General features: G+C 69.2%; 110 protein-coding genes, 2 tRNA genes, 1 other RNA gene, 1 pseudogene and 1 riboswitch. Of the genes and pseudogenes, 44 read left to right on the top strand and 70 right to left on the bottom strand.

The window, feature by feature from the left end; all coding sequences use genetic code 11:
• Positions 1–144: 144 nt before the first annotated feature.
• Positions 145–1,866 (top strand): hypothetical protein, encoded by a 1,722-nt coding sequence (locus RM423_RS05215; protein WP_311421948.1) that lies wholly within the window; start codon positions 145–147, stop codon positions 1,864–1,866.
• 1 nt (position 1,867) lies between these two features.
• Here RM423_RS05215 and RM423_RS05220 read toward each other — a convergent pair whose 3' ends face one another.
• On the bottom strand, positions 1,868–2,536 hold the full coding sequence (locus RM423_RS05220; RefSeq protein ID WP_311421949.1) for a class I SAM-dependent methyltransferase: 669 nt from the start codon (positions 2,534–2,536) through the stop codon (positions 1,868–1,870).
• Between the two features lie 313 nt (positions 2,537–2,849).
• On the opposite strand from RM423_RS05220, the gene leuA reads away from it, so the two are divergent.
• Positions 2,850–4,646 carry a 2-isopropylmalate synthase gene (gene leuA / locus RM423_RS05225; RefSeq protein ID WP_311421950.1) on the top strand — a complete coding sequence of 599 codons (1,797 nt, stop codon included), beginning with the start codon at positions 2,850–2,852 and terminating at the stop codon, positions 4,644–4,646.
• A gap of 78 nt (positions 4,647–4,724) precedes the next feature.
• Here the strand turns inward: leuA and recR are convergent, their stop codons facing one another.
• The 9 genes from recR to ffs form a co-directional block, all read right to left on the bottom strand.
• Positions 4,725–5,321, bottom strand: coding sequence for a recombination mediator RecR (gene recR / locus RM423_RS05230; protein WP_311422182.1), 597 nt, complete (start codon positions 5,319–5,321; stop codon positions 4,725–4,727).
• Positions 5,321–5,629, bottom strand: coding sequence for a YbaB/EbfC family nucleoid-associated protein (locus RM423_RS05235; protein ID WP_396327610.1), 309 nt, complete (start codon positions 5,627–5,629; stop codon positions 5,321–5,323). The genes recR and RM423_RS05235 overlap by 1 nt, the downstream gene beginning before the upstream one ends.
• Positions 5,630–5,807: 178 nt before the next feature.
• Positions 5,808–6,323 (bottom strand): low molecular weight protein-tyrosine-phosphatase, encoded by a 516-nt coding sequence (locus RM423_RS05240; protein ID WP_396327611.1) that lies wholly within the window; start codon positions 6,321–6,323, stop codon positions 5,808–5,810.
• 20 nt (positions 6,324–6,343) lie between these two features.
• Complete coding sequence (locus RM423_RS05245; RefSeq protein ID WP_311421953.1) at positions 6,344–8,236, bottom strand: DNA polymerase III subunit gamma and tau; 1,893 nt, start codon at positions 8,234–8,236, stop codon at positions 6,344–6,346.
• A gap of 91 nt (positions 8,237–8,327) precedes the next feature.
• On the bottom strand, positions 8,328–8,576 hold the full coding sequence (locus RM423_RS05250) for a cupin domain-containing protein (RefSeq protein ID WP_311421954.1): 249 nt from the start codon (positions 8,574–8,576) through the stop codon (positions 8,328–8,330).
• A 28-nt stretch (positions 8,577–8,604) separates the two neighbouring features.
• Positions 8,605–9,372, bottom strand: coding sequence for a 3-oxoacyl-ACP reductase (locus RM423_RS05255; protein ID WP_311421955.1), 768 nt, complete (start codon positions 9,370–9,372; stop codon positions 8,605–8,607).
• Positions 9,373–9,390: 18 nt separating this feature from the next.
• A complete protein-coding gene (locus tag RM423_RS05260; RefSeq protein WP_311421956.1) occupies positions 9,391–10,773 on the bottom strand; it encodes an aldehyde dehydrogenase family protein in 1,383 nt (460 codons plus the stop codon).
• A gap of 6 nt (positions 10,774–10,779) precedes the next feature.
• Positions 10,780–12,156: a glutamine synthetase family protein gene (locus tag RM423_RS05265; protein WP_311421957.1), complete on the bottom strand. Its 1,377-nt coding sequence runs from the start codon at positions 12,154–12,156 to the stop codon at positions 10,780–10,782.
• A gap of 125 nt (positions 12,157–12,281) precedes the next feature.
• Positions 12,282–12,378: signal recognition particle sRNA small type (gene ffs, locus RM423_RS05270), an RNA gene on the bottom strand.
• Between the two features lie 71 nt (positions 12,379–12,449).
• On the opposite strand from ffs, the gene RM423_RS05275 reads away from it, so the two are divergent.
• A tRNA-Ser gene (locus RM423_RS05275) sits at positions 12,450–12,537 on the top strand.
• A 68-nt stretch (positions 12,538–12,605) separates the two neighbouring features.
• On the opposite strand, the gene RM423_RS05280 is transcribed toward RM423_RS05275, so the two are convergent.
• Positions 12,606–13,103, bottom strand: coding sequence for a GNAT family N-acetyltransferase (locus RM423_RS05280; protein ID WP_311421958.1), 498 nt, complete (start codon positions 13,101–13,103; stop codon positions 12,606–12,608).
• A gap of 422 nt (positions 13,104–13,525) precedes the next feature.
• Between RM423_RS05280 and RM423_RS05285 the strand changes: the two genes are divergently transcribed.
• Positions 13,526–13,966: a COG1470 family protein gene (locus RM423_RS05285; RefSeq protein WP_311421959.1), complete on the top strand. Its 441-nt coding sequence runs from the start codon at positions 13,526–13,528 to the stop codon at positions 13,964–13,966.
• An 18-nt stretch (positions 13,967–13,984) separates the two neighbouring features.
• On the opposite strand, the gene RM423_RS05290 is transcribed toward RM423_RS05285, so the two are convergent.
• The 3 genes from RM423_RS05290 to RM423_RS05300 all read right to left on the bottom strand — a co-directional run bounded on the left by RM423_RS05290 (position 13,985) and on the right by RM423_RS05300 (position 17,364).
• The gene (locus RM423_RS05290) at positions 13,985–15,454 is read right to left on the bottom strand and encodes a choice-of-anchor J domain-containing protein (RefSeq protein ID WP_311421960.1); all 1,470 of its coding nucleotides are present in this window, start codon (positions 15,452–15,454) and stop codon (positions 13,985–13,987) included.
• Between the two features lie 135 nt (positions 15,455–15,589).
• Positions 15,590–16,714 carry a dipeptidase gene (locus tag RM423_RS05295; protein WP_311421961.1) on the bottom strand — a complete coding sequence of 375 codons (1,125 nt, stop codon included), beginning with the start codon at positions 16,712–16,714 and terminating at the stop codon, positions 15,590–15,592.
• Positions 16,711–17,364: an MBL fold metallo-hydrolase gene (locus tag RM423_RS05300; RefSeq protein WP_311421962.1), complete on the bottom strand. Its 654-nt coding sequence runs from the start codon at positions 17,362–17,364 to the stop codon at positions 16,711–16,713. Before RM423_RS05300 ends, RM423_RS05295 begins: the two co-directional genes overlap by 4 nt.
• A gap of 45 nt (positions 17,365–17,409) precedes the next feature.
• Here RM423_RS05300 and RM423_RS05305 point away from each other — a divergent pair, with 45 nt between their 5' ends.
• The gene (locus tag RM423_RS05305; protein ID WP_311421963.1) at positions 17,410–18,792 is read left to right on the top strand and encodes a cryptochrome/photolyase family protein; all 1,383 of its coding nucleotides are present in this window, start codon (positions 17,410–17,412) and stop codon (positions 18,790–18,792) included.
• A gap of 18 nt (positions 18,793–18,810) precedes the next feature.
• Here RM423_RS05305 and RM423_RS05310 read toward each other — a convergent pair whose 3' ends face one another.
• Positions 18,811–19,698, bottom strand: a complete 888-nt coding sequence (locus RM423_RS05310) for an aldose 1-epimerase family protein (protein WP_311421964.1) — start codon at positions 19,696–19,698, stop codon at positions 18,811–18,813.
• A 123-nt stretch (positions 19,699–19,821) separates the two neighbouring features.
• Entirely contained in the window at positions 19,822–20,535 is a 714-nt protein-coding gene (gene pdxH, locus RM423_RS05315) for a pyridoxamine 5'-phosphate oxidase (protein ID WP_311421965.1), read from the bottom strand.
• A gap of 200 nt (positions 20,536–20,735) precedes the next feature.
• Between pdxH and RM423_RS05320 the strand changes: the two genes are divergently transcribed.
• The 7 genes from RM423_RS05320 (at position 20,736) to RM423_RS05350 (ending at position 29,178) form a co-directional block, all read left to right on the top strand.
• The gene (locus RM423_RS05320; RefSeq protein ID WP_311421966.1) at positions 20,736–21,842 is read left to right on the top strand and encodes a citrate synthase 2; all 1,107 of its coding nucleotides are present in this window, start codon (positions 20,736–20,738) and stop codon (positions 21,840–21,842) included.
• Between the two features lie 84 nt (positions 21,843–21,926).
• Entirely contained in the window at positions 21,927–22,856 is a 930-nt protein-coding gene (locus tag RM423_RS05325) for an aldo/keto reductase (protein ID WP_311421967.1), read from the top strand.
• Positions 22,853–23,107: a hypothetical protein gene (locus RM423_RS05330; protein WP_311421968.1), complete on the top strand. Its 255-nt coding sequence runs from the start codon at positions 22,853–22,855 to the stop codon at positions 23,105–23,107. Before RM423_RS05325 ends, RM423_RS05330 begins: the two co-directional genes overlap by 4 nt.
• A gap of 51 nt (positions 23,108–23,158) precedes the next feature.
• Positions 23,159–24,286: a phosphoserine transaminase gene (serC, locus tag RM423_RS05335; RefSeq protein ID WP_311421969.1), complete on the top strand. Its 1,128-nt coding sequence runs from the start codon at positions 23,159–23,161 to the stop codon at positions 24,284–24,286.
• Between the two features lie 26 nt (positions 24,287–24,312).
• Positions 24,313–25,383: a septation protein SepH gene (gene sepH, locus RM423_RS05340; RefSeq protein ID WP_311421970.1), complete on the top strand. Its 1,071-nt coding sequence runs from the start codon at positions 24,313–24,315 to the stop codon at positions 25,381–25,383.
• Positions 25,384–25,465: 82 nt separating this feature from the next.
• Positions 25,466–27,289 carry an ABC transporter ATP-binding protein gene (locus tag RM423_RS05345; protein WP_311421971.1) on the top strand — a complete coding sequence of 608 codons (1,824 nt, stop codon included), beginning with the start codon at positions 25,466–25,468 and terminating at the stop codon, positions 27,287–27,289.
• On the top strand, positions 27,286–29,178 hold the full coding sequence (locus tag RM423_RS05350) for an ABC transporter ATP-binding protein (RefSeq protein WP_311421972.1): 1,893 nt from the start codon (positions 27,286–27,288) through the stop codon (positions 29,176–29,178). Before RM423_RS05345 ends, RM423_RS05350 begins: the two co-directional genes overlap by 4 nt.
• Positions 29,179–29,267: 89 nt before the next feature.
• On the opposite strand, the gene lon is transcribed toward RM423_RS05350, so the two are convergent.
• The 5 genes from lon to RM423_RS05375 form a co-directional block, all read right to left on the bottom strand.
• Positions 29,268–31,670: an endopeptidase La gene (gene lon / locus RM423_RS05355; protein ID WP_311421973.1), complete on the bottom strand. Its 2,403-nt coding sequence runs from the start codon at positions 31,668–31,670 to the stop codon at positions 29,268–29,270.
• 142 nt (positions 31,671–31,812) lie between these two features.
• Positions 31,813–32,604 carry a TrmH family RNA methyltransferase gene (locus tag RM423_RS05360; RefSeq protein ID WP_311421974.1) on the bottom strand — a complete coding sequence of 264 codons (792 nt, stop codon included), beginning with the start codon at positions 32,602–32,604 and terminating at the stop codon, positions 31,813–31,815.
• Positions 32,601–33,962 carry an MFS transporter gene (locus RM423_RS05365; protein WP_311421975.1) on the bottom strand — a complete coding sequence of 454 codons (1,362 nt, stop codon included), beginning with the start codon at positions 33,960–33,962 and terminating at the stop codon, positions 32,601–32,603. Before RM423_RS05365 ends, RM423_RS05360 begins: the two co-directional genes overlap by 4 nt.
• Positions 33,959–34,399 carry a MarR family winged helix-turn-helix transcriptional regulator gene (locus RM423_RS05370; protein ID WP_311421976.1) on the bottom strand — a complete coding sequence of 147 codons (441 nt, stop codon included), beginning with the start codon at positions 34,397–34,399 and terminating at the stop codon, positions 33,959–33,961. The genes RM423_RS05365 and RM423_RS05370 overlap by 4 nt, the downstream gene beginning before the upstream one ends.
• 90 nt (positions 34,400–34,489) lie before the next feature.
• A complete protein-coding gene (locus RM423_RS05375) occupies positions 34,490–35,956 on the bottom strand; it encodes an NCS2 family permease (protein ID WP_311421977.1) in 1,467 nt (488 codons plus the stop codon).
• 70 nt (positions 35,957–36,026) lie between these two features.
• On the opposite strand from RM423_RS05375, the gene RM423_RS05380 reads away from it, so the two are divergent.
• On the top strand, positions 36,027–36,350 hold the full coding sequence (locus RM423_RS05380) for a DUF2530 domain-containing protein (protein WP_311421978.1): 324 nt from the start codon (positions 36,027–36,029) through the stop codon (positions 36,348–36,350).
• 9 nt (positions 36,351–36,359) lie between these two features.
• Here RM423_RS05380 and RM423_RS05385 read toward each other — a convergent pair whose 3' ends face one another.
• Positions 36,360–37,280 carry a DUF3027 domain-containing protein gene (locus RM423_RS05385; protein ID WP_311421979.1) on the bottom strand — a complete coding sequence of 307 codons (921 nt, stop codon included), beginning with the start codon at positions 37,278–37,280 and terminating at the stop codon, positions 36,360–36,362.
• Positions 37,281–37,375: 95 nt separating this feature from the next.
• Between RM423_RS05385 and RM423_RS05390 the strand changes: the two genes are divergently transcribed.
• The 4 genes from RM423_RS05390 to RM423_RS05405 are packed head-to-tail and all read left to right on the top strand — an operon-like array spanning position 37,376 to position 41,047.
• Positions 37,376–39,025, top strand: a complete 1,650-nt coding sequence (locus RM423_RS05390) for an MFS transporter (protein ID WP_311421980.1) — start codon at positions 37,376–37,378, stop codon at positions 39,023–39,025.
• Positions 39,022–39,510: a DUF2771 family protein gene (locus RM423_RS05395; RefSeq protein ID WP_311421981.1), complete on the top strand. Its 489-nt coding sequence runs from the start codon at positions 39,022–39,024 to the stop codon at positions 39,508–39,510. Before RM423_RS05390 ends, RM423_RS05395 begins: the two co-directional genes overlap by 4 nt.
• A gap of 11 nt (positions 39,511–39,521) precedes the next feature.
• Positions 39,522–40,232 carry a futalosine hydrolase gene (locus tag RM423_RS05400; RefSeq protein WP_311421982.1) on the top strand — a complete coding sequence of 237 codons (711 nt, stop codon included), beginning with the start codon at positions 39,522–39,524 and terminating at the stop codon, positions 40,230–40,232.
• Positions 40,229–41,047 (top strand): 1,4-dihydroxy-6-naphthoate synthase, encoded by an 819-nt coding sequence (locus RM423_RS05405; protein WP_311421983.1) that lies wholly within the window; start codon positions 40,229–40,231, stop codon positions 41,045–41,047. The genes RM423_RS05400 and RM423_RS05405 overlap by 4 nt, the downstream gene beginning before the upstream one ends.
• Here the strand turns inward: RM423_RS05405 and RM423_RS05410 are convergent.
• Together RM423_RS05410 and RM423_RS25425 are read right to left on the bottom strand one after the other, a co-directional pair.
• Positions 41,044–42,252, bottom strand: a complete 1,209-nt coding sequence (locus RM423_RS05410) for an MFS transporter (protein WP_311421984.1) — start codon at positions 42,250–42,252, stop codon at positions 41,044–41,046. The two genes, RM423_RS05405 and RM423_RS05410, sit on opposite strands and share 4 nt — an antisense overlap.
• Positions 42,253–42,406: 154 nt before the next feature.
• Positions 42,407–42,790 carry a cold-shock protein gene (locus tag RM423_RS25425; protein WP_396327607.1) on the bottom strand — a complete coding sequence of 128 codons (384 nt, stop codon included), beginning with the start codon at positions 42,788–42,790 and terminating at the stop codon, positions 42,407–42,409.
• A gap of 161 nt (positions 42,791–42,951) precedes the next feature.
• Between RM423_RS25425 and RM423_RS05420 the strand changes: the two genes are divergently transcribed.
• Positions 42,952–43,191 carry a hypothetical protein gene (locus tag RM423_RS05420; RefSeq protein ID WP_311421985.1) on the top strand — a complete coding sequence of 80 codons (240 nt, stop codon included), beginning with the start codon at positions 42,952–42,954 and terminating at the stop codon, positions 43,189–43,191.
• A 7-nt stretch (positions 43,192–43,198) separates the two neighbouring features.
• Here the strand turns inward: RM423_RS05420 and RM423_RS05425 are convergent, their stop codons facing one another.
• On the bottom strand, positions 43,199–43,906 hold the full coding sequence (locus tag RM423_RS05425) for an MOSC domain-containing protein (RefSeq protein ID WP_311421986.1): 708 nt from the start codon (positions 43,904–43,906) through the stop codon (positions 43,199–43,201).
• Between the two features lie 65 nt (positions 43,907–43,971).
• Here RM423_RS05425 and RM423_RS05430 point away from each other — a divergent pair, with 65 nt between their 5' ends.
• The 5 genes from RM423_RS05430 to galT all read left to right on the top strand — a co-directional run bounded on the left by RM423_RS05430 (position 43,972) and on the right by galT (position 50,238).
• Positions 43,972–44,163 carry a hypothetical protein gene (locus tag RM423_RS05430; protein ID WP_311421987.1) on the top strand — a complete coding sequence of 64 codons (192 nt, stop codon included), beginning with the start codon at positions 43,972–43,974 and terminating at the stop codon, positions 44,161–44,163.
• Between the two features lie 15 nt (positions 44,164–44,178).
• Entirely contained in the window at positions 44,179–46,584 is a 2,406-nt protein-coding gene (locus RM423_RS05435) for a helicase-associated domain-containing protein (RefSeq protein ID WP_311421988.1), read from the top strand.
• A 73-nt stretch (positions 46,585–46,657) separates the two neighbouring features.
• Positions 46,658–48,307 (top strand): DNA repair helicase XPB, encoded by a 1,650-nt coding sequence (locus tag RM423_RS05440; RefSeq protein ID WP_311421989.1) that lies wholly within the window; start codon positions 46,658–46,660, stop codon positions 48,305–48,307.
• A 63-nt stretch (positions 48,308–48,370) separates the two neighbouring features.
• Positions 48,371–49,162, top strand: coding sequence for a DeoR/GlpR family DNA-binding transcription regulator (locus RM423_RS05445; protein ID WP_311421990.1), 792 nt, complete (start codon positions 48,371–48,373; stop codon positions 49,160–49,162).
• Positions 49,159–50,238, top strand: coding sequence for a galactose-1-phosphate uridylyltransferase (gene galT, locus RM423_RS05450; RefSeq protein ID WP_311421991.1), 1,080 nt, complete (start codon positions 49,159–49,161; stop codon positions 50,236–50,238). Before RM423_RS05445 ends, galT begins: the two co-directional genes overlap by 4 nt.
• A gap of 6 nt (positions 50,239–50,244) precedes the next feature.
• Here galT and RM423_RS05455 read toward each other — a convergent pair whose 3' ends face one another.
• Positions 50,245–50,745 (bottom strand): DUF2505 domain-containing protein, encoded by a 501-nt coding sequence (locus RM423_RS05455; RefSeq protein WP_311421992.1) that lies wholly within the window; start codon positions 50,743–50,745, stop codon positions 50,245–50,247.
• Between the two features lie 99 nt (positions 50,746–50,844).
• On the opposite strand from RM423_RS05455, the gene RM423_RS05460 reads away from it, so the two are divergent.
• Entirely contained in the window at positions 50,845–51,639 is a 795-nt protein-coding gene (locus tag RM423_RS05460; protein WP_311421993.1) for a thymidylate synthase, read from the top strand.
• Positions 51,640–51,887: 248 nt separating this feature from the next.
• On the opposite strand, the gene groL is transcribed toward RM423_RS05460, so the two are convergent.
• The gene (groL, locus tag RM423_RS05465) at positions 51,888–53,516 is read right to left on the bottom strand and encodes a chaperonin GroEL (RefSeq protein ID WP_311421994.1); all 1,629 of its coding nucleotides are present in this window, start codon (positions 53,514–53,516) and stop codon (positions 51,888–51,890) included.
• A gap of 353 nt (positions 53,517–53,869) precedes the next feature.
• Here groL and RM423_RS05470 point away from each other — a divergent pair, with 353 nt between their 5' ends.
• Complete coding sequence (locus RM423_RS05470; protein ID WP_311421995.1) at positions 53,870–55,921, top strand: prolyl oligopeptidase family serine peptidase; 2,052 nt, start codon at positions 53,870–53,872, stop codon at positions 55,919–55,921.
• Between the two features lie 67 nt (positions 55,922–55,988).
• Here the strand turns inward: RM423_RS05470 and thrC are convergent, their stop codons facing one another.
• Complete coding sequence (gene thrC / locus RM423_RS05475) at positions 55,989–57,266, bottom strand: threonine synthase (protein WP_311421996.1); 1,278 nt, start codon at positions 57,264–57,266, stop codon at positions 55,989–55,991.
• A gap of 17 nt (positions 57,267–57,283) precedes the next feature.
• Positions 57,284–57,458: riboswitch (SAM riboswitch) on the bottom strand.
• Positions 57,459–57,830: 372 nt separating this feature from the next.
• Positions 57,831–58,154: a DUF3263 domain-containing protein gene (locus RM423_RS05480; protein WP_311421997.1), complete on the bottom strand. Its 324-nt coding sequence runs from the start codon at positions 58,152–58,154 to the stop codon at positions 57,831–57,833.
• A gap of 198 nt (positions 58,155–58,352) precedes the next feature.
• Here RM423_RS05480 and RM423_RS05485 point away from each other — a divergent pair, with 198 nt between their 5' ends.
• The 4 genes from RM423_RS05485 (at position 58,353) to RM423_RS05500 (ending at position 64,402) form a co-directional block, all read left to right on the top strand.
• The gene (locus RM423_RS05485) at positions 58,353–58,736 is read left to right on the top strand and encodes a hypothetical protein (protein ID WP_311421998.1); all 384 of its coding nucleotides are present in this window, start codon (positions 58,353–58,355) and stop codon (positions 58,734–58,736) included.
• Complete coding sequence (locus RM423_RS05490) at positions 58,733–60,040, top strand: PGAP1-like alpha/beta domain-containing protein (protein WP_311421999.1); 1,308 nt, start codon at positions 58,733–58,735, stop codon at positions 60,038–60,040. The genes RM423_RS05485 and RM423_RS05490 overlap by 4 nt, the downstream gene beginning before the upstream one ends.
• A 56-nt stretch (positions 60,041–60,096) precedes the next feature.
• On the top strand, positions 60,097–61,716 hold the full coding sequence (locus RM423_RS05495; RefSeq protein WP_311422000.1) for a long-chain fatty acid--CoA ligase: 1,620 nt from the start codon (positions 60,097–60,099) through the stop codon (positions 61,714–61,716).
• A 376-nt stretch (positions 61,717–62,092) separates the two neighbouring features.
• Entirely contained in the window at positions 62,093–64,402 is a 2,310-nt protein-coding gene (locus tag RM423_RS05500) for a fibronectin type III domain-containing protein (protein WP_311422001.1), read from the top strand.
• An 18-nt stretch (positions 64,403–64,420) separates the two neighbouring features.
• On the opposite strand, the gene RM423_RS05505 is transcribed toward RM423_RS05500, so the two are convergent.
• Positions 64,421–64,762 carry a hypothetical protein gene (locus RM423_RS05505; RefSeq protein WP_311422002.1) on the bottom strand — a complete coding sequence of 114 codons (342 nt, stop codon included), beginning with the start codon at positions 64,760–64,762 and terminating at the stop codon, positions 64,421–64,423.
• On the opposite strand from RM423_RS05505, the gene RM423_RS05510 reads away from it, so the two are divergent.
• From RM423_RS05510 to RM423_RS05520, 3 genes are all read left to right on the top strand, one after another.
• Positions 64,743–65,273 (top strand): DUF4232 domain-containing protein, encoded by a 531-nt coding sequence (locus RM423_RS05510; protein WP_311422003.1) that lies wholly within the window; start codon positions 64,743–64,745, stop codon positions 65,271–65,273. The two genes, RM423_RS05505 and RM423_RS05510, sit on opposite strands and share 20 nt — an antisense overlap.
• A 117-nt stretch (positions 65,274–65,390) precedes the next feature.
• A complete protein-coding gene (locus RM423_RS05515) occupies positions 65,391–66,710 on the top strand; it encodes a CynX/NimT family MFS transporter (protein WP_311422004.1) in 1,320 nt (439 codons plus the stop codon).
• Between the two features lie 72 nt (positions 66,711–66,782).
• Entirely contained in the window at positions 66,783–67,256 is a 474-nt protein-coding gene (locus RM423_RS05520; protein ID WP_311422005.1) for an NUDIX domain-containing protein, read from the top strand.
• Between the two features lie 74 nt (positions 67,257–67,330).
• Here RM423_RS05520 and RM423_RS05525 read toward each other — a convergent pair whose 3' ends face one another.
• The 11 genes from RM423_RS05525 to RM423_RS05575 all read right to left on the bottom strand — a co-directional run bounded on the left by RM423_RS05525 (position 67,331) and on the right by RM423_RS05575 (position 76,091).
• On the bottom strand, positions 67,331–67,597 hold the full coding sequence (locus RM423_RS05525; protein WP_311422006.1) for a hypothetical protein: 267 nt from the start codon (positions 67,595–67,597) through the stop codon (positions 67,331–67,333).
• A 92-nt stretch (positions 67,598–67,689) separates the two neighbouring features.
• A complete protein-coding gene (locus tag RM423_RS05530) occupies positions 67,690–68,112 on the bottom strand; it encodes an Hsp20/alpha crystallin family protein (protein WP_311422007.1) in 423 nt (140 codons plus the stop codon).
• Positions 68,113–68,279: 167 nt separating this feature from the next.
• Entirely contained in the window at positions 68,280–69,080 is an 801-nt protein-coding gene (locus RM423_RS05535) for a TIGR02569 family protein (protein ID WP_311422008.1), read from the bottom strand.
• A gap of 16 nt (positions 69,081–69,096) precedes the next feature.
• On the bottom strand, positions 69,097–70,002 hold the full coding sequence (locus RM423_RS05540) for a sucrase ferredoxin (protein WP_311422009.1): 906 nt from the start codon (positions 70,000–70,002) through the stop codon (positions 69,097–69,099).
• A gap of 7 nt (positions 70,003–70,009) precedes the next feature.
• Entirely contained in the window at positions 70,010–71,212 is a 1,203-nt protein-coding gene (locus RM423_RS05545) for a cupin domain-containing protein (protein WP_396327612.1), read from the bottom strand.
• Positions 71,213–71,312: 100 nt separating this feature from the next.
• A complete protein-coding gene (locus RM423_RS05550) occupies positions 71,313–71,534 on the bottom strand; it encodes a hypothetical protein (RefSeq protein ID WP_311422011.1) in 222 nt (73 codons plus the stop codon).
• Positions 71,535–71,660: 126 nt separating this feature from the next.
• A complete protein-coding gene (locus tag RM423_RS05555; protein WP_311422012.1) occupies positions 71,661–72,377 on the bottom strand; it encodes an FAD-binding oxidoreductase in 717 nt (238 codons plus the stop codon).
• Positions 72,370–72,996 (bottom strand): sulfite oxidase-like oxidoreductase, encoded by a 627-nt coding sequence (locus tag RM423_RS05560; protein WP_311422013.1) that lies wholly within the window; start codon positions 72,994–72,996, stop codon positions 72,370–72,372. The genes RM423_RS05555 and RM423_RS05560 overlap by 8 nt, the downstream gene beginning before the upstream one ends.
• A gap of 272 nt (positions 72,997–73,268) precedes the next feature.
• Positions 73,269–74,291 (bottom strand): NADPH:quinone reductase, encoded by a 1,023-nt coding sequence (locus tag RM423_RS05565; RefSeq protein ID WP_311422014.1) that lies wholly within the window; start codon positions 74,289–74,291, stop codon positions 73,269–73,271.
• A 104-nt stretch (positions 74,292–74,395) separates the two neighbouring features.
• A complete protein-coding gene (locus RM423_RS05570; RefSeq protein WP_311422015.1) occupies positions 74,396–75,658 on the bottom strand; it encodes an ice-binding family protein in 1,263 nt (420 codons plus the stop codon).
• A gap of 190 nt (positions 75,659–75,848) precedes the next feature.
• Complete coding sequence (locus RM423_RS05575) at positions 75,849–76,091, bottom strand: hypothetical protein (RefSeq protein ID WP_311422016.1); 243 nt, start codon at positions 76,089–76,091, stop codon at positions 75,849–75,851.
• Positions 76,092–76,097: 6 nt separating this feature from the next.
• Here RM423_RS05575 and RM423_RS05580 point away from each other — a divergent pair, with 6 nt between their 5' ends.
• The 4 genes from RM423_RS05580 to RM423_RS05595 all read left to right on the top strand — a co-directional run bounded on the left by RM423_RS05580 (position 76,098) and on the right by RM423_RS05595 (position 79,041).
• Positions 76,098–76,553, top strand: a complete 456-nt coding sequence (locus RM423_RS05580) for a cytidine deaminase (protein WP_311422017.1) — start codon at positions 76,098–76,100, stop codon at positions 76,551–76,553.
• 87 nt (positions 76,554–76,640) lie between these two features.
• Positions 76,641–77,219, top strand: coding sequence for a helix-turn-helix domain-containing protein (locus RM423_RS05585; protein WP_311422018.1), 579 nt, complete (start codon positions 76,641–76,643; stop codon positions 77,217–77,219).
• Positions 77,216–78,430, top strand: coding sequence for an MFS transporter (locus tag RM423_RS05590; RefSeq protein ID WP_311422019.1), 1,215 nt, complete (start codon positions 77,216–77,218; stop codon positions 78,428–78,430). The genes RM423_RS05585 and RM423_RS05590 overlap by 4 nt, the downstream gene beginning before the upstream one ends.
• A gap of 206 nt (positions 78,431–78,636) precedes the next feature.
• Entirely contained in the window at positions 78,637–79,041 is a 405-nt protein-coding gene (locus RM423_RS05595; RefSeq protein WP_311422020.1) for a DUF4383 domain-containing protein, read from the top strand.
• 113 nt (positions 79,042–79,154) lie between these two features.
• Here RM423_RS05595 and RM423_RS05600 read toward each other — a convergent pair whose 3' ends face one another.
• Together RM423_RS05600 and RM423_RS05605 are read right to left on the bottom strand one after the other, a co-directional pair.
• On the bottom strand, positions 79,155–79,391 hold the full coding sequence (locus RM423_RS05600) for a hypothetical protein (protein ID WP_311422021.1): 237 nt from the start codon (positions 79,389–79,391) through the stop codon (positions 79,155–79,157).
• Positions 79,392–79,508: 117 nt separating this feature from the next.
• Positions 79,509–80,213 (bottom strand): TetR/AcrR family transcriptional regulator, encoded by a 705-nt coding sequence (locus tag RM423_RS05605; protein WP_311422022.1) that lies wholly within the window; start codon positions 80,211–80,213, stop codon positions 79,509–79,511.
• 135 nt (positions 80,214–80,348) lie between these two features.
• On the opposite strand from RM423_RS05605, the gene RM423_RS05610 reads away from it, so the two are divergent.
• Positions 80,349–80,816: a nitroreductase family deazaflavin-dependent oxidoreductase gene (locus RM423_RS05610; RefSeq protein ID WP_311422023.1), complete on the top strand. Its 468-nt coding sequence runs from the start codon at positions 80,349–80,351 to the stop codon at positions 80,814–80,816.
• Here RM423_RS05610 and RM423_RS05615 read toward each other — a convergent pair.
• A complete protein-coding gene (locus RM423_RS05615) occupies positions 80,794–81,975 on the bottom strand; it encodes a zinc-dependent alcohol dehydrogenase (protein WP_311422024.1) in 1,182 nt (393 codons plus the stop codon). The two genes, RM423_RS05610 and RM423_RS05615, sit on opposite strands and share 23 nt — an antisense overlap.
• A gap of 172 nt (positions 81,976–82,147) precedes the next feature.
• The gene (locus RM423_RS05620) at positions 82,148–83,050 is read right to left on the bottom strand and encodes an NAD-dependent epimerase/dehydratase family protein (protein WP_311422025.1); all 903 of its coding nucleotides are present in this window, start codon (positions 83,048–83,050) and stop codon (positions 82,148–82,150) included.
• A 128-nt stretch (positions 83,051–83,178) separates the two neighbouring features.
• Between RM423_RS05620 and RM423_RS05625 the strand changes: the two genes are divergently transcribed.
• Complete coding sequence (locus RM423_RS05625) at positions 83,179–83,844, top strand: acetate uptake transporter (RefSeq protein ID WP_311422026.1); 666 nt, start codon at positions 83,179–83,181, stop codon at positions 83,842–83,844.
• A gap of 54 nt (positions 83,845–83,898) precedes the next feature.
• Here the strand turns inward: RM423_RS05625 and ppk2 are convergent, their stop codons facing one another.
• Positions 83,899–84,771 (bottom strand): polyphosphate kinase 2, encoded by an 873-nt coding sequence (gene ppk2 / locus RM423_RS05630; RefSeq protein ID WP_396327613.1) that lies wholly within the window; start codon positions 84,769–84,771, stop codon positions 83,899–83,901.
• 227 nt (positions 84,772–84,998) lie between these two features.
• On the opposite strand from ppk2, the gene RM423_RS05635 reads away from it, so the two are divergent.
• Both RM423_RS05635 and RM423_RS05640 read left to right on the top strand, forming a co-directional pair.
• Complete coding sequence (locus tag RM423_RS05635) at positions 84,999–85,553, top strand: GntR family transcriptional regulator (protein WP_311422028.1); 555 nt, start codon at positions 84,999–85,001, stop codon at positions 85,551–85,553.
• Positions 85,493–86,506 carry an aminotransferase-like domain-containing protein gene (locus tag RM423_RS05640; protein WP_311422029.1) on the top strand — a complete coding sequence of 338 codons (1,014 nt, stop codon included), beginning with the start codon at positions 85,493–85,495 and terminating at the stop codon, positions 86,504–86,506. The genes RM423_RS05635 and RM423_RS05640 overlap by 61 nt, the downstream gene beginning before the upstream one ends.
• Here the strand turns inward: RM423_RS05640 and RM423_RS05645 are convergent.
• The 15 genes and pseudogenes from RM423_RS05645 to RM423_RS05715 all read right to left on the bottom strand — a co-directional run bounded on the left by RM423_RS05645 (position 86,484) and on the right by RM423_RS05715 (position 101,771).
• Entirely contained in the window at positions 86,484–87,728 is a 1,245-nt protein-coding gene (locus RM423_RS05645; RefSeq protein WP_311422030.1) for a 3-deoxy-7-phosphoheptulonate synthase class II, read from the bottom strand. The two genes, RM423_RS05640 and RM423_RS05645, sit on opposite strands and share 23 nt — an antisense overlap.
• A gap of 55 nt (positions 87,729–87,783) precedes the next feature.
• A complete protein-coding gene (locus RM423_RS05650; RefSeq protein ID WP_311422031.1) occupies positions 87,784–90,036 on the bottom strand; it encodes an anthranilate synthase component I in 2,253 nt (750 codons plus the stop codon).
• On the bottom strand, positions 90,033–91,577 hold the full coding sequence (locus tag RM423_RS05655) for an FAD-binding oxidoreductase (protein ID WP_311422032.1): 1,545 nt from the start codon (positions 91,575–91,577) through the stop codon (positions 90,033–90,035). Before RM423_RS05655 ends, RM423_RS05650 begins: the two co-directional genes overlap by 4 nt.
• A gap of 36 nt (positions 91,578–91,613) precedes the next feature.
• The gene (locus RM423_RS05660) at positions 91,614–93,290 is read right to left on the bottom strand and encodes an AMP-binding protein (RefSeq protein WP_311422033.1); all 1,677 of its coding nucleotides are present in this window, start codon (positions 93,288–93,290) and stop codon (positions 91,614–91,616) included.
• On the bottom strand, positions 93,287–93,709 hold the full coding sequence (locus tag RM423_RS05665; protein ID WP_311422034.1) for a PaaI family thioesterase: 423 nt from the start codon (positions 93,707–93,709) through the stop codon (positions 93,287–93,289). Before RM423_RS05665 ends, RM423_RS05660 begins: the two co-directional genes overlap by 4 nt.
• Positions 93,702–95,258 carry a class I adenylate-forming enzyme family protein gene (locus tag RM423_RS05670; RefSeq protein ID WP_311422035.1) on the bottom strand — a complete coding sequence of 519 codons (1,557 nt, stop codon included), beginning with the start codon at positions 95,256–95,258 and terminating at the stop codon, positions 93,702–93,704. Before RM423_RS05670 ends, RM423_RS05665 begins: the two co-directional genes overlap by 8 nt.
• A 91-nt stretch (positions 95,259–95,349) precedes the next feature.
• Positions 95,350–96,390, bottom strand: coding sequence for a 2Fe-2S iron-sulfur cluster-binding protein (locus RM423_RS05675; protein ID WP_396327614.1), 1,041 nt, complete (start codon positions 96,388–96,390; stop codon positions 95,350–95,352).
• A gap of 125 nt (positions 96,391–96,515) precedes the next feature.
• Positions 96,516–97,010 (bottom strand): 1,2-phenylacetyl-CoA epoxidase subunit PaaD, encoded by a 495-nt coding sequence (gene paaD, locus RM423_RS05680; protein WP_311422037.1) that lies wholly within the window; start codon positions 97,008–97,010, stop codon positions 96,516–96,518.
• Positions 97,007–97,753 (bottom strand): 1,2-phenylacetyl-CoA epoxidase subunit PaaC, encoded by a 747-nt coding sequence (gene paaC / locus RM423_RS05685; protein ID WP_311422038.1) that lies wholly within the window; start codon positions 97,751–97,753, stop codon positions 97,007–97,009. The genes paaD and paaC overlap by 4 nt, the downstream gene beginning before the upstream one ends.
• Positions 97,750–98,031, bottom strand: coding sequence for a 1,2-phenylacetyl-CoA epoxidase subunit PaaB (gene paaB, locus RM423_RS05690; RefSeq protein WP_311422039.1), 282 nt, complete (start codon positions 98,029–98,031; stop codon positions 97,750–97,752). Before paaB ends, paaC begins: the two co-directional genes overlap by 4 nt.
• A complete protein-coding gene (gene paaA, locus RM423_RS05695; RefSeq protein WP_311422040.1) occupies positions 98,028–99,167 on the bottom strand; it encodes a 1,2-phenylacetyl-CoA epoxidase subunit PaaA in 1,140 nt (379 codons plus the stop codon). The genes paaB and paaA overlap by 4 nt, the downstream gene beginning before the upstream one ends.
• Positions 99,168–99,269: 102 nt before the next feature.
• Positions 99,270–100,118, bottom strand: a complete 849-nt coding sequence (locus RM423_RS05700; RefSeq protein WP_311422041.1) for an NAD-dependent epimerase/dehydratase family protein — start codon at positions 100,116–100,118, stop codon at positions 99,270–99,272.
• Between the two features lie 33 nt (positions 100,119–100,151).
• Complete coding sequence (locus tag RM423_RS05705) at positions 100,152–100,337, bottom strand: hypothetical protein (protein WP_311422042.1); 186 nt, start codon at positions 100,335–100,337, stop codon at positions 100,152–100,154.
• 118 nt (positions 100,338–100,455) lie between these two features.
• Positions 100,456–101,454 (bottom strand): annotated as a pseudogene (locus RM423_RS25430) (MFS transporter); the annotation flags it as partial.
• A gap of 244 nt (positions 101,455–101,698) precedes the next feature.
• Positions 101,699–101,771, bottom strand: a tRNA-Thr gene (locus tag RM423_RS05715).
• A 158-nt stretch (positions 101,772–101,929) separates the two neighbouring features.
• Here RM423_RS05715 and RM423_RS05720 point away from each other — a divergent pair.
• On the top strand, positions 101,930–102,646 hold the full coding sequence (locus tag RM423_RS05720; RefSeq protein WP_311422044.1) for a lysophospholipid acyltransferase family protein: 717 nt from the start codon (positions 101,930–101,932) through the stop codon (positions 102,644–102,646).
• A gap of 6 nt (positions 102,647–102,652) precedes the next feature.
• On the opposite strand, the gene RM423_RS05725 is transcribed toward RM423_RS05720, so the two are convergent.
• Positions 102,653–103,753 carry a LacI family DNA-binding transcriptional regulator gene (locus tag RM423_RS05725; RefSeq protein WP_311422045.1) on the bottom strand — a complete coding sequence of 367 codons (1,101 nt, stop codon included), beginning with the start codon at positions 103,751–103,753 and terminating at the stop codon, positions 102,653–102,655.
• A 241-nt stretch (positions 103,754–103,994) separates the two neighbouring features.
• Between RM423_RS05725 and RM423_RS05730 the strand changes: the two genes are divergently transcribed.
• Complete coding sequence (locus RM423_RS05730; protein ID WP_311422046.1) at positions 103,995–104,234, top strand: GNAT family N-acetyltransferase; 240 nt, start codon at positions 103,995–103,997, stop codon at positions 104,232–104,234.
• Here RM423_RS05730 and RM423_RS05735 read toward each other — a convergent pair.
• Both RM423_RS05735 and RM423_RS05740 read right to left on the bottom strand, forming a co-directional pair.
• Positions 104,213–104,716, bottom strand: coding sequence for an OsmC family protein (locus RM423_RS05735; RefSeq protein ID WP_311422047.1), 504 nt, complete (start codon positions 104,714–104,716; stop codon positions 104,213–104,215). The genes RM423_RS05730 and RM423_RS05735 overlap by 22 nt on opposite strands.
• A gap of 322 nt (positions 104,717–105,038) precedes the next feature.
• Positions 105,039–105,800 carry a lysozyme gene (locus RM423_RS05740; protein WP_311422048.1) on the bottom strand — a complete coding sequence of 254 codons (762 nt, stop codon included), beginning with the start codon at positions 105,798–105,800 and terminating at the stop codon, positions 105,039–105,041.
• Between the two features lie 304 nt (positions 105,801–106,104).
• On the opposite strand from RM423_RS05740, the gene RM423_RS05745 reads away from it, so the two are divergent.
• Positions 106,105–107,220: an ABC transporter ATP-binding protein gene (locus tag RM423_RS05745; RefSeq protein ID WP_311422049.1), complete on the top strand. Its 1,116-nt coding sequence runs from the start codon at positions 106,105–106,107 to the stop codon at positions 107,218–107,220.
• A 148-nt stretch (positions 107,221–107,368) separates the two neighbouring features.
• Here RM423_RS05745 and rlmB read toward each other — a convergent pair whose 3' ends face one another.
• Genes rlmB through RM423_RS05760 form a run of 3 tightly spaced genes read right to left on the bottom strand, consistent with a single transcriptional unit; the run spans position 107,369 to position 110,230 of the window.
• Positions 107,369–108,334: a 23S rRNA (guanosine(2251)-2'-O)-methyltransferase RlmB gene (rlmB, locus tag RM423_RS05750; RefSeq protein WP_311422050.1), complete on the bottom strand. Its 966-nt coding sequence runs from the start codon at positions 108,332–108,334 to the stop codon at positions 107,369–107,371.
• A gap of 55 nt (positions 108,335–108,389) precedes the next feature.
• Positions 108,390–109,787: a cysteine--tRNA ligase gene (gene cysS / locus RM423_RS05755; protein WP_311422051.1), complete on the bottom strand. Its 1,398-nt coding sequence runs from the start codon at positions 109,785–109,787 to the stop codon at positions 108,390–108,392.
• Positions 109,788–109,840: 53 nt separating this feature from the next.
• The gene (locus RM423_RS05760) at positions 109,841–110,230 is read right to left on the bottom strand and encodes a PPOX class F420-dependent oxidoreductase (protein WP_311422052.1); all 390 of its coding nucleotides are present in this window, start codon (positions 110,228–110,230) and stop codon (positions 109,841–109,843) included.
• A 44-nt stretch (positions 110,231–110,274) separates the two neighbouring features.
• Here RM423_RS05760 and RM423_RS05765 point away from each other — a divergent pair, with 44 nt between their 5' ends.
• Entirely contained in the window at positions 110,275–111,381 is a 1,107-nt protein-coding gene (locus RM423_RS05765; protein WP_311422053.1) for a trans-sulfuration enzyme family protein, read from the top strand.
• 52 nt (positions 111,382–111,433) lie between these two features.
• On the opposite strand, the gene ispF is transcribed toward RM423_RS05765, so the two are convergent.
• From ispF to RM423_RS05780, 3 genes are all read right to left on the bottom strand, one after another.
• Positions 111,434–111,907 (bottom strand): 2-C-methyl-D-erythritol 2,4-cyclodiphosphate synthase, encoded by a 474-nt coding sequence (gene ispF, locus RM423_RS05770; RefSeq protein ID WP_311422054.1) that lies wholly within the window; start codon positions 111,905–111,907, stop codon positions 111,434–111,436.
• Entirely contained in the window at positions 111,904–112,593 is a 690-nt protein-coding gene (ispD, locus tag RM423_RS05775; protein ID WP_311422055.1) for a 2-C-methyl-D-erythritol 4-phosphate cytidylyltransferase, read from the bottom strand. Before ispD ends, ispF begins: the two co-directional genes overlap by 4 nt.
• Before the next feature lie 69 nt (positions 112,594–112,662).
• Entirely contained in the window at positions 112,663–113,154 is a 492-nt protein-coding gene (locus tag RM423_RS05780; protein ID WP_311422056.1) for a CarD family transcriptional regulator, read from the bottom strand.
• Between the last annotated feature and the right edge of the window lie 241 nt (positions 113,155–113,395).

Genomic DNA, 113,395 nt, shown 5'->3' on the forward strand with positions numbered 1-113,395 from the left:
GCGTACCCGACATCCAAAAAGCCAAGAACATCCTCGGCATCCAATGCAACACCACCCTCGACACCATGCTCGACGAAGTCATCCCCTGGGTCACCCAAGCCATCAACGACGGCCGCCTATAACAGGGCGACCGTGGGAGCCGCAATGCCATCCACACTCGGCGACCCCGCCGAGGCATTCGGCGAGCTCGAGTCCGCGGCATCGATCAGGGCCGGGCGGGACAGGCCAGGCAAGCGGCCTGGCCGGCCGGCATCCTGGCTCGACGGCTGGACTCTGACGGCCAGAGCTCCGAGGTTGCTGGCTGCCACTGCCGCGTTCTTCACGGTGCTGGCGGTATCGCTCTACCGCGCTGAGGTGGCCAGGGGAGCGAAGTACCCGGGTCATGCCGATCCGGCGTTCTTCTACAACGTCGCGCAGAACCTGCACGCCGGCCGCGGTGCGCAGATCGACTATGTCTGGCACTTTCTGGTACCGGGCACGCCCCTGCGGCACTACGCCTTCGACTACTGGCTTCCGCTGCCCTCGGTGCTGATGTCGGTCGGCTTGGGCGTTGGGCACGGCCTGCCGGCCGCGATCGACGTCAGCGTCGTGATGGCCGCCGTCATGTCGGCGAGCACCTATGCCCTGACCCGGGCCTTCACCACCTCGTTCTGGGCGCCAGCCGTGGCCGCGGTGGCCATCGTGGCACAACCGGTGATCTCGATGTTCGCGGTGCAGACCGAGAGCGCCGTCTACCTGGGCGCCTTCGGCCTGACGGCTATGGCTGCGGCGGTGCACGCCCGCCGGCGGTTGGCCCTATGGGTGGTGGCCGGCGCCGCGGCAGCTCTGGCGAACATGTCCCGCAGTGAGGGCCTGATCCTGATGGGCATCATCGGTGTCGCGGCCGTGGTGTGGACGGAGCGCAGTCGCTGGCAGGTGCGGGTAGGCCTGCTGCTGCTCGGCTACCTGCCGGTCGCCGCGCCCTACTTCTACGAGAACCTGTCACACTTCGGCGCCGTGTTGCCACCGGCAGCCACCTCGTTTCCGTTCATCACCCAGAACGAGGAGCTGTTCTCGCGGCACGTAGACCGCTCCCTTTCCGGCCTGCTTGGCACTGGCATCGTCCAGTTCGTGAATCTGCGGTTTGTCGCACTGGTGCATGAGGTCCGCGTCGCGTTCTCCGCCTTTACCAGGACGGACGCCGTGGTGCTGGTGATACTGGCGGCGCTGCTGATCTCGCGGCGCTCCCCCCGAAGCGCTCCGATGGGTCAGCGGGTCCTCGGCGCGCTGCGCTCGTCCTGGTTCGTGCCGGTCGGTTTCGTCGTGGCCCTGTTCTTGTTCGACGCCCTGGTCGCCCCGGTGGTGGCAGGCGCCGGCGCAACCGTCAAGGGCATGGTCACGGTTGTCGCCGTACCGATCGTGGCCGTGCTCGTCGCGCTGGCCGGCTCCGGATTCCGGCAGTCGATCACAGTGGTCAGCTGCGCGCTGCTGGTGCTGTCACCTATCGCGGCGCTGCCGCGCATCAGCAAGGCCGTCGTCCGCCACAACAACGGATTCGGTCAGGCTGCGAGCAACCTCGGCCCGGCGTTGAAGCGGGAGCAGAAGTGCCTGGACCGGCCCGTGGTGATGATGACCCGCAACCCCTGGGAATTCACCCAGGCCACCGGCGTGCCATCGGTGCAGATACCCGCCGGCTCAGTCGCGGACGTGGTGGCCGTGGCCCGGGAGTACAGCGTGACTGACATCGAGGACCCGCAGATCCGACCCCAGCTCAGCGACCTCAGCGCGATGCTGGCCGCTGCTGGTCCGCTGACGCTGGCCGAACACTTCGGCTCCCGCCGGATCTACCGCATTCGCGCGACAACCGCCGGCCACGCGCACTGCTGAGTCAGCCGGCGGTCGGCGTCGCCACCATGAAAGCCTGGGCTCCGAGCACCCGCCAGGCCAGCGGCACTTTGAGGTAGAGCCGAACCAGCGCAGGCCCGCTGGGCAGCCAGCTCTTCGTGGTGTAGGGCAGGAAGCGAGGGATCGACCGCACCACGTCATAGCCGGTCGCGGTGAAGGCCTCGACGAGCGCGCGGTCGTCCACCGGGGTGATGTGGTCGAAGAACTGCCAGTAGTCCCGCGCGCAGTAGCGGACGTTGGGCTGCAGCACCAGCAAGCGTCCGCCGGGTTTGAGGACCCGGCGGACTTCGACCAGCGTGGACAAGATGACCTCGCGGCTGATGTGCTCAAAGAAGTTGCTGATGAACACCACGTCGACGGACTGGTCGGCAAGGTCGATCAGCTCATTGGAACGCTGGACGTGCGTCTCGACGCCCTCGGCCGCGCGAAGCTTCACATCCGGGTTGAGGTCGACCGCGATCCGCCGTCCGGCCCGGATGTTGTTGATGAATTCACAATGCCCAGCGGCAAGATCCAGGACGACCGCGTCCTCAGGCACCCACTGCTGAAAGAAGTCCGAACACAGCACCTGCCAGAGATCCTGGCGCTGCTCGCCTTCGGTGCCGAACCTGTTGCTGTAGAGGGCTTTCAACCCACTCGACTCGAGCTCCACTGGCCTTAACCGCCTCTGACGTCGGGTTTTCTGCGGTGAAGCGCAGTTCGGGCAACGGCTCCGAGCGTATCAGCGCCGTGCCGATTGGACCGCGACCACAGACCAGCCAGCACCAGGCATACCGCCGGCCGGCGTGTAACGTTGCGGCCATCATGCGCGCGGTTCTCCTTCTTCGCAGCCGTGACGAGGCACTAGGACGCTGGTTCTGATCCCAGCCGGTCCGGTCGGCCCCTCGTCGCGGGTCGAAGTGCTGCGCCGACCAGTTCCTCCTTTCCGAACTGCCCCGGCCCACGCCCGCTAGGAGCTACCCGCCATGTCTGAACGTCCCAGCACCGCACCCAGCACCGCACCGCGTCGTCGCACCACTCAGCAACCGACCGCCATGCCGGTGCACCGCTACTCAGCCTTCCCGCCGATCGACCTGCCGGACCGGCAGTGGCCCACCCGCACCATCACCCGCGCACCCCGCTGGCTGTCGACAGACCTGCGGGATGGCAACCAGGCGCTCATCGACCCGATGAACACCGCCCGCAAGCGCGCGATGTTCGACCTGCTGGTGCGGATGGGCTACAAAGAGATCGAGGTCGGCTTTCCGGCCGCCAGCCAGACGGACTTCGACTTCGTCCGAGAGCTGATCGAGTCCGGCAAGGTTCCCGACGACGTGACGATCTCGGTGCTGACCCAGGCTCGTGAAGAGCTGATCGAGCGCACCGTGCAGTCGCTGGTCGGGGCTTCCCGGGCGACCGTCCATATGTACAACGCCGCGGCGCCGGTCTTCCGCAAGGTGGTCTTCGGACTGTCCGGTGACGGCCGGGACGAGTGCCGGTCCATCGCGACCGAGGGCACCCAGGCCGTGGTGAAGTACGCAGAGACCTACCTGCTCGCCGGTGCGGGCTCGACCATCTTCGGCTATGAGTACTCGCCCGAGATCTTCATGGACACCGAGCTCGACTTCTCCCTCGACATCTGCGACGCGGTGATGCGGGTGTGGCAGCCAGGACCAGACCGCGAGATCGTGCTGAACCTGCCCTGCACGGTCGAGCGCTCGACGCCCAACGTCTACGCCGACCAGATCGAGTGGATGAGCCGCAACCTGCCCAACCGGGACCATGTCGCGCTGTCTGTGCACACCCACAACGACCGGGGCACGGCCGTCGCGGATGCCGAATTGGCGGTGCTGGCCGGGGCGGACCGGATCGAGGGCTGCCTGTTCGGCAATGGTGAGCGCTCCGGCAACGTCGACCTGGTGACCCTCGGTCTGAACCTGTACAGCCAGGGCGTCGATCCCGAGATCGACTTCTCAGACATCGACGAGATCCGCCGGACCGCCGAGTACTGCAACCGGATCGGCGTGCACGAGCGCCATCCGTACGCCGGTGACCTGGTGTACACGTCGTTCTCCGGTTCCCATCAGGACGCGATCAAGAAGGGCTTCGACGCCCTGGAATCCGGTGCGCGCGCGGCTGGCAAGCCGGTCGCCGAGATGCCGTGGCAGATCCCTTACCTGCCCATCGACCCCAAGGACGTCGGCCGCTCGTACGAGGCCGTGATCCGGGTGAACAGCCAGTCCGGCAAGGGCGGCGTCGCCTACATCATGAAGACCGAGCACAAGCTGGACCTGCCGCGCCGGCTGCAGATCGACTTCAGCCAGGTCATCCAGCGGCACACCGACGATGCCGGCGGCGAGGTCGACGCGGCGGCGATGTGGTCGATCTTCGAGGCCGAGTACCTCTTCGACTCCGACGCCACCTTCGCCCTCACGTCCTTCTCGTCCTTCTCGTCCTCCGATGACAACGGCATGACGCGGGTGAACGCCCGGGTGCGGGCCTTCGGTAAGGACTGGGACGTCACCGGCGTCGGCAACGGCCCGATCAACGCCTTCTGCCAGGCGGTGTCCGAACCAGACATGGGACTCGGCGGCGTCGGCCTGCGGGTGCTCGACTATTCCGAGCACGCGCTCACGACCGGCGGGGACGCCGAGGCCGCCGCCTACCTCGAGATCGAGGTCGGTGACCAGGTGCTGTGGGGCGTCGGGATCAGCGAGTCGATCGTCGGTGCCTCGCTTCGGGCCGTGATGAGCGGCGTCAACCGGATCGCCCGCAACCGCTGAGACGCATAGCCGGCGGATGCCGCTGTTGCCGGCCACCCGGTTCGGGCACAGCGGTGTCCTCATCGGGTGGCGGCATGCTCAGTCAACCGTCCGTCGGCCGGAGAAGGCGCGCCCGAGCGTCACCTCGTCGGCATATTCGAGGTCCCCGCCGACCGGAAGTCCGCTCGCCAGCCTGCTGACGATCACCCCCATCGGCTTGATCAGCCGCGCGAGGTAGGTCGCGGTGGCCTCACCCTCGAGGTTGGGATCGGTTGCCAGGATCAGCTCGGTCACCGCGCCGTCGCTGAGCCGCATCAGCAATTCACGCACCCGAAGGTCATCCGGGCCGATGCCGTCGATGGGACTGATCGCGCCGCCGAGCACGTGGTAACGGCCCCGGTACTCCCGGGTCCGCTCCACGGCAATGACATCCTTCGGCTCCTCGACGACACAGATGATGCTCGCGTCGCGCCGCGGATCACGACAGATCCGGCACTCGTCACCCTCGGACACGTTTCCGCAGATCCGGCAGAACTTGACCTCCGCCTTGACCCGCCGGAGCACTCCGGCCAGCCGATCGACGTCAGCGGAGTCCGCGGACAGTATGTGAAACGCGATGCGCTGCGCGCTCTTCGGGCCGATGCCGGGAAGCCGCCCAAGCTCATCGATCAGATCCTGGACGGCGCCTTCATACATCACAGGCCGGGTATGCCCATTCCACCCATGCCCCCGGTCAGCGGGCCGAGCTTCTCAGAGGCAAGCGCGCTCGCGTTGTGGGTGGCATCCCGGACGGCCGCGACGACAAGGTCCTGCAACGTCTCGGCATCCTCTGGGTCGACGACCTTGGGGTCGATGGTCACCGTGAGCAGCTCGCCGCTGCCGGTCACCTTGGCGCTGACGAGGCCACCACCGGCAGACCCCTCGACCTCGGTCTCGGCCAGCTCTGCCTGCGCGACAGCGAGCTGTTGCTGCATCTTCTGGGCCTGCTTCATCAGCTGTTGCATGTTGGGCTGGCCGCCTGGTCGCACGTCGATCTCTCCTCGAGCTGAACACGGTGATTGCACGGCTACAGCCGCACGTGCGTCAGCCTAACGCCCGGGACTGACAGTGGCCGCCCGGACACAGCGGAGAATGACGGGCGGGCACACTTCCGCTCGCCCTGAGCACGACGTGCGTGGCCCGCTAGAGCGGAACCCTGCTCTCCAGCCGCTCACGGAGCACGTCGGGCAGCCGGGCGCAGGCGGACTCGACCTCGCGCAGCGCCTGCTCGAAGGCGGGCAGCTCGTCGTAATAAGGGTCGGGGACGTCGAGGTCGCCAGCGGCTACCGCCACCGCGTCGTGGCTTCGCAGCAGCTCGATGGACGCCGCGGCAGCGTCCGGATCGTCGGCGGTCCCGGCCAGCTCGCGAAGCCGCGAGAGATGCCCGCTGTCCAGGGCCAGCACCACATCACGGGTCGCGAAGTCCTCGGCGCCGAACTGCTTGGCCACGTGGGCGGCAGGGTCATAGCCATGTGCCACCAAGGTCGCTCGGGCCCGGGGGTCCATGTCCTTACCGACGTGCCAGGAACCAGTACCCGCACTGTCCACCACGATGAGGTCGGCCAGCCCGGCCTCGGCCAGCCGTGCCGACAGCACCACCTCGCCCATTGGCGAGCGGCAGATGTTGCCGGTGCACACGAAGCACACCCGCAGCGGGATGTGCGCCTGCTGGGGATCGGTCACGACGTCTCCATGGGCCGCGCGCCGAGGCTGCTCTGCAACAGCGCGATCGCTGCCGCCTCGGCATCGCCGCCGCTGCGGTCGGTCCGGTGGAACTCGTCGGACTCCTCGTCCACCCCGTCGTTCGCGGCTGCTGGCGGGCTGGGAACGGACTCACTCGCGGCTGGCCGTGCCGATCGTGCCGGGCGTGCGGGCCGGCTCGCCCGCTCGGGCATCGGCTCGCCATCGGCGGCGGGCGGCCTGTCGGCGGGCGCGGCCGGGGACGCGTTTGTCGACGGCGCCGAAGTCACGGTGAGCTGCCAGTTACCGAAGACGACCGATTGCAGCACGTCACGCAGGACGGCCAGGTTGCTGTCGTCCGCGATTCGTCGCGCCAGGCCCGCGGGGGCCTGCAGGCTGACCACCTCACCCTCGACCGAGGCGATCTGGACCTCGTTCATCATGGCCCACTTGACCTTGCTCCGGTCGCGCAGCGCCAGCATGACCTGGGGCCACAGGTGACGCAGATCGGTGGACTCGCTACTTGCCTGGGACGCCGCAGGAAGACCTGCGGGAGCCACCGGCGACGGGGCCGGCGGAGCCACCTGCTCCTGCACAACCTCGTCGGGAGGGCTGCTGTCAGCCGACTCAGGTGCTGGTTCGCTGACCTCGGACGGGCCGGCGGTACGGTCCCTCGCCAGCGGCTCGACCGGATCCGCAGGCGCTGGAGTTCCGGCTGCGGCATCGGCGTCCATGGCTTGCCGTCGCTCGAGGCGTTCCAGTCGCTGCAGCAGCGCCGCCGAGTCCGAGGCGGCGTCGGGCAGCAACATCCGGGCGCACAGCAGCTCGAGCATCAGGCGCGGCGAGGTGGTGCCGCGCATGTCCGTGAGCGTGGTGTGCGCGATGTCGGCGAAGCGCACCAGGCTCGCGATGCCGATCCGCCGCGACTGGTCGGCGAGCCGGTCGGCCTGGTCGCCGGCGTAGTCGATCAAGCCCTTGCTGACCGCATCGGGCACCGCGTCCAGGACTATCAGGTCACGCAACCGGTCCAGCAGGTCGGCGGCGAAACGGCGGGGATCGTGGCCGGCCTCGACCACGCTGTCGATGGTTCCGTACACCGCGGCGGCGTCCCCGACGGCCAGGGCATCGGTCATGTCGTCCAGCAGCGCGGAGTCGGTGACCCCGAGCAGCCCGACCGCGCGGGCGTAGGTCACGCCCTCGGAGCCCGCACCGGCGAGCAACTGGTCCAGCACCGACAACGAGTCCCGCGCCGAGCCGGCCCCAGCCCGGACGACCAGCGGGAACACCGCGGGCTCGACCGTGGCGTCCTCGGCCTGGCAGATCCACTCCAGGTGGGCGCGCAGCACCGACGGCGGGATGAGCCGGAACGGATAGTGGTGCGTCCGCGACCGGATGGTCTGCAGCACCTTCTCGGGCTCAGTCGTGGCGAAGATGAAGATCAGGAAGTCCGGCGGCTCTTCGACGAGCTTCAGCAGGGCGTTGAAGCCCTGCGTGGTCACCATGTGGGCCTCGTCGATGATGTAGACCTTGTAGCGGTCCCGAACCGGGGCGTAGTACGCGCGTTCGCGAAGGTCGCGGGCGTCGTCCACCCCACCGTGGCTGGCGGCATCGATCTCGATGACGTCGATGGAACCGGGGCCGTTCGGCGCGAGGTCCTTGCACGATCCGCAGACCCCGCACGGAGTCGGCGTCGGGCCCTGCTCACAGTTCAGCGACCGGGCCAGGATGCGCGCACTGGAGGTCTTTCCGCAGCCGCGCGGCCCGGAGAACAGGTAGGCGTGATTGATCCGGCCCGCGGAGAGCGCCTGCATCAGCGGGGCGGTCACGTGCTCTTGGCCGATGACCTCGGAGAAGGTCGCCGACCGGTACTTTCGATAAAGCGCCAATGCCACGGGGCAACCCTATCTCGCCCCGCTGACGATCCCTGTCAGTCCTCGTCGGGGCCTTCGTCGGCGGGCGCCGTCATCGCAGTCGGGGGCGCCGTCATCGCACCTCCGCCGGCTCAGCCAGCGAGAAGTCATCGAACACGAAGCCCGGCGACACCACGCACGCCACCAGCACCGCGCGGTCGGTCGCGGGCTCGGCCTGCTGCCACTCATCCGGACGGACCAGGTACTGACCGCCGACCGTGAGCTCGCACGAGAACCGGGCCACCGGGGCGTCGCCGGATCCGCCGACCGTCAGCAGCACCGGTCCACCACCCTGCCACAGCCACAGCTCCGCCGACTTCACCCGGTGCCAGGCCGACCGCTCACCGTTATTAGAGAGGGGTGACGTAAGCCCCTGAGATCCCGCCGTCGACCAGGAACTGCGACGCGGTGATGAAGCTCGACTCGTCCGAGGCCAGGAAGAGCACCGCGTTCGCGATCTCCTGCGGCTCGGCGAAGCGGCCGACCGGAATGTGCACCAGTCGGCGCGCCGCCCGCTCCGGGTCCTTGGCGAACAGCTCCTGCAACAAAGGGGTATTGACCGGGCCGGGGCACAGCGCATTGACCCGGATGCCCTCGCGGGCGAACTGAACCCCCAGCTCGCGTGACATCGACAGCACCCCACCCTTGGAGGCGGTATAGGAGATCTGCGACGTCGCGGCGCCCATCACGGCGACGAATGACGCGGTATTGATGATGGACCCACGCTTCTGCTCGAGCATGTACGGCAGGGCTGCCTTGCAGCAGAGGTAGACGGAGGTGAGGTTCACCTGCTGCACGCGCTGCCAGGCTTCGAGGCTCGTCTCCAGGATCGAGTCGTCCTCCGGAGGCGAGATTCCCGCGTTGTTGAAAGCAATGTCGACGCTGCCGTGGGTGTCGAACGCCGTCCGGAACAGGGCCTCGACCTGCTCGGGGTCGGTAACGTCCACCTCGACGAACAGCGCACCGAACTCCTCGGCGACCGCCGCGCCGGCGGTGGCGTTGACGTCACCGATGACAACCTTGGCGCCTTCGTCGGTGAACCTCTTCACGGTCGCCAGCCCGATGCCGCTGCAACCGCCGGTGATGACGGCGACCTTGCCCTGCAAGCGTGTTCCCATGTGGTGCTGTGCTCCGAATCAGTCGTGTGAGAAGAAGACGTTCTTGATCTCGGTGAAGGAATCAAGGGCATCCGGGCCTAGTTCGCGTCCGAAACCGGACTGCTTGAAGCCGCCGAACGGCGTCGAATAGCGCACCGAGGAGTGCGAGTTGACGCTGAGGTTGCCGGCCTCGACGCCGCGACTGACCCGAAGCGCGCGACCGAGATTCCGGGTCCAGATGGAGCCCGACAGCCCGTACTGGCTGTCGTTGGCCTTGGCTACCGCGTCCGCCTCGTCGGTGAACGGCAGCACCGACACCACCGGGCCAAAGACCTCGTCGCGCCACACCCGATCCGCGGTCGACTTCGGCAGTACGACGGTGGGTGGGTACCAGAACCCGGCGCCGTCCGGGACCGAGCCGCGGAAGGCTACGTCCATCGAATCGCCCTCCACGAACGATGAGACGGCCTGCCGCCGGGCGTCGGAAATCAGAGGGCCCATCTCGGACGCCTCGTCGCGCGGGTCGATCACCCGGACGTCGCGCACGGCGGGCTCCAGCAGCTCCAGGAACCGGTCCAGGACGCCGGCCTCGACGAGGATCCGGCTGCGGGCACAGCAGTCCTGCCCCGCATTGTCGAAGACGCTCCCAGGCGCGGTCCGGGCGGCCTCGGCCAGGTCGCTGTCGGCGAACACGATATTGGCGCTCTTGCCGCCGAGTTCCAGGGTGATCCGCTTCATGCTGTCCGCGGCGCCGCGCATGATCTGCTGGCCGACCCGCACCGAGCCGGTGAAGCAGACCTTGCGCACCAGCTCGTGCGTGACGAACCGCTGACCGACTACCGGACCCTCGCCCGGCAGCACGGTGAAGACGTCCTCGGGCAGTCCAGCCTCCAGCGCCAACTCGCCTAGCCGCAAGGCGGTGAGCGGCGTCAGCTCGGCCGGCTTGAGCACCACGGTATTGCCTGCGGCCAGCGCCGGGGCGAATCCCCAACCGGCGACCGGCATCGGAAAGTTCCACGGGACGATGATGCCCACGACGCCGAGCGGCTCGGAAAACGTCACGTCCAGGCCGCCGGCGACCGGGATCTGGCGGCCGGACAGCCGTTCCGGTGCCGCGGAGTAGTAGTTCAGCACGTCCCGGACGTTGCCTGCCTCCCACCGGGCGTTGCCGATCGGGTGACCGGAGTTGCGAACCTCCAGCTGGGCGAGCTCCTCTACGTGGGCATCGACCAGGGCCGCAAACGCCCGCAGCAACCGGCCGCGGTCGGCCGGGGCTACCGTGCGCCAGTGCTCGAAGGCACGGTGCGCTCGCAGGATCGCCTCGTCAGCCTCTGCCACGGACGCGAAGTGCACCTCACCCGCCGGCTGCTCGGTCGCGGGATTGACGAGCTCGACGCGTCCGCCGGTCAGCACTGCGGTCATCGCCGGTCACAGCCTTTCGAATCCACGGAAGCGCTCCCAATCGGTGACGGCCGCGTTGAAGGCGGCCAGTTCCACGTCGGCGTAGTTGACGTAGTGCTCGACCACATCGTCGCCGAACGCGGCCCGGGCGAGCTTTGATGCGGCGAACAGATCCCGGGCCTCCCGCAGGGTACTGGGCACCCGGGGCTTGTCGCTGACGTAGGCATTGCCCTGGTGGGCAGGTTCCAGTTCGAGGTCCTCGGCGATGCCGTGCAACCCGCCGGCCAGCATTGCGGCCAGCGCCAGATACGGGTTGACATCCCCGCCCGGCACCCGGTTCTCGACCCGCAGCCCCAGGCCGGAACCGACGACCCGCAGGGCGCAGGTGCGGTTGTCGTGACCCCAGGCGATCGCGGTCGGCGCGAAGGAGCCCGGCTGGAATCGCTTGTAGGAGTTGATGTTCGGCGCGTACAGCAGCGTGAACTCGCGCATGGTGGCCTGCACACCGGCCACGAACTGGTCGAAGAGCACGGAGCCCCCGGCGATCCCGAGCGGGTCCGCCGAGCCGTCGGAAAGATCGAAGGCGACGGAGCCGTCGAGCCGCCGCAGGCTCATGTGGATGTGGCACGAGTTGCCCTCGCGCTGGTCGAACTTGGCCATGAACGTCAGCGCCTTGCCGTGCAGCGCGGCGATCTCTTTCGCCCCGGTCTTGTAGACGGTGTGGTTGTCCGCGGTACGCAGCACCTGGTCGTACTTGAAGGCGATCTCGTGCTGACCGAGGTTGCACTCGCCCTTCGCGGACTCGACGCTCAGGCCGGCCCCGTACATGTGGTTGCGGATGTCGCGCAGCAGCGGTTCGACCCGGGTGCCGCCGAGGATCGAGTAGTCGACGTTGTAGCGGTTGGCCGGGTTCAGGTCGCAGTAGCCGCTGTCCCAGGCCTGCTCGTAGCTGTCGTCGAACAGCAGGAACTCCAGCTCGGTGCCGGCCACCGCCTGAAAGCCGAGCCGCTCCGCCCGGGCCGACACGACGGCCAGCACCTGGCGGGGGGACGGCCGCACCGGGCCGCTGCCGTCCAGCCACGACAGGTCGCACTGGATCAGCGCCGTGCCGGGCTGCCAGCCGAGACGGCGCAGGGTGCTGAAGTCCAGGTCGAACATCATGTCCCCGTAGCCGGTCTCCCAGGACGAGATGGCGTAGCCGTCCACGGTGTTCATCTCGACGTCGACGGCCAGCAGGTAGTTGCAGCCCTCGGTGCCGTGCGGCAGCACCGAGTCGAGAAAGAACCGGCCGTGGATGCGCTTGCCCTGCAACCGGCCCTGCATGTCGGTGAAGGCGACGACCACGGTGTCGATCACGCCGGCCTCGATGTCGGCGACCAGTTCCTCGCGCGCGTACCCGACCATTGTCTGCAGCCCCTCACCAGCGCCGGTGCGACGTTGAAGTTCCGAGACTCGCAGACGGGGGGCGCGAAGGCCAACCGGACGGCCTCCGGCGGACGGCGAGGAATGGATGTGCATAGCCGCGGAACAGAGAGGACCCCCCGCGTACCCGCCAGAGCCTGCTTATCCTTGCTGCCTTCCGGCCCTGGGGAAGTTCACAGGATGAGCGCCACGCGAGGGGTCTGCCACAAGTGTAGAGGCTCCGGGAAGGGACCCAGTGGTCGGCACCGAGCTGGGCAACCCGTATCCTCTTCGACGGAGGATTCGCATAGTGGCCTAGTGCGCACGCTTGGAAAGCGTGTTGGGTTAACGCCCTCAGGGGTTCGAATCCCCTATCCTCCGCCAAGTTTCCTTATGTGAAACCTCGGTAGGCTCCGCCCCGAGAACTCGTTCGAGCCCAGGCGTACCGGCCCTCAGGTTAGCTGCTTGCCCAGGTGGATCGACAGTTCGGTGGCGGCGTAGAAGCCGAACGGCGGGACGTCGCGGTAGCCGCTGGAGCGGTAGAGCGCGATGGCCTCGGGCTGCTTGGAGCCGGTCTCCAGCAGCAGCCAGCGGGCGCCGCGCTCCCGGGCGGTGGTCTCCAGGTGGGTGAGCAGCGTCCGGGCGAAGCCGTGGCCGCGGGCGGTACCGCGGACGTACATCCGCTTGACCTCCACGCACGGCGCGGCCCAGGCCGTCTCGGGGTGCTCGTCGCCGTGCCTGCGCCAGCCGCCCATCGCGACCGGGATGCCGTCGCGGTAGGCGACCGCGAACACGCCCTGGGGGTCGGCGAACTCCGCCGGGTCCACCGGAGAGTCGTCCTCGCCGCCGTAGCGCTGGACGTACTCGGCCTGGACCTCGGCGATCAGCTCGCGCGCGTCCGGATGGTCATAACCGACGTGCTCTATCGCCAGGGTGTCAACGGTGCTCACCTGCACATTGTCCGGACTGCCGGGGAGCGCCCGTACCACCAACACCCGGACACGGTTGCACACCTGCGCGCAGCGAGCGGCGCTCTACACGCGCGGAATTCTTCGGACGGTCAGCGCGTCGCCGTGCGTGATAGTCGATCACGGAATGGTGATAGGGCGATTCTCGACCGGGGCAGCCTGATGCTCTCGGATACTTGACATAAAGTCCATGTTAGGGAAGCCTTCGACTCACCCCATCCTGGGGCAACGGGCGAGTGATGCTTCGCCGAGCGGCCGCGGTCGCTTTCCCGGCGGCGCACAGCGCGGGCTCCCGTCGACACCGAACGTTGCGGGGGTTTCCCGGTCATGCCGCTGCACCGCGTTCCCCCGTCGAGGCGTGGTGGCCGAACACCGTTGTGGTCCGCCGGCGATCGGCAGCCGCGATGACCGTGCTGGTCCGGCGCGCGTGGCCGGCGATGGCATTCACCTTTCTGGCGCTGGTCGCCGTGATCGTAGTGCTGCTGATGAATACCGGCAGCTCCCGGCGCGCGCCCTTCACCCTGAACTCGCTTCCCCATCAGCAGGCCGTACACGGGGGTGAGTCCGTGCGGTTCACCCTCACCGCGACGTTCGCAAGCGGCTACCGGGGCGAGGTCCAGCTGCGGTCAGGACAGTTGCCGGACGGCATCAGCGTGCGGTTCTCGCACGACTTCCTGGCGCCGGGCAGTTCCGCCTCCACCGACGTCACCGTGTCCATCACCACGGCCGTTTCCGCTGGTACTTATGAGCTACCGGTGATCGGGGGCAGCGGCGACACCATCGCCACCGAGGGACTGATGCTGGTGGTCCTGAGCGGCCGGGGGACCTCACCGCGGCCGCGGTGAGGTCCCACCCGGGCTGCGTCAGCTGGTCGGCAGCGAGACGTCGTCCAGATAGAACGTCGTCGGGTTCTTGGCTCCGTTGACCGCGCTGAACGACAACGTCACGGTCTGCCCGGCGTAGGCGGACAGCTCCGAGCTGGAGCTCGACCACGAACCGGTCGGCCCGGCGTCCGACTTGGACGTCACCGTCTTGAGGACGGTGCCGCTTGAGTTCTTGACGGTGACGGTCAAGAAGTCGTACGAGTGAGTCGTCTCGGTCGTGGTGATGTAGGTCCAGAACGACAGCGGCGCCGACGTGGTGCCGGCCGGGATCGCCACCGACTGGGTCAGGGTCTCGGTCGTGGAGTTCGTGCCGCCCAGGGTCACCGAGTGGGTACCCGCGTGCGGACGGGTCGTGGTCACAGCGGCGCCGCCGCCGAGCGTCCACCAGGTGGAGCCGGACTCGAAGCCGCCGTCGGCGATGAGCTGTCCGCCGGTGGGGGTAGGCGTCGGGGTCGGGGTGGGCGTCGGGGTGCCGGCCGTGCCGCTGCCGCCGGAGAGCCACTCGGTGCCGTTCAGGGCGATGGCCGCATCCGTTCCGGCCGGGTCGTTCCAGCCGTCGTAGAGGGTGTTCCCGGATGAGCCGGTACCGTCGTCGATCGGCGAGGAGTCACCCCAGAACATCACCCGTCCGGTACCGAACGTCGAGGTGGCCACGGCCGCCCCGGCGGTGCCGGAGGCTGAGTACCCGGTCCGGTAGATCTCGCCACGCACCGCCGAGTTGTCCGCCGGCTTCAGCGTGACCGTCGTGCCGTTGCGGATGATGGTTCCGGTCACGGTGCCGAACGGGCCCTTGATCACCGGGTCGGCGGCGGCGGAGGCGCCGATGATGTTCGGGTTCTCGGTGCCGATGTTGAGCAGGTCGATCGAGTAGCCGAACGGGTCGGTCGAGTCGACGCTGTTGTTCGTCATCAGGTCGTTGAGGATGGCCGGTGAATCCCAGCCGTCGTTGTTGCGGTCACTCGCCGTGTGGTCGGAGATCATGAACAGGCCGCCACCGTTCTTGACGAACGTCATGATGGCGGTCTTCTCCGCACCCGACAGCACCACGTTGGGCTCCGGCAGCACGAAGCTGTTGAAGTTGCCGAGGTCCTGAGCGTTGGTGGTGTCGCCGTAGGTGATCCGGCCACCGGACGGCAGGGTCTTCAGCGAGTAGCGCCCGGTCTTCTGCAGGGCGACGCCCCACGCCGACACCGCCCCGGTCCAGGACGTCTCCGAGCTGGGGCTGGCGTTCTGGGCCAGCGGGTCCGGCTGGGAGGTCGAGATCACCCAGTCCGCGTTGCCGGCCGTCTCGCCGTGGCTGGCGTCGAACAGCACCTTGTAGGGCGTGGCCGCGTGTGCCGCGCCGGAGCCGTTCGCCAGCGAGACGGCCGTGACCGCGACCGCGCCTGCCGCGACGGCGACTCCGAGCGTCGCCAACCGGCGCGCAAGCCGGGGATGAACTGACTGCATCTAAACCTCCGAGAATTGCCTGGATGCCGTGCGGGCACCTGTGCCTTTTGTAGACACTTGGCGCACTCTAGGAGGTCAAGAGCTGCATATCGGTAAATTCGCCGCGACGGTGCAGGGTAGTTTCGACGAGGATGATCAATGTGCGAGGCGTTCCGCCTCGCCCAGCACCCTGAGCACGTTCTCCCCCGTCAAGCGCGCAAGCTCGTCCGAGGACCATTTGCGCTCGATCAACTCCGCGATCAGCGCGGGATACCGGCTGACGTCCTCCAGCCCGACGGGAAGCTCGTCGCAGCCGTCGTAGTCGCCCCCGATGCCGACATGCCCGACGCCGGCCACCGCACGGACATGCTCGACATGGTCGGCCACCTGGCTGATCGTGGCGCGCGGGCGCTGGTGGCTCTCGCTGTACGCGGCCATGGCCGCCATCCGCGCTTTCCAGTCCCGCGGACTCTCGCCACGCTCGAGCATCAGCGCAGTCACTTCCGCGTCGAAGGCCCGGCATTCCTCACTCACGAACGCGGGCACGAACGTCACCATGCACACGCCCCCGTTGGCCGCCAGCGAGGCGAGAACGTCGTCGGGCACGTTGCGCGGGTGATCGCATACCGCGCGGGCCGAGGAGTGGCTGAAGATCACCGGCGCCCTGGTCGCGGCGAGGGCGTCGCGCATGGTGTCCGCCGACACGTGCGACAGGTCTACCAGCATGCCCAGGCGGTTCAGCTCGGCCACCACCTCGCGGCCGAAGTCGTTCAGCCCGCCCAGTACCGGCTCGTCCGTCGCGGAGTCCGCCCACGGGACGTTGTCGTTGTGGGTGAGCGTCAGGTACCGGACCCCGAGGGCGCCCAGGGTCCGCAGCACGGCCAGCGAGTTGTCGATGGAGTGGCCACCCTCGGCGCCCATCAGACTGGCGAACTTTCCGTCTCGCCACGCCCGGCGCACCTGGGACTCCGTGGTTGCCAGCACCATCCGGTCGCCGTAGCGCTCGGCCATCCGCCGGACGACGTCGACCTGCTCCAGAGTGGCGGTGACCGCGCGCTCCCCCGCCCAGCCCGCGGGCACGAACACCGACCAGAACTGCGCGCCGACCCCACCCTCGGCCAGCCGCACGAGGTCGGTGTGGGTACGGCTCTGCCGCTGGGTGACGTCGAAGGCATCCAGGTCGTAGCCGACCAGCTCGCGCAGCTCGAAGGGCAGGTCGTTGTGGCCGTCCACGATCGGATGGCCGGCCAGCACGTTCCGGGCGGTTGCTTCGGCGCTCACAGGCTGACCGAGTCCTTCGGATTGAGGTGCTGGAATCGGGTCATGCCGTAGGGCTCGATCACCCGCTTCAACACGCCCTCGTAGCCGCCGCGGCCGATCTCGCTGATCAGCCCGTCGTGGATCTGGAAAGCCTTCGGCGCGCGCACCGACACCACGAAGTCCGCGGTCTCGGAAACCTTCGCCCACGGCGCGTTGATCGGTACCAGCAGCGCCTCGACAGAAGCCGTCGGCACGACGTAGGAGTCGCCGGGGTGATAGATGCCGTCCTCGATGAGGTAGCCGACATTGGACACGACCGGGATGGACGAGTGGATGAGGGCGTGCTGGCCACCGAACGTCCGGACCCGCAGGCCTCCGGCGACGAACGACTCCCCCGGCCCGACCGCCGTGAGTCGATCGGCCAGTGCCGCGTTGCCCGTCAGCTGATCGACCACATCCTTCGGCGCCCAGACGCGCAGCCGCTGGTTCGCCTCGGCCGCCGCTGCCAGCTTCTCGGCGTCGACATGGTCGACGTGCTCGTGCGTGATCAGCACCGCGTCGATATCGGTGAGCGCCTCGGCGACCTCGCTGAAGACGCCCGGATCGAGAACCAGCCGCCGGTCGCCATCGGCAACGCGCAGGCAGGAATGGCTGTACTTGGTCAGCTCCATATCCCTACTCCACCACACCGCGGGGACATCGCATACGGTCGGGGGATGGTCGCCCTGATGTGGTTCCGCCGCGACCTGCGGCTGCGCGACAACCCCGCGCTGGCCGCGGCCACGGCAGGCGACGGCGACGTCGCGCCGGTGTTCGTCCTCGATCCGGCGCTGCTCAGCCCGTCCGGCGGCCCGCGGCTGGCAGTTCTGTTCCGGACGCTGCGGGCTCTGGACTCCCAGCTCGGCGGCACGCTGATCCTCCGGCACGGCAAGCCCGAAACGGTGCTGCCGCAGCTGTGCGCCGAGGTCGGCGCCGGCTCGGTGCACTGTGCCGCGGACTTCGGCCCGTACGGCTCGGCGCGCGACGACCGGGTCGCCGCGGCGCTGGCCGTGCCGCTGGTGCGGACGGGGTCGAGCTATGCCGTTCCGCCGGGACGCATCACAAACGGCTCGGGCACCAATTACCAGGTGTACTCGGGGTTCTACCGCGCCTGGCTGGCCCGCGGCTGGCCCCAGCCGGCCACGAGCGTCCGGCCGCGCTGGGTGAGCGCTCCCTCCGACGGCGTGCCACCAGACCCCGCGCTTTCCAGTGGGGTCCAATCCGGTACAGACTCCGCGCCTTCCAGCGGTCCCGTGTTGCCGGACGTGGGCGAGGCGGCGGCGCGCACGGCGTGGCGCGCCTTTCTGGACGGCTCGCTGAACCGGTATGCCGATGAGCGCAACCGTCCGGACCTGGACAGCACGTCTCGGATGTCGGTGCACCTGAAGTGGGGCACGGTGCATCCGCGCACCCTGCTGGCAGACCTCGGTGCGGGGCACGAGGTGTTCCGCAAGGAGCTGGCCTGGCGGGAGTTCTACGCCGACGTGCTGCACCACAACCCGCGGTCGGCACGCGACTACTACCGGCCCCAGCTCAAGGCACTGCGTTACGCCGATAGTGCCGATAGTGCCGCGGGCAGTGAGCGGATGCGCGCCTGGGAGGCCGGCCGGACCGGCTACCCGATCGTCGACGCCGGCATGCGCCAGTTGCTCGCCGAGGGCTGGATGCACAACCGGGTGCGGATGATCGTGGCGTCCTTCCTGGTCAAGGACCTGCATGTGGAGTGGACGGCCGGGGCGCGGCACTTCATGGCCCATCTCGTCGACGCCGACCTGGCCAGCAACAGCCACGGCTGGCAGTGGGTCGCCGGTACCGGAACCGACCCGGCGCCGTACTACCGGATCTTCAACCCGACACTGCAGGGCAGGAAGTTCGATCCCGACGGGACGTACGTCCGGCGCCACGTACCGGAGCTGGCGCACCTGTCCGTCAAGCACATCCACGAGCCGTGGGGCGATCCCAACGGTGCCCCGGCCGGCTACCCGGCGCCGATCGTGGACCACTCGGCCGAGCGGAACGCCAGCCTGGCCGACTACAACGCACTGCGTAACCGCGGCTGACGAGCTGTAGCCGGCTGCTCAGCCGAGCAACCGGATGCCCCATTCCCCCAACCAGGTGGCCCCCGGCTCCAGCCGGACCAGGCCCTCGCCGGAGTTGAAGGCGTTGGCCGGGCAGCTCATCGGCTCGATGGCCACGGCATTGCGTCCGGGCGTGACGAACGGCGGCGTGAACACCTGCAGGTAGCCGAACGCGGCGTCCCAGCGGAGTTCGGCCTGGCGACGTGCTGAGCGCACCACCGCCGTGCTGCCGACCAGATCGGCGTAGCCGTGGTCCAGGCGCAGTGACCCGATCGGCCGGGACTGCCGCAGGTCGAAGGGCGTTCCGGTGACGTCGGAGCGGCCGACCGGAATCTGGCGCTCGTCGGTGTCCAGCACCGTGGCGGCCGGAATCAGCAGCTCCACGCCGTCGAGTTCCTCGTTCCCGAGGTCCAGGTAGGGGTGGAAGCCCGCCCCGAAGGGTGCCGCGCCGGAGCCGGTGTTGGTCGCCGTGACCGACACGGTCAGTCCGGTTTCGGCCGCAACCGAATAGGTGATCTGCAGCCGGACCTCGAACGGGTACCCCGTTTGCGGTACCAGATCATGGGCCATCGTGACGGCGGAGGCCGACCGCTCGGTGGCGTTCCATCGTGCCCACTTGGCGAAACCGTGGCTGGCATTGCGCTGCGCGGGCTCGGTGAGCGCCAGCTGGTAGCCCGCGCCGTCGAAGGAGTAGTGGCCGTCGCGGATCCGATTGGGCCAGGGCATCAGCACCGCCCCGGTGGACTTGGGTGGCAGCTCACCCGCCGGCATCTCGACCGTCACAGCCACATCGTCGTGCCAGAGCCCGGCCAGCCCCGCGCCGACTTCGGCCACCTCGGCCCGATAGCCCCCGGCCTCGATCCGCGCCACGCTCCCGGTGAATGCCATGACCGTCACGCTAGCGTCTCGGGGCGTCCCCAGCGCGCGAGCCAGGGACTCCTTAGCCGCCGAGTTCGGCGGCGGTCGGCTCGCCGTCGACCAGTCCGTCCGCCGGCGCAGGGTCCGGGTCGGTCACGGAGCGAGCCGCTCGACCAGCCAGTTCCCGTCCTGCCGGCGGAACCGCAGCCGATCGTGCAACCGGAACTCGCGCCCCTGCCAGAACTCGATCTCGTCCACCGCGATCCGGTAACCGCCCCAGTTCGGCGGTGGCAGGATCTCGCCGTTCCCGAAACGCTGGGTGACCTCGGCCAGTGACTCGTCCAGCTCGTTGCGGTCCCGCAGCCGTTGGGATTGCGGCGACGCCCACGCCGCCAGCTGCGACACCCGTGGCCGGCCGGCGAAATACCGGGCGGTCTCTTCGGGGCTCACCCGCGTCACCGCTCCGCGGAACCGCACCTGACGCTCCAGCGGCAGCCAGGCGAAGACGGCGGCCGCGGCCGGATTGGCGGCCAGTTGGGTGCCCTTGGCCGATCCGTAATTGGTGTAGAAGACGACGCCCGCCGCGTCGAAACCGCGCGCCAGCACCGTCCTGATGTCGGGCCGGCCGTCGGCGTCCGCGGTCGCGACCTGCATCGCGTTCGGCTCGGGAATCCGGGCATCCTCGGCCGCCTGGTCGTACCAGTAGGTCAGCTGCTCCAGCCAGGTCGGGTACAGGACGTCCTCGGTCAGCGTCCCCGAGACGTAGGAGCGCCGGATCGTGGACAGGTTCTGGGCGTAGTCAGCTTCGCCGCGATCGCTGCCGGGAGCGCTGTCCGTCGAGTCGCCACGAGCGTCAGGGTCGGTCACCCCGCCATTGTCCCAGTCGCGGCGAGCGCCCCGCAGCCGCATACGCGGTCGGCTGCGCTCAAGGTCACGTAGCTCGCTCCCGGGCGGATAGGCAACAATGACTGGCTGGGAGCTCGGTTGCCGTGCCGAACCCCGAAGCTCAGCGGCCCACCGACCTCGCGAGGCGCGGCGGGAACCTGACCGGATGATCGGAGTTCCGCATGACGAACGATTTCAGCCCGGGCCTGGAAGGCGTCATCGCCTTCGAGACTGAGATTGCCGAGCCGGACAAGGACGGCGGCGCCCTGCGCTACCGCGGGGTCAACATCGAGGACCTGGCCGGTCACGTCACCTTCGGCAATGTCTGGGCGCTGCTCGTCGACGGCAAGTTCGGCCCCGGGCTGCCGCCAGCTGAGCCCTTCCCCATCCCGGTGCACACCGGCGATGTCCGGGTCGACGTGCAGGCCGCGCTCGCCATGCTGTCCCCCATCTGGGGCTACCGGCCGCTGCTGGACATCAGCGACGAGGAGGCCCGCGAGCAGGCCGCCCGAGCCTCGGTGATGGCGCTGTCCTACGTCGCGCAGTCTGCCCGTGGGGTCGGCGCGCCGGCCGTTCCGCAGGCCCGGATCGACCAGTCCCGCACCATCGTCGAGCGGTTCATGACCCGCTGGCGCGGCGAGCCCGACCCCAAGCACGTCGACGCCGTGGATGCCTACTTCGTCTCGGCCGCCGAGCACGGCATGAATGCCTCCACCTTCACCGCGCGGGTGATCGCCTCGACCGGTGCCGACGTCGCCGCGGCCATCTCCGGTGCCATCGGCGCCATGTCCGGCCCGCTGCACGGCGGCGCGCCGGCCCGGGTGCTGCCCATGATCGAGGCCGTGGAGAAGACCGGCGACGCCCGCAAGGTGGTCACCGACATCCTCGACCGCAAGGAACGGATGATGGGCTTCGGCCACCGCGTCTACCGGGCCGAGGACCCGCGCGCCCGCGTGCTGCGGCGTACCTGCAAGGAGCTCAACGCACCCCGGTACGAGGTCGCCGTCGCCCTGGAGCAGGCCGCCCTGAAAGAGCTGCGCGAGCGCCGGCCCGACCACCCCATCGAGACGAACGTCGAGTTCTGGGCGGCCGTCACCCTGGACTTCGCCGAGGTGCCGCCGCACATGATGCCGGCGCTGTTCAGCTGCGCGCGGACCGCCGGCTGGTGCGCGCACATCATGGAGCAGAAGAAGACCGGCCGGCTGGTACGTCCGTCCGCCCGCTACGTCGGCCCCGACCCCCGCAGTCCCAAGGCCGTCGAGGGCTGGGACAACATCGCGCACGGCTGAAGATCGCGCACGCTCGAAGCACATCGTTCGCTGAGAATGGCCGGCCGCCGGAAGATCACGGCGAGGTCTCGCGTTGGCGCCTGCATGAGCTTCTCTTCCGATGCCAAGTCCACTCTTCCCCTCGTCCTCGGCGGCAACGTGTTCGGCTGGTCGGCCGACCGCGACCAGTCCTTCGCCGTCCTGGATGCGTTCCTCGATTCCGGCGGCGTCCACATCGACACCGCGGACGTCTACTCGCAGTGGGTCCCCGGAAACACCGGTGGCGACTCCGAGGAGATCATCGGCGAGTGGCTTGCCGCCCGTGGCAACCGCGACCGGGTGTTCGTCGCCACCAAGGTCGGGGCCCTCGCGCCGTACAATAACCTCAGCGCCGACTCCATCGCGCGCGCCGTAGAGGATTCGCTGCGCCGGCTGAAGACCGACTACATCGACCTGTACTGGGCGCACCGCGACGACGAGAACACACCCCAGCATGAGACGCTCGCCGCCTTCGACCAGCTCGTGCAGGCCGGCAAGGTCCGGTACCTCGGTGCCTCCAACTTCTCGGCCGACCGGCTCGAATCGGCGCTGAAGGTGTCCGACACCGAGAATCTGGCCCGCTACGTGGCCACCCAGCCGCTCTACAACCTGCTCCAGCACGCGGAGTTCGAGTCCGGTCTGGGTCCCGTCGCGCTGGCCAACGACATCGCGGTGCTGCCCTACTCCGGCCTGGCCAGCGGCTTCCTCAGCGGCAAGTACCGCCGCGGTGTCGACGTCGAGTCGGTCCGCTCGCAGTCGGTGTCGCGGTACTTCGACGATCGTGGCTACCAGGTGCTCGACGCGGTCACCGAGGTCGCCGCCGCGCACGACGTACCGGTCTCGGCGGTCGCCCTGGGCTGGCTCGCCCAGCAGCCGGGTGTACTGGCTCCGATCGCCTCGGCCCGCACTCCCGAGCAGCTCGCCGAACTGGCCACCCTCTCCAGCCTGACGCTGAGCCAGGACGAGCTGGATCGTCTCCGCGCGGCCGCGGCATGAGTGCCGTGCGGTTGGAGGTCTTCTCCGACGTCGTGTGCCCGTGGTGCTACCTGCGGAACGTCGCCGACCAGCTGCTCCAGGCCCACTTCACCCAAGTCGGTGTCGCGCGATCTTGCCGAGGCCGCTCAGCTGGGTATCACCGCCGTGCCGACCTCGTGGCAAACCGCTCCATCGGGGCCCAGGGCGCCCAGCCGTCCGAGACGCTGCTGGAATTCCTGCGGCAGGCCGCGGATCAGCCGGTCAGCGCGTAAGAAACCGGGCCATGGTGCGCCGGTCCGGAGGCAGGCTGGGATGATGACCGGGTGACCTCAGCCACCCCTCTTCTCCTTCCCGCCGAGCTGTTGCCGCGCGATGGGCGCTTCGGCTCCGGACCGTCGAAGGTTCCCCCCGAGCTGCTCCGCTCGTTCGCCGAGCGTGGCGGAAAGGTGATGGGTACGTCGCACCGGCAGCCGCCGGTCAAGTCGCTGGTGGGACGGGTCCGGGCCGGATTGAGCACCCTCTTCCGGCTGCCGTCGGGGTATCAGGTAGTTCTGGGCAACGGCGGTTCCACCACCTTCTGGGACGCGGCCGCCTTCGGGCTGATCCAGGAGCGGTCCCAGCACGTGAGCATCGGCGAATTCTCGGCCAAGTTCGCGGCGGTGACCCGTGGTGCGCCGTTCCTGGCGGAGCCCAGCGTGCGACGGGCCGAGCCTGGTTCCGCCGTGGCCGCCGAGGCCGAGGCGGGCGTGGACACCTACGCCTGGCCGCAGAACGAGACGTCCACCGGCGTCATGCTCGACGTCCGGCGGGTTGCCGGTGCCGAGGACGCCCTGCATCTGATCGATGCCACCTCAGCCGCTGCCGGCCTGCCGGTCGACGCCAGGCAGTCCGACGTCTACTACTTCGCGCCACAGAAGGGCTTCGCCGGCGAGGGCGGGCTCTGGCTGGCGTTCTTCTCCCCCGCCGCGCTCGAGCGCGCCGCCCGGATCAAAGCGTCCGGACGGTGGATCCCGCCGTCGCTGGACCTGACCATCGCCATCGAGAACAGCGCCAAGGACCAGACGTACAACACCCCTGCCATTGCCACTCTCTGGCTGCTGGCGCACCGGATCGAGGACTTGATCGACCGGGGCGGCCTCAGCTATGCCATCGGCCGCAGCGCCGACTCCGCCGAGCGGCTGTACTCCTGGGCCGACAGTTCCCCCTTCGCCACGCCGTTCGTCGCCGAGCCCGCGCTGCGTAGCTCGGTGGTCGGCACGATCGACTTCGCGCCCGAGGTGGACGCCGCCGCGCTGGCGAGGGCGCTGCGGCGCAACGGCGTCGTGGACACCGAGCCGTACCGCGGCCTGGCCCGCAACCAGCTGCGGATCGGGATGTACCCGGCGGTCGATCCGGACGATGTCTCGGCGCTGACCGCGTGCATCGACTGGCTGGTTCCCCGGTTGGGCTAGTTCGGCCGTTCCCGTATCGTCTTCCTATGCGATTGCTCCGCCTGATCGGTCCCAGCGAGGACGGCACCTCCCTCACGCTGCAGGCACAGGACGGCGGCGAGCGGTTCAGCATTCCCATCGACGCCGAGCTGCGAGCGGCCTGTAGTACGAAGCCTTCCGGCAAGGCCCCGGTCGCTGATGCCGAGCCCACGCAGCACACCCCCACGCAGCATCACAACCCCAGTCCGCGTGAGATCCAGACCCGCGTGCGGGCCGGCGAGACGGCCGAGTCGATCGCCGAAGAGGCCGACCTGCCACTGGAGCGGGTGATGCGCTTTGCCTACCCCGTACTGCAGGAACGGACCCGTGTCGTGGACGAGGCGCGCCGGGCGCGGGCGCGCCGCCAGGACGGGCGCCTCGAACCCTTCGGCGAGCTGATCGACGCGCGCCTGTCGCGGCACGGCGTCGAGCCACCCGCGGTGCTGTGGGATGCCTACCGGCGTGAGGACGGTGGCTGGACGGTCACCGCGATGTTCACCGCGAACGAGCGGGAGATGCGGGTCAAGTTCTCCTTCGTCCTGATGAACCGCACCGTCTCGGCCCTCGATGACGTCGCCGCGGATCTGTTCTCCGACCGTCCGGTACGGGCGCTGCTGCGGCCGGAGCCCGCTCCGGCTCCTACTTCGCCGCCTGCTTCCCCGGTGCCCGGCGAGGCACCCGCCGAGGACGCCGGTCCCGCTCGACTGTCCGCGGTTCCCGACGAGGGTGCTGCCGCCGAGCCAACCCCACCCGTCCGAGCGCCCGGTCGCCGGCAGAAGGCGTTCACCCGCCCGGTGCCGGTCGGTCTGGACGACGAGCTGTTCGACCAGGATGCCGCCGATCAGCCGTGGCAGAACGAGCCACTGCCGCAGGACCTGAGCGTCGCGGCCGCTCCCAACACCTCGGACGAGGCGGCCCAGCCCACCGCGAACGAGCAGTCCCCCGAAGGTGCGGCCGCCGACGGTGAGCCGGCCGGTGATGAGGCCGCCGAGCCCAAGCGAGCACGCCGAAGTGGTGAGAAGCCGAGGATGCCCTCGTGGGACGACATCCTGCTCGGCGTACGCCACAAATCGGACTGACCGTCCCGCTCGTTACGCCTGCGACGAACGGCGCTTAAAAGGATTCGACCGTTGTCGGTGCGTCATCGTAGGGTGAATCACCGTGGCAGACCGGACGAGCGAAGCAGCGGACAATCACGGCGACGAGGCGGATGCCGCTCCAGCGCCCGTACACGGCTCGCTGAAGGATCTGCTTCGCCTCTGGCCGTGGTTGCGTCCCTACCGCGGAAACCTCATTTTCATGCTGGTGATCGCCACCGCCGCGATGGTGGTGCAGTCCGTGCTGCCGATCATCACGGCCGCGCTGATCGACGGCCCGATCGCCCGGCACGACAGCTCCGGGATGTACCCGCTGATCGGGTTGGCCCTGCTGTTCGGGGTGCTCGAAGCGGTGCTGTTCGGCGTCCGGCGCCGCGCCATGACGACCTCCGCACTGGCCATCGAGACGGACCTGCGCAGGGACTTTTATCAGCATCTGCAACGGCTTCCGGTCAGCTTCCATGATCGCTGGCCCTCGGGCCAGCTGCTGTCCCGGGTGACCAGTGACCTCAGCACGCTGCGCCGCTTCGTGGGCTTCATGGCGGTGTTCTTCTTCGCCAACCTCGCCGTCATCGTGGTCGTGCTTGCCATGCTGATCCGGCTGCAGCCGACCCTGGGCATCGCGGTGCTGGTCACCATGCTGCCGCTGGCCTTCGGTACCCGTTACTACGAGAAGCGCTACAACGTCGAGGCCCGCAAGGCGCAGGACCTGACCGGCGACATCGCCACCGGCGTCGAGGAATCGGTACTCGGCATCCGGGTCGTGAAGTCCTTCGGGCGACGCGGCGAACTGCTGCGCAGCTTCACCGCAGACGCCGAACGGCTGCGGGGCGCCGAGCTGGCGAAGAACCGGACGCTGGCCAAACTCTGGACGGTCATCGGCACCTATCCGCAGGTGATCCTCGCCGGCGTGACGTTCTTCGGCGTGATGTCGGTGGCCCACGGATCGCTGAGCCGTGGTGACCTGGTCGCGTTCATCACCCTGCAGCTGCGGCTGAACTGGCCCCTGATGGCCATGGGCTGGTTGATCGCCGGTACTGAAGAGACCATCTCGGCGACCGCGCGGCTGTTCGAGGTCTTCGACACCGCCAGCGACATCACCGATCCCGCCGAGCCGATTCCCCTGCCCGGAAGCGGCACCGGCAACGCCCCCGCCCAGCTGCAGTTCGACGAGGTGGCGTTCCGCTTTCCGGGCGCGGCGACGGACACTCTGCAGGGGCTGAACCTCGACATCGCGCCGGGCGAGACGATGGCTCTGGTCGGCCCCACCGGGTCCGGAAAGACGATCCTCACCGCGCTGGTGTCCCGGCTGCACGACGTCACCGCCGGAGCGGTCCGGATCGACGGCGTCCCGGTCGACCGGCTGAGCCTGGACGAGCTGCGCCGGACCGTGAGCACGGCGTTCGAGGAACCCACGCTGTTCTCGGCGAGCGTGCTGGAGAACATCACTCTCGGCCGGCCGGAGGCAACCGAGGACGAGGTCGCCGAGGCCATCGAGGTCGCTCAGGCCGACTTCGTCCACGATCTTCCGTTCGGCCTGGAGACCAGGGTCGGCGAGCAGGGGATGTCGCTGTCCGGCGGTCAGCGGCAACGCCTGGCGCTGGCCCGCGCGGTGCTCGGCCGGCCGCGGGTGCTGGTGCTCGACGACCCGCTGTCCGCCCTCGATGTGCATACCGAGGCCCAGGTCGAGAAGGCGCTGCGCCGGGTGCTCGGCTCGACCACCGCCCTGGTCGTCGCCCACCGAGCCTCCACGGTGCTGCTTGCCGACCGGGTGGCGCTGCTCGACGGCGGCCGGATCACCGCGGTCGGCACCCACAGCGACCTGATGGCCACCAACGAGTCGTACCGGGATCTGCTGTCGCAGAAGGTAGCGGAGGCGCGGGTATGAGCAGCGTGGAGATGTCAGGCTCGGCGGAGCAGCCCTCGTCCGAGGGTGTCCCCGTTTCGCAGTGGCGCGGCAAGTACGACAAGCCGGAGGCCGATACCGAGACGGTGGTCGCGACCGGCCGGCCGAAGCTGGACGCCGAAGCCCGGCAACTGCTCGGCGAGCTGATCCGGCCGTACCGCCGGCAGATCGCGGTCGTGCTGTGCCTGGTGATCGGGCAGGTCGTCACCACGATGGCGGCGCCGTGGCTCATCGGGCTGGCGATCGACCACGGGATGCCGGACGCCATCGACGGCAACTACCGCACGCTGGCCCAGATCACGGCTGCGCTGGTGGTGGCGGCACTCACGTCCGGGGTGCTGCAGTGGATCTTCCTGCGTCGCACCGGGGTCATCGGGCAGGCGATCCTGTTCGACCTGCGCCGCAGGGTGTTCGACCATTCCCAGCGGCTCAGCGTGGCGTGGCACGAGCGGTTCACCTCCGGACGGGTGATCAGCCGGCTCACCTCCGACGTCGACACCCTGCGCGAGCTGCTCGACTCCAGCCTGGACGGTTTGCTGCTGGCGGCACTGAACATCGTGGTGATCTCGGTGCTGATGCTGGTGCTGGACCCGTGGCTGGCGCTCGTCGCGCTGCTTGCCATCATCCCGCTGCTGTTCCTGTTCCGGTGGTTCTCCGAGCGATCCACGGTCGCGTTCCGGCAGACCCGCGAGAGCGTGGCGCTGGTCATCGTCCAGTTCGTCGAAACCTTCAACGGCATCCGCGCGGTCCAGGCCTTCCGGCGCGAGCCGCGCAACGACGCCATCTTCGAGGGCCTGAACACCGGCTACCGCGACGCCAACCGTTCGGTGTTCAAGCTGCACGCCGTGTTCATTCCCGGCGTGACCCTGGTCGGCAACGTTGCCACCGTGGTGGTCCTCTTCGCGGGTGGCATCCGGGTCGCCGACGGTGGTCTGGCGCTCGGCGTGCTGACCGCGTTCCTGCTGTACCTGCGGCAGTTCTACAGCCCTATGGAGGACGTGGCGATCTTCTTCAACTCACTTCAATCCGCGACCGCGGCGCTGGAGAAGCTTGCCCTGGTGCTCGCCGAGAAGCCCTCGGTGCCCGAGCCGGAGCAGCCGGCGCAGCTAGCCCGCCCCACGCCGGGCGAGGTCAGCTTCGAGGGGGTGCGGTTCAGCTACGACGTCACGGCCGCCGAGCCGCGCACTGTGCTGCACCCGCTCGACCTGCGCATTCACAGTGGCGAGACGGTGGCGCTCGTGGGCGCCACCGGCGCGGGCAAGACGACGATCGCCAAGCTGATCAGCCGGTTCTACGACCCGACCGAGGGCCGGGTGCTGCTCGACGGCGTGCCGCTGACCCAGTTGGCCGACGAGGATCTGCGCACCGCCATCGTGATGATCACCCAGGATGGCTTCCTGTTCTCCGGATCGGTCGCCGACAACATCGCCTTCGGGCGTCCGGGCGCTACCAGGTCCGAGGTCGAGGCCGCCGCCACCGCGGTGGGGGCGGACGTGTTCATCCGGGAGCTGCCACGGGGCTATGACACCGACGTGCGCAAGCGCGGTGGCAGGCTCTCGGCCGGCCAGCGGCAGCTGATCGCGTTCGCCCGCGCGTTTCTCGCCGATCCCGCCGTGCTGATCCTGGACGAGGCCACCTCGAGCCTGGACATCCCGACGGAGCGGGCGGTGCAGCGGGCGCTCCGCACGGTGCTCAGCGGCCGGACGGCGCTGATCATCGCGCACCGGCTCTCGACCGTCGAGATCGCCGACCGGGTGCTGGTGCTCGACAGCGGCCGGGTCGTCGAGGACGGCACTCCGGAGGACCTCATCGACTCCACCGACGGGCGCTTCGCGGCACTGCACACCGCCTGGCAGGACTCCCTCGTCTGAGCCGCAGAACGCCGGACGGCCCAGGAACGCGAGTCGCGTTCCTGGGCCGTCCGGCGCTGTGGTTATCAGCCGGGCCAGGCGTGCACCGCTTACGCGGCAACCGATCCAGCCGCCGGGGCCGTCGCCGACCCAGCCAGGGTGGCGGATTCCAGAGCCAGCTCCAGTACCTCCCGCACGTCGCTCACCGGGTGGACGGTGAGCGCCTCCCGCACCTCGGCCGGCACATCGTCGAGGTCGGGCTCGTTCCGGCTCGGGATGAGCACGGTGGTGATCCCGGCGCGGTGGGCGGCCAGCAGCTTCTGCTTGACGCCACCGATCGGCAGCACCCGTCCGGTCAGCGACACCTCACCGGTCATCGCGACGTCCGAGCGGACCAGCCGTCCGGACAGCAGCGAGGCCAGCGCTGTGGTGAGGGTGACGCCGGCGCTCGGGCCGTCCTTGGGCACCGCACCCGCCGGAAAATGGATGTGCACGCCGCGGTCGGCCAGATCCGACACCGGCAGCTCCAGCGACGCCCCGTGCGAGCGCAGGTAGGACAGCGCGATCTGCGCCGACTCCTTCATCACGTCCCCGAGCTGCCCGGTCAGGGTCAGCCCCGTCGAACCGGTCTCCGGATCGGCCAGCGACGCCTCGACGAAGAGGACGTCACCACCGGCTCCGGTGACCGCCAGGCCGGTCGCGACCCCCGGCACCGCGGTCCGCTCGGCCGTCTCGGGCGTGTGCCGCGGACGGCCCAGGTACTCCCGCAAGTTGTCGCCGGTCACGGTGATGGGCTCCTCAAGAGCAGCCGTACCAGCCAGCGCCGCCTTGGCGGTGATCTTGCGCAACACGCGGGCGATCAGCCGCTCCAGGTCACGCACACCGGCCTCGCGGCTGTACTCGGCGGCCAGCCGGCTCAGCGCGTCGTCGGTGAAGCTGACCTCACCGGTGCCCAGGCCGGCACGCTCCAGCTGCCGGGGCAGCAGGTGATCGCGGGCGATGGTGACCTTCTCGTGCTCGGTGTAGCCGTCGAGCTGCACCAGCTCCATGCGGTCCAGCAGCGGGCCAGGAATCGAGTCGAGGACGTTGGCGGTCGCCAGGAACAGCACGTCCGACAGGTCAAGCTCGACTTCGAGGTAGTGGTCGCGGAAGGTGTGGTTCTGCGCCGGGTCGAGCACCTCCAGCAGGGCCGCGGTCGGGTCACCGCGGTAGTCCGAGCCGAGCTTGTCGATCTCGTCCAGCAGGACCACCGGGTTCATCGAGCCCGACTCCTTGATGGCGCGCACGATGCGTCCGGGCAGGGCGCCCACGTAGGTGCGCCGGTGACCACGGATCTCGGCCTCGTCCCGAACGCCACCGAGGGCGACCCGGACGAAGCTGCGTCCCATGGCCCGCGCGACTGATTCGCCGAGCGAGGTCTTGCCGACGCCGGGCGGCCCGACGAGGGCGAGCACCGCTCCGCTGCGGCGGCCACCGATGACGCCCATGCCGCGGTCGGCACGACGGCGCCGGACGGCCAGGTACTCGATGATGCGTTCCTTGACGTCGTCCAGGCCGGCGTGGTCGGCGTCCAGCACCGCACGGGCCTCGGCGATCTCGTAGGCGTCCTCGGTCCGGTTGTTCCAGGGCAGGTCCAGGACGGTGTCGAGCCAGGTACGGATCCAGCCGACCTCAGGCGACTGGTCCGACGTGCGCTCCAGCTTGTCGACCTCGGCCAGAGCCGCCTCGCGAACCTTGTCCGGCAGGTCGGCGGCCTCGACACGGACGCGGTAGTCCTGTTCCTCGGAAGCGACCGTGCCGTTCAGCTCGGACAGCTCCTTGCGGACGGCGGCGAGTTGCTGGCGCAGCAGGAACTCGCGCTGCTGCTTGTCCATGCCCTCCTGGACGTCCTTGCGGATGGTCTCGGCGACATCGAGCTCGGCGAGGTGCTCACGGCTCCAGGGGACCAGGCTTTGCAACCGCTCGGTGACATCGGCGGTCTCCAGCAGCCAGAGCTTCTGGTCGTTGGCCAGGTAGGGGGCGTAACCGGCGAGATCGGCCAGGGCGGCCGGATCGGTGATGCCCTGCACCGAGTCGACGAACTGCCACGCGCCCCGCTGCTGAAGGATCGTGGTGGCCAGCGACTTGTATTCCTTGGCCAGTTCGCGGGCCCGCTCGTCGATTGCCGGCTGGTCCTGCACGCTGGCCTCGACCCAGAGCGCCGCGCCGGGGCCGGTGGTCCCGGTTCCGATGCGCGCCCGCTCGGTCGCCCGTACCACGACGGCCTGCTCGCCGCCGCGCATCCGGCCGATCTGCTCGATCACGCCGACGGCGCCCACGCTGGCGTACTTGCCGTCGAGCCGGGGAACGAGCAGGACGCGGGCCTGCTCCTGCGAGCCCGGCACCTGGGAAGCCTGGGCGGCCTCGACGGCCGCGCGTACCTCGGTGTCGGAGAGCTGCACCGGAACGACCATGCCCGGCAGGACGACGACATCGTCCAGCGGCAGCATGGGCAAAGCAAAAGTGATGGTCATCTTCATCCCCACTCGGAAAGTTGAGTCACTATCACTCAACTCACGGCGCGGGAGAATATTTCCCGCTCGGTGTTCGCTCTGAGCACAGCGGCGCCTGTCAGGCCGCCCCCAGCGGGCCGGACGGGCCGGGAGGAGGCTGACCTCAGCAAGTGAGCTGGGCGAACGCGACTGCCCCGGCGGTGGCGACATTCAGCGAGTCCACGCCCGCGGCCATCGGAATCCGTACCCACTGGTCGGCGGCCGCCAAGGCCGCCTCCGTCAGCCCCGGCCCCTCGGCGCCGAGCAGCACCGCCCAGGATCGCGGCGCCACCACCGACCGGATCGCCACGGCCTCGGCACGGGGCGTCATCGCCAGCAGGTCCACGCCGACCGCACGCAGCAGTTCCAGTGAGTCCGGCCACCGTCCGGGCAGCACCGCGAAGCCGACGCCGAAGACGTGCCCCATCGACACCCGCACGCTTCGCCGATACAGCGGGTCGGCGCACCGCGGGTCGAGCAGCACGCCGTCCACCCCGAAGGCCGCGCAGTTGCGGAAGATGGAGCCGAGGTTCTCGAAGTCGTTGATCTGCTCCAGCACCGCGAACCGCCAGCCGGTCGCGAGCAGTGACTCCGCCGGCACGGGCTCGGGACGGTCCGCCGCGGCGAGCACGCCCCGGGTCACCCGGAAGCCCACCGCCTCCGACAGCGTCCACTTGTCCACCTCGTACACCGGCGCGTCGAGCTGGTGCAGCACCGGCGCCAACGCGGTGAGCTTCGCTTCGACGCCAACCACGGCACGGACCCGATAGGACGAGCGAGCCAGCCGCTCGACCACATTGACGCCCTCGGCAATGACGATCCCGCGCCGGTCCGGCCGGGTGTCGGCGTGCATCAGGTCGCGGAAGTCGTCCAGCCGCGGATCGCCGGGATCAGCGATCGGCACCGCCGCACTCACGCGCGGAACTGCTCCAGTCGGCCCCTGAGCTCGCTGAGGCCGACCCGGTGATGGCGCGCCAGGTAGCCGCCGATGATGATCGTCGCGATCAGGCAGATGAGACCGCCACCGAGCATTCCCCAGCGCGGCCCGAAGGCCTGGGCCACCCAGCCCACGATGGGCGAGCCGATCGGGGTACCGCCCATGAAGCACAGGATGTAAAGCCCCATCACCCGCCCGCGCATGGTCGGCTCGACGCCGAGCTGCACCGTCGCGTTCGCCGACTGGGCCAGGGTGATCATGCTGAGCCCGGCGGGTATGAGAGCGAACGCGGTGAGCCCGAAGGTGGGCATCGACCCGACCAGCAGTTCGGCGAGGCTGAATGCCAGCGCGGCGCCGATCAGGAACAGCCTGGTCGGCCGGCCCCGGCGGAAGGTGGCGGCGAGCGCGCCGATGGTGGCTCCGACCGCGAGCGCGGTGGACAGCAGCCCGAAGGAACCCGCGCCGCGGTGGAAGACCTGCTTGGCGACGAGGGCGATGGTGATCTGGTAGTTCATGCCGAAGGTGCCGATGATGAACATCAGCAGCATCGGCAGCACCAGGTCCGACCGGTTACGGACGTAGCGGACGGCGGCCTTGTACTGGCCGGGCTTGCGGTCCACCGGCTTGGAGGGGAAGAGCTCGGCAGTGCGCATGAGCATCAATCCGGCCAGCACGGCCAGGCTCGAAGCGGCGTTGCCGAGAAAGGCCCAGCCGGTGCCGAAGGCGGTGATCACCAGGCCGGCGACGGCCGGTCCTATGATCCGCGCGAGGTTGAACGTGGTGGCGTTCAGCGCGACGGCATTGGGCAGATCCTCACTGCCCACCATCTCGATGACGAAGGACTGCCGGATCGGGGTGTCGACGGCCGATATCACGCCGAGCACCGCGGCGAGCACCATCACCTGCCAGATCGCGATCACGCCGCTGACATCGAGCAGGCCGAGCACCAGCGCGGCGAGGCCGAGGCCGGTCTGGGTGCACAGCAGCAGCTTGCGCTTGTCGCCGCGGTCGGCCAGCGCTCCGCCGTACAGCGAGAGCAGCAGGGCCGGCGCGAACTGCAGGGCGGTGACGATGCCGAGCGCGGTGCCGGAGTTGGTGAGCTGCAGGACCAGCCAGTCCTGAGCCACCCGCTGGGCCCAGGTGCCGGTGAGCGAGATCAGCTGGCCGCCGAAGTACAACCGGTAGTTGCGGACCCGCAGCGAGCTGAACGGGTTCACCCGGGTTCCCGCCGGCGCCCGCTTGAACAGTCGGGTACGCCGGAACAACCCTCGACCAGCTGGTGGTACGCCCAAGTCGGCTAGTGGCTCCTCGGCCTCTGCGATGGGCGTCGACCTCACTCAGATCCCAACCTGTCCAATACGCCGACGGCGTCACGGAGTTTCTGGATGTCTTCGGCGGAGAAGTCCACCAGCCGCTCGGCCAGCCACTCGTCCCGGGCACGGGTCTCTTCGGCCATCAGTTGGCGGCCGGCGTCGGTGATCGAGATGATGGACTGGCGACGGTCATCGGGATGCGAGGCGCGCGCGACCCAGCCCGATGCCTCCAGGGCGGCAAGGATCTTGGTCATGGACGGCGGTTGCACCCGCTCGACGGCGGCGATCTCACCGGCGCTCAGCGGGCCGCACTTGTTCACGGTCGCGAGCGCGGACAGCTGCGACAGCGTCGCGGTGGTGTTCACTCGCTGGGACCGGATGCGGCGAGCGGCGCGTAGTAGTGACAGCCGCAAGGACGACGCCAGTTCGGCGGTCGTCATCTCAGCTGACTGCGCACTCATATCGTTTAGCTTAACTAACAATCACTGCGATTGCCAGCCGATCCGGGCACCGGGACTGCGCCGCCAAGGGCCAAAGACCGTTCACCAGCGTTACGAAATGCCGAAGAGCGTCTTCAGCGGCTGGATCGCGAAGTACACGGCGAAGAACGCCGCCACCGCCCACATCAGCGGATGCACGGTCCGCGCCTTGCCGACCGCCGCCTGCAGCACCACGTAGCTGATGAAGCCGGCGCCGACACCGTTGGTGATCGAGTACGTGAACGGCATCAGGGTGATCGTGAGGAACGCCGGGACGGCGATCTCCAGCGTGGAGAAGTCGATGTTGCGAACCTGGCGCATCATCAGCACGCCGACCACGACCAGTGCCGGAGTGGCTGCTTCGGACGGCACGAACTGCGCCAGCGGGGACAGGAACACCGTGACCAGGAACAGCACGCCGGTCGTGACGGCGGCCAGTCCGGTCCGCGCGCCGTCACCGATGCCCGACGCCGACTCGACGTAGGTGGTGGCCGACGAGGCTCCGGCCGCACCGCCCGCCACCGCCGCCAGGCCGTCGATCAGCAGCACGTTCTGGATGCCGGGCAGCTGGCCATCCTCGTCCAGCAGGTCCGCTTCCTGCGCGAGCCCGATGGTCGTACCCATGACGTCGAAGAAGTCACTGAGCACCAGCGAGAACACGATGACGATGCCGGAGATGATGCCCACCGCCGAGAACCCGCCACCGAGGGAGAAGTTCCCCAGCAGCGTGAAGTCCGGGGCGCCGAAGCTCTTGCCGGAGAAGGACGGCTTGTTCAGCGCCCATCCCTCGGGGTTGACGACCTTGCCGGTCGCGTCGGTCTGCGGGCCGATGTTGCCGATCGCCTCGATGATCACGGCGAGCACGGTGGAGACCGTGATGCCGATCAGGATGGCGCCGCGGACCTTGCGCGCCATGAGCACCGCGATGAGCAGGACGCCGAGCACGAAGACCAGGGTCGGCCAGCCATTGAGGTGTCCGCGAACGCCGATGTCGACGACCGTTCCGGAGCCGGCCCGGACGAAGCCCGCGTCCACCAGTCCGATCAGCGCGATGAACAGGCCGATGCCGACGGCGATGGCGCTCTTGAGCTCGGCCGGGATGGCACGGAACACCGCGACCCGGAACCCGGTCAGCACCAGCACGGTGATCACCAGCCCCTCGATCACCACCATGCCCATCGCTGCGGGCCAGGACATCCGGGTGGCGACCTGGAACGCCACGAACGCGTTGAGCCCCAGACCGGTCGCCAGCGCGAACGGGTAGCGCCCGATCACGCCCATGGCGATGGACAGCACGCAGGCGACCAGCGCGGTCGCCGCGGCCACCGCTGCCAGGGCCGGCGCCTGCCCGCCACCGAGGAACTTCCCGTGCGCGTCCTTGACGGTTCCGATGATCAGGGGGTTGAGCACCACGATGTAGACCATCGTCACGAAGGTGACGAGGCCACCGCGGAGCTCGCGGGCCACGGTGGATCCACGTTCGGTGATGCCGAAGAACCGGTCGAGCGACCCGGCCCTCGTCGAAGTCTGGGTGGACATGCTGCTCCAGAGAGATGCCAGGCGACGGATCGCGGCCGGACGGACGATGCGGCGGGTAGCGTGCCGGGATGTGAACAACAGCCCACAAGCCGGTGACACGGCATCCGGTTCGGGCCACACCGACCGGACCGGCGATGCCGACGGCTCAACCGTATCGAATGCCGGGACGGCGGAGTACCACTGCGATCAGATGCTCTCGGTGGATGCCCGCAAGGTCGTCCTGGTAGGGGCTGCCCTGTTCTTCGTGGCCTTCGTGGTGCTACTGCCGTTCTGGTCCTGGCTGGGCCGTCACGATCACCGGGTATGGCTGTGGACCGCCCTGGCCGGCTGGCTGATGGGCATGGCGGCGATGCCGCTCATCCGCAAGCACACCGGCGAGGGCCGGTTGGGCTGACGCCGACGGCTATTCGGCAGCAGCCGGATCGGTGCCCACTGTCGCATCCTCGTCCGAGGCGGGTCCCTCGGCGGCAGCATCGTCCGGAAAGCCCGGCAGCTCACCGGCTGCGAGCTGAGCGTCCGGCAGCTCGTTCTCGGTCAGCTGCTCGTCCAGGCCTTCCCGACCGGCGAACTCTTCACCCGGCTCGTCATTGGCCTCGACGTCGATGAGGTCGTCCTCGAAGATGTCGCCACGGTCCTCCTCGACCACCTCGACCACGGTGTCGGAGTGGGCGCCGCAGCCGAACTCCACCGCGACGATCCGTCCATCGGTGGCCACGTACTCGTTGGCGCAGACGCCGAAGGCCGCCCGCAGCGAGTCCGCCAGCGGCAGGAAGAAGCCGCACGTTCCGCAGTGCGCCGGGGCCTGGCGTGCCATCGGGGTGTCCGGGCCGCTGTCACCGGCGTACCAGCGCTCGGCACTTTCCAACCGTCCGAAGCGGGACAGCACCCGCACCCGGCCCAGGCCCAGCTCGAAGGCGACGTCCTCGACCTGCGGATCGTCGGACAGTACGTAGGCCGGCACCAGCCGAGGGTCGTCCGGCTCGACCGGGAGCAGATCCCCGGGGCTGAGGTCGCCCGGCTGCAGTCGCTCGCTCCACGGAGTCCAGGCCGGGGCCAGCAGCGCGCCGTCGCCCGGGAGCAGCACCACCTCTGCCACCGTCGGCTCGCTGTCCGGAGCACGGACGAGCGTCACCGCCCAGTGCCAGCCGGCATAGCCCGCCAGCGAGGCAGCGAAGGCATGGGTGCCGGCGAGCTCGGCTTCGGCGCGGACGCCCTGGTGCTCGCCGACCTCGGAACCCGCCATCTCTACGGCAGCGGCTCGGGCGAGATCGACAGCCGCGGCGATCATAGGGTCGACAGCTAGGGGTTCGGTCGCGACGGTCACGCCTACATTGTGTCATTACCGCTGTTCCCGCGTGCTCTTCGCGGCGTTGCGCACGTTCGCTGCATCCGCCGGACCGGTGGGGCAGGATAAGTCCCGTGACGGCAGGCGAGAACTCGGCGGACGGCGGCATGGACGCCGACGGCTTCTCCCAGCCCGTGTTGCACGGGGCGCTGAACCAGAGCAGCGAGCAACCCGGCGACGAGCCGGTTCCGCCACGGCGCGCGTCCGCCCGGCCGGCGGGTACCGGGAACCTGACCGTGACCCGCGCGGTGCTGGCCCGCAGCCGCTACTTCTCCCGGCTGGTGGCGCACAAGGTCATCTCGGCCAGCGAGGCCGACGGCGCCCGGGAATCCGGCCTGACCGCGATGATCTGGAACCAGGTCATGTCCTACGCCTCCGACGCGATGGTGACGGTCGCGCTGGCCGGCACCGTGTTCTTCTCGGCGCCGGCCGAGGCCCAGCGCGGCAACGTCTTCCTCTATCTGCTGATCACCATGGCACCGTTCGCCATCGTCGCCCCGATCATCGGACCGGCGCTGGACCGCGTCCAGCACGGCCGGCGCTGGGTGATGGCCGCTACGGCACTGGGCCGGGCGCTGCTGGCCGTCGTGATGGCGCTGCACTTCACCGATCTGCTGCTGCTGTTCCCGGCCGCGCTGGGCTCCCTGGTGCTGTCCAAGGCCTATGCGGTGATCCGCTCGTCGGCGGCGCCGCGGCTGGTGCCCGCCGGTTTGACCCTGGTCGAGGCCAACGCCCGGCTGTCCATCTTCGGGCTGACGGCCGCGGTGCTCGGCGGTGGCGTGGTCGGCGTGGCGATCAAGGCCACCGGCTCCTACCCGTTCGGGCTCTGGATCACCGCGGTGGCGTTCACGGTGACAGGCTTCTACGCCTTCCGGCTGCCCAAGATCGTGGACGCGCTGCCGCCCGCGCCGAGGCTGCGGACGGGCGGTGGCGGCCTCGAAGGGTCGCGCAGGTCCCGGCGGCCGGCTCGGACGCGGAGCCGGAGCCGCGGTGGCAGGCGCCGGAGGTCGAGCCGGGTCGACTCCGCGCCGGCCGCGAGCCGCCGGTGGCGGCCACCACGCGAGACCGCGTCGCTGAGCCTGCCGGCCAGGTTGGCTGCATGGACCCGACGCGGCTTCGATGCCCCGGTGATCCTGGCGCTGCAGGGCGAGTCGACGCTGCGCTGGCTGTCCGGATTCCTGACGATGTTCTTGGCCTTCTACATCGAGGCGGTGTCGCACGGCTGGCAGGCGGTGGCCAGCCTGGGAGCGCTGGGCGCGGCCACCGGGGTCGGCAACTTCCTCGGCACCGGAATCGGCACCCGGTTGCGGATGGCCCGGCCGGATCTGATCATCCTGTGGTGCACCGCCGCCGCGGCAGTCGGTTGCGTGGTTGCCGCGCTGCTGTTCAGCCTGCCGGTGGCGATCGGCGCGATGCTCGTCTGCGCGGTGGCCAACGCGCTTTCCAAGCTGTCGCTGGACGCGATCATCCAGCGCGACGTGGCGGAATCGCTCCGGTCGTCGGCGTTCGGCCGCTCCGAGACGTTCCTGCAGCTGTCCTGGGTGCTGGGTGCGGCGACCGCCCTGGTGCTGCCGCCGAAGAACGGCCACCTCGGCTTTGTCGTCTCGGCTGCCGTCACGGTCGCGGTGGCCGTCACGATGGGCGTCCGAGAGAGGGCGCTCAGATCACAGGGCGGCGAGGCCCTGGCCGCCGGCCTGTCCCCCGAAGGTAACCTCGGCCGGTGACGTCTTGGACCCGGCTCCGACCCCGCACCCCGCGCCTCGGACGAGCGGCTGCGGCCGGCGCCGGACTGGTCACGACCGCGGTGCTGCTGACCGCCTGCAACAAGCCGCAACCCACGGTCACGATGTTCACAGGCAACAAGTCCCAGGCAGTGTCCGCGCAGCCGCCGTGCACGGTGCTGGGCAGCTGCCAGTCCGAGTCCAGCAAGGTCGGCCAGATCAAGGCGGCGAGCGGCAGCCAGATCCTGGTCGACGTGCCGAAGGCGCTGGCTGACGGTGGCTGGATCGTGGCGGCGTTCACCTCGGACGGCACCAAGAACACCGCGCTGACGACACCGGGCGCGTCCTCGTCCCCGATCAGGGGTCACCACACCGTCCGGCTGCAGGTGCCCGACGCCACCACCGGCAGCTACTACCTGCAGGTCACCGCGCTGAAACCGAGCAACCAGCTCACCACCTGGCTCGTCGGCGTGCAGCTCACGCAGTAGCCGGTGCTGTCGTGACCCGCCTGCTCGTCGTCACCGCTGCCGCCGCCGAACGCGAGGCGGTCCTGTCCGGCCGCCCGGTCGCCATCGGCATGCTCGCGGGGCTCGAGGTCCATCGCGCCACCACCGCGGCCGGACTGCTCGACGTGGTGTGCGGCGGGGTCGGGCCGGTCGCGGCCGCGGTGGCGACCGGCTGTGCCCTGCGCAACGGCTACGACGCCGTGATCGCGGCCGGAATCGCCGGCGGCTTTCCCGGCGCGGAGGTCGGCGGCATGGTCGTCGCCGACACCGTGATCCACGCCGACCTCGGTGCCGAGACGGCCGAGGGGTTCTCGTCGATGGCCGAACTCGGCTGGGGGCCGGTGCGCTTCGACACCGACCCGGCGCTGGCTGCGGAGTGCGGCCGCCGGACCGGCGCGCGTACCGGTTCGATCCTGACCGTCTCGACGGTGACCGGCAGCCAGCACCGCGCCGACCAGTTGCGCACCGCCCATCCCGACGCCCTCGCCGAGGCGATGGAAGGGGTGGCGGTGCACCAGGCGGCCGCCCGATCCGGCGTTCGATTCGCCGAGCTCCGGGCCATCTCGAACCGGGTGGGCCCCCGGGACCGGTCCGCCTGGCGGATTCCCGAGGCGCTGAGCGCGCTCACGGCCGCCTTTGCCGAGCTGCTCTCGGCACCCCTGACCACATCACCGCCCCGCACCGAAAGTGAGACCGCACAGTGACCGCTCTCGAGGTGGCCTTCTCGCCGTGCCCCAATGACACGTTCGTGTTCCATGCCTGGACGCACGGGCTGGTTCCGGGTGCCCCCGAGACGAAGGTGACCTTCGCCGACGTCGACGTCACCAACACCGCGGCGCTGCGGGCAGAGTTCGACGTGGTGAAGGTGTCCTACGCGGCGCTGCCCTGGCTACTCGAGAAGTACGAGCTGCTGCCCTGTGGCGGCGCGCTCGGACGCGGCTGCGGGCCGCTCGTGCTGACGGCCGATGGCCGCACGAACCTGGACGGGGCACGGGTGGCGGTCCCCGGTGAGCGCACCACCGCGTACCTGCTGATGCGCTTGTGGGCCCAGGGCCAGGTCCCGGCGTCCGTCGAGATGGTGCCGTTCGCCGACATCATGCCGGGCGTCCGCGACGGCCGGTTCGACGCCGGCCTGGTCATCCACGAGGCCCGGTTCACCTATCCGACATTCGGGCTCACCGCGCTGGCCGACCTGGGGCAGTGGTGGGAAGAGAGCACCGGCCACCCCATCCCGCTGGGCGCGATCCTGGCCCGCAAGGAACTGGACACGGCCGAGCTGACCCGGGTGATCCGGAGTTCCGTCGACTACGCCTTCGCGCATCCGGAGTCCTCCGCCGATTTCATCGCCGCCCACGCCGACGAGATGGATCCCGACGTGCAACGCCAGCACATCGCCCTGTACGTCAACGAGTTCAGCCGCAACCTGGGCGACGAGGGCTACGCCGCCATCACAGACCTGCTCGACCGGGCGCACGCAGCCGGGCTGGTTCCACCGATCGGGCCGCTGCGCGCCGGCTAGTCCCTCCTGCTTGCCAGGGCGCCCGACTCGCTGGGCCGCACGGATTGTCTGCGCTCGGCCAGCACCGGCGTCATCGCGATCGCCAGCAGCGGGAACACCGCCGCGACCGCAAACCCGAGCGCGTAACCGTGCGCCTGGATCAGCATGCCCAGCAGCGGCGGGGTCAGCGCGGAGGCGACGTTCTGCGCGGTGTTCTGCGCCCCGAGCGCGCGGCCGGCCCACGAGGAGCCGGCGAACTCCGCGACCGCCGTGAACGCCAGCCCGTTGTCGGCGACGGTGATCACCGCTCCGGCGATCAACACGCCGAGAACGGTGGCAGAGTTCAGCCGGTCACCGAGCGCGAAGGCCAGCATCACGGCCGCGCTGGCCACGGCCAGCTGCCGCATCGGAGTGAGCCTGCTGGCAACCCGGTCCGACCACGCGCCCGCACCGATCCGGCCGAACGCGCCGAGCAGCTGGGCCACGAACAGCAGCCGCCCGGCGGCGATGGGGTCCCAGTGTCGGACGCTGACCAGGTACACCATCGAGAAACCCGAGATGGCGAACTGCGGAACCACCAGCAGCGTCGAGGCCGCGTGCAACCGCCACAGGGTCGGCACCCGGTACGGCGAGCCCTGGGCGACCACCGTCCCCTTCGCGGGCCGGGGCGGATCGACCACGAAAACCAGCACCAGCAGCCCGATGACCGTACACAGCACGACCGGGACTCCCAGGGCGGTGGCGACGCTCCAGCGGTCGGCCACCGGCGGCAGCGCGACGGCCGCGATTGCGACCCCGAGCGGCTGGGCGGTCTGCCGAAGCCCCATCGCCAGCCCACGCTCGTGTGCGGCGAACCAGCCGAGGACGACCCGGCCGCTGGCAGCGTTCACCGACGCGCCGGAGGCACCCGCGGCGGCCAGTGCCACGCACAGCATCGTGGGTGAATGCAGGCGCGAGGCCCCCAGCAGGAAGGCCGCGGCCAGCAGCAGGCCCGCGGTGATGACCAGCCGCTCGCCGTAACGATCTGCGATCGCTCCCCACAGGATGAGGGTCAGCAGCAGTCCTACGGCCGGCGCACCCACGATGGCACCCGCCGCGCCGAGTGAGATGCCGAGCTCCGCCCGCAGCTGCGGCACCAGCATCGGCAGCCCGTACAGGAAGAGGCAGGTCGAAGCCTGCGCCAGCAAGCCGAACGCGAGCACTACCCAGCGACGCCTGTCGCCCATTGCCATCACCTTCCCGGCTCGGGACCCTACCGCTGGTTCCTGTCCATTGGGACGATCGTCCCAATGGACGAGACCCCTCAGTCAAGGCGCCGGGTGGGCACAGCAAAGGGGCCCCGACATCGTCGGAGCCCCTTTTCGCAGTGTCAGCGGCTGCTCAGGACTCCAGGTTGTCGGCCACGGCGCGGAGCAGCGTGGCTACCTTCTTGCCCTCCGAGCGGTCCGGGTAGTGCCCGCGCCGCAGCGAGTTGCCGACCTTGTCGAGCAGCTTGATCAGATCCTCGACGATCGGCGTCATCTCTTCCGCCGGACGCCGGGTCGCCTTGACGACCGAGGGAACCGGGTCTAGCAGGCGGACCTGCAGCGCCTGGTTTCCCTTGCGGCCCTGGACGACACCGAACTCCACCCGCTGCCCCGGCTTCAGTTCCGGAACCCCGGCGGGAAGGGCGTCCTTGTGCACGAACACGTCGGCCCCCGCGTCGTCGGCGAGAAAACCGAAGCCCTTTTCGGCGTCAAACCATTTCACCTTGCCGGACGGCATGAGTGAACACCCCACTACTCGGTCGAAGATCGGACACCACCCGGACGGCGATTTCGGCGCCACGTCGTGCCCACATACGGCAGACGCCCGCACGACGTGCGGACGCCAAAATCACAGGATATCGCGACGGTGCAGACGGGTGCACCGGCGATACTGGAGAAATGCCCGCAGCCGCCTCCCGACCGACCTCCGTCCGCGTCGGATTCGCCCTCTTCCTCGTCGGCCTGGTGTTCCTCGCGGTCACCGTCGTTCCGTTCTTCTTCGGCGACCACAACCGATCGGTCTGGCTGAACGTCGGCTGCATGCTCGCGCCGATCGGCTTCGTCATTGCCGTCGTCGGGGTCGTGCGAACCGGACGGGCCGATCAGCGAGCCGCTGTCCGTGCCCTCGACGACCGGTGAGGATTCGCTAGAACAGCCGCTGCGCCGGCGACTGCTCCGCCGCACCGGCCAGCCGCCGGTTCAGCCTGGCCCGCGCCCGGCTCGGCAGCTCGGGGACCAAGATCACCCTTTCAGCCGCGGCAAGATCGCCATTGAGGGCACGGAAGGCTTCGGCCAGCGTCACGCCGTGCGCCGGCCGATCGAGGACGGTGACCTCGTCACCGGCCCGTACCGTGCCCTCGGTCAACACCCGCAGGTACGCGCCCGGACGCTGCGCGCGGACGAACCGCTTGATCAGCTTGTGGACGCCCCAGAATCCGGCGAAGGTCGTGCACGGCGTCCGGGGAGAGGTCACCTGCAGCACCGCGCTCCCGATGCGCCACCGCTCGCCGATGAGCGAATTCGTGACGTCCACGCCGCGCACCGTCAGGTTCTCGCCGAAGGAGCCCGGCGCGAGCGGGAACGCCAGCTCCGGCCCCACCTCGCGCTGCCACCACTCGGTGTCCTCGATCGCGTAGGCGTACACGGCCTGATCGGGACCGCCGTGCACACGCAGGTCCCCGATCCGATCGCCGTCGACCCCGAGGCGCCGCAGCGTGACGGGGCGCTCGACCGGCCGCTTGTCGATGCCGGTCTGCAACCTGCGCTGTCTCGGCGCGTTCGGCCGCAGCGCCGGATCGTCGCGCATGCGGCTGACGATGTTGACCGTCAACAGGGACGACGCCGGTGCTGACACAACGGCCAGCCTAATGGCGTGGCACACTGATTGTTCGTTCTCGACTCAGGGGTGGGGCACAGCTCATGGCAGGCACGGTTTCGCCGAAGTCCAACTGGGATGGCGCGTACGACGAACACCCGGTGAATGAGTTGCTGGCCGACAAGGCCGGCTCGCAGAGCCCGTTCGGCGACGACCTCACCTTTCCGTTGCCCGTCGAGAGCCTCTACTACCGCCACCCCGGTCCGGAGAATCGCCCGCACCGCGCTGGTGACTGACCGCGCGAGCCGCGGGTGACCGCAGAAGACCTGATCGAGCGGTCATCGGGTAGGCCTGCCACGCTCACCGGGTGGCTGCGCGGCTTCAGCGACCACGAGCTGATCGCGCTGCTGCGCCGGCGGCCCGACCTGGCGCTGCCCGCTCCGGTGGACCTCGCGGCGCTCGCCAGCCGGGCCGGCGTCCGAAGCTCGGTTTCCCGCGCTCTGGACTCGCTCGACGCCTTCACGCTGCGCACGCTGGAGGTGGTGGTGTGCCTGGGTGCGGGCGCCTCCGTCGACACCACTGCCTCCTGGTTCTCCCTCGACCACGCCGATGCCGTGGCAGCCGCCCTGACCCGGCTGCGGGACTGGCTGCTGATCTGGGGCGGCGACGAGCAGTTGCGCCCGGTCGGTGCCGTGCGGGAGGTCCTCGGCTCGTACCCCGCCGGCTTGGGACGCAGCATCTTCGACCTGTTCAGCGCCGTCAACGACATCGCGCTGGCCCCGTTGCTGCGACGCCTGGGGCTGCCGCCGGCAACCCAGCCACGGTCGGGCAACGCGGCGGCCACCGCCATCCTGGAGCGGCTGGACACGCTGCTGGCCGAGTGCGGGGACGGTGAGCGCGCCATCCTGGACCGCCTCGCCGCCGGACCACCCATCGGTGCCTTGCGCAACGCCTTCGCCCCGTCCCTTTCCGACGCCAACGGTCCCGCCCGGTCGCTGGTCGAACGCGGGTTGCTCGCGCCCATCGACACCACCACCGTGGAGCTACCCCGCGAGGTCGCGCTGGCGTTGCGCGAGCACCCCGCCGGGCCGGTCCGGCCCACACCGCCCGAGATAGCGGTGGCCGAGCGCGGCGCACCGGTGATCGACGGCGGTGGCGCCACCCAGGTGCTCGAGACGGTCCGGCTGGTCGAGCTACTGCTGAACGAGCTGGCCCGCGATGCCCCGGCACAGCTACGGGCCGGCGGCCTCGGCGTGCGCGATCTGCGCCGGTTGTCGCGCGCGCTGCAGGTCACCGAAGCGGTCACCGCCATGCTCGTCGAGATCACCTACGAGGCCGGCCTGCTGTCGAGCTCGACGACCGTGGATGCCTCGTACCTGCCCACCACCGACTTCGACGGCTGGCTGCGGCAGGCAACCGCGCAGCGGTGGGTTCAGCTCGCCGGGGCCTGGCTGGCGATGACCCGGCTGCCCGGCCTGGTCGGGGCTCGCGACGACCGGGACAAGACCATCGCCGCGCTGTCCTCGGACGTGGAGCGGCACAGCGCCCCGACCCTGCGGGTGCAGCTGCTGGCGCTGCTCGCCGAGCTGCCTCCCGGCCTCGCCCCGCGCTCGGATGCCGAGGTGCTGGCACGGCTGGCGTGGCGGGCTCCTCGCCGGGCGTCGGCCAATCGCGCGGTCGCCGAGGCGATGCTGGCCGAGGCGGCGACGCTGGGGCTGACCGGCTACGGCGCGATCACCGGCTACACCCGGGCGCTGCTGCACGGTGCCGAGACCGGCGCCGCCCGGGCCGAGGCCAATGCCGCGGACACGCTGACCGCGGCGCTGCCCGAGCCGGTGCAGGAGTTCCTGCTGCAACCGGACCTGACCGCCGTCGTGCCGGGCCCGCCGACCGCTGAGCTGCAGGGCGAGCTGGGCCTGGCCGCGGATCTGGAGTCGACCGGCGGCGCCTCGGTGTACCGGATCGGCCCGGGCAGCCTGCGCCGCGCGCTGGACGCCGGCCGGACCGGATCGGATCTGCAGCAGTTCTTCACCAGCCACTCGCGCACTCCCGTCCCGCAGGCCCTGCAGTACCTGATCAACGACGTCGCGACCCAGCACGGACGGCTGCGCGCGGGCGCGGCCACCAGCTACCTGCGCTGCGACGACGAGGCGTTGCTGGACCGGGTGCTGGCCGAGCCCGCGCTCGTCCCCCTCGGTCTGCAGCGGATCGCCCCGACGGTGGTTCTCACCGGCTCCGGCATTGCCGTTGTGCTGGAGCGGCTGCGCGCGGCCGGTTTCGCCCCCGCCGCGGAGTCCGCGGACGGCGCCATCGTCAACCTCGCCGCGGACACGCCTCGGGTGCCGGGCCGCCAGCACTCCCGGATCTCGCGGGTCAGAGCCAGCGTGCTCGCCGACACCCAGCTGTCCGAGGTGGTCGCCAGGCTGCGGGCCAGCGAGCGACTGGCCGCGGCCGTCACCAACTCGACCAACCGGGTGTCCCAGCAGATCCCCGGTGTCACCTCGGCGTCGATCCTGGAACTGCTACGGACCGCGGTACGCCAGGAGCGCACGATCGCGATCGGCTACGTCGACGACACCGGCACACCGTCCCAGCGCGTGCTGACGCCGATCTCGCTCGGCGGGGGAATGGTGCGTGGCCACGAGCCTTCGGACGGCAGGCTGCGCAGCTACCCGCTGCAGCGGATCACCACCGTGAGCCTGCTCGCCGACGAGTAGCGTCCGGGAACATCAAGACCGCGAAAACGCTTGAACCAGGCGATCCCACAGCGACATCTTCTAAGGAGCACGGGTGACCGACGGACCTCTCATCGTCCAATCCGACAAGACGCTGCTGCTCGAGGTCGACCACCCGATGGCCGGCGAGGCGCGAGCCGCGATCGCTCCGTTCGCCGAGCTGGAGCGGTCCCCCGAACATGTCCACACCTACCGGCTGACACCGCTGGGACTGTGGAACGCCCGCGCGGCCGGCCACGACGCCGAGCAGGTCGTCGACGCCCTGGTCCGGTTCTCCCGCTACACCGTGCCGCACGCGCTGCTGGTGGACGTCGCCGACACCATGGACCGCTACGGCCGGCTGCAGCTCGCCAAGCACCCGGTACACGGGCTGGTCCTGATCAGCCTGGACCGCGCGGTGCTCGAAGAGGTGCTGCGGCAGAAGAAGATCGCCCCGATGCTGGGCGAGCGCATCGATCCCGACACGGTGCTGGTGCACCCGTCCGAGCGCGGCCGGCTTAAGCAGGCGCTGCTCAAGGTCGGCTGGCCCGCCGAGGACCTGGCCGGCTACGTCAGCGGCGAGGCGCACCCGATCGAGCTGGAGAACGACGACTGGACGCTGCGGCCCTACCAGCAGCAGGCGGTCGAGTCGTTCTGGGCCGGTGGCTCGGGCGTGGTCGTGCTGCCCTGCGGTGCCGGCAAGACGCTGGTCGGCGCCGCCGCGATGGCGCAGGCGAAGGCCACCACGCTGATCCTGGTGACCAACACCGTGTCCGGCCGACAATGGAAAAGAGAACTGATCGCCCGCACCTCGCTGACGGAGGAAGAGATCGGCGAGTATTCGGGCGAGAAGAAAGAGATCCGCCCGGTCACCATCGCCACGTACCAGGTGATGACCACCCGGCGTAAGGGCGAGTACCGCCACCTGGAGCTGTTCGACTCCCGGGACTGGGGCCTCATCGTCTATGACGAGGTGCACCTGCTACCCGCGCCGATCTTCCGGCTGACCGCCGACCTGCAGTCCCGCAGGCGGCTCGGCCTGACCGCGACGCTGGTGCGTGAGGACGGCCGCGAGGGTGACGTGTTCTCCCTGATCGGCCCCAAGCGCTACGACGCGCCGTGGAAGGACATCGAGAACCAGGGCTGGATCGCGCCCGCGGACTGCTCGGAGGTTCGGGTGCAGCTGACCGACGCGGAGCGGATGAGCTATGCCACCGCCGAGCCCGAGGACAAGTACAAGCTCGCCGCGACCGCGCGTACGAAGCTGCCCGTCATCAAGGCCATCGTCGACCAGCACCCCGACGACCAGGTGCTGGTGATCGGCGCCTATCTCGACCAGCTCGACGAGGTGGCCGAGCACCTCGGCGACATCCCGATCATCCAGGGCTCGACGCCGAACAAGGAGCGCGAGCGGCTCTATGACTCGTTCCGCTCCGGTGAGACACGGGTGCTGGTGGTCAGCAAGGTCGCCAACTTCTCGATCGACCTGCCGGAGGCAGCTGTGGCGATCCAGATCTCGGGGACCTTCGGATCCCGCCAGGAAGAGGCCCAGCGGCTCGGACGGGTGCTGCGGCCCAAGCACGACGGGCGCCAGGCGCACTTCTACACCGTGGTCAGCCGGGACACCCTGGATGCCGAGTACGCCGCGCACCGGCAGCGGTTCCTGGCCGAGCAGGGGTACGCGTACACGATCGTGGACGCCGACGACCTGCTGCGGCCGCTCTAGGGGTGCCAGCCGGACTGAGCGAAGTTGTTGACTTCTGTTGGTATTTGAGTAACGCTGTGCCGTATGCTCGCTCACCAGCGCCAAGCCCGGATCCTCGACGAGGTCCGCCGTGCCGGCGGGGTCCGGGTCTCCGAGTTGACCACGCTACTCGGCGTCTCGGATATGACGGTTCGCCGTGACCTGGACCAGCTGGCCGCCGACGGCACCGTGCAGAAGGTGCACGGCGGCGCCGTACTGGCCGCGCGTGTCACCGAGGAGCCCGGCTTCGAGGCCAAGAGCGGTTTGGCGCAGGGCGCCAAGCGCGCGATCTCGACCCGGGCCGCCACCCTGATCGAGCCCGGCACCGCCGTCGCGCTGTCCGCCGGAACCACGACGTGGGGCCTGGGACAGCACCTGGCCTCGATTCCGGGGCTGACTGTCGTCACGAACTCCACGACGGTCGCCGACACGATCAGCACGTCGGCCACCGGCAAGCACACCGTCATCCTGACCGGCGGCGTCCGCACCCGTAGCGCGGCTCTTGTCGGCCCGGTCGCGGACGCCACGATCCGGTCCCTGCACTTCGACCAGCTGTTCCTCGGCGTACACGGCATGGATGGCCACGCCGGGTTCACCACCCCGAACCTCGCCGAGGCCGAGACCAACCGGGCCCTCATCGACCGCGCCCGTACGGTCATCGTGCTGGCCGACTCGTCCAAATGGGGGACCGTGGGACTCGCCGACTTCGGCCCGCTCTCGGCCGCCGACATCCTGATTACCGACGACGGTATGCCGGCCGAGGCGCGAGCCGTGCTGGCCGAGTCGGTCGGTGAGCTGATCCTCGTTCCCTACGTATCCGAAGAGGCCGCGCCATGACGTACCGCCAGCACGTGCAGCTCGCCGACGACCGGGACCTCTACTACTTCGATTCCCAACCGGGGCAGGATCGCTCCGCCAAGGATCTGCGGGACCTGCCCGAGACCGCGACGTCGTCCCAGATCCGCTGGGATCCGCTGTTCAACGAGTGGACGGTCATCGCCGGTCACCGGCAGTCCCGGACGTACAAGCCGCCGGTGAACCTCTGCCCGCTCTGCCCCACCCGCGACGGCAACCTGACCGAGATCCCCTCCCCTGAGTACGACGTCGCGGTGTTCGAGAACCGGTTCCCGTCCCTGAGCAACGACGCTGCCCAGCACGTCCCGGTCATCGAGGACTTCCCGTTCCGCTCCGGGCCCGGCACCGGTCGCTGTGAGGTGGTGTGCTTCACCAGTGACCACAACACCTCGTTCGCCCAGCTCGACCAGCGCCACGCCCGTACCGTGATCGATGCCCTCGCCGACCGGACCGCCGAGCTCAGCGGGCTGGACGAGGTCGAGTACGTGTTCTGCTTCGAGAACCGTGGCGAAGAGATCGGCGTGACACTGTCCCACCCGCATGGCCAGATCTACGGCTACCCCTTCGTGCCGCCGCGGATGCTGCGCGCCGCCCAGGCCGCCGCCGATTACGAGGCCGAGCACGGCGACTGCCTGCGTTGCGAACTGCTGCGCCAGGAGGTCGAGGCCGGTGAGCGGATCATCGCCCGCACCGAGCACTGGACGGCGCTGGTTCCCTTCGCGGCCCGCTGGCCCTACGAGGCGCGGATCATCGCCAACCGGCACGTCGGGGACCTGCCGTCCCTGTCGGATGACGAGCGGGATGACCTGGCGGCGGCCTACTTGGACCTGCTGGGGCGCTTCGACCGGATCTTCGACACTCCCGCCCCCTACATCGCCGGTTGGCACCAGGCCCCGGTGCGGCAGCTGCGCCATTCCTGGCATCTGGGAGCCGAGGTGTTCACCATCCGCCGGGCGCCGGGCAAGCTGAAGTACCTGGCCGGTTCGGAATCCGGAGCGGCCGTCTGGATCAACGACATCACGCCCGAGACCGCCGCCGCCCGGTTGCGCGGGGACTGACGAGCGCTACGTCACCGAGCGCTGGGCGTGCTGGTTGTCCACCCGCTGCTCGATGCGCAGCGCGGACTCGATCACCTTGACGATCTGCGGTTCGACCTGGCGTCCGAAGATCGGGATCGCGACCTTGACGTCTCCCGCCACCACCAGCTTCGATCCGGAGCCGGCGTTGGTGAGGACCGCCTCGGCGACCATGCTTGCCGGCTGATTCTTGATCGTGAGCCTGATGGCGCCCCGCCGGGTGCCCTGGGCGTCCGGGGCCGTCCACTGCTCCACCTGCCGGATCGCGATGCTCTCGCCGACGAAGCTGCGGATGAAGTCGGGCACGTCCGGCGCCATCACCCGATCGACGCGCACCTCGTCCCCGCCGTCGGCGGTGGGCGTGACGGCGACCTCGAAGGACAGCGCGCCGGACTGGCGGCAGGCCTCCTCGCGTACGGCCTGCTGGATGTGGCTGGCGTAAATCTGCTCCACCGTGGCCGGCGACGCACTCTCGACAGTTAGCTTCATACCTCGATCATGGCCGATCACCGTTCACGGCGCCGCAATAGGGCTGGCCGGCGGGCGGGGTCTCCGGACTGGGGGTGCTCCGGCTGGTAGTTTTCGAGAGTGCGGCAGTACCTGGAACTACTCGACGATGTCCTGGCCAACGGCATCCGTAAGGGGGACCGTACCGGCACCGGAACCCTCAGCGTGTTCGGTCGCCAACTTCGCTTCGATCTGACCGAGGGCTTTCCGGCGGTCACGACCAAGAAGCTGCATCTGAAGTCCGTCGTCGGCGAGCTGATCTGGTTTCTGCAGGGCTCCACGAACGTGCGCTGGCTGCAGGAGCACGGCATCAGTATCTGGGACGAGTGGGCCGATCCCGACGGCGAGCTCGGGCCGGTCTACGGCCACCAGTGGCGGTCCTGGCCTGCGCCGGATGGACGCCACATCGACCAGATCGCCAGGGTGCTGGACTCGATCCGGACCAATCCTGACTCCCGGCGGCACATCGTCAGCGCCTGGAATGTCGCCGAGGTGGACGACATGGCGCTGCCGCCGTGTCACACCATGTTCCAGTTCTATGTGGCTGACGGCCGGCTGTCGTGCCAGCTTTATCAGCGCTCGGCCGACCTCTTTCTTGGGGTGCCGTTCAACATCGCGTCCTACGCGCTGCTCACCCACATGGTGGCCCAGGTCTGCGGGCTGGAGCCCGGTGACTTCGTGCATACCTTCGGCGACGCGCACCTGTACCTCAACCACGTCGAGCAGGCCACGCTGCAGTTGAGCCGGGAGCCGCGTCCACTGCCGGTGTTGCGGCTGAACCCCGAGCGCAAGGAGCTCACGGAGTTCGAGATCGGTGATGTCCAGTTGCTCGGTTACGACCCGCACCCTGGCATAAAGGCCCCAATCGCCGTCTGAGCTCGCTGTTCCCGCTCCGTCCCTGCCGTCCCTTCCGTTCCTCTCGTTTGACCTGCTGTTGGTCGCCCCAGCACGCCCTCAGCAGGTCAAACGAGTGGACGAAGGCGAGCGGAAGGGACGGGGGGCAGGAGGGCGCGAACAAGCCCCGGATACGCCAATGGGCGGCTCCGCCGAAGCGGAACCGCCCATCGAAGTGGTGCAGGTGCTGAACTGCAGAGCCGTGAACGACCCAGCGTGGGGACCTGGACTTAGAAGTCCATGCCCCCCATGTCGGGAGCGCCACCGCCGGCAGCTGCGCCGGCCTTCTCGGGCTTGTCGGCGACGACAGCCTCGGTGGTGAGGAACAGCGCGGCGATCGACGCGGCGTTCTGCAGGGCGGACCGGACGACCTTGGCGGGGTCCGGAACACCGGCAGCCAGCATGTCGACGTACTCACCGGTCGCGGCGTTGAGGCCGTGACCCTGCGGCAGTCCGGCGACCTTCTCGGCCACAACGCCACCCTCGAGGCCGGCGTTGATCGCGATCTGCTTCAGCGGAGCCGACAGCGCGACCTTGACGATGTTGGCACCAGTGGCCTCGTCGCCGGTCAGGTCCAGCTTCTCGAACGCGGTGACGCTGGCCTGCATCAGCGCGACGCCACCACCGGCGACGATGCCCTCTTCGACGGCGGCCTTCGCGTTGCGAACGGCGTCCTCGATGCGGTGCTTGCGCTCCTTGAGCTCGACCTCGGTCGCAGCCCCGACCTTGATGACCGCAACCCCGCCGGCCAGCTTGGCCAAGCGCTCCTGCAGCTTCTCGCGGTCGTAGTCCGAGTCGGAGTTCTCGATCTCGGCGCGGATCTGGTTGACGCGACCCTGGATCTGGTCCGCGTCGCCAGCACCCTCGACGATGGTGGTCTCGTCCTTGGAGATGACGACCTTGCGCGCGCGGCCGAGCAGCTCGATGCCGGCGGTCTCGAGCTTGAGGCCGACGGTCTCGGAGATGACCTGACCACCGGTCAGGATCGCGATGTCCTGCAACATGGCCTTGCGGCGGTCACCAAAGCCCGGGGCCTTGACGGCGACGGACTTGAAGGTGCCCCGGATCTTGTTGACGACGAGGGTGGACAGCGCCTCACCATCGACGTCCTCGGAGATGATCGCCAGCGGCTTGCCCGACTGCATGACCTTCTCGAGCAGCGGCAGCAGGTCCTTGACGTTCGAGATCTTCGACTCGACGATCAGGATGTAGGGGTCATCGAGCTGGGCTTCCATGCGCTCGGTGTCGGTGACGAAGTACGCGCTGATGTAACCCTTGTCGAAGCGCATGCCCTCGGTGAGCTCCAGCTCGAGCCCGAAGGTGTTGCTCTCTTCGACGGTGATGACGCCCTCTTTGCCGACCTTGTCCATCGCCTCGGCGATGAGTTCGCCGACGGTGGAGTCAGCGGCCGAGATCGAGGCGGTGGCAGCGATCTGCTCCTTGGTCTCGACCGGCTTGGCAACGTTGAGCAGGTGCTCGGAGACGGCCGCGACGGCCTGCTCGATGCCACGCTTGAGGCTCATCGGGTTGGCGCCGGCCGCGACGTTGCGCAGGCCCTCGCGCACCAGCGCCTGGGCGAGCACCGTGGCGGTGGTGGTGCCGTCACCGGCGACATCGTCAGTCTTCTTGGCTACCTCTTTGACGAGCTCGGCACCGATCTTCTCGTACGGGTCCTCGAGCTCGATCTCTTTGGCGATGGAGACACCGTCGTTGGTGATGGTGGGGGCTCCCCACTTCTTCTCCAACACGACGTTTCGACCCTTCGGGCCGAGCGTCACCTTTACTGCGTCGGCAAGAGTGTTCATGCCGCGCTCCAGGCCGCGGCGGGCCTCTTCATTGAACGCGATCAACTTGGCCATGCGTGTCGTCCTTTACTTGTCTGGTGCCGTAACGGCACTGACTAGTTGTCGACCGACCTGCGATGCCCGCGACGGACGGCGCCCATATCGGCAGGGCCCCTCATCACGATCGGCTAGCACTCACAGTACGCGAGTGCTAAGTCAGGTTTAGCACTCTGCCTGGGAGAGTGCAAGAAAGGCGGCCCGCGCCCGGAGTCCGGCGGGGCCGCCTGACGGTACGACCGGCGGCGTGAGTGCCCGGGCCGTCGCTAGCTGACCGTGCCGTTGGAGTGGTACGCGTGATCACAGCCTGCGCTGCCGTGATCACGTGCTCATTCGCCGCCAGTGTCGTCGGGATCACGTACGGTGCTCCGGTGACGTTTCCACAGACCCGCACGGTCGATCAGGTCGAGAACTTCCACGGCACCGACGTGCCGGACCCCTATCGCTGGCTGGAGGATCAGACATCCTCCGAGGTCGCTGATTGGGCCCGCGCCCAGGCAGCCGTCACAGCGGACTACCTGCGCAAGCTCCCCGGGCGAGAGCGCCTGGCGGCTCGACTCGACGCGCTCTCCGGCCTGGCCACCTCGTCGGCGCCGGAGTTGCACGGCGGGCGGTGGTTCCGGCTGACCAACGACGGCTCCCAGCAGCAGTCGCTGGTACGGGTCTCCCACCATCCGATGGATGAAGGGCGGGTCCTGCTCGACCCGAACCCGGCCTCGCCGGAGGGCACCACGGCCCTCGCCGGCGCCGTGCCCGATCGGACCGGTCAGCTGGTGGCCTGGTCCTACCGCGAGGCCGGCAGCGACTGGTGCCGGTGGCGAGTCCGGCACGTCGACACCGGCGAGGACAGCGCTGACGACATCCGCTGGGCGAAGTTCGTGCAGCCGACCTGGCTCAGGGACTCGTCCGGCTTCGTCTACAGCCGCTACCCACCGACCGATCCCGACGACATCTACTCCGCTACGGCAGGCGCCCCGCAATTGATGCTGCATCGGCTCGGTCAGGAGCAATCCGCCGACGAGCTGCTGTTGGCGATGCCGGACGAGCCGACCACGACGTTCTGGCCGTGGATCGATGACTCCGGACGCTGGCTGGTGGCCGTCAGCGATGACTCCACCGCTGACGTCCGGGCGGTGTGGGTGCGCGACCTCGATGATCCGGACGGGGAGTTCCGCCGGCTCACCGCGCCCTCGGACAACGAGTGGGAGCTTGTCGGCTCCGACGAGCAGAGCCTGATCATGCGTACCGACCTCGACGCCGGCCGCGGGCGCCTCGTCCGGCTGGACCCGCGGTCCGGCGAGGTCACCACCCTGGTCGCCGAGCGCGGAGACCTGCTGCTGAGCGCCGACGCGGCCGCGGACGCCATCGTGATCCACTGGCTGAGCGACGCCCGCTCCGCCGTGACCGTGCACGACTTCACCGGAGCCGAGACCGGCCGGATTCCGCTGCCGGGGCTCGGCAGCGTCGGTGAGATCACCGCGAGCACCACGTCCAGCCTGGTGCACCTGGAGTTCTCGGCCTACGAGATGCCGCCGCGGATCCTGGCCCATGACCTGGCGACCGGCGCCACCGAGACCGTGTTCGCCGGGGAGCTGCCGGTTTCAGGCGTCGGCGAGGTGGTCACGGACCAGGCCTGGATCACCTCGGCCGACGGCACCCGGCTGCCGGCCTTCGTGCTGCACCGAGCAGACGTGACCCCCGAGAACGGACCGCACTCGTGCGTTCTTTACGGCTACGGCGGCTTCAACGTCTCCGTCACCCCGGCCTTCTCAGCCGGCGCGCTGGCGTTCGCCGAGGCCGGCGGCGTGTGGGTTGTGGCCAACCTGCGCGGCGGCGGCGAGTACGGCGCCGAGTGGCACGACGCCGGCCGACTGGCGAACAAGCAGAACGTGTTCGACGACGCCATCGCCACCGCCGAGCACCTCATCGCCGAGGGTTGGACGACGGCCGAGCGGTTGGCGGCCAACGGCGGCTCCAACGGCGGGCTGCTGGTCGGCGCGCTGATCACCCAACGCCCCGACCTCTTCGCCGCCGCCGTGCCGCAGGTTGGCGTGCTGGACATGCTGCGCTACGAACGGTTCACCATCGGCTGGGCGTGGGCCTCGGACTACGGCATTGCCAGCCGTTCCAAGCTCGAGTTCGACGCCCTGTCGGGGTACTCGCCGCTACACCGCCTGCAGGCCGGGACGTCCTATCCCGCCACGCTCGTGATGACCTCGGACCACGACGACCGGGTCGTTCCCGCGCACAGCTTCAAGTTCGCCGCTCGGCTGCAGGCGGTGAGCCCCGATAACGCGGTGGCGCTGCTGCGGGTGGAATACGCCGCCGGCCACGGGCAGGGCAAGTCACGCACCACGCTGATCCAGGAGCGGACGGACCTGCTGGCCTTCATCGCCCACCACACCGGACTGGTTCTGGACTGAGCTGCTCGTCCCGGACTGAGCTGCTGGTTCTGGACCGGGCGGCGGCCCGATCCAGAACCAGCGTGGTTCAGAGCAGGCCAGCCGCGCGCATGCCCTTCAGGGTCGGCGCGATGACGGCCGTCGGACCGACCCGATCGGATACCGCGTCCTGGGTCTTCAGCCCGTCACCGGTGTTGTAGATAACCGTCTCGCGGCTGGTGTCCAGCGAGCCTGCCTCGATCAGTCTCTTCAGCACCGCGGTGGTAACCCCACCCGCAGTCTCGGCGAAGACGCCGGTCGTCTCGGCCAGCAGCTGGATGCCGTCACGGATCTCGTCGTCGTTCACGTGTGCCATCGCGCCTCCGGTGCTGCGGACGGCATCGAGGGCGTACGGGCCGTCGGCCGGGTTGCCGATATTGAGCGACTTCGCGATGCCGGTGGGCTTGACCGGCAGCACGGTGTCGCTGCCGGTCTCGAACGCGACCGCGATCGGCGAGCAGCCGGAGGACTGCGCACCGTAGACCCGGTAGTCCAGCGGGTCCACGAGACCGATGCTCTGGAGCTCCTTGAAAGCCTTGTGGACCTTGGTCAGCAGCGAGCCCGACGCCATCGGCGCCACCACCTGCTGGGGCAACCGCCAGCCGAGCTGCTCGGCGACCTCGTACCCCAGAGTCTTGGAGCCCTCGGCGTAGTACGGCCGGACGTTGACGTTCACGAACGCGGTGGACTCGAACTCGTCGGTCTCGGCCAGCTCGCTGCACAACCGGTTCACGTCGTCGTAGGAGCCCTGGATGGCGACCAGCTTGCCGCCGTACACGGCCGTCTGGGTGATCTTGGCGGCCTCGAGGTCGGATGGGATGAAGACGATGGAGTCCATCCCGATCCGCGCGGCGTGCGCGGCGACCGAGTTGGCCAGGTTGCCGGTGGAGGCGCACGCGATCCGGGTGAAGCCGAGCTCCCGGGCTGCCGTGATGGCCACCGACACGACCCGGTCCTTGAACGAGTGCGTCGGGTTGGCGGAGTCGTCCTTGACCCACAGCGGAGCGGTGAAGCCCAGCCGGTCGGCCAGCCGGTCAGCCCGGATGAGCGGCGTCATACCGGTGCCGGAGTCGACCCTGGTGGCGGCGTTCTGACCGGCGGGCAGCAGTCCGGCGTAACGCCAGATTGAGTGCGGGCCGGCGGCGATGCTCTCGCGGGTCACCCGGGACAGCCGCTCGGCGTCGTATCCGATCTCGAGCGGACCGAAGCACTCGAAGCAGGCGTGCTGGGCGCCGAGTGGGTAGCTGGCGCCGCAGTTGCGGCAGACCAGCGCCGAGGCAGGCGATTGCGGGGATTGATCAGTTGCTGGGTGGATGACAGCAGTCATTGGAGCGAGGCCCTCTCTCCTCATCTTTCCTGGCTACCCGCAGTACGCTGCGCGGCCAGGCCGGACTTGGCACCTACCTCGCGAACCCGCCAGCACAGGACACAACTCTGGACGAGCTGCTGCTGCGTGCGGATTGTCGCGGTGGTTGCCGGGGCTTCAACGGGCCGGTCCCTCTGCCCCTCTGGATGAGCAAAACTATGAAGTTGTGCGGCTAACTGTAGTCGCTGGCCAGCACGACGATGACCGGCCCCGCAGGCAGGCCCGCGAACCTCGGCAGCACCCGCTTGAAGGCCGGGAATTGAGCCTTCAGCCGCTACGCCGCCTGCTCAGCCGCGGGTCGTAATAGACCGCGGTCGAGAGAATGTCGCCGGCGAACGTCCCGGTTCGCGACACCGTCCAACCGCCCGATTTTCAAGCGTGCGTCCGCCCTCTCGGCGAGGGCGGAGTTCGAGGTGTCGTTCAGCACGACCACGGCCGACAACACCACCGCGGCAAGAATCAGCTCCAGCGTGCGCCGGGTTCTCGACGGTGGGCGGAGTGGGCCAGAGGCGCAGAGCCTAGAAGTCAGACCTCAATGCCGAGACGGCGGGCTGAGCGCTGACGCTGACGGCTCGCTCGCAGCCGCCGCAGGCGTTTCACCAGCATGGGGTCGGCGACGAGCGCCTCTGATGTGTCGATGAGCCCGTTGAGCACCTGGTAGTACCGCGTCGCGGACATGTCGAACAGCTCCCGGATGGCTTGTTCCTTGGCGCCGGCATACTTCCACCACTGGCGCTCGAACGCGAGAATCTCTCGATCGCGGCGGTTCAGGCCGGTGTCGTCGGACCCGGCAGCATCGAGGTCCCCAGCGGGGCTGGTTGCCGCGACGGTGGTGGGCGCGGGTTCCATGCGGCCTCCGATCAGCTGGACTCCGTGAGCGACAGGCGCTGCTGCCCACGAGAATTGCACCGTTGTTATTCGACTTCTACATTGAACCACGAGCGACCGACATTTCTTGCTCCTCCGCGCTCCTCCACAGCAGCGCCGGCCGTCCACAGTTCCGTCCGCGGCCGACCACACAGCGGGGGCGCCGGACACCATCGAGAAATGCACCTCCTGAACACCGCCCGGCTCGAACGGCATGCGCATGATCTCGCCGTCGCGGCGACCCGGCTCGCCGCGCTGCAAACCTCGTTGAGGTCCGGCGCCGGCGCACTGCACTGGCGGTCGCCCGCCGCCCGGGCATTCGCCACTGCACTGCAGTCGGCGTTGGGCCAGCTCGGCGCCAGCGCGGGCCGGCTGCACGACCTCGCCGGATCGGTGCGGCAGCACAGCGCCCGCGCCGGCGCCCGCGCGCGGGAACTCCAGAGCGCGGCGACCCGTGCCGAGGCTGCCGAACTCGGTATCGCAGCCGTGGACTTGGGCGGCTCCGCCGCTGTGCACCTCGGCAGCTCCGCCATGGCGGCCACCGCGCACCTGCGGCCGAGATGAGCGCGTCGGTGAGCCTGCGCGGCGGCAGCGACTCGATCGCTGCCGAACTGGACGAGCTGGTCGCGTTCGCCGCGGCGCTCCGCCGGACCAGCGGCCCACTGGGCGAGGACGCGGCGGTGGTCGCACGGCTGCTGAGCGATCCAGCGCTGGTGCCGGCCGGCGTCCTCGATCCGATGGGTGCGGCCGAGGTCGCGGTCGGGGCGTCGCTCGCGCTGGCCCGGATCACCGCGACGGCGCTCGCCTGCGAGGCGCTGGCAGAGGCGGTTCGAGCAGCCGCCGCGGCGTACCGGGTCGCCGACGACCTCGACGCCCAGGCTCGTCCCGTCCTCCGGGCACTGGTCCACCTGCCCGGCGTTCCAGCGCTCGGACCACACACCGTGCGTTCCCCGCAGGCGCTGCTGTCGGCGGACCCGGCGCTGGCCGCGGTCGCCGTGGATGCCATCAGCGCGCTCGGCGCCGGTGGCGTGGCGGCACCGGTGGCCACCACCTGGGTGGCGGCGCTGCTGGCGACGCCGTACCGCGACGGCACTCCGGTGGTGACCGCACGGGCCGGCAGGCCGACGGACGACGCGAGCGGGCCGCCCAGGTGCAGCGCCGACCTGATCCGGGCGCTGGCCGTCCGGGATCGCGACGACGACGGCGGGGGTGCCATCGACATCCGGTTCCTCACCGACCCGCCGGGCCCCGCTCCGGCCGGCACGCCAACCGGCACCTCCGGGCGCCGGGTCATCGTCAACATCACCGGCACGACCGCCTGGAATCTGGACCCCCGGCACGCCACCCCACAGGTCTCGGACACCAGCACCAACCTGCGGACCCTGGCCAACCAGTCGTCGGTCTTCGAACGCGGCGTGATCCTGGCGCTGCGGCAGGCCGGCGTACGCCCGGACGAGCCGATCATGCTGGTCGGCCACAGCCAGGGCGGCATGGTGGCCGCCCGGCTGGCCGGCGACCTCACCACCCACCACCAGTTCCTGGTCACCCATCTGGTCACGGCCGGGGCCCCCATCGGCCTGGCCGCGATTCCGGCCGGCATCTCGGTGCTGTCGCTGGAGAACCGCGGTGACGTGGTGCCCGAGCTGGACGGCCGAGACAACCCGGCACGCGCCTCGTGGCTCACCGCCAGCACCGACCACGGCGCGGCGTCGGTGCTGGCCAAGCACTCACTGGACGCCTACCTTGCCGGAGCCGGTGACCTCGACGCCGACGACGATCCGTCGCTGACCAGCTGGCGGGCCGGAGCCCAGCCCTTCCTCAGCGCCGGCCAGGTCAGCACGGCCGTCTTTCAGGTTCGTCGCGGATGAATCGCGGATGAATGCGGTCCCTTGCCGAATTCCCGGTCGTGCAGCACGATCACCCAATGCTAGGGCTAATGCAGGACTTTCCGCTGACCATCGAAGCGATCCTTCGCCGCAGCGAGCGGATCTTCAGCAGCAAGACGATCACCACTCAGACCGTGACCGGCCAAGAGCGGATCACCTTCGCCGCCCTCGCGATCCGCGCCCGCCAGGTCGGCGCGGTGCTCGACTCGCTCGGCGTATCGGCCGACGGCCGGGTCGGCTCCTTCGGCTGGAACACCGCCAACCACATCGCGCTGTACTTCGGGGTCCCGTGCACCGGCCGAGTCCTGCACACCCTCAACATCCGGCTCTTTCCCGAGCAGCTTGCCTACACCGTGACCCACGCCGAGGACGAGGCCGTGTTCGTGGACCGCTCACTGCTGCCGCTGTTCGCCCAGTACCTGCCCCAGCTGAGCACCGTGAAGCACGTCATCGTGTTCGACGACGGCTCACCGGCCCCGCTTCCCGACGACCCGCGGGTCCTCCGCTGGGAGGACGTCGTCGGCGACCAGGCCGACTTCACCGGCAGGGTTCGCGACGAGAACACCGCCGCCGCGATCTGCTACACCACCGGCACCACCGGCAATCCCAAGGGCGTGCTGTACTCCCACCGCTCGACGTACCTGCACTCGCTCATCCTCCAGGCGCCGGCCACCTTCGCCCTGAGCGAGGTCGACACGGCGCTGCCTGTCGTGCCGATGTTCCATGCCATGGCGTGGGGGCTGCCCTACGCCTGTGTGATGGCCGGTGCCAACCTCGCGATGCCGGGGCCCGGCATGACCCCGGCGGCACTGCTGGACGTGATGGAGCGGGAGCGGGTGACCATCACCGCCGGCGTACCGACGATCTGGATGGGCATGCTGCCACTGCTGGAGGGTCGCGAGCTGCCGCACCTGCGCAGGGTGATCTGCGGCGGCTCGGCCGTCCCGAAGTCGCTGTCCGAGGCGTGGCGCACCACCATCGGGCTGCCGATCACCCAGGCCTGGGGCATGACGGAACTGTCGCCACTGGGCACGGTGTGCACGTTGCGTTCGGAACTGGCAGACCTGTCCGAGGACGAGAAAGCCGACGTCCGCTCGACCGCCGGGCTGCCGCCGATGGGCGTCGAGATGCGCATCATCGATCCCGAGACCCGCGAGGAACTGCCCTGGGACAACGAGGCCACCGGCGAGCTCGAGACCCGCGGACCGTGGATCGCGCGCCAGTACTACCGCACGGACGAGCCCGGCGAGCAGTTCTCCGCCGACGGCTGGTTGCGCACGGGCGACGTCGCCGCGATCTCGGGGCTGGGCTATATGCGGCTCGTCAACCGCACCAAGGACCTCGTGAAGTCCGGGGGCGAGTGGATCTCGTCGGTGGACCTGGAGAACGAGATCATGGGCCATCCCGCGGTGGCCGAGGCCGCCGTCATCGCACTGCCGCATCCGCGGTGGATGGAGCGGCCGTTCGCCTGCGTCGTGCTCAAACAGGGCGAGAGCCTGAGCAAGGACGAGCTGCTGAGTTTTCTGGCCGAGCGGGTGGAGCGCTGGGGGCTGCCCGACGATGTCGCTTTCCTGGACGAGATCCCGAAGACGAGCGTCGGCAAGTTCTCCAAGAAGACGCTGCGCGAGAAGTTCGCCGACCGGCAACTCCCCGACTGACCGATCGAGGCCGTTGGGTGCCGCAGCGCTGATCGAGCCGTGGCCGCGGCGTCAGGCGACCGATAGGCACCGGGCTCGGTCGATGACCCGCGCTGCTGACCGTGTGTAATCGCTAACGCCTCGCCGTTACCGGACGATGGGACTGGTGAGGCATCCGGACTACCGCCATATACCGCAGGTGTAGGGCTTACGTCCACAGAAATGCATGACAGAAAGTAACAATTCATCTACGAAGTGTTACTGATGCGGATCTGACAGTTACTCTCCGTTGTGACACCTGAGGCGCAAGTGACGCAAGTGCACTCGCCTCAGCGGGCCACAGCAGGCGGTAAGCCCCTGGGGTCGCCTCTGACAACCGGAAGTCAGGACGAGATATATGCGCCACGCCGCTCAATCAACCTTGCCCACGCACGCCCAGTTGCCGGACGAGCCCGCACGCCGGGCCCGGCGACGGCTGGTCCCGACGCCGAGATCGCGGTCGCTCGCTCTGAGCGCTCTGAGCGCTCTGGGCGCGGTGGCCGTGAGTGTGCTCGCCTTCGCCGTACCGCAGGCGGCTCAGGCGGCCGTGAATCACAACCCCGTCGGCACCCTTGACTCCGCGACCGTTACGGCGACGGACGGCTCTGTGACCCTCACCGGGTGGGCCATCGACGCCGACGCCCCGAAGTCCTCGCTCCGGGTCGAGGTACGGGACAACGGTGCGTACAAGACCGCGGTGATCGCCAAGCTGGCCCGCCCGGACGTCGGCCAGGCCTATCCGGCGTACGGCGCCGATCACGGCTACTCCATCCGGGTTCCCGAGGCCAGCGGCGTGCACACGCTCTGCGTCCTCGCCTCCAACATCGGCACCGGCGTCAGTGGCCCGCTGGGCTGCAAGACCGTGACGGTGACAAACGACCCGTTCGGCACCGTCGAGGCGAACGCGGCGGCTCCCGGCGGCTTCGTCCTGTCCGGCTTTGCCATCGACCCGAACACCACCAGCCCGGTCCTCGTCCGTACCTACGTGGACGGCAAGTACGCCGCCGGTGTCTGGGCAAATCAGGCCCGGACCGACCTCAAGACCCGCTACCCGGCCAGCGACATCAACCACGGCTTCGCGGTCAACACCCCCGTCGCCGGCGGCAGTCATCTGGTCTGCGCCTACGCGCTCAACCTGGGCGCGGGAACGGTGAACACCAGGTTCGGCTGTGTCCAGGTCAATCGCGCCACCGCGCCGGTCGGCTCCACCGCCGCCATCGCTCGGGTCGGCGCCTCGGATGCCATCGCCGTGTCCGGCTGGGCGCTCGACCCCGACACCGGAGCGGCGATCCGGATGCACATCACCAGCGACGGTGTCGACCGGGCCAACGTCGCGGCCAACCTCGCCACCCCGGCGACGCCGAGCGGCTGGGCACAATACGGCGGCCAGCACGGCTACTCGACCAACGTGGCCCTCAATGCCAATGAGCATGTCGTGTGCGCCGTGGCGTACAACGTCGGCGCGGGCGTCAACTCCTCACAGGGCTGCGTCCGGGTGCTAACGTCGGGCGCCGCAGCTCCGGCCGCGCCCGGCTCGCTCACCGCCGTCCCCGGCTCCAACGCGATCACGTTGCGCTGGTCGCCCGCGACGGCGACCAACTATCCCGTGACGGGCTACCAGGTCACGACCTCGCCAGGCGGCCAGGTGGTCACAACCTCGGCCACCGCAACCTCGGCGACCATCGGCGGGCTGACGAACGGCAGCAGGTACGGCTTCTCGGTACGGGCCCTCAACGTGCTCGGACGCAGCTCCGAGTCCACCACGACGGCGACCCCGACGGCGATCCCGCCACAGCTGACCCCGGCCCCGGTGTCGACCAGCCACTACGTGCGCAACATGACCGGCAACCTCGCCACCGACGCCGCGATGATGCGGACCATGGGCGCCACTGACGCCAGCTACAACCCCTCGGGTCACAGCTACCTCGTGCTGCTGCAGATCGGCGGACAGGACGAGTACGACGGGGGCGCGCTGCTCTCGGCGACCGCCCGCTACGTCAGCTACCCCGCGGTCGTGAGTGGCGTCAAGGCTTACCTGGACGGCTACAGCAGCACCCAAAAGGCCTCGGCCCCGCTGACGCTGGCCATCGGAACAAACAACGACGTCGACGTCGACGCCTCGGCGGGTGTCTCGTGGGCACGCAATATCGTGAATCCGATCGCCGGCTATGCGGCCTCGATGCACCCCGGCACGATCATCGCCGGCGCCAACGACATGGAGCCAGGATTCTCGGCCAACGTCACCGACACCCGAGCGTGGCTGTCCGGATACCTGGGCGCCACCACGGCCCGCTTCGTCTTCAACGGCTCGGCCGATGGTTGCTCGACGTCCAACCCGGGCGGCCAGTGCAACAACGGCTGGTCCATGGCGGATCTGCAGTGGCTCAGCGGGGGCGCCGCACCGGCACGCACGATCAGCCTGCCGCAGATCTACAACTACGCGATGCCCATGCAGTGGAAGAACATCTCGCTGACCGGCACCAACGTCGGTCGCCCCGGGATCTACTTCGGCGGACCGCTGACCGAGGTGACCGCCTGTACCCAGGCAGGATCCTGCGGCAGCATCTCGAATGTCGATGCCTGGAACCAGCTCTGGGCGGCGATATCGTCAACCACCGCCACCAGCCAGTCCCAGATGCCACACGGAACTGATCTGCGGATCAACTGAGGGCTCGATCGAAGCCGGTCAGGCAAAACGCAGGCGGAGGGAAATCAGCGCAGTGTTACTCAATCGCCGGCTTGCCGGAGTGCTCAGTGCGGGTCTGCTGTTGACCGCCGGCTGCACCACCGCGTCACACAGGACAGCCAGTTCGATCCAGCCGAGCAACGTGAACCCGGTGTCGGTATCGGCTTCGACTTCGACTTCGGCTTCGGCTTCGGCTTCGACATCGGCTTCGACATCGGCTTCGGCTTCGGCTTCGACATCGGCTTCGACGCAGGCATCGGTCTCGGTGCCGGCATCGGTCTCGCCGACCCCGTCGTCGAAAGCGCCCTCGGCCACCGTGTCGGTGTCCAGCAGCGCTGCCACGACCGCACCCCCCACCAGTGCCCCGAAGCCGAAGCCGAAGCCGAGTTCGTCCGCTCGGGCTTCGGCCCCGGCCACGCTGCCCATCCCGTCGCCGTCCCCCACCTCGGCAAGTCCCGTCGCCGGACCGGTCGACGGGGCGGGGAGCTGCGTCACCGCGGCGCTGTCGATCAGGGCACTGCGCGCGTCCGGAGCGGCCGGGCACCAGTACGCATTCCTGCAGTTCACCAACACCTCCACCCACGCCTGCTCGCTGACCGGCTTTCCGGGCGTGCAGTTGATGCGCGACGGGGCGCTGGTCGGCAAGCCGGCCGGGCACTCCGGCAAGGCCGCGACCACGGTGCGGATCGCGCCCGGGTCCTCCGTCACTGCCCAGGTGATCGATGACTCCAGCTGCAATGCCGACAAGTCCGACGCCGTCCAGATCATCCCGCCGAACGGGACGGACCGGATCGTGGTTCGGCTGTCCGTGCGCGCCTGCGCGCTGACGGTGGACCCGGTGACGGCAAGCTAGCCCGAGCCTTGAGCCGGCGCCGGCCGCTCGATCAGTCACCGGCCCGCGGGCGCGGTCTGGCTCACCATCGGCCACCGCGGGGAATGCCCGGCATGTCCAACGGGGTTCAGTAGCGACGTGACCGCCCCCACCTCGGACGCGCCCTCCGCTGCCCACAGTTCTCAGCCTCCCGAGCAGTCCGTCGGCCAGCAGCCCGCGCCCGGAAGTCCGATTCCGACCGACAATCCGGTCCCGGCCGAGCCGGCGGGGGCGCACCGCTGGCTGATCATCGTCGCCATTGTCCTGACTGGGCTCACGATGCGAATCGCTGTCAGCAGCGTCGGAGCGGTACTCACCGACCTCGAGCACGGGTTGCACGCCTCCAGCGGCATCGCCGGCCTGATCACCACGCTGCCGGTCATCGCGTTCGCCACCATCGGCTTCGCCGGGTCACGCCTGGCGCAGCGGGTCGGCGAGCACCGGATGGTCGTTCTCGCGCTGCTCATCAGCACCGCCGGCTTGCTGTTCCGGGCGGTCTCGGCGGAGGTGTGGATCTTCGCGGTCCTCAGCATGCTCGCGCTGACCGGGGGCGCGGTGGCCAACGTGCTCATGCCCGCCCTGGTCAAGCGGCACTTCCCGCAACAGATCGGCCTGCTGACGGCCGTCTACACCACCTCCCTCGCGGTCGGTACGACGGTCGCCGCGGGAACCACGGTCCCCATCGCGAATGCCGGTGGCAGCTGGCGGTTCGGCATCGGCTCGTGGGCACTGCTCACCGCCGTCGCGTTGCTGCCATGGCTGCCGACGCTGCGTGCCGACCGCCGCCGTCCCGGCAGCCACCCCGCCCGGGTACCGATCAGCCGGCTGGCGCGTACCAAGCTCGCCTGGGCGCTGGTGCTGATGTTCGCGTTCCAGTCGTTCCAGGCCTACATCGCCTTCGGCTGGTTCACCGACTTCTTCCGGCACAACCACCTGAGCGCCACAGAGGCCGGAATCCTGGTCGCGTTCTTCTCCGGGCTCTCCATTCCGGTCTCGATGGTGATCCCGACTCTCGCCGTCCGCGGCCAGCGCCGGCTGGTCGTCGGGCTCAGCGTTGCCAGCATCGCCTGCTATCTCGGCATGTTCGCGGCCCCGGTCGGCGGTGCCTGGGTGTGGATGCTGTTCGGCGGTATCGGCAGCGGCATGTTCCCGCTGACGCTCACCATGATCGGACTGCGCTCGCGCGACATCGCCACCACCGCGGCGCTGTCGGGCTTCGTCCAGGGCGCCGGCTATCTGCTGGCCGGTACCGGACCGCTGCTCGTCGGCGTCCTGCTCGGCTTCTCCGACAACTGGACCGGCCCGCTGACGCTGCTGCTGGTCGCGGCGATACTCTCCGCGGCGGGTGGCTGGTACGCCAGCAGGCCGCGCTACGTCGAGGACGAACTCAGCACCGTCCGACCAATCCGGCCGCGATAGCAGGACGAACGGCGGTGGACCTCGTTCCAGGCTCCCACAGCACCGGTCTCCACCGTCGGCCACACTGATGCGATGGCGGCCAAGCGCAGTGCGGGAATCCTGCTGTTCCGGCGAACTCCCTCGGTGGCGGTGCTGATCGGCCATCCGGGCGGCCCGTACTACCGCAACCGGGACGAGGGCGTGTGGTCGATTCCCAAGGGTGAGTACGGCCCGGATGAACCGGCGCTGATGGCCGCGCGGCGGGAGTTCACCGAGGAACTGGGCCTGCCGGTGCCGAACGTGCAGCTGCACGACCTGGGCTCGGTGATCCAGCGCGGCGGCAAGGAGGTCACCATCTGGTCGGCCGAGGCCGACCTGGATGTGAGCGACGCGGTGTACGGGACGTTCGAGATGGTCTGGCCACCGGGATCGGGCCGGTTGCGGGAATTCGAGGAGCTCGACCGCGCCGAGTGGACGGATCTCGCACTTGCTGAGCGGCGGCTACTGCCCGCGCAGTTGCCCTTTCTGGAGCGGCTTCGGACTTTGCTCGACGGCGTGGCCGGCTGAGCGCTTTGCTCAGCCGGCCACCTCAGGAACTTCTTTGGTGCGGGCCTCGCCGGTTGGTGCGGCGGGCTCGCCGGTCAAGGCCGAGGCGGCGAGCGCTGCCGAAGAGGGGCGCCAGCGCGGCGGCGGCTCGCCGAAGTTGATCGCGAGCTGCCGGGCGCCGGAACCGCGCCCGCTCGCTCACCGGCCCGGTCGTCGGCATTGCCGCGGTTCGGCTCACTCCGTTGCGGCGGCACCCGCGAACGCGGCGGCGGCCAGTTCGCCGCGACGATCGCCTCGAACTCGCTACGCAGCAACTGCTCATCGGCGTACACGAGATCGGCGAACGCCGTATCAGCCGTCATCTCAACGAGCGGACTATCAACGAGCGCGCTGTCCGCGAACTGCAGGATCATGGTTCACCACCATTGACGGAACTGGTGTCGTACGGCGGGCGTCAGGCGTTGATGGGCTGGCGCCCCTCACCCTTGCTGGTGACCATGATCTTGCGAGGCTTGGCCCGCTCGGCAACCGGAATTCGCAGCATGAGGACGCCCGCGTCATAGCTGGCGTCGACCCGATCGGTGTCGAGGTTGTCGCCGAGAATCAGCTGCCGGCTGAAGACTCCGCGCGGACGCTCGGCTGCAACCATCTCACTCTCGGACCGACGCGGCGGCCGTTCCGCCTTGACAGTCAGAACATTGCGTTCGACATCGAGCTCCACGGAGCCCGGGTCCACGCCCGGTAGGTCGAACTCGACCACGAACTCGTCGCCCTCTCGCCAGGCGTCCATCGGCATGGCGGCCGGCCGTGCGACTGTTCCGAAGACCTGCTGAGTCAGACGGTCCAGTTCTCGCAAGGGATCGGTGCGCATCAGCATCGTTTCCACCTCCATCGACACAGACTCTGATGCTGGGTCGCGGCCCGATCGACGTTCGCGATCTATGTCAGCCGCGATACATTTTTTATAGCAACTTCGACCCACTGAGGCAAGACCCATTGAAAAAATATGGGGGAACTCCCCCGAGGCCACACCGGGCACGGATGTCAGCCGTCAGCCAGCCGCAACACCAGCTCGATGGCGCCGGCATAGCGCTCGGACAAGGCTGACCCACGGCGAGCCAGCACGTCGGTCACGCCGCGAAAGAGCAACGCCCGCAACAGATACTGCTCGAACCGATCGATGTCGGTCACCGCGCCGAGCACACCGGCATCGGCGCTCTCGAACACCAGCGCGTCGGCCACCACGACGGCTGCGGCGGCCGGCGCCGGCCGCCAGTACGGCGAGACATCGAGCACCAGTGGCGGCTGGTCCTCGGCAAACAACACGTTGCCGGTCAGATCACCGTGGATGACCTGCGGCAGCGCAGCCAACGGACGCAGGGCGGCGAAGAGGGCAGCCAGTTCCGGGATGCGATCGAACGGCGCCGCCGGCGAGTCGCCCCAGGCCACCCGATCCGCCCGGGCCCACCTGTCCTGACGCCCGCGCAGGAAAGCCGGTTCGGGCAGGGTCGCGGTAGCGAGGTGAAACGCCCGTCCGATCGCGATGATGTCGGGCCAACGCCGGGGCACGTGGCCGCCCGGCTCGTACCGCCACGCCGTCCAGCCAGCTGCCACGAGCAGCCCTGCGCCGGTAAGCAACGGAGGGGCCACCCGAAAGTCCGGATGGCCGTCCAGGGACCGCAGCACCTCGGCCTGCCACCGTAACGCCTCCAGGTTGCAGTCCATCGGCTTCAGCACCGCTTCGCCGACCCGCCACACCGTCTGCTGGCCGCCGCTGAGTGGCAGCGGCTCACCCGTGACGCCGAACGCCTCGCGAACGGCCTGCGGCGGCGGCGAGTGGATCACGTGCTCAACGGTCCGGTCAGCCGGCTTGGACAGCAGCCATCGAGACCGGCCGGTAGACCAGCGGAGTGCTCATGGCGACGGCCCGGCAGGTCAGCAGTGCGGTTTCCCCCGACTCGACCACCACCGTCACCGTCACCTCGCCCGCCGGGGTGCCCAGCCGGACGCGCTCGGTCCCATCGAGGGCAGTTTCAGCCGACCGTACAACGAGATCAGCGATCCGGTACGGGCCGAGCCGGTGGTGCGCGTAGGCCAGGGCGGCCTGCACAGCCGGCGCCAGACCGACCTGCCCGCGCAGCAGTTCAGCGACCACGCGGCCATCTTCGGCCGCCGCGACCACGTCCTCGACCGCACTCTCCGGCACCCGCCCGTAGAGCTGGCCGTCCGGCAGCACCAGCACGTTGGCCGCGAACCGGTCGCCGCCGACGTGGCTGCACTCCCACACCTGACCCGGACGCAGTCGCTCCAGCGCGGCGGCGATCGGCCTCCCCTGGACGGCGCAGCAGACATCGTGCGTGCCGTGCGCGCACACCGCGAACACCGGAATATGCGCCTGCGCGCTCGCGAAGCCGCGCGCCAGCACGGTCTCGGGGTCGAACAGCAGCAGTTCGCGGTCCTCCTCGAAGGTGCCCCACACGATCCCACGGTGTCCCGGCTGGCAATCGGCGAAGCCCCAGCTGCGACGATCCGGTGCGGGTTGACGGCCGGGACGGCGGATCGCCAGCACCCGGATGCCGTGCAGGCCCAGGTTTGCGATCAAGCGCTTGGCGATGGTCGGGTCGAACTTCGATGCGGCCAGACCGGCCGCTCCCCAGCCGCCCGGCTGTTCGACCAACAGCACCCTCGATGCGGGAAAGGCCGTTCCCAGTATCGGATCACCGCGGTGAGCGCTCAGCACCCGGCACTGATCCGTCGAGGGGGGCATCGGGAAATCAGTTCCCGGCGTTGGGGACGAGCACGGCCTCGGTCAGCAGCAGGCGTACCAGTTCCAACCCGTCCGTGGCGTCGAGGCCGGGCAGCGTCGAGGCGGTGACCGGCTCGGCGGCGAGCACAGCCTTGACGGCCGCTTCCTCGCCGGCCGGCAAGTCGACGCTCTGGTCCAGGAACCGCAGGGTGATCGTCCCACCGACACCGACCCGGACGGACGCACGCAGCCCCGGCCGCAGCACCAGTTCCGTCTCGGGCGTCAGGTTCGCCAGGGCCGCAAGCTGCGCCAGCGGCGAGATCGGACCGGGCCGGGTGGTTCGGCTGAGGTCGGCGTCGACGCGCTCGGCGACGGCACGCAGCAGGGCACCGTCCGCATCCTCGGCATAGCCACTCAGCGATCGGACCGCCGCGCCGAGGTGTTCGGCCAGCACCGCCGGGTTCGCGAGGTCCACCCCCATCGGCAGCGAACGCCGCAGCTCCGGCTCGGCGGCGGCCTCGGCCAGCAACTGCTGCGCGAGGGCGTGCCGGGTCACGGGGTGCACGCCCACCGTGAGGTGGATGGACAACTCGCCGAGCGCGGCGGCCGAATGCAGGAACCCCCGCGGCAGGTACAGCGCGTCACCGGGCTCCAGCGTCACGTCGAGCAACGGCGGTTCCGCGGCACGCGCGGCGACCGCGGCCGATCGCTGCTCCCACGTCTGGGCCGGCAGCGGATCGGTCAGAACCGGCTCGTGGATGACCCAGCGCTTGCGGCCGGCGACCTGCAGCAAGAACACGTCATGGGTGTCGTAGTGGGCGCTGAAACCCTGGTTCTGCGGCGGGGTGATGTAGGCGTTGATCTGCACCGGGTGCCCGACCTCGGCCGCCAGGGTGCTGCCGAACTCGACCAGCGGCGGCCAGGTACGGTGCAGACCCTGCAGCACCAGGGTGGCGCCGTCGGCCACCAGCCGGAGGACCTTGTCGTCGGCGACCTGGTCGCCGACGGTGGCGCCACTGCCACCCGATCGGGTGTAGGCGCTGGCCGGAATCACCTTGCCCTGCTTGGCCATTCGCAAGAAGGGGGTACGGAGGCCGCGGCGCGAGATGAGCTCGTCGACCGCAGCCTCGCTGAGGAGGTCCGTGAAGTCGGCGCCTGTCTCAGCGGCGGGGCTGAACAGCGCCCTGCTGCTCCAGTACGAGCGCGCGAACTCGCCCCGGCTGATCGGCACGCAACGGGCAAGCGACCGGGCGTCGGCGCCAAGTGACCGGGTAGCGGCGGCGGCGCTCGACGGAACGGGGCCGGCCTTGCCGACCCCGTTCGCTGTCGGGCTACCGGTCACGCGCGGCCGGCCACGCCACCATCAGCTCCCCGGTCAGCGCCGCCGTCCGCGCCACCATCGGCTCCGCCGTCCGCGCCACCATCGGCTCCGCCGTCGGCACCGCCGTCGGTTCCACCGGTCGCGCCACCATCCGCGCCACCGTCGTGCACGCCCGGGGCACCGGCTGCACCGCCGTCGGCAACGCCTTCTGCACCGGTCTCGTCGGTTGCACTCATATGAGCTCCTCTGTCGCATGTTGGGACCGAACCCGGTGGGAACGGGCCACACCAGGGCCGCTTTCTGGCCCTTCTCCCACGCTAGCCGAGGTGGCACCAGGCTGCGAGAGAGCAGGTCCGGCTCATGCCCCGGACGGCCCGAAGCGCTCCACCCGGATGGAGCCGACCGGCATGCCGAGCTCCACCAGCTCCGAGCTCAGCGCCTCGGCGAAGGCCCCGGAGCCGCACACGAACGCGGTGGCGGCGGGTTCGATCAGTGGCTGCAGGTCCGCCGCCAGCAGCCGACCGGCTGGGCGCCCCGCACTCGCCGCCCTGCTGAGTGCGAGGACCGCCCCGGCATCGATCAGCTCGTCCGCATAAGGCAGATCTTCAAGCGTGCGGGCGGAGACAGCCAGTCGCAGCAGCTCCGACCGTCCGGTTGCACGCGCGTGCCGGAGCATCGCCACCAGCGGGACCACGCCGGTGCCACCGCCGATCCCGAGCGCCGGGCTCGTGCCGTCCCAGACGAACCAGCCGCCGATGGGCCCCCGTACCTCGAGCTCGTCGCCGACCTCGACCACATCAGCCAGAAAGGACGACACCTCGCCGTTGTCGAGGCGCTCGACGAACAGCTCCAGCTCCGGATCGGACGGCGGTGAGGCGACGGAGTACGAGCGTGCGGCAGTATAGCCGTCCTCGGCGGTCAGCCGCAGTACGTAGTGCTGGCCGGCCCGGTGGTCGACCCGGTCCGGCACCCGCAGCCGCACCCGTACGGACCGCGGGCCGGGGTGAGCCACCACGGTGACCACCGCCGTCCGCCAGCCACCGGCCGGAGGCGTGCCCGGCCCGGGGTCAGTCACCCTGGTAGCGCTGCTCGCGCCAGGGGTCACCGAGATCGTGATAGCCGTTGCGCTCCCAGAAGCCCCGGACGTCATGGTTGAGCAGGGTCAGCTTGGTGACCCACTTCGCGCTCTTCCAGAAGTACAGGTGCGGCACCAGCAACCGCACCGGACCGCCATGCTCGGCCGACAGCGGCTTGCCCTCATGGGTCCACACCAGCCACGCCTTGCCACCGCGCACATCCGCCAGCGGCAGGTTGGTGGTGTAGCCGGTGGTCGAGGTGGCCAGCACATGGGTAGCCTCGGGCGACGGACCGGCCGCGTCCAGCAGCGAGTCGACGCTCACGCCGCCGAAGCTCGTACCGAGCTTGGACCAGGTGGTCACGCAGTGAATGTCACCGTGGTACTCCGAGCCGGGCAGCTGACGAACCTCGTCCCAGGTCCACGTCGTGGGGGTGTCCACCAGGCCGTTGACCGTCATGTCCCAGCGCTCCGGAACGAGCCGGGGCGTCACCTCGGCGGTCAGCACCGGCCAGTCGTCGCCCACGTCGTACTGGCCGGGTGGCAGCCGCGGGTCTCGTGCCGGGCGGCCGGCGTCGCGCGAGCCGCGCCCGGAAAAGCCCCGTGTGGATCCCGCCATCGGCTGTAGTCCTTTCCAGTGGGAACCAGCGCGCCTGTCCAGCTCAGCAGAGGTGCGGGGCGGGGCAGCGCCGCACCGCTCAACCTAGTCGCTGGACACCGCAGCACCAGCCCCCGGGAGCGGCCGCCGGCTGGCTACCCGGCTTCGGCGGCCCACCTAGGCGGCCGTGACGGCAAGCGGAATGATCAGGCCGAGGGCGTTGTGCGCGGACACGATCGGGTCGGACTGGCTGAAATTGACCTGCACCGTAGCTGCTGAGCGCCGGCAAGCCGTCAGTCCAGGACGTCGATCAGGACCTTGCCCACGGCACCATTCTCGACGGCGGCGTGGGCTTGCGCCGCCTGCTCCAGCGGAAAGTGGTGCAGCGGCAGCCCGGCCTCGTCCCCGACCCGGATGGCGCCGTCGAGCACGGCCGCCTGGACATCCTCGAGCGCGCGTGCCTTTGCGGCGTCCGGCTCGGTGTAGACGAGCACGAACTGCCACCGCGCGTTGGGCACCATCAGGGTGCGAATGGGCAGGGTGATCTGGCCTCCACCGTCGTCGGCGTACATTGCCACCGCACCGTGCTGCCCGATCAGCTCGGCGTCGATGGCGGCATTCGCCGCCGGAGCGACCTCGACGATCGCGTCCACGCCGTGCGGCACGATCTTGCGAACCTCGGTGACCACGTCCTGCTGGCGGTAGTCGATGACGTTGTCCGCGCCCGCCGCCGCCGCGAGCTGGGCCTTCTGCGGGCTGCTGACCGTCGTGATCACCCGGGCGTCGGACCACCGCGCCAGTTGGATAGCCGCGTTGCCGACCGCTCCGGCGCCGCCGGCGACGAGAACCGTACGTCCGGACATCGAGCCGGGGCCGAGCCGCCGCGGAGCCTCTTCGCCGATGGTGAGGCAGCGGTGCGCGGTCAGGAACGGGATTCCCAGGCTGGCGCCGAGGTCGAAGGACGCCGAGTCGGGCAGCGTCACCACGTGCCGGGCCGGAACGACGGCCAGTTCCTGCGACGTCCCGTCCGGACGCTGCCAGGCCGCTTCCCAGATCCAGACCCGGAGGCCGGACAGCGCGGCCTCGACACCGGCGCCCACCGACTCCACGATCCCGGCGCCGTCCTGGCCCGGAACCTGCGGCGGATCGACCGGCTTTCCGCTGTCGCTCCCGCGGCGGGACTTCACGTCCGTCGGGTTCAGGCCGCTGCGGTGGATCCGGACCGCCACCTCACCCGGCCCGGGTTGCGGCTCTGGACGCTCGGTCAGCGTCAGGACGTCGGGATCACCAGTACGGCTATAGCTGATTGCACGCATCCCTCGACGGTAGCCGCCGCAACCGATTGCCATCGGTCTGCCAGAACGTCACGAGGTCAGAAGCCGGCGTGGTGAGAACGTCGCGGGATCAGAAGCGGGCGCACTCAGTGCCGTCGGCTGACATTGCGGACCGCTGGCCGCCGCCTGCCTGCCATCACCAGCCCACCGCCCACCAGCAGCAGCAACGCGCCGGCGCCCAGCGGGGGCCCGAGCGGGATGGCGCCGGTGTTCGCCAGCTCGGCCGATCCCACCGAGCCCTGTCGTACCGAGCCCTGTCCCACTAGACCCTGTCGCACGAAACTCTGTCCCACGAAACCCTGTCCGGCGGTGATCCCGGTTCCGCCCACCGCCGAGTTGCCGCCTACGCCGCCACCGCGTCCGGTGCTCGAGGAGCGGCCTCCTGGCAAGCCGGAGGTGGCAGTGGCCGTACTGCTGTGAGAGGTACTGCTGCTAGGCGTGGTGCTCCTGGACGTAGTGGCGCTCACCGGCGTGGTGGGAGCCGTAGTGGCGCTCACCGGCGTGGTGGGAGCCGGGGTGCTGGTAACCGGAGGCGCCGTCGTGGCGGTCGGAGCCGTCGTGATCGGCACCGGCGCCGCAGTGGTCGGAGTCACCACCGCATCGCACGCCGCGCTCGTGAACGTGTTGGTGTCCAGGGTGACCTGACCATTGCGAGCAAGCGCCCTGCCCTGGACGACGGTTCCGGTGGTGACTGTTATCGAGGTCAGGGCCAGGATGGTGCCCTTGAAACTGGAGGCGGTCCCCAGGGTCGCAGAACTGCCGACCAGCCAGTACACGTGGCACGCCTGAGCGCCGTTGATCACGTTGACGGCACTGGCCGATGCGGTGATCAGCGTCGACGCCACTTGGACGATGAAGACCGAGTTCGGGTCTCCCTGTCCATCCAATGTCAGGGTGCCGCTCAGGGCGAGCGAACTGCTGGAGTTGTAGACGCCCGCGGTCAACGTGCGACCCACGAGGTCGCCGGCGACGCTGGCGGTGGGTGCCCGGCCGGCCGCGTCGTTGTAGGCGGTGACCAGATCGGATTGCGCCTGGGCCGCTACCGCGTCGGCGGCGTGCGTGGTACCGGCGGCCACGCCCGGTGGAAATCCCGAGATGGCGGTTCCGGGGCTCACGCCCAGGTCTCCACTGAGGCGGGTGGGGCCGGTGTTGGTCACGGCCTGACCGCCGAGGACGGAGTAGGTGGCCGAGGTGCCCAATCCCACGGGCGCCGCCGCAGCGTCGGCGCGCCCCGCCGAGGCGAGTCCGCCGGCCAGCAGGGCGCCGACGGCGGCGACAACGCCGACCATCGCCGGAACTCGGGTTCGGTGGCCGGTGGAACAGAAGCTGGAAGAAACCGTGGCACTCATACTGCTGCCTCCCCCGTAAAACGGGATCACCGCGCCGATGCGCCGCCCAATAGCGGATTGTCATTGACTGGTTACTCTCTGTAGAGTAAGCGCAACAGCACTTCCGGACGAACTGGTTGAGAAACTGGCATCCGCAATGCCCGCAAGAGTCGCAAATCGGGCGGCACCTCTCACCGAACCAGACCGACCATCAGGCGCCCGTGCCGGCTACCCCTGCCTCTTCTTCTGCCGACTCGTTCTGCCAATACACGATCATGTTGGCGTTGTAGAAGGCGAGCAGCGGAATCGCGTCGCCGCCCCGCACCCTGAACGGCCGCTCGCGGTCGGGCATCGTCCGCCGCAACGCGGCCAGCACCAGCGGCCCCGAGCCGAACGAGATGACCGTCGCGTTGGAGGTTTTGCACCATCCCGCACTCGGCGGCCGTGTCAGCATTGGCCCATGGCCACCACCACACCCAGCACCCGACCTTCCGAACCCTCCCTGAACGCAACGGTTGACGCTTGTCGTGAGCTGATTGCCGCTCGCTTCCCCGGGGCATCGGACCGAGGGGCGGCTGCGATGCTGCTGGCAGACGGCACGGTGCTCACCGGCACCGCCCCGGACGCGACGAACCCCAGCGTGGAGGTGTGCCACGAAACGGGGCCTTATTGCGAGGCGTTCCGCCTCTCTCAACCGGTCGTGGCGTCCGTCTGCCTTCACCGCAGCCCCGACGGTGCGCACCGCGTGCTCAGCCCTTGTGGAGTCTGCCGGGAGCGGCTCGCTGTCTATGGCGCGGACGTTCTCGTCGCCGTACCTGCGCCAGCCGCGGTCGACAAGGTCCGGTGGATCACGTTGCGCGAAGCCCTTCCGCACTACTGGATGCTGGCGTTCCCGGAAGAGTTGCACGGATGGTGATCTAGGCACGTCGCGCGCCCGACGACACCGACCACCGGCCCCACTTCACTCTTGACAACACCATTGTCACAAGACATCTTGTGAGATGTGAAAGACACGCGCGATCTAACCGGCAGTCCGGAGGCGATGCATGCGCTCGCTCATCCGGTCAGGCTGGCTCTGCTCGATCTGCTGGGCCGCGACGGAGCATTGACCGCGACTCAGGCCGCCGAGCTGCTGGGCCAGCTGCCGGGCAACGTCTCCTGGCATCTACGAGTCCTGGCGCGCCACGGCTTCGTAGCGGAAACGGGAGAACGGCGCGGCCGCCGACGGCCCTGGGCGCTGACAGCGGCAGGCCAGCGGTTCGACACCGACCCCGTGTCGGAGGAGGAGCGGCTGGCCGCTGACGCGCTGCTGCGCACGGTCGTCGAACGTAGCTTCGGGCAGCTTCGGGCCTGGCTGGCCAGCCGCTACCTCGCCGACGAGCAGTGGCGGCGAGCAGCCGCGCTGAGCGACTGGACGCTGTACCTGACACCGGAAGAGGCAGAGCAGCTGCGCAAGCAGATCTATGACCTCCTCGAAGCGTTCGGAGACCGCCGCACTGACCCGACACGGCGACCACCGGGAGCGCGCCCGGTGAAGGCCTTCGTGGCTATACATCCTCAGCAGCTGACGCGCCTGCCATGACCGCGCCGACCGGTCATCGCGACCTCGCACTGCTGACCGCCGGCGTGGCGGTCTCGACGGCTGGCGACGCCGCCGCACTGACCGCACTACTGCTGCGGCTGCACCTGGACGGCTCGGGCTGGGTCTCCGCACTGCTCGCGGCGGAGCTCGTCCCGATCGTCGTGCTGTCCCCGGTCGTCGGGCGCCTCGTTGACCGGATTGAAACTCTGCGGCTTCTCCTGATCGCGCTGACCGGCCAAGCAATCGTCGCGGTTCCCCTCGCGCTCGTCAGGAGCCCCGCAGCGACGGTCATGCTCTTCGCGGCCCTAGGCGCACTCACCGCCCTCGTACGGCCGGCCACCGCCTCACTCGTACCGGCCATCACCGGCACCGCGCACACCGCCCGGGGATACTCCCTGATCGCCACCGGCGTCAGCCTGGGATGGATCGTCGGCCCAGCCGCGGGCGGACTGATCACCGCCGCACTGGGAACGCGAGCCGCCCTGCTGATCGACGCCGGCACCTTCGCCGTCCTCGCGCTCGCCTGCGCCGGGCTCAGGGCACGCCGGCATCCACGCGGAGGACTCGAAAGCCGTACCGAGGACAGTCCACGCTCCGGGTTCCGCCTGCTATGGACCGACCAGACCCTGCGCGTCGCACTCTCGGTCAGCGCCCTGGCCGTCGGGTGTGCCGTCATCGACAACGTCGCGGCACCGTTCCGGTTCATCGACCAACTCGGCGCGACCGCCACCGGGTACGGGCTCTACCTCACGATGTGGGGTACCGGGGCGTTGCTCGGCGCCCAGGTGCTGCCGCTGGCTGGACAACACCGCGCCGAAACCTCGCTGGCGGCCGGTAACGCGCTGACCGGACTCGGCATTGCCGGCATCGGCCTGGCCCCCGGCCTGCCGCTGGCGCTCGCCGCGTCCGTCCTCGGCGGCATCGGCAACGGCATGTGCAACGTCGGGCAGAGCGCCCTCATCAGCCGTCGCGTCACCCCTCAGCAGACCGGACGTGCCTTCGCCGCGAGCGGAGCGCTGATCCAGCTCGCCATCGGAGCGGGGACCGCATGCGCGGCACCGCTCGTCCACCTGCTGCAACCCGACGGAGCTCTGACAGCCGCCGGCGCACTCGCCCTCGTCACCGCCCTGGCGGCGCTCATCCTCGCCCGGCGCAGGGCACGAGCGGTTGAGCCGAGCTCTATCGACCAAGCAGCATCAGCCGTCCCATAGAAATCCTCTGCGCAACGGCTGGCCTCAGTTGCCTCTCAGGGCGCCGGTGTCTAACCTGGATCACAAGCGCTGAACAGGAGTCGCAAAGATCGGACGGGATCCTAAAGGTCCCGTCCCCTGGAATACGAGGCGCACACGTGTCCACATCCTCTTCCGCATCCGCCAGCACGGCGCGTTCGGACCGCACTCCCCTCCAATTGGCCGCCATGGCTACCGGTGTGGTTTTCTTGCTGGTCGGCATCCTTGGGTTCGTCCCCGGCATCACCACCCACTACAGCGACATGACCTTCGCCGGCCATCATTCGATGGCCAAGCTGCTCGGCATCTTCATGGTGTCGGTGCTGCACAACATCGTCCACCTGCTGTTCGGCATCGCCGGTATCGCGATGGCCCGCAAGTGGAGCACCGCACGCACCTTCCTCATCGGCGGCGGCGTGATCTACCTGGTGCTGTGGATCTACGGCCTGGTGATCGACCAGATGAGCAGCGCGAACTTCATCCCGATCAACACCGCCGACAACTGGCTCCACTTCGTCCTCGGGGTGGGCATGATCGCAGTCGGCGTCGTCCTGGGCCGCTCGGTCCGCAACAGCGACGCCGCCCGCGCCTGACGCACTACGTTTAGCCAAGGCCCGGGTCGCCACGCTGGCGGTCCGGGCCTTGCTGCGTCACTGGGGACTACACCTGACCATCCGGCGGAATGGCAGGTAGGGAGCCCACCTCGTCAGACAGCGGCCGTGGCCTCGATCGGAAATAGGCCCTGAATCGTTTCGACGCCATCACGCTTGGCCATGGACGCCCGCGCCGTGCCGTCGGCGACGAGCTGCTGGGCGCACGACCGAACGAGCGTGGAGCTTGCCCCGAAGGCGCGGGCGAGGTGAGAGATGCTCAGCGGGTTCGTGCCGGTTCGCGGCTGGTTGAGCAGGGTGAGGATCTCTTGGGACAAGGTGCGGGGGGGCATAGCGCGCCAACTCTCTGAATGCGCGCGGGCAAGCCGACCGAGGGTCGACGATGAGGAACCCGCGCAAGCCCGACTCTACGCCGCAGTCGCGCTCGATCCGCGTCCGCGAAGGAATCGTTATCCAAGGCCGAGCTGCTTGGCGACACCGCGCATCTGGTAATCGAAATACGACTCGTAGTCGTGCACGGTGTTGTGCAGGTGCCCGAACAGCTCGAAGCTGATGCTGCCGACGAGCTGGGCCCATCCCATCAGGACGACCGCGAGCTGATGCTCGCTGACGGTGGGGGCAAGTGCCTCGCGGAGCGCCTTGAGGTCCGCACGGACGGGCCGCGGCATCGGTCGGTGGTTGGTTGTGGGCACCCGTCCCGCCTCGGCCGCGTCGATACAGAGTCGCAGCAGCAGCAGTGGAATCCTGGCCGCGGGACTGACCGTGTCCGCCGGAGCCGCGTAGCCGGGCACCGGGGTTCCGAAGATCAGTGCGTACTCGTGGGGGTGCTCCATCGCCCAGCCGCGCATGGCCCGGACGATGGCCAGCCAGCGCCCGACGAGGTCGCCACGGCGCACCCGGGACTCCGCCCCCTCCGCCGCGTCGGCGATCGCCTGATAGGCGTCGACGATGAGCGCGGTGAGCAGCTCGTCCCGGCTGGGAAAGTACCGGTACACCGCCGATGAAACCATGCCGAGCTCACGTGCCACCGCGCGCAGTGACAGCGCGGCCGACCCCTGCTCAGCGAGCTGGCGGCGTGCGACGTCCTTGATCTCACGGGTGAGCTCGTCCCGGGCTCTGGCCCGTGCGGTGCGGGGGGCGCTGGTCTGCGTCATACTCCCACTATGCCGCTACTTCATGAGCAGTGCCACCAGACGAGAGCACTGCTCTTGACAGCCGTGCCGAACGGGTGCACGCTTGCACCAAGACGAGAGCAGTGCTCTCGCAAAGGAGCTCTCGTGGAGGACGTCATGACCAGACCTACCGAACAGCGCTACCTGGAGCCTGGCTGGTTCACCCAGCAGGTCTTCAATCGAGGGATCAGCCGGTTGACCCGGCTCGGTGTCAGCGTGTGGGGTTCCCGAGTTCTGCGGGTGCGCGGGCGCAAGAGCGGCGAGTGGAAGACCACACCGGTCAACGTGCTGACCATCGACGACCAGCGTTACCTGGTGGCCCCGCGGGGCGTGACTCAGTGGGTCCGCAACCTTCGCGTCGCCGGCGGTGGCGAGCTAACAGTCGGCCGCCGGGTACAGGCTTTCACCGCCGACGAGCTGCCCGACGACGCGAAGGCGCCGATCCTGCGGAATTACCTACGCCGGTGGAAGTTCGAGGTCGGCGTGTTCTTCGACGGTCTGGACGCCAACGCCTCGGACGAACAGCTCGCCGCCGCGGCCCCGGGCTTTCCGGTGTTCCATATCAGGGATGCAGCACGATCTTGATAGCCCCGTCCTGCTTCTTCTGAAAGATCTTGTACGCCTCGGCGGCGTCGGCCAGCGGCAGCCGGTGGGTGGCGAAGTCGTCGACACCCAGCGGGTCCTCGTCCACCAGCAGCGGCATGATGTCGGGAACCCACTTCTTGACGTTGGCCTGCCCCATCCGCAGCTGAATCTGCTTGTCGAACATGGTGGCCATCGGCATCGGGTCCGCTCCGCCGGCGTACACGCCGATCACCGAGACGGTGCCACCACGCCGGACTATCTCGATCGCCGAGTTCAGCGCGGCGAGCTGGTCCACACCGGCGACCTTCGCCATCGGCGCGGCGATCGCGTCCGGGAGCATCGAGGTGGCCCTCAGCATTCCCTTGGCGACCGGCGACCCGTGGGCCTCCATGCCCACCGCGTCGATGACCGAGTCGGTGCCACGGCCCTTGGTCTCGCCGCGGATGGCATCGGCCAGGTCCTTGCCGAGCTCGTTGGCGTCGAACACCTCGATACCGCGGGCGCGGGCCCGCTCGATGCGCTCCGGAACGAGGTCGACGGCGAGAACCCGCTTGCCCTGGTGCTGGGCGATCCGGGCTGCCATGTCACCGATCGGACCCAGTCCCAGCACGGTCACCGAGCCACCGTCCGGGACATCGGCGTACTGAACCGACTGCCAGGCGGTGGGCAGGACGTCGGAGAGGTAGACGAACCGCTCGTCGGACGGGCCGTCCGGAACCTTGATGTGCGTGAACTGCGCCTGTGGCACCCGCAGGTACTCAGCCTGCCCGCCGGGAACCTGGCCGTACAGCTTCGAGAAGCCGAACAGGGCCGCTCCCATCCCCTGGTCCCGAACCTGCGTCGTCTCGCACTGGGTGTACAGCGCCTGGTCGCACATGAAGCAGTGGCCGCACGAGATCTGGAACGGGATGACCACACGGTCGCCCACCGACAGGTTGCCGAGCCCGGAGCCGACCTCTTCCACGATGCCCATCGGCTCATGGCCGAGCACGTCGCCCGGTGTCATGAACGCCGTCAGTGTCTCGTACAGGTGCAGGTCCGAACCGCAGATGTTGCTGCTGGTGATCCGGATGATCGCGTCGGTCGGCTCTTCTATCTTCGGGTCGGGCACGTCCTCGACGCGCACGTCCCGCTTGCCCTGCCAAGTCACTGCTTTCACGAAAGGACCTCCACACATGCTTGTCGGATCTCGCGCTGGATGTTCAACGACCCATTGCAGACGCTACTCAAGGCGATGGGCACCGCTCGGCGGCACGGCCGGTGCGCACGTCGGGAGCCTCGCTACGGTGTCGAGCGCCGACTACCTCTGAGCGGTTCCCGGCCGAGCCGTCTCAGGCGTCCGGATCGGAGTACGACCCGATCGACAGCTCGTCGACCAGAGTGGGACCCTTGGGTTCCCAGTCCAACTCGGTGCGGGCCCGCGCGCCGGTGGCCTGCTGGTCCAGGAAGAAGGCGTCGGCCAGTGGGCCCAGTCGCTCGCGCGTCGCGGCCTCGTCCTCCGGAGCCACCCGGCCTTCCAGGCCGATCCCGTGACTGGCGGCCTGCGCCAGATCGCGCACCAGTGGGTTTGCGCCACTCACGCCGATGTAGTACGAACCGGCCTTGCCACGGGTGAGCGCGGCGACGTAGAGCCGCGCGAGGTCATCGACGTGAATCGTGGTCCAGTGCTGGTCCCCCGTACCGGGGAACGTCAGTGCCGGGTACTCCTCGGCTGTCCGCGACGCGTTCACCAGCAGGTCGGGAAGCCCCTTGCCATGGCCGTAGACGATTCCGGGACCGATGACAATGCCACGGACGCCGTCGCCGGCGGATGCTCGCACCCGGGCGTCGAGCGGCAGCCGCCATGCGGTGACGGGTGGCGGCGCCAGCGGGGCGTCCTCGTCGATCTCACCATCGGTGTTCCCGTAGATCCAGACGCCGCTGGTGTGCAGGTACGGCTTGTTCGTGCCGCGCAGCGCCCCGAGCACCGCGTCGATCACCTTCTCGTCGAGAGCCGCGCTGGTCTGGTCACCGGGCGAGGCCGTGTGGATCACGCCGTCAGCCTCGGTCGCTTCCCTCGTCAGCAGCTCGGTGTCATGCAGGCTGCCGAGCACCGGGATGGCCCCGGCCCCGCGAAGCGCCGCCGCGGCCGCCTCGCTGCGCGCCAGGGCACGGACGGTATGCCCGTGCCGAAGGGCAACGGGAACGATCGCGGATCCGACGAAACCGGTGCCACCGGTCAGGAAAATGTCCATGCTTTGTACGACACCACCTTGCCGGAGTTCATTCCGGTCAGCCGGGGCGAGCGGCAAGGAGTGTCATCCGGGCCCTGCACATGCCACAATTCTGCTCACAACACAGCCCGACGGATAAGGTGGCGCGGATGTCCGAACGTCGAACGACCGGTTCCACCGCCGGCGCGCCGCGCGCCGGCGCCCCCGACAACACTCAAGCGGCGCTGGCGGGCGCCGACATCGCCGACCCCGGGCCGCTCGGCCTGGCCGGGTTCGCGATGACCACCTTCGTGCTCAGCGTCTTCAACGCGGGCATCCTGCCGCACACCCTGGAGCCGAGCGTTCTGGGGCTCGCGCTCTTCTACGGCGGCGGTGCCCAGTTCTTCGCCGGAATGTGGGAGTTCCGCAAGGGCAACACCTTCGGCGCGCTGGCGTTCAGTTCGTTCGGCGCCTTCTGGCTCTCGTTCTGGTTCTACGTCGCGCGGGTGGCGCCCTCGCTGCCACCGGCGGACGCGCACAAGGCGACCGGCCTGTTCCTGCTGGGCTGGACGATCTTCACCGCCTACATGACCATCGCCAGCCTTCGCACCAGCGGCGCGATCGCTGCCGTGTTCGTCGCGCTGACCCTGACGTTCCTGTTCCTGACGATCGGGGCGTTCGCGGACGCCCACGGCATCACCAAGGTCGGCGGCTACCTGGGCCTGCTCACGGCGCTGCTCGCCTGGTACGCCTCGTTCGCCGGCGTCATGAACTCCACTTTCAAGCGGGCCGTGCTGCCGACGTTCCCGCTCGCTCCGACGGTCGGCCAGGCCTGAGGTCGGCCTCCCGCGGCAGGTGGGAGCGGACCTGCCCGAGGCAGGACACAGTGGTCAGAGGCTGGGAAAGAGCCGGTCCGGCTGCTCGCCGCGCTCGAACACCTGTGCGGCCGGTCCCACGATAAGCAAGTCCGGCTCCCCCACCACGGCGACGTCCTTGTCGTTGTAGTCCAGGGAGTGCAGCACGTAGCGCAACGCCGCGATCCGCGCTCGCTTCTTGTCGTTGCTCTTGATCACCGTCCACGGCGCGTCGGCCGTGTCGGTGTAGAAGAACATCGCCTCCTTCGCCTCGGTGTAGGCGTTCCACTTGTCCAGTGACGCCAGGTCCATCGGGCTCAGCTTCCAGCGCCGGACCGGATCGATCTGCCGGGCGGCGAACCGGGTCCGCTGCTCGGCCTGGGACACCGAGAACCACAGCTTGATCAGGTGGATGCCGCTGTTCACGAACATCCGCTCGAGTTCGGGGGTCTGGCGCATGAACTGCATGTACTCGGCCGGCGTGCAGAAGCCCATCACCCGCTCGACCCCGGCCCGGTTGTACCAGGACCGGTCGAAGAGGACGATCTCGCCGGCCGCCGGCAGGTGCGCGATATAGCGCTGGAAGTACCACTGGGTGCTCTCGCGCGGGGACGGCTTCTCCAGCGCGACGACCCTGGCACCTCGGGGATTGAGGTTCTCGGTGAACCGCTTGATCGTGCCGCCCTTGCCTGCGGCGTCGCGACCCTCGAACAGCAGGACGACCTTCTGCCCGGTGTCCTTGACCCAGCTCTGGAGCTTGAGGAGTTCGATCTGGAGCGTGCGCTTGGTCCGCTCGTACTCCTTGCGGGTCATCCGCTCGGTATAGGGGTAGTCCTGGCGCCAGGTCGGCACCTCGTTGTCTTCGCCGTCGAGGAACGGCAGTGCCGTCAGTGCGCCGTGGTTGTCCATGCTGGTCATGCGACTCCTGCGAGCTGTCGGGAATCCCTTCTGGCCAGTGTGGCAGTCCCAACCGTCGCGGGTGACCCCACCCTGCCACGGCTCGACCCGAACACGATTGACCCCATTTGACCGATCAGTACAATCACGGTGCAGCCACCTCCCCCGTGGCCGCAGCTCACGCCGCACCGCCGCGGTATCGCCGCGGCGAACCAAGCTAATCGATAGGCGCGCCGACAATGCCGACGCCAGCGCCCGACACCGGGCTGCAGATTCTGCTCGAGGTATCTCCCATCGGGCCGCGGCGCGGCGCCCTGGAACATGCCCTCCGCGACGCCATCACCAGCGAGCGGCTGTTCCCGGGCGACCGGTTGCCCTCCACCCGTTTTCTTGCCCAGCAGCTGGGCCTGGGTCGCGGCACGGTCAACGACGCCTACACGCACCTGACCGCCGAAGGCTGGTTGACGGCCCGAACCGGCTCCGGCACCCGAGTCGCCGAACGGGCCGCCGCGGGTGCGGGCAGCCCGCGTCCGGACCCCCTCGCGCTGGCCAACCCGACACACGACCTGTCGCCGGGAAGGCCCGATGCGGCGACGTTCCCGCGACGAGCATGGGCCGCGGCAATCAAAGAGGTCGTCGCCACGGCGCCCAACGAGGCGTTCGGGTACGGCGACCCGCGAGGCCGCCCGGAGCTGCGCGAGGCCCTGGCCGGCTACCTCGGACGGTTCGCGGCGTGCGGACCGTACCGGAGCAGATCCTGGTGTGCTCCGGTTACACCCAAGCCCTGGGGCTGATCGCCGATGTCCTCGCCGCGCGCCGGCCCGCCGGGCAGGTCGCGATGGAGAACCCGGCGCTGCCCGACCACGTGAGCATCGTGTCCCGCCATCTCCCCGTACTCGAGCTGCCCGTCGACGCCGAAGGCCTCGATTCAGACGTGCTGCTCGCCTCCGGCGCCCACGCGGTCGTCTGCACGCCGGCGCACCAGTTCCCATCCGGGGTCGCCCTGTCCCACGGGCGGCGGTCGACCGTACTCGACTGGGCGCGGTCGACGTCCAGCTGGATCGTCGAGGACGACTACGACGGCGACTTCACTTACGAGCGCCATCCGATGAGCGCCCTCCAGTCAGGCAGCCCGGAACAGGTGCTCTACGTCGGTTCCACCAGCAAGTCGTTGGGCCCCGCTGTCCGGCTCGGCTGGATCGCCAGCCCTGCCGAGCTGATCGAGCCACTGGTCCACGCCAAACGGCTGGCCGACCGCCAGACCGGTCCGATCGATCAGCTCGCTCTGGCGGTCCTGCTCGGCAACGGCAGCTATGACCGGCACCTGCTGTCAGTCCGGCGGCTGTACCGGCGGCGGCGGGACCAACTGGTGGCCGCCGTCCGGCTGCACCTGCCCGCGGCGCGCGTGCTGGGGGTCGCCGCCGGGTTGCACGCGATCGTCGAGCTGCCGCCCGGCGGCCCATCCGAGGCCGATGTCGTCCAGGCACTGCACGACGCCTCCATTCGGGTGCACCCCTACCGCGGATACCTGCGGGGCACCCCGACGGACGGACCGGTGCGGGTGATCGTCGGGTATGCCGCGCCGTCCTCGCACGGCTACGGCGCCGCGGTGGAAGCCCTGGTGACGACCCTGGTGGCCGTCACCGCCGCCGCGCTGCCGGGCCGCCGGCCACCGCCCCGCCGGCTGCCCGAGCTGGGAACAGCGCTCGCGCCCACCCGGCCGGTCAGGTCCGCCCCTGCCCGCTGACCACGAGTCCTCCCGCTGCCGCCGCCATCGGGCTGGATCGGTGCAGCTCGGCGACGTGCACGGCGAGCTGCAGGGACTGGCGCCGGTTCAGCCGGGGGTCGCACGCTGTCTCGTAGCGGTGGTGCAGATCGGCGACGGTGATCCCGCCTCCGGTGCACTCCGTGACGTCATCACCGGACAGCTCCACGTGCACCCCGCCCGGGTGGCTGCCCAGCGACCGATGCACCTCGAAGAACCCGGAGACCTCATCCAGGACTGCGGGCAGGTCCCGGGTCTTGTGACCGGACTCGGCGACGACGGTGTTGCCGTGCATCGGGTCGCAGACCCACACCACCTGAGCGCCGGAGCCTTCGACCGCTGAGACGATCCCGGGCAACCGCGACCGCACCACGCCCGTCCCCATCCAGGCGATCAGGGTGAGCCGGCCCGGCTCGCGCCGCGGATCCAGCTTGTCCACCAGTCTGAGCACGTCCTCGCGGGTCGAGGTGGGACCGAGCTTGACCCCTATCGGGTTGCTCAGCTGGGATGCGAACTCGACGTGGGCGCCGTCCAGCTGCCGGGTGCGCTCACCGATCCAGATCATGTGCGCGGATAGGTCATAGGACTTGCCGGTTCCGGCGTCGAAGGACGTCAGCGCGCTCTCGTACTCCAGCAGCAGGGCCTCGTGCGAAGTGAAGAACTCGACCGGCCGCACGTGCTCCGACGACAGGGCACGCAGCAGGTTCAGGGTGGCCGAGGACGACAGGTAGGCCTGCTTGAGCCGTGCCGGATCGGGTGTGCGAGCGTCCAGGGTGAACTCCGCGCCGTTCACCGCGTCCCCGCGGTAGGACGGCAGCGTGATGCCGCCGCGGATCTCGGTGTGCTCGGAGCGAGGCTTGGCGTACTGGCCCGCGATCCGTCCGAAGGTGAGGACCGGCAGAGACGTGGAGTCACCGACGACCCGCGCCATCTGCAGAATGACCCGCAGGGTGCTGCTGATCCGGTCGACGGTGACTCCGGCGAAGGTCTCGGCGCAGTCACCGGCCTGGAGCAGGAACGCCTCACCCCTGGCCACGGTGGCCAGCCGGTCCCGCGCGATATCGCACTCGCTTGCCAGGACCAGCGGTGGATAGCTGTGCAGCTCGGCGACGACCTCGTTCAGCGCCGCCGCGTCCGGCCAGTGCGGTTGGTGCGCCGCTGGCAACGTCCGCCACAGCTCTGCGGTGGCAACGGGCGCGGTCATCCGCGGCCAGCGACAGGGGTAGGCAGTACCTGCTGCTCGGACGGCTTCGGACGGGTCACGACGGAACTCCCTGAGGCTGGCGGATGAATGCGGCCATCACGTTGTCGATGATCCGGCGGCCGACCTGGCCATCAGCGGTCATGATCGACTCCGGATGGAATTGCACGGCTGCGATGGGCAACGTGCGATGTTCGACGGCCATCACGATGCCGTCGTGGGTGACCGCGACCGCGCGGAGGCTGTCCGGCAGCATCGCGGGTGTGACCGCCAGCGAGTGGTAGCGCCCAACCTCCAGACGCCTCGGCAGCCCGGCGAACAACCGGCTGTCACCGGCGATCACCTCGATGGTGGAGCACTTGCCGTGCACGGGCCGGGCCAGCATGTGCAGGCGCCCCCCGGCGTGCTCGACCAGGCCCTGCAGGCCCAGGCATACCCCGAACACGGCGAGTCCGAGGCGCTGCGCCTCGGAGATCGTGGCCGCGAGGCCATGGTCGCCCGGCCGGCCGGGTCCGGGCGACAGCACCACGAGATCGGGCCGTTCGGCTTCCAGTCGCCTGAGATGGTGCCCGGCACGGTAGGTGGTGACGTCCGCCCCGGTCTGGCGCAGGTAGTCACCGAGGCAGTGCACGAACGAATCGCGGTGATCCACCAACAGCACGCGCGGGGCCGGCCGGCGGGCTGACCCCTCTGCGTCACGCACGTTCACCTCACCATGCTCGGCTGCCTGACCTGGCGCGACTGTGCGCTCCGGCTTCGTGTCCGAGCCGTCGAGTACCCACAACAGTGCCGACGCCTTCAATTCGGTCTCGGCCTCCTCGGCAGCCGGAACCGAATCGACGAGCACCGTGGCGCCCGCCCGGACGCTGGCGATGCCGTCGCGGATCTGCATGGTGCGCAGTGTCAGCACGGTGTCCAGCGAACCGTCGAACCCGATGTGCCCGACCGCGCCGCCGTACCAGCGGCGGGGCGATCGCTCATGGTCTTCGATGAACTGCACGGCCGGGAGCTTCGGCGCCCCGGTGACCGTGACCGCCCACAGGTGCGTGAGGAACGCATCGAGAGCGTCGCGGTCGGGCTTGAGGACGCCCTCGACGCGGTCAACGGTGTGAATCAGCTTGGAGTACCGGACGATCTCGCGCCTGCCGGTGACCCGCACTGTCCCCGGCACGCAGACCCGGGACTTGTCGTTGCGGTCGACGTCGGTGCACATGGTCAGCTCGCACTCGTCCTTGGACGAGTTGAGCAGTTCCCGGATCCGTTCCGCGTCCTGCAGCGCGTCGCGCCCGCGCGCCACGGTTCCACTGATCGGCGAGGTCCGGACGACGGCATCGGTGCCGACCTGGACGAACATCTCGGGCGATGCCCCGACAAGGTATTCCCCCGCCCCGAGGTTGGCGAGCAGGCTGTGTGGCGCCGGGTTGCTGGTGAGCAACGCCCTGAACAGCTGCGCCGGAGTCCGGACACAGGCACGGTAGAACACCTGGCTGGGAACCACCTCGAAGAGGTCACCGGCGTAGAAGGACGCCATCGCCTCGTCGACGATCGCCGCGTAGCCGCCCGGAGCCAGATCGCGCGAGGCGGTCGGTGTGCCGGGGACGAAGGCACTGGCCGCTGTCCCGCCGTTGCGACCGACAGTCGAGGTTCCGGCGACGACGAACTCGTACCGGTACCGGATGGCCTCGTCCCGACCGGAATCGAACTCGATGATCTCGTCCGGAAGGTGCAGCACGAGATCGTGATCACCGCACTCGCGTTCGTGCCGCAACGATATGGGTTCCAGCTCGAACAGCAGGTCATAGCCGAAGGCGCCGTACAGCCCCAGCAATCGGTCCGGCCCGGCGAGGGCACCGACGAGCGCGCGCAGCACCCGGAAGACTCCCACCTGGCGGGTGCGCTCCTCTTCGGGAAAGGACTCCGCGGGCGCAAGCGCCCGGCCACCGAACTCCGACGGCTCGTCGACGTCGACCTCCAGCTCGCCCACGACCGCCTCGCGCAGTGCGGGCAACAGCACCCGGCCGCGGCCGTTCAGCGCGCGCAAGACAATCCGGCCGCCGGTAACGACGATCTCCACCGGCGGGTCGACGTAGCCGACGGCGTGGTCCACGCCGCGCACCATCAACAGCCCGCGCCGGGTGTCGAGTGCGCTCTCCAGCTCCACCCGCAGTACCGTGGCCGAGCCCACGGCATGTCGGCTGCGCGCTACCTCGACCCCACCGGGAGTTCGCCAGCGGCGGGCGTCGTCCTCACGTGAGCCGGCGCCGGCCGACACGTCGGCCGCTGACGGCTTGGTGTCGAGCCGGGAGGTCACCGTCCGCCCACGCTCTGGGAGAAGCGGAAGAACCGGTGCGGATCGTAGGCGTGCTTGACCTCGAGCAGCCGCGGGTAATTCGTTCCGTAGTAGGCCCATTCCCAGTTGGCGAGTTCGGTGTCCGGGTAGTTGACGTAGGTGTGCCCGTTGGAGTGGGCGTCGATCGCACGGAAGCCGCCACGCGCCCAGTCGACCGCCGCTGCCCGGTCATCGCTGGACGGCGTCGCCGAACTCAGGCCGGCAGTGAAGACCGAGAACAGCGAGGACCTTCGGTGCACGTAGGCGGTGTCACCGGGCGCCGGGCGGTTGGCGTTCTTGCCCAGCGACAGCAGGCCGAGGTAGCGGTACTGGCCCGCTCGCCGATCGGCGTCGAAGGCGGTGAGGATGCCGTCGAAACCGGAATCGGAAATGGCCTTGTCGTGCATGCGGCTGCGGTTCAGGACGAACTGCTGGCGGGGCAGCAGCGCCTCGGGGTTGGCCCCGCTGAGATGGCACTGCTCCACCGAGTCGTTCTGGCAGCCGAACTGCCGCATGCTGGCCTGCTGGTAGGAGAGCTCGTCCACCACGCGGGTCGCGGGCGCGCTGCCGATCATCGAGACGAGCTCAGCGAGATCGGCGTCGAGGGTCGCCCTGCTGCCGAAGTGCACGCCGGTGACGATGACGGTCGGAACGGCACCCGGCGCGGCGTTGCTGAGCAGGATGCCCGCCCGCGGCGCGAGGTCCGGGGAGGTGTTGGTGAACCACTCCTGCAGCTGGGTCAGCACGTGATCTGCCTGCGCCCACGGCCAGGTCAACGTGAAGTAACCCACCCGGGTTTCGGTGGTCGGGGCAAGCTCGTAGTCGACGATCACGCCGAAGTTGCCGCCACCTCCGCCCCGAATTGCCCAGTACAGATCAGGGTTCTGCCGCGGCGAGGCAGTTACTGTGTGACCGTTGGCGAGCACCACCCGCGCCGACAGCACCCGGTCGCAGGCGGGTCCGTACTTGCGGTACATCCAACCCATGCCACCACCGGAGATGAACCCGCCCGGGCACACGGTCGGGCAGAAGCCACCCGGCACGGCGAGCCCGTGGGGCGACAGAGCCGTCACGACGTCCACCATCTGCGCAGCGGGGCCGACGTGCACCGAGGACGATCCGACCGTGACCTGGCGGAAGCCGGACAGGTCGATGACCAGACCCTCGGACGTCGAGAATCCGGCAAAGCTGTGACCCCCGCTGCGCACGGCGCTGGGCAGGGAGTGCTGCTGGGCAAAGGCTATGCAGGTGGCGACATCGCGCTCGGTGGCGCACAGAGCTACGGCCTGCGGGAAGATGCTGTCGAATTGAGCCGCCGCGAGCCGGTGTGCCTGCTCGTACGCCTCGTCCGAGGGCAGCACCAACCGACCGGTGAGGTGCCTGCGCAACTGGTCCCACGGCAGCCTACGACGCCGGCCGTGCGCCGCGGCGAGGTCACCGCCCGAGGGGGATGCGCCTGCCGCGGTAACCACCGCGCCGGCTGACAGGGCGACGCCGGTCGCGAGGAATGATCTTCTGTCCATTGGTGAAACAGCCTTTCTGGGGGGGTGGGCGGGGGCTCAGGACCGCTCGCGCAGCAGGGCGCGGCGCAGCTTTCCGTTGTCGGTGCGGGGCAGGGACCCCACGAACTCCACGAGCCGGGGGTACTTGTAGGGCGCGATCTCGCTCTTCACGAATTCCTGCAGTTCACGGGCCTTCGCGTCGTCGGCGACGACTCCGGCGGCCAGGACGACGAAGGCCTTCACCACGGTGCCGCGCGCCTCGTCCGGTACGCCGACCACCCCGGACTCGACCACATCCGGATGCCGGACGAGCGTGTGTTCCACCTCGGGGCCGGCGATGTTGTAGCCGGAGGAGACGATCAGGTCATCGGCGCGGCCCTGGTGCCACAGGTAGCCGTCGGAGTCCTGGAGGTAGCGGTCACCGGTCAGATTCCAGCCGTCGCGGACGTAGCGTTGCTGTCGCTCGTCATCGAGGTAGCGGCACCCGGTCGGTCCCTGGACGGCCAGCATTCCGACCACGCCGGTGGGCACCGGCCGACCGGAGTCATCGACCACCCTGGCCCGGAAGCCGGGTACCGCACGTCCCGTGGAACCCGGACGGATGTCATCACCGGCCGCCGAGACGAACACGTGCAGCATCTCGGTCGAGCCGATGCCGTCGACGATGCGCAGGCCGGTGGCGTCATGAAAGGCATGCCAGACCACGGCCGGCAGCGCCTCACCAGCTGACACGCAGGTACGCAGCGAGCCGAGCTCCAGGTGGCCGAGGTGCTCGAGGATGGCGCGGTAGGCCGTCGGCGCGGTGAACAGGATCGTGACCCCGTGCCGCGCCACCGACGCGAATAGGTCCTTGGGTGCCGGGCGCTCGCTCATCACGGTGCAGGCGCCCACGCGCATCGGGAACACCAGCAGGCCGCCGAGGCCGAACGTGAACGCCAGTGGCGGGCTGCCTGCGAAGACGTCATCGGCCCGCGGCTGGAGCAGGTGCGCGGAGAAGGTGTCGGCAATGGCGAGGACGTCGCGGTGGAAATGGGCGGTGGCCTTCGGCGTGCCGCTGGTGCCGGAGGTGAACGCGATGAGCGCGATGTCGTCGGCGGCGGTGTCGACCGGGACGAAGCCCGCCGCCTTCGATTCCGCGCGCCTGGTCAGGTCGGCGTCGGCAGCCGCTCCCCACGAGACGATGCGGTTCGCGGCCAGCCCGGCATCGCGCAACTCGTCGAGGTAACGGTCATCGCACAGGGCGACGTCGACCGCGGCCTTATCCAGGCACTCGCGCAGCTCCCGCGCCCGTAGCAGCGGCATCGTGGTGACCACGACAGCGCCCGCCCGGAGCGCGGCCAACCAGCAGACCAGCAGCCATCGGGTGTTGGGTCCGCGCAGCAGCACCCGGTTGCCCGGTACCACATGCAGATCCTCGACCAGCACGGCCGCTACCCGGTTCACCAGGTCCGCGACCTCGTTGTAGGACCAGACCTCGCCGTCGTCGGTTCGGACGCAGGGGCGGTGCCCACCGACGCGCATGATGGTGCCGTCGAGCAGTTCCACGGCGCAGTTGACCCGATCGGGGTAGCGCAGCTCGGGTAGGTCGAAGCGCACTGTGGGGCAGGCAGTCGCGGCGGGTAGCAGGTCGCGGGCGAAGGTGTCGACGTGTGCGCTCCGCGTCGGTGCGGCCAGGTACGCCGCGGGAGCCGTGGTGTCCGGAGCGGCCGGCACGGTGAGGGAGGGCGCGTTCATCGGTCGGTGTCCGTCGCGGTGACCGGGATCGCCCGATACGCCGCCGTCATTCGCGCCGTGCATACCCGCTTACCGCGCTCGTCGCTGATCACGACCTCGTAACTGGCCAGCGTCCGGCCGAGGTGTAGTGCCTTGGCTACGCCGGTGACCCGGCCGCCGCGCACGGCGGCGTGATGGGTCGCGTTGATGTCCACGCCGACGGCCACGCCACCACGGGCGGCGAAGTGGTGGCAGGCCGCAACCGAGGCGAGGGTCTCGGCGAGGACGCACGAGGCACCGCCATGCAGCAGGCCGTACGTCTGGGTGTTGCCCTCGACCCTCATCGAGCCCTCAGCCCGGCCAGGGCCGGCCTCATCGATGGTGATGTCCAGCAGGCGCGCCAGCTGACCCGGGTCGACCACTGTGGCGAGCTCAGTCATCGAGGCCGCCACCCTGCAGCAGCTGGACCAGCTCCGGGCGCCGGATCTTCCAGGTTGCCGTCATCGGCAGCTGGTCGAAGCGCAGTTGCCGCGGAGCACCGAGACCGGGACGACCGGCAATGGCCTTCTTCCAACGGGCATTGTCCAGCGGCAGGTCACCGCGGGTGCACACGACCGGCACCGGTTGACCGTGATCGCCGGCGACGATGACGATCTCGCGCAGCTCGGGTAGCAGCGACATCAGCTCGTCCTCGATCTCGAGGTTGCTGTCGGTGTCCTCCAGCCGGTCGATCTCACGGTCGAGCAGGTGTACCCGGCCGATCCGGTCCTTGGTCCCGGTGTCGCCCATTCGCCACCAGCCGTCGTGCAGCTGCGCGGCGAACCGGTCGGACTCGCCCAGGTAGTCGGTGGCCCGGGTGCGGCTGCGCACCTCGATGTGGCCGACCTCGCCGCGGGGCAGGGGCGTGCCATCGTCATCGACGATGCGCAGCCTGATGGTGCCCGGCAATGCCCAGCCGACGCAGCGGCCGTCCACACTGGCTGCCTTGCGCTGAGAGATCCAGTTTCCGGTGACCGGACCCGTTTCGGTTTGTCCGTACAGCTGAAAGAACTTCGGGCGCGGACGCTTCGAGGCACCGAGCAGCGTCTGGACGGTACGCGGGTGAATCGCGTCGAAGGTGGCGCTGTAGTACCGGACGCTGGACAGTGGAGCGCCCGGCGCGCCCGCGAGTTCCTCCCAGGACACGAACGTGTTGGGCTGGGTCTCCACCACGCCGGGGCGGTGCTCGCGGAACAGGCCGCCGATGGCTGCCGCGCTCGGGTCTATCGCGACCACCAGCGGATTGCCGTACGAGATCCCCATGTAGAGCGCGCTGTAGAACCGGGCGTGCACGAAGCTGATGCAGAGCGCCACGGTCTCCTTGCGCCAGGTGCGCGAGGCGACGAGCTTCTGCACCCGCAGCCGGTACCAGAGTGCCGACGGTGTCTGAATGGCCAGCTTGGGAAGCCCGGTGGTGCCCGAGGTGTGCGAGATGAAGGCGGGCTGATGAATCGCCGGAACGGCCGCGACGGGCTCGGGCAGGCCGTCGACATCGGGCAGTACCTGGGTTCCGAGCAGCGCCTCACCGGCGGACAGCAGCACCGTGCGGGCGGCATCGAGGTCGATGGTTTCACGGTCCAGCATCGCTCGGTCGGTGATCAGCCAGGGCTGCTCCAGCCGGCGCAGCAGTTGCGACACGGTGTCTCCCGGCAGCATCGGCGACAGCAGCGCCGGCACCGCACCGATCCGTTGCGCGGCGGCCGCGAGCAGGGCGATGTCGAAGTTGTTGGTCTTGAAGATGACCACCCGATCCTGGGGGCGGATGCCCGCGGCGTGCAGCTGGGCCGACAGCCGCCGTACCAGCGCCGCCAACCGGCCGACGGTGACAGTCGTTCCCTCCGCCGGCGCCAGCTGCAGTGGCTGGTCCAGCACGACGGGGGAGTTGCCGTGGACGGCAGCTGCCTCCTCGAACATGAGGCCGATGTAGAAGCCTCGAGCCTTCGTCTTCATCGAAATACCTCTTTCGGTCACAGGGTGATGTATGCCCGGGCGAGCGACTGGGTCGAGCCGCGTGCCGGTGGCGTCGAGCGGGTGGTGCGGGCTAGCTGAGGTCGTAGTCGATCGTGAGCGAGGAGCTGCGGGGACGGGCCCGGCAGGTGAGGATCTGGCCGGCTGTGATTTCTTCGGGGCTCAGCGCCCACTGGGCACCGACCTCCACCTCCCCGCACACCAGCAGGGCGCGACAGGTGCCGCAGACCCCGGTGGTGCACGAGTAGGGCAGTTCAGGATTGACGACCAGCGCGGAGTCGAGCAGCGACCTGCCCGGCAGCAGTGCGGTCGTGGTGCGGCTGCCGTGGGCGACGGTGGTGAGCGTCCCTGCCACGGTTGCCCCGCCCGTATCGATTTCGCCTGCTGCGGTGGGGATCGGCGCGCTGGGTACGGGGGCACCGGCGGGGGCGTGGAACAGCTCGGTGCGGATTCGGGCGCTGGGCACACCACGATCGGTCAACACGGAACTCGCTGCCTGGCACAACTCTTGCGGCCCGCACAGGAACCACTCGTCGACGGCCGTGGTGTCCACGATGCGCGGCAGCAGTTCACCCAGCCGGGCCCCGTCCGGGCGTCCTGGACGCAAGCCCTCGCCGCGGTCCTGCCTGGATGCAAGGTGGAACAGCTCGAAGCGATCGAGGAACCGGTCCTTCAGCTGCGCCAACTCATCAACGAACATGGTGGACGCGAGGCCCCGATTGGCATAGAGCAGCGTGAACGTACTGCCGGCTTCGACGTCCAGGGCGGTGGCCACCAGGGACATCAGCGGGGTGACGCCGGAGCCTGCCACGATGGCGGCGTAGCGGCGTTGCCGGGTGAACTCCACCGCGGTCGTGAAGCCGCCGCGCGGGGTCATCACCTCCAGGTCGTCACCGGGACGAAGGCCTGCGGTGTATAGCGAGAAGGCGCCGCCGGGCACAGTGCGTACCCCAATTCGCAATCGGCCGGTGCGGTGCAACTCGGTCGGCGTCGAGCACAGGGAGTAGGGCCGGCGCACTTCGACCCCGGCGATCGAGACCCGGACGGTCACGTGCTGGCCCGCCGCGAAGGCGTACGAGGGACGCAGCTCGGAAGGGACGTCGAAGGTGAGCATCACCGCGGAGCCATCCGCTGACACGGGGTCGACGGAACTGACGCACAATGCATGGAACCCGCTGGTACTGGCAACGATCGTTACAGCCGCGGGAGAAACGGCACCGGTGATCGTCGCGGCGGTCATCAATGTGCCTTCAGGTGGTCGAATGGGTCACCACAGCCGGCGCAGGTCCACAGCGACTTGCAGGCGGTCGAGCCGAACCGGGAAGTCTCATGGGTTTCCGCGCTGCCGCATGAGGGACATTGCACGCCGGCCGATCTGGCCGTACCGATCTGCAGCAGGACGGATTCGCGCGGACGTTGCGCCGGTGGTGCTATTCGCGCGGCAGCCAGTTTGCTGCGCGCCGACTCGTCGAGCCAGTCCGTCGTCCAGGCCGGCGACCAGACCGTGACGATGGCGATGTCATCGAAGCCGGCGGTACGTGCGGCGTCAGCGATGTCCTCGCGGATGACGTCCATGGCTGGGCAGCCGACGTAGGTGGGGGTGATGGTCACGGTCGGGCGGCCGTCGTCCAGGCTGACGTGGCGCAGGACGCCGAGCTCGGCGATGGTGAGCACCTGGATCTCGGGGTCGCACACAGAACCGACCGCTGTCTTGAGCGTGGCGAGAGCGCTCACCAGTTCACCCCTGCGTGAGCCCGGTGCAGGCTCTGCATCTCAGCGATCAGGAACCCGAAGTGCTCGGTGTGCAGACCGGAGCGCGCGCCCTCAGGGGCCCAGCCATCCAGGGGACGTGACACGGTCGCGCTCGCGAACACCTCATCCACCAGATTCAGCCAGCCCGGCCGCAGCTGGGCCGGGTCGAGCCCGTAACCGCCGGCCGCCGCCGCGTCGAAGACCTCGTCGGAGCGGAACAGCTCATGGGTCCAGGGCCACACGGAATCGATGGCCGACGTCATGCGGGCATGGGACAGCTCGGTGCCATCACCGAGGCGCGCGGCCCAGGTGGAGAAGTGGTTCAGGTGGTAGGCGACCTCTTTACCGGCCTTCACCGCGATGGCCGAGATCCGGGCGTCGCCGCTGTCCTCGAGGTGCCCGTACAGCACGTGCTGGTAGGCGCTGAACGCGAGCATCTTCGCCACTGTGACGGAGAAGTCCTCGTTCGGCAGCTCCACCAGGGCGACGTTGGTGAATTCCTGCTCATCGCGCAGGTAGGCCAGTGAGTCCTCGTCGCGGCCGGCACCTTCGAGTTCGCCGGCGTAGCTGAGCAACACCCGCGCCTGGCCGAGCTGATCGAGGGCGATGTTGGCCAGCGCGACGTCCTCTTCGATCTGCGGGGCGACGGTGCACCACTGCAGCAGTCGCTGCGTCGCCACCAGGGAGTCATCGCCCAGGCGCAGCAGGTACCGGTAGTCGGTCATAATTGCTCGACTCCCTCGGGCAGGTCGAAGTAGTTCGGAAAGCGGTACGCCTTGTCCAGCGCCGGGTCGAACATCGAGTCCAGCTCGTCCGGGCTGGACGCGAGAATCTCGGCCGTCGGCACCACCCAGATCGAGATGCCCTCACCGCGGCGGGTGTACAGATCCCGGGCGTTCTGCAGGGCAAGCCGGCCGTCGGCGGCCCGCAGGCTGCCCACATGCAAGTGGCCCAGGCCGCGGCGGGCGCGGACGAACACCTCCCAGAGCGGCATGGCGGTCATGCGACTGCCGTAGCGCTGGCAGCCGAAGCCGCACTCGCCGTAGCGTTGGCAGCCGGCGCGGCAGCGGCCCGGTCCGAGTGCTTGCGTGCATGCGCCATCGCGGCCTCGCGCACCCAGGCACCGTCCTCGTGAGCCTTGCGCCGGTGCGCGACCCGCTGACGGTTGCACGGGCCGTCGCCGGCGACGACGCGCGCCAACTCGTCCCAGTCCGGAGGCGAGAAGTCGTAGTGACCCCGGTCGGTGTTCCAGGCCAGGGCCGAGTCGGGCAGGGTGACGCCGAGGGCCTCTGCCTGCGGAACGCAGATGTCAACGAAACGCTGGCGCAGCTCGTCGTTGGTGAACCGCTTGATGCGCCATTCCATGGACTTGGCGCTGTGGGTGGAACGCTGGTGCGGTGGGCCGAACATCGCCAGCGCCGGGTCCCACCAGCGGTTCACGGCATCCTGAGCCATCCGCTGCTGCTCCGGGCTGCCGTGGGTCAGCGTCCAGAGCAGGTCGAAGCCCTGCCGGTGATGGAAGGACTCTTCCTTGCACACCCGCACCATGGCCCGCGCGTACGGCCCGTAGGACGACCGGCACAGCGGCACCTGGTTGACGACCGCGGCGCCGTCCGTCAGCCATGCCAGCGCGCCGACATCGGCCCAGGTGAGCGTCGGGTAGTTGATGAACGACAGGTACTTCTGCCGCCCCTGGTGCAGGGCGTCGAGCAGCTCCTCGCGGTCGGCGCCGAGCGTCTCGGCAACGCCGTACAGATAAAGCCCGTGCCCGGCCTCGTCCTGCACCTTGGCCAGCAGGATCGCCTTGCGACGCAGGCTGGGCGCGCGGGTGAGCCAGTTGGTCTCGGGCTGCATGCCGACGATCTCGGAGTGCGCGTGCTGGGCGATTTGGCGGACGAGGCTCGCCCGGTAGCGCTCGGGAACCCAGTCGCGCGGCTCGATCTTGCCGTCGGCGGCGATGATGGCCTCGAAGCGGGCGAGCAACTCCGCCTCGGTATGCGCGTCCTCGCCGGGCAGCGGCCGCGGCCCGGGCGCAACCCGGGATCGGGCGTCGGCGAGCAGTTCCTCCGCCTGCGCCACCTCGCCTAGCAGCATGTCGGTACTGGCGCGGGTCGCCTCGCGCCCAGTCTGGATGTGCATGTGATCGACCTACATTCCGCATATCGGGTCTGGCTGTCTTGCCGCCTGGGCGAGTTGCGCTGGGGTGCTGACAGGGGGCAGGGGGCAGGTGGCAGGTGTTGCTCAGCTGCCGTCGGCGAATCCGGTTCGCCATGAGGGAAATTCGAGGGTCATTCCGCGGAACTTCGCCAGGCCGTTCGTGGCGCCTCGCTCCCACCCGGCCCGGCCGGACGTCGGCTCGGGCGTGGGGCGCCCTACGGCGCCGGCGAGCACCGGCACCCAGGCGCGGGCCGGTGCCGGTTCGTCGTCGACGATGTTGACCGGACCGTTCGGCCACTCAAGGGCCTGGACCGTCGTCCTGGCAGCGTCTCGTACGTGGATGAACGAGCTGACCGCATCGTTGGCGGCCAGCTCTCCGCCGGCAAGCTTGCCCGCCATGAAGCCGTTGGGCGCGTACCAGGTACCAGGGCCGTAGAGGGTCCCGTATCGCAGGATCACGTGCTCGGGCAGTTCCGCGACCGCGCCTTCGAGGGCCTGGATGCCGCCGATGGTCATGGAGCGCGGCTCGGGTGCCCCGACATCGAGAGCGTCGCTCTCGTCTGCCGGGGTGTCACCCGCGGCATAGGCCCACGAGATGGATTGGGCGACCATGCGGTTCACGCCGATCGCTTTGGTGGCCTCGACGAGGTTGCGGGTACCGACCCGGCGCAGGTGCGCATTGTCGGCCGACGAACCTCCTGCCAGTGCCGTCAGCTCGTGCAGCACAACGTCGGGCGCCGCCGACCGAACGGCCTCGGTGGTGGCCCCGGGGTCCAGGACGTCGAGCACGACACCCTTGGCGCCCAGGCTTGCCAACTCGGCGGCCGACGAAGCGGAGCGCGACGTGCCGACGACCTCGTGACCCGCGTCGACAAGCATCGGGACGAGGACGCGGCCGATGGCACCGGACGCGCCCGCTACGAAGATTCGCATGGGATTGGAACTCCAAATGGTGGGCATCAATGATCAGGTGACGAGGTCGGGTGAGGGCTTGGCATCGCGGTCGCGGAACCACAGGGCGGCGGTCAGGGTGAACAGGACCCCGCCGGCGACGCACACACCGGTCCAGCCGACGTGCGGTAACACGGTCAGCGCCAGCAGGCTCCCGACGGAGCCACCGACGAAGTAGGCGGTCATGTAGGCGGTGGTCACCCGGGCCCCGGACCTGTGCCTTGTACTGGTAGATCCGGCCCTGGTTGAGCACGTGCAAACCCTGGACGCCGATGTCGAGCAGGATGATGCCGATGATCAGCACCCAGAGGTGGCGGGGGCCGGCGAAGACCAGCCAGGCCGCACCGAGCAACAACGTGAAGGCGCCGATGGCGACGTGACCGTAGCCGCGATCCTGCAGCCGGCCCGCGGACTGCGCGCACAGCACACCGGCCGCGCCGACCAGGCCGAACGAGCCGATGGCCGCGGTCGAGTAGCCGAAGGGCGCGGCTGCGAGCAGCGACGGCAGCGCGGTCCAGAGCAGCTGGAAACTGGCGAAGCCCAAGGCCCCGACGAGCATCCGCCGACGCAGGAACCGCTCCTGGCGAATGAGGCTGACGACCGAGCGGAGCAGCCTGGGGTAACTGCGGGACCCCTCGGGCACCGGCAGGACCGGCAGCGCCAGGAACAGGACGACGGCAAGCAGCGCGATGACAACGGCGGCAGTGATGTAGACGGTCCGCCAGCCCGCGAGTTGGCCGAGCGCTCCGGACACCGTTCGCGCGAGCAGAACGCCGAGCAGCAGGCCGGTCATCATGGTGCCGAGCACCCGGCCGCGCTGGCCGTCGCTCGCGAGGGTGGCCGCGAACGGGATCAGGACGTTGACAGCCACGCTCGACACCCCGACGCAGGTGAGCGCCAGTACAAGCACCAGCGCGGACCACGCCACCGCTGCAAGGGCGAGCGCGACCGCGCTTGCCGCCAGCAGCGACACCGCGAGCGCTCGCTTGGCGAGCAGGTCGCCGAGCGGAACAAGAAAGATCAGTCCGAGCGCGTAGCCCAGTTGTGTCGTGGTGACGCCGTAGCCGACCCTGGACGCAGCGCCGAACTGCCGATCGAGGTCAGGAAGAAGCGGCTGGACGTAGTAGATGTTCGCGACGATCAGGCCGCACGAGACCGCCATCAGCAGCAGCAGCGCGCTGGATATGCCAACTGCAGCCTGGGTATCCGCCTCGGCACCCCGCACTTCGGCACCCCGCACTTCGACACCCCGTACCGGGCGCTCACCCGAGTTCGAACGCCCGGACGGGCGGTGGTGGCTGGACGCGGGAACACTCATGCTTCGGGACCCTACGAGGCACTAGGTCAAAGTGCCTGGTCCGATCCGTTACTTATAAAACAGTCCATTTGTCCGCTTACGCCTGTTGACTTGTCCGGCCGCAATTGGCGTCACCAAGTGGCGCATCCATCGGTAGCCGAGGCAGCGCGGCGCTATGAGCCAGCACGGAGACCGGCTTGGCCAGAAACGACGGTTCGTGTGATGCGTGAGACGTGAGAGGGCCGGAGAAGAGCCGGAACCGTTGAGCCGACGAGGAGACTTGAACTCCTAACCGCCCGATTACAAGTCGGGTGCGCTACCAATTGCGCCACGCCGGCGTGCGCGAGCCCGACCATCCGAGCCCACCTGCCGGGATCATCGTAGTCGGCCCAACCACCCCGGCCGGGGCCACTACGGCCCGGGCCGCCTGCCAAACCACTCACCGCAGCGGGTACGAATGGTTCCCAGATGCCCGGACCGACCATGGAGCGAGAAGATGACCCGCCTGCACAAGCCCAAGGCCGGCTTCTGGATCCGGCTGTGCGTGGTGCTCAGCTACCCAATCACCACGGCCTTCTTCCGGCTTCGTTGGCGCAACGTCGATCGGATGCCCGCCACCGGTGGGGTCCTGGTCGCGGTCAACCACATCTCCCAGGCCGACACCCTGACGATGGCCCGGCTGGTCTGGCACAGTGGCCGCATCCCCCGCTTCCTGATCAAGCACACCGTGTTCGGCTGGCCGGTGCTGGGCCGCATCATGGGAGGCGCCGGTCAGCTGCCGGTGTACCGCCAGAGCGAGCATGCCGCTGACTCCCTCCGCGATGCCACCAAGGCTCTGCAACGTGGCGAGTGCGTGGTCATCTATCCCGAGGGCACGATCACGAACGATCCGGATTACTGGCCGATGCAGGCCAAGACCGGCGTCGCCAGGCTCGCGCTCTCATGCCCGGACGTTCCGGTGGTTCCGGTCGGCCAGTGGGGCGCACACCGGACGCTCGGGCGCCGCGGGCGCTTCCGTCCCATTCCGCGGCATCGACACGAGGCCTCCGTCGGTGAACCGCTCAACCTCGACCGGTACCGCCAGGCCGCGCCCACCGGGGAAACCCTCAGGGCGATGACGGACGAGATCATGGCCGCCATCACCGCCGAGGTCGAGCGACTCCGGGGCGAGACCCGCCCGGCGACAACGGCCAACCCGGCAGCGAGCGCCTGACCGGCGTCAGCTACCCACCGGCCCCGAGCTTGTTCGTACCACCAGCGAGGTGGCCAGCACCACCGAACCGGCCGCGTCCAGCAGGGCCTCGACCGCGGCATGCCCCTTGCGCTCCATCGGCTGCCGGACCGTCGTCAGCCCCGCGGAGCTCGCGGCCGGCACGTCGTCGAACCCGGTGACGGTGACCCGCGCCGGCACCTCGACGGCACGCGACGCCAGCTCGTCCAGCGCCCCGAACGCGAGAATGTCGGAGGTGCACATGATCGCGGTCAGCCCCGGCCCCGCGTCGAGCAAAGCGGCAGCCCCGAGCGCGCCCTCCTCCCGGGCGTTGCCGGGCCGCTCACTCACCAGCACGCCCGCCGCGTCCACCCCGGCGGCCTCGACGGCGTCCAGCAGTCCGAGCAGCCGCTGATGCCGCACCGGGTGCGGGTCCGCACCGGCGTCGAGCCGTTCGAGCAGTGGACGTGCCGAGCCCCGCGCCGGAACGTCCTCACCCCGGCGGACCGCGACCACACCGATCCGGCGGTGCCCGAGCCCGAGGACGTGCGCAGCGACCCGACCGAAGGCCACCCGGTCATCAATGCCGACGAAATCCACTCCGGCCAGGTCGCGAGGCGCGTCCACGACCACGACCGGCTGTGGCCGGGACAGGACCGCGGCCAGGTGCGGGTCGTCACCCGCGATCGAGAACACGACGAAGCCGTCCACAGCCGCCCGGAGCACGGTGTCCGCGTGCACGGCGCCCGGCACCGCCGGAATGATCAGCAGCGACCGGCCGCGTTCGGTGCAGGCCTCCCCCACCCCGTGCAGGAACTCGACCGCGGCCGGATCGCGAAAGGCGTAGCCGAGTCGCTCGGAGAAGATCAGCCCGACAGCGTCTGCCTGCCGGGTACGCAGCGAGCGCGCCATCGGGTCCGGGCCCGAATAGCCCAGTTCCGCGGCAGCCGCCATGATCCGTTGGCGCAGCTCCTTGGACAGCTGATCCGGTCGGTTGTACGCATTGGAGGCGGTCGTCCGAGAGATTCCCACCGCCGCGGCGACGTCGGCCAGGGTCGCCCGCGGCCGGCCCGAAGCCGGGCGGCCGGAGTCTGAGCCCTCGGTGGTCATCGCCCCAACCGTATCGGCTGGTCCCGGTTCGGACATCCCAGCAGCCGTTCGGACAAGCCTGAAGCACCGGACGCCTGCTCCCGCGGACACGTCGCGAGCTGAGCAGCTTAATGATTGGATTTCTGCCGCGAGCATAAGCACAATCGCCGGATGCCGGAACTGATCGAGCCCATCATGGCACTCGGCGACTCCTACCGATCCGCGATGGCCGACTTCGCCGCGGAGGGCCGCGGAGCCGGTGATGACGGTCGACCCACCCGCCGGCTGGGTCCACTCCACCGCGTACTGGTGGGTCGAGGACGACACTCTCCTGGGCAGCCTCCGCATCCGGCACACCCTCACCCCCGGGCTGCTGCAGACCGGCGGTCACATCGCCTGCGACACCGGCAATGTCGGTTCACGGAAGATCATCGAGCACAGCGGTGGCCGATTCGAGGACGAACGCGCGGGAAGGCTCCGCTACTGGGTGCCCACCGGCTGAGCCGCGGTCACGGTCGGCTCGCACCGGATCGGGAAGTTCAGCGACCGCGCGATGAAGCACATCGCGTCCACATCGTCATGCAGCCGAACGGCGCGCTCGACCATGGACGGCTCAGCGACCACCACCCAGGGACGCAGCAGGATCTCGCTGAACTGGCCGCCACCGTCGGAGTTCATCCGTAGCGTGCCGGCCGCGGCATCGACGTAGGAAGTCACGACCACCCTGGCGGTCGCGGCCAGGTGCAGATACCAGAGCAGATGGCACTGCGACGCCGACACCACCAGCAATTCCTCGGGATTCCACCGCGCCGGATCGCCGAGGAACGCAGGATCTGAGGACCCGAGGATGTCGTTCTTGCCATCGCCCCGGGCCACCTGGGACCGGTCGTAACCGCGGTAGCTCGCGGTGCCCGAGCCGGTGTTGCCGGTCCACTCGACGGATACGGCGTACTGGTGATCCGCCGGCCCGGTACGACCGGTCACGTTCTCTCCGATGCAGCAAGGGCCTCCGCGAACGACCGCTCTGTTGCTGGGAGCCGGGGCATCAGGGCCATCCTTCGCGTACTCGGCGGTATCGGTTCGGTGCCGCAACCAATTCAGCACGGCAACAGTTCGTCCGGTTCAGCCCGGACGATACCTGCTCACCCGTTCCGCCAACGGCGAAGCTCGGCCGCCACCGCCGCACGCAGCCACGAGTCGCAACAGCAGTGGGCGGCCACCGGATGATGCGGCGACCGCCCACTGAGGGCCCAGCTACTGAGGCACATGCAGCCTCAGCCGATCAGCACGCTGATCGAGCTCAGAGCTAGTCGTGGTTGGTGGCCAGTGCCTGCAGCTGCGTGTAGCTGCCGTTGAACTGGTCCTGGTCACCGGGGAAGATTCCCGAGTCGGCGTTCTGCCACATCGTCCAGGTGGCGGTGCCGGCCGGCAGCGAGGTGGGCGGGGTGGAGCGGTAGATCGCGATCCAGAACGGGTTCGTCGCCGCGAACGCGCTGGAGTTGCCGGTGCAGGTGCTCCACCAGTCATAGGTCGTGTAGATCATCGGATACTTGTTCGTGCGAGCGTGCATCTCGTTCGAGAAGGCCTTGATCCAGCTGACCATGGACGCCTGGGACAAGCCGTAGCAGGTCGCCCCACTGGGGTTGTACTCGATGTCAAGTGCTGGCGGCAGGGTCTTGCCGTCAGCTGACCAGCCCCCGCCGTGGGAGATGAAGTAGTCGGCCTGGGTGGTGCCGCTCGAGCTGTCCGGGTGCGCGAAGTGGTACGCGCCGCGGATCATCCCGGCGTTGTAGGAGCCGCCGTACTGCTGCGAGAAGTATGGGTTGGTGTACGAGGTGCCTTCGGTCGCCTTGACGTAGGCGAAGCGGGCACCGTTGTTGTACGCGGTCGCCCAGGCAACATTGCCCTGGTAACCGGAGACATCCATGCCGCGGACGACTGTGGCGGCGTCAGCGGGGGCTGCCCCTGACAGGGCTGCGGTGACCAGCCCGGCTCCTACGGTGACCGCGGCCAGCGATGCGCACAGCTTCGTGCGTAACCGGCCGGCGAGCGGCTGTACTGCGAACATACGGTTCTCCTTCTCGAGGGAGACGGCGCGGGGGACGCCGTCCTTGCCTAATATGGACATATGACACCGCTACGTCAATAGGTCACAGCTGCCAACTTTCTCGCGTAACTTTCTGCCGCGCCGTTCGTGTCTTGACGTAGCGCCGCCACCGCTGTCCAATGGCAGGGTCCCGACCGCTATGCCGTTCGAGTTCACTGTCTTCAATCGGTGGAGTCAGAGTCCGATCTCGAGCGGAATGCCGTGAGGCTGCCGCAATCGCGGGAGCCCGTACCCGGTGCGGTCAACAACACCGAGAGGAAGACCCATGGCTGAAGTCCAGTACGTGGAGGCCTCGCGCCTCTACCCGGGAAACCCGGTCCCCGCAGTGAACCGCCTCAACCTCGACGTTGCCGACGGCGAGTTCGTCGTGCTCGTCGGCCCGTCCGGATCCGGAAAGTCAACCGCGCTGCGGATGCTCGCCGGGCTCGAGGACGTCGATCAGGGCGAGATCCGGATCGGCGGGGTGGACGTTTCGCAGAAGCCTCCGAAAGACCGCGACATCGCGATGGTGTTCCAGAACTACGCGCTGTACCCGCACATGTCGGTTGCGGAGAACATGGGTTTCGCCTTGAAGCTCAAGGGCGTCTCCAAGGACGAGCGCGCCGCGAAGGTGCTTGCCGCCGCGAAGCTGCTCGACCTCGAGAAGTACCTCGACCGCAAGCCGAAGGCGCTGTCCGGTGGCCAGCGCCAGCGCGTCGCCATGGGCCGCGCGATCGTGCGAGAGCCCAGCGTCTTCCTGATGGACGAGCCGCTGTCCAACCTCGACGCCAAGCTGCGGGTCGAGACCCGTGCCAACATCGCGGCCCTGCAGGCCCGGCTCGGTACGACCACCATCTATGTCACCCACGACCAGGTCGAGGCCATGACGATGGGCGATCGGGTGGCCCTGCTCAAGGACGGCATCCTGCAGCAGGTCGACACGCCGCGCAACCTCTACGACAGCCCCGGAAACGCCTTCGTGGCGGGATTCATCGGCTCCCCCGCGATGAACCTGGTGAAGGTGCCGTTCACCGACGCCGGTGCCCAACTCGGTGGCCTGAGCATTCCCATCAAGCCGGACGCGGCAGCCGCCGCCCGGGCCGCGGGACTCAGGGAGATCATCCTGGGCATCCGCCCGGAGTCCTTCCATGCGTCCGAGTCGGGGCGGGGCCTCAAGCTCAAGGCGACCCTGGTCGAGGAGCTCGGCGCGGACGCGTTCGTCTACGGCGAGCTGCCCGGAACCAAGACCCACGACGTGGGCGACGACGGGGGTGCCAAGCCGTTCACCGTCCGCTTCGATGGCCGCGTTCCGCCCAAGATCGGTAACGAGATCGTCCTCGAAGTCCGGACCGAGGAGACGCACGCGTTCAACCCGGACTCCGGCGAGCGGTTAGGCGCGTAGCGCCAATCCGGTATAGCGCGTAGCGCCAGCCGTCTCAGAAGCACTGAACGCAGAAGGGGACGCCGACCACCGACGGCGTCCCCTTTTTGCTGCGCTGACCCCGGCGATTTGCTGGGCTGAATGCGGGTTCGGAAAAGTTCGACGCTGCTCAGCGGGCGAGCCGGCGCTGCCGAGCCACCTCGGCCATGGTCACCGCGGCCGCGACCGAGGCGTTGAGGGACTCGGCCTGACCCGACATCGGGATCGACACCGTCGAGTCGCAGGTTTCGCCCACCAACCGCGACAACCCGCGGCCCTCCGAACCCACCACGATGACCAGCGGCTCGGTCGCGACCGCCAGCTCGTCCAGCGACGTGTCGCCGTCGGCGTCCAACCCGATCACCTGCATCCCCGCCTGCTGGCAGTCCCGCAACGCACGTACCAGGTTCGTCACCTGGGCGACCGGAATGCGGGCTGCCGTACCGGCCGAGGTCCGCCACGCCGTCGCGGTGACGCCGGCCGAGCGCCGCGTCGGCACGATGACACCCTGCGCGCCGAAGGCCACCGCGGAGCGGATGATGGCGCCGAGGTTGCGGGGGTCCGTGACGCCGTCCAGGGCGACCAGCAGCGGCATCGCCGTCGACTGGGCCACCAGATCGAGCAGATCGGGCAGGTCGTCGTACTCGAAGGCGGGCACCTGCAACGCGATCCCCTGGTGCAGGATGCCCCCGGTACGCCGGTCGATCTCGGACTTGCTCACCTCGAGGATCGGCAGGCCCCGGTCGGCAGCAAGGTGAATGGCCTCGGTGACGCGTTCGTCGGCCTCGATGCCCACGGCGACATACAGGGCATTCGCCGGGATCACGGCTCGCAGTGCCTCAGCCACCGGGTTGCGCCCCACCAGCAGCTCGGGAGAGTCCGAGTTCTTGCCGGCGGTGCCGCGGCGCCTGGGCGTCCCCTCGGAGCGTCGCTCCGCCGCGGCTGCCCGCCGGGCCGCTGGGTGGCCCTTGCGCTCGGTCGCCTTCGGGGTCGGCCCCTTGCCCGCCAGGCCGCGAGCGCGCTTGCCCCCGGAGCCGGTGGTCGCACCCTTCTTGCCCTTGCGGATTGCTCCCTTGCGGGATGAGTTACCTGCCATTGCCAGCTGCCGATCTGTTCGAAACGAGTGAGCATGGCTTGGACGCCATGGGTGTTCAGGAGCGGGGCGCCAGGGTCCAGCGCGAGCCCTCCGGGGTGTCCTCCACCGAGATGCCGGCCTCCGCGAGCGCATCCCGGATCGCGTCGCTGGCGGCGTAGTCCTTGCGCTGTCGCGCCGCCTGCCGCTGCTCCAGGGCAAGACGGACGAGCTGATCCACCGTAGCGGTCAGCGCAGAGGCGGTGCCGCTGGTGCTGGCCCAGTCGAGCGGGTTGAGCCCGAGCGCGCTCGTCATGTCCAGCACCGACTGCAGCGCTTGGGCGACCGCGGCCTTGTCCCCGGAGGTGAGGCCGGTGTTGCCCGCCCGGCGGGTATTGTGCAGCACCGCCAGGGCCTGTGGAACGCCGAGGTCATCGTCCATCGCCTGCACGAACTCCGCGGGCAGCGGACCAGTTGCCGCCGGCGCGCCGACGAGCTCGATCGCCCGGTTCACGAACTGCTCGATCTTGCCGTACGCGACCGCCGCCTCTTTCAAGGCCTCGGGCGAGTACTCGATGGCTGACCGGTAGTGGGCGGCACCGAGGTAGTACCGCAGCTCGACCGGTCGCCACTGCTGAGCCATCTCGCTGACCAGCACGGTGTTACCGAGGGACTTCGACATCTTCTCCCCGGCCATGGTGACCCACCCGTTGTGCATCCAGTACCGCGCGAACTCGTCGCCGGCCGCCACCGACTGCGCCAGCTCGTTCTCGTGGTGCGGAAAGATCAGGTCCAGGCCGCCGCCGTGGATGTCGAAGCTCGGACCGAGGTACTTTCCCGCCATCGCCGAGCACTCCAGGTGCCAGCCCGGACGGCCGTCGCCCCAGGGCGTCGGCCAGCTCGGCTCGCCCACCTTGGCGGCCTTCCACAGCGCGAAGTCGCGTGCATCGCGCTTGCGATCCTCGCCGACCGAGTCCCCTGCCGGCAACATGCCGTCGATCCGCTGGCCGGACAGTGACCCGTAGCCCGGGAAGGACCGGACGTCGAAGTAGACGTCGCCATCGGCCGCATAGGCGTGACCCGAGTCGATCAGCCGCCGCATCAGCGTGATCATCTCGGGAATGTGACCGGTGGCGCGCGGCTCGGCGGTCGGCGGAAGGCAGCCCAGAGTCTGGTAGCCGTCGCGGAAGGCCTGCTCGAAGAGCGCCGCGTGTGCCCACCAGGGACGTCCGGCCGCGGCTGCCTTGGCGATGATCTTGTCGTCGATGTCGGTGACGTTGCGGATCAGGACGACGTCATAGCCACCGACGGTCAGCCAGCGCCGCAAAATGTCGAAGTTCAGGCCCGAACGCAGGTGGCCTATGTGCGGCGCGCCCTGCACCGTGGCACCACAGAGATAGATCGACGCGCGTCCGGGTTCGAGCGGGACGAAGTCCCGCACCGTCCTGGTCGCGGTGTCGTACAGCCTGAGCGTCACCGGGTAATCCTACGGACAATCCGGGGCCCGGCGTACCGCGATAGCTAGGTCGATCAGTAGGCGACGACGTGGGTAGGCGTCACCCGCACGACCACGCGGATGTTGTCGGTGCCCTCGTCGCCGGTGTAGGTCTCGTGCGTGTAGAGCTGGGACAGTCGCTCGACCAACGCGGGGCCGCCGTCGGTCGTCATGCTGACGGAGCCGCGGACCTCGACGTAGCGGTAGGGGTCGTCCCGGTCCAGAATCAGGACGCTGGCGCGGGGGTCCCTGAGCCAGTTGGTCTCCTTCTTACGGCCCTGAATCGTGCACAGCAGGATGTCGTTGCCGTCGTAGGTCGCCCAGAGCACCGAGGTCTGCGGCGAACCGTCGGTGTTGCTGGTTGCGACCACCACGAAGTTGGCGTTATCGAGCAGCGTCTTGGCCACCGCCGGCAATTCCGTCATGGTCGAGAGCCTACGGTGCGCACGTACCCATAGGATTGGCTGCCATGCATCCGGAAGCGCTTCGTCCAGAGTCCGTCCTGGTTTCCGCCGGCCGCCCCGAGCGGCATCCGGACGAGCCGATGAACCAGCCGGTCGTACTCTCCTCCACCTTCCACGCCGGTGGTGACCGTCCGTACGGGCGAGAGGGCAACGACACGATCACCGCGCTCGAGACGGCGCTCGGCGCACTCGATGGTGGGACCGCCACCACCTTCTCGTCGGGGATGGCCGCGAGCACGGCACTGATCGAGGGCCTGCCGGTCGGCTCCGTGGTGGTGCTGCCCAGCAGCTTCTTCAACTACCACCGGACGTTGCTCGACGAGCAGGTTCGGCTCGGCCGGCTGTCGTTGCGCATCGTCGACATCCTCGACACGGAGGCGACCACAGCCGGCCTCGACGGAGCGTCCCTGCTGTGGTTGGAACTCCCGACCAACCCGATGCTCGCCGTACCGGACCTGCCGGCGTTGGCCGCCGCTGCTCGTACCCACGGCGTAGTGAGCGTGGTCGACGCGACCCTGGCCACGCCGCTGGGTATTCGACCGCTGGAGCACGGCGTCGACATCGTGATGCACTCGGCAACCAAGTGGATAGCCGGTCACAGCGACCTGGTGATGGGCGTGCTGACCGCCCGCGACGAGAAGGCGGCCCAGCGGATCCGGAACCGGCGCACACTCACCGGCGCGGTTCCGGGTGCCCTGGAGGGCTACCTCGCGCTGCGCGGGCTCCGGACGCTGGCCGTTCGCCTGGAGCGGGCCTGCGCCAACGCTGCCGTACTGGCCGAGCGCCTCGATGCACACCCGGCAGTGCGAACGGTGCACTACCTCGGCCGGCCCGACCACCCGCAGGCGGATCGCATCGCCATGTTGCTCGACAACCACGGTGGGCTGGTCTCCTTCGAGCTGGAGTCGGTCGAGCGCGCAGATCGGCTGTGCGCGGCCGTCCGGCTGATCAGCCACGCGACAAGCCTGGGCGGCGTCGAGTCGCTGATCGAGCGTCGCGGCGGTTACCCGGGCGAGGCCGCCCAGGGCACGCCGGCGACGCTGGTGCGGTTGTCAGTGGGTATCGAGCACGTCGAAGATCTCTGGACGGACCTGGCGCGGGCTCTCGGCTGAGCTTCGGTGTTTCAGCTGCGGGTGTTCAGCTTCGGTGTTTCAGGTGCGCGGTTCAGCGGACGATCAGGGCGGTCGCCATGGCAGCGATACCCTCGCCGCGGCCGGTCAACCCGAGGCCATCGGTGGTCGTCGCGGACAGGGTGACCGGAGCCCCGACGACATCGCTCAACAGCGCCTCGGCATCCATTCGACGCGGCCCCAGCCTGGGGCGGTTGCCGATCAGCTGCACCACCACGTTGCCCACCGTCCAGCCGGCGTCACGGAGCCTGCGCACCACCTCGCTGAGCAGTTCGATGCCGGACGCGCCGGCCAGCGCCGGGTCGGAAATCCCGAAGACGGCGCCGAGGTCACCAAGGGCCGCCGCCGAGAGCAAGGCGTCGCAAGCCGCGTGACAGACCACGTCCCCGTCCGAATGCCCGGCGCAACCATCCGTGTCCGGCCAGAACAGGCCGGCTATCCAACACTCGCGGCCGGGTTCGACCGGGTGCACATCCACCCCGACGCCCACTCTCGGCAGACCGGTCACCGCGTCACCAGCAACTGTGCGAGTGCGAGGTCGTGCGGAGTGGTGATCTTGAACGCCGCGGGTGAGCCCGGCACGGTATGCACCACGTACCCGGCGGCTTCCATCACGCCGGCATCGTCGGTGATCTCGTGGAGCCCCTGGTCGAGGGCGGCACGATGTGCGCTGAGCAGAGCTGACCGCCGGAAGCCTTGCGGCGTCTGAACCGCCCTCAGTTCGGAACGGTCGAGTGTGCCCGTGACGAGTCCGGACGGGTCGACGCGCTTGATTGTGTCGGGAACCGGAAGGACCGGGATCACGGCGTCCGCTCCCTGCCGCAAAGCCGCGACCACCGAGCCGATCACGTCAGCCGGAACCAATGGGCGTGCGGCGTCGTGGATGAGAACAAATTCGGTCTCGCCAGGGAGCGCTGCCAGGCCGGAACGGACCGACTGCTGCCTGCTGATTCCCCCTGGGACGACCACCACCCGGTCGCCGAGCCGCTCAGCCAGCGCCGTCGCCTGAGCTGAGCCAACGCCGGGTTCCGCGGGAGCGACGATCACCACGCTCGAGACGTCAGGGTGCCCGTTGAAGGCATCCACTGCCCAGTCGAGTATCGGTCGGCCCTGTAGGGCCACGAAGGCCTTGGGAATTCCAGCGCCAAGCCGCTCGCCAGAGCCAGCAGCGACGATCACGACGGCAACGGTCATAGCGCGGACGGTATCCGAGGCCCTAACGAATAATGCGGCCCGGGAGTAACCCGGGCCGCATTGACGACGTTATGCGACGGCTTCGGTGAGCACCTCGTCGAGAACGAGTTCTGCCTTGTCCTCATTGGTGCCTTCGGCCAGCGCCAATTCGCTTACGAGGATCTGACGGGCCTTTGCTAACATCCGCTTCTCGCCAGCGGAAAGTCCACGGTCCTTCTCGCGCCGCCAGAGATCACGAACCACCTCGGCGACTTTGTTCACGTCGCCCGAGGCGAGCTTCTCGCCGTTCGCCTTGTAGCGACGGGACCAGTTCGTCGGCTCCTCGGTGTGGGGCGCACGAAGCACCTCGAACACCCGGTCCAATCCCTCTTGACCGACAACGTCTCGCACACCGACAATCTCGGCATTATCGGCAGGGACGCGAACCGTTAAATCGCCCTGCTGAACTTTGAGTACGAGATAAAGACGGTCCTTCCCTGCGACGACGCGCGTCTCGATTGCCTCGATTTTGGCAGCGCCATGGTGCGGATAAACTACGGTCTCGCCAACCTCAAAAGTCATAGAGGCAACCCCTTCCGGTGACTCAAGGATAACACGTGGCCCCGACACGCCGAGAGTGCTCGTCGGCTGCCTGAATCCGGTCGTGTGGTAGCAACCCATCGCGGTTCAGGCACAGCCAGCGCCCTATTCGTCACGGCCACGAGCCGGATCGCTAGGCTGGACCTGGTTGCCCGATCGCTCGACCTCAGCCGGCTGGGACGACCCGCGAGCACCGCACGTGCGGACTGGTGTTGAGCATCGC

This window comes from Jatrophihabitans lederbergiae (assembly GCF_031845305.1).
Lineage (GTDB): Bacteria > Actinomycetota > Actinomycetes > Mycobacteriales > Jatrophihabitantaceae > Jatrophihabitans_A > Jatrophihabitans_A lederbergiae.

Bases quoted from the DNA above. Each gene is read 5' to 3' on its own strand.
- RM423_RS05215 (WP_311421948.1), top strand. From the start codon at position 145: ATGCCATCCACACTCGGCGACCCCGCCGAGGCATTCGGCGAGCTCGAG.
- leuA (WP_311421950.1), top strand. From the start codon at position 2,850: ATGTCTGAACGTCCCAGCACCGCACCCAGCACCGCACCGCGTCGTCGC.
- recR (WP_311422182.1), bottom strand. From the start codon at position 5,321: ATGTATGAAGGCGCCGTCCAGGATCTGATCGATGAGCTTGGGCGGCTT.
- RM423_RS05235 (WP_396327610.1), bottom strand. From the start codon at position 5,629: ATGCAACAGCTGATGAAGCAGGCCCAGAAGATGCAGCAACAGCTCGCT.
- RM423_RS05255 (WP_311421955.1), bottom strand. From the start codon at position 9,372: ATGGGAACACGCTTGCAGGGCAAGGTCGCCGTCATCACCGGCGGTTGC.
- RM423_RS05260 (WP_311421956.1), bottom strand. From the start codon at position 10,773: ATGACCGCAGTGCTGACCGGCGGACGCGTCGAGCTCGTCAATCCCGCG.
- RM423_RS05265 (WP_311421957.1), bottom strand. From the start codon at position 12,156: ATGGTCGGGTACGCGCGCGAGGAACTGGTCGCCGACATCGAGGCCGGC.
- RM423_RS05285 (WP_311421959.1), top strand. From the start codon at position 13,526: ATGACCGTGCTGGTCCGGCGCGCGTGGCCGGCGATGGCATTCACCTTT.
- RM423_RS05290 (WP_311421960.1), bottom strand. From the start codon at position 15,454: ATGCAGTCAGTTCATCCCCGGCTTGCGCGCCGGTTGGCGACGCTCGGA.
- RM423_RS05300 (WP_311421962.1), bottom strand. From the start codon at position 17,364: ATGGAGCTGACCAAGTACAGCCATTCCTGCCTGCGCGTTGCCGATGGC.
- RM423_RS05305 (WP_311421963.1), top strand. From the start codon at position 17,410: ATGGTCGCCCTGATGTGGTTCCGCCGCGACCTGCGGCTGCGCGACAAC.
- RM423_RS05310 (WP_311421964.1), bottom strand. From the start codon at position 19,698: ATGGCATTCACCGGGAGCGTGGCGCGGATCGAGGCCGGGGGCTATCGG.
- RM423_RS05320 (WP_311421966.1), top strand. From the start codon at position 20,736: ATGACGAACGATTTCAGCCCGGGCCTGGAAGGCGTCATCGCCTTCGAG.
- RM423_RS05325 (WP_311421967.1), top strand. From the start codon at position 21,927: ATGAGCTTCTCTTCCGATGCCAAGTCCACTCTTCCCCTCGTCCTCGGC.
- RM423_RS05330 (WP_311421968.1), top strand. From the start codon at position 22,853: ATGAGTGCCGTGCGGTTGGAGGTCTTCTCCGACGTCGTGTGCCCGTGG.
- sepH (WP_311421970.1), top strand. From the start codon at position 24,313: ATGCGATTGCTCCGCCTGATCGGTCCCAGCGAGGACGGCACCTCCCTC.
- RM423_RS05350 (WP_311421972.1), top strand. From the start codon at position 27,286: ATGAGCAGCGTGGAGATGTCAGGCTCGGCGGAGCAGCCCTCGTCCGAG.
- lon (WP_311421973.1), bottom strand. From the start codon at position 31,670: ATGACCATCACTTTTGCTTTGCCCATGCTGCCGCTGGACGATGTCGTC.
- RM423_RS05370 (WP_311421976.1), bottom strand. From the start codon at position 34,399: ATGAGTGCGCAGTCAGCTGAGATGACGACCGCCGAACTGGCGTCGTCC.
- RM423_RS05375 (WP_311421977.1), bottom strand. From the start codon at position 35,956: ATGTCCACCCAGACTTCGACGAGGGCCGGGTCGCTCGACCGGTTCTTC.
- RM423_RS05410 (WP_311421984.1), bottom strand. From the start codon at position 42,252: ATGGGCGACAGGCGTCGCTGGGTAGTGCTCGCGTTCGGCTTGCTGGCG.
- RM423_RS25425 (WP_396327607.1), bottom strand. From the start codon at position 42,790: ATGCCGTCCGGCAAGGTGAAATGGTTTGACGCCGAAAAGGGCTTCGGT.
- RM423_RS05420 (WP_311421985.1), top strand. From the start codon at position 42,952: ATGCCCGCAGCCGCCTCCCGACCGACCTCCGTCCGCGTCGGATTCGCC.
- RM423_RS05430 (WP_311421987.1), top strand. From the start codon at position 43,972: ATGGCAGGCACGGTTTCGCCGAAGTCCAACTGGGATGGCGCGTACGAC.
- RM423_RS05445 (WP_311421990.1), top strand. From the start codon at position 48,371: ATGCTCGCTCACCAGCGCCAAGCCCGGATCCTCGACGAGGTCCGCCGT.
- galT (WP_311421991.1), top strand. From the start codon at position 49,159: ATGACGTACCGCCAGCACGTGCAGCTCGCCGACGACCGGGACCTCTAC.
- RM423_RS05455 (WP_311421992.1), bottom strand. From the start codon at position 50,745: ATGAAGCTAACTGTCGAGAGTGCGTCGCCGGCCACGGTGGAGCAGATT.
- groL (WP_311421994.1), bottom strand. From the start codon at position 53,516: ATGGCCAAGTTGATCGCGTTCAATGAAGAGGCCCGCCGCGGCCTGGAG.
- thrC (WP_311421996.1), bottom strand. From the start codon at position 57,266: ATGACTGCTGTCATCCACCCAGCAACTGATCAATCCCCGCAATCGCCT.
- RM423_RS05480 (WP_311421997.1), bottom strand. From the start codon at position 58,154: ATGGAACCCGCGCCCACCACCGTCGCGGCAACCAGCCCCGCTGGGGAC.
- RM423_RS05485 (WP_311421998.1), top strand. From the start codon at position 58,353: ATGCACCTCCTGAACACCGCCCGGCTCGAACGGCATGCGCATGATCTC.
- RM423_RS05490 (WP_311421999.1), top strand. From the start codon at position 58,733: ATGAGCGCGTCGGTGAGCCTGCGCGGCGGCAGCGACTCGATCGCTGCC.
- RM423_RS05495 (WP_311422000.1), top strand. From the start codon at position 60,097: ATGCTAGGGCTAATGCAGGACTTTCCGCTGACCATCGAAGCGATCCTT.
- RM423_RS05500 (WP_311422001.1), top strand. From the start codon at position 62,093: ATGCGCCACGCCGCTCAATCAACCTTGCCCACGCACGCCCAGTTGCCG.
- RM423_RS05520 (WP_311422005.1), top strand. From the start codon at position 66,783: ATGGCGGCCAAGCGCAGTGCGGGAATCCTGCTGTTCCGGCGAACTCCC.
- RM423_RS05525 (WP_311422006.1), bottom strand. From the start codon at position 67,597: ATGACGGCTGATACGGCGTTCGCCGATCTCGTGTACGCCGATGAGCAG.
- RM423_RS05530 (WP_311422007.1), bottom strand. From the start codon at position 68,112: ATGCTGATGCGCACCGATCCCTTGCGAGAACTGGACCGTCTGACTCAG.
- RM423_RS05540 (WP_311422009.1), bottom strand. From the start codon at position 70,002: ATGCCCCCCTCGACGGATCAGTGCCGGGTGCTGAGCGCTCACCGCGGT.
- RM423_RS05560 (WP_311422013.1), bottom strand. From the start codon at position 72,996: ATGGCGGGATCCACACGGGGCTTTTCCGGGCGCGGCTCGCGCGACGCC.
- RM423_RS05565 (WP_311422014.1), bottom strand. From the start codon at position 74,291: ATGCGTGCAATCAGCTATAGCCGTACTGGTGATCCCGACGTCCTGACG.
- RM423_RS05570 (WP_311422015.1), bottom strand. From the start codon at position 75,658: ATGAGTGCCACGGTTTCTTCCAGCTTCTGTTCCACCGGCCACCGAACC.
- RM423_RS05575 (WP_311422016.1), bottom strand. From the start codon at position 76,091: ATGCTGACACGGCCGCCGAGTGCGGGATGGTGCAAAACCTCCAACGCG.
- RM423_RS05580 (WP_311422017.1), top strand. From the start codon at position 76,098: ATGGCCACCACCACACCCAGCACCCGACCTTCCGAACCCTCCCTGAAC.
- RM423_RS05590 (WP_311422019.1), top strand. From the start codon at position 77,216: ATGACCGCGCCGACCGGTCATCGCGACCTCGCACTGCTGACCGCCGGC.
- RM423_RS05595 (WP_311422020.1), top strand. From the start codon at position 78,637: ATGGCTACCGGTGTGGTTTTCTTGCTGGTCGGCATCCTTGGGTTCGTC.
- RM423_RS05600 (WP_311422021.1), bottom strand. From the start codon at position 79,391: ATGCCCCCCCGCACCTTGTCCCAAGAGATCCTCACCCTGCTCAACCAG.
- RM423_RS05605 (WP_311422022.1), bottom strand. From the start codon at position 80,213: ATGACGCAGACCAGCGCCCCCCGCACCGCACGGGCCAGAGCCCGGGAC.
- RM423_RS05610 (WP_311422023.1), top strand. From the start codon at position 80,349: ATGACCAGACCTACCGAACAGCGCTACCTGGAGCCTGGCTGGTTCACC.
- RM423_RS05620 (WP_311422025.1), bottom strand. From the start codon at position 83,050: ATGGACATTTTCCTGACCGGTGGCACCGGTTTCGTCGGATCCGCGATC.
- RM423_RS05625 (WP_311422026.1), top strand. From the start codon at position 83,179: ATGTCCGAACGTCGAACGACCGGTTCCACCGCCGGCGCGCCGCGCGCC.
- ppk2 (WP_396327613.1), bottom strand. From the start codon at position 84,771: ATGGACAACCACGGCGCACTGACGGCACTGCCGTTCCTCGACGGCGAA.
- RM423_RS05635 (WP_311422028.1), top strand. From the start codon at position 84,999: ATGCCGACGCCAGCGCCCGACACCGGGCTGCAGATTCTGCTCGAGGTA.
- RM423_RS05645 (WP_311422030.1), bottom strand. From the start codon at position 87,728: ATGACCGCGCCCGTTGCCACCGCAGAGCTGTGGCGGACGTTGCCAGCG.
- RM423_RS05655 (WP_311422032.1), bottom strand. From the start codon at position 91,577: ATGGACAGAAGATCATTCCTCGCGACCGGCGTCGCCCTGTCAGCCGGC.
- RM423_RS05660 (WP_311422033.1), bottom strand. From the start codon at position 93,290: ATGAACGCGCCCTCCCTCACCGTGCCGGCCGCTCCGGACACCACGGCT.
- RM423_RS05665 (WP_311422034.1), bottom strand. From the start codon at position 93,709: ATGACTGAGCTCGCCACAGTGGTCGACCCGGGTCAGCTGGCGCGCCTG.
- RM423_RS05670 (WP_311422035.1), bottom strand. From the start codon at position 95,258: ATGAAGACGAAGGCTCGAGGCTTCTACATCGGCCTCATGTTCGAGGAG.
- RM423_RS05675 (WP_396327614.1), bottom strand. From the start codon at position 96,390: ATGCTCACCTTCGACGTCCCTTCCGAGCTGCGTCCCTCGTACGCCTTC.
- paaC (WP_311422038.1), bottom strand. From the start codon at position 97,753: ATGACCGACTACCGGTACCTGCTGCGCCTGGGCGATGACTCCCTGGTG.
- paaB (WP_311422039.1), bottom strand. From the start codon at position 98,031: ATGACCGCCATGCCGCTCTGGGAGGTGTTCGTCCGCGCCCGCCGCGGC.
- paaA (WP_311422040.1), bottom strand. From the start codon at position 99,167: ATGCACATCCAGACTGGGCGCGAGGCGACCCGCGCCAGTACCGACATG.
- RM423_RS05700 (WP_311422041.1), bottom strand. From the start codon at position 100,118: ATGCGAATCTTCGTAGCGGGCGCGTCCGGTGCCATCGGCCGCGTCCTC.
- RM423_RS05720 (WP_311422044.1), top strand. From the start codon at position 101,930: ATGACCCGCCTGCACAAGCCCAAGGCCGGCTTCTGGATCCGGCTGTGC.
- RM423_RS05725 (WP_311422045.1), bottom strand. From the start codon at position 103,753: ATGACCACCGAGGGCTCAGACTCCGGCCGCCCGGCTTCGGGCCGGCCG.
- RM423_RS05730 (WP_311422046.1), top strand. From the start codon at position 103,995: ATGACGGTCGACCCACCCGCCGGCTGGGTCCACTCCACCGCGTACTGG.
- RM423_RS05740 (WP_311422048.1), bottom strand. From the start codon at position 105,800: ATGTTCGCAGTACAGCCGCTCGCCGGCCGGTTACGCACGAAGCTGTGC.
- RM423_RS05745 (WP_311422049.1), top strand. From the start codon at position 106,105: ATGGCTGAAGTCCAGTACGTGGAGGCCTCGCGCCTCTACCCGGGAAAC.
- rlmB (WP_311422050.1), bottom strand. From the start codon at position 108,334: ATGGCAGGTAACTCATCCCGCAAGGGAGCAATCCGCAAGGGCAAGAAG.
- RM423_RS05760 (WP_311422052.1), bottom strand. From the start codon at position 110,230: ATGACGGAATTGCCGGCGGTGGCCAAGACGCTGCTCGATAACGCCAAC.
- RM423_RS05765 (WP_311422053.1), top strand. From the start codon at position 110,275: ATGCATCCGGAAGCGCTTCGTCCAGAGTCCGTCCTGGTTTCCGCCGGC.
- ispD (WP_311422055.1), bottom strand. From the start codon at position 112,593: ATGACCGTTGCCGTCGTGATCGTCGCTGCTGGCTCTGGCGAGCGGCTT.
- RM423_RS05780 (WP_311422056.1), bottom strand. From the start codon at position 113,154: ATGACTTTTGAGGTTGGCGAGACCGTAGTTTATCCGCACCATGGCGCT.